The 115,343-nt window shown below is 60.0% G+C and carries 99 protein-coding genes (1 of these 99 only partly in view); 37 read left to right on the top strand and 62 right to left on the bottom strand.

The annotated features are described in order from the left end of the window. Positions 1–1,474 carry the 3' portion of a glycoside hydrolase gene (locus FHU12_RS05950; protein WP_141968061.1) on the top strand. Its footprint begins 710 nt before the window's first position, so the window shows 1,474 of its 2,184 coding nt (coding positions 711–2,184); the start codon falls outside the window, past its left edge; it ends in the stop codon at positions 1,472–1,474. A gap of 61 nt (positions 1,475–1,535) precedes the next feature. Then, positions 1,536–2,921, top strand: coding sequence for a CoA transferase (locus FHU12_RS05945; protein ID WP_141968059.1), 1,386 nt, complete (start codon positions 1,536–1,538; stop codon positions 2,919–2,921). Here the strand turns inward: FHU12_RS05945 and FHU12_RS05940 are convergent. Next, entirely contained in the window at positions 2,918–3,793 is an 876-nt protein-coding gene (locus tag FHU12_RS05940; protein WP_141968057.1) for a LysR substrate-binding domain-containing protein, read from the bottom strand. The genes FHU12_RS05945 and FHU12_RS05940 overlap by 4 nt on opposite strands. Positions 3,794–3,895: 102 nt before the next feature. On the opposite strand from FHU12_RS05940, the gene FHU12_RS05935 reads away from it, so the two are divergent. Further along, the gene (locus FHU12_RS05935; protein ID WP_141968055.1) at positions 3,896–5,311 is read left to right on the top strand and encodes a pyridoxal phosphate-dependent decarboxylase family protein; all 1,416 of its coding nucleotides are present in this window, start codon (positions 3,896–3,898) and stop codon (positions 5,309–5,311) included. Between the two features lie 11 nt (positions 5,312–5,322). Here the strand turns inward: FHU12_RS05935 and FHU12_RS05930 are convergent, their stop codons facing one another. After that, on the bottom strand, positions 5,323–5,964 hold the full coding sequence (locus tag FHU12_RS05930) for a GNAT family N-acetyltransferase (protein WP_141968053.1): 642 nt from the start codon (positions 5,962–5,964) through the stop codon (positions 5,323–5,325). Between the two features lie 795 nt (positions 5,965–6,759). Between FHU12_RS05930 and rcsA the strand changes: the two genes are divergently transcribed. Next, positions 6,760–7,389 carry a transcriptional regulator RcsA gene (rcsA, locus tag FHU12_RS05925; protein ID WP_033635078.1) on the top strand — a complete coding sequence of 210 codons (630 nt, stop codon included), beginning with the start codon at positions 6,760–6,762 and terminating at the stop codon, positions 7,387–7,389. A gap of 218 nt (positions 7,390–7,607) precedes the next feature. Here rcsA and dsrB read toward each other — a convergent pair whose 3' ends face one another. Both dsrB and cspE read right to left on the bottom strand, forming a co-directional pair. Further along, positions 7,608–7,808, bottom strand: a complete 201-nt coding sequence (gene dsrB / locus FHU12_RS05920; RefSeq protein ID WP_038877309.1) for a protein DsrB — start codon at positions 7,806–7,808, stop codon at positions 7,608–7,610. A 320-nt stretch (positions 7,809–8,128) separates the two neighbouring features. After that, positions 8,129–8,341, bottom strand: a complete 213-nt coding sequence (gene cspE / locus FHU12_RS05915; RefSeq protein ID WP_004935122.1) for a transcription antiterminator/RNA stability regulator CspE — start codon at positions 8,339–8,341, stop codon at positions 8,129–8,131. A 376-nt stretch (positions 8,342–8,717) separates the two neighbouring features. On the opposite strand from cspE, the gene FHU12_RS05910 reads away from it, so the two are divergent. The 3 genes from FHU12_RS05910 (at position 8,718) to FHU12_RS05900 (ending at position 10,976) form a co-directional block, all read left to right on the top strand. Then, positions 8,718–9,095, top strand: a complete 378-nt coding sequence (locus tag FHU12_RS05910) for a hypothetical protein (protein WP_141968051.1) — start codon at positions 8,718–8,720, stop codon at positions 9,093–9,095. 510 nt (positions 9,096–9,605) lie between these two features. Continuing rightward, a complete protein-coding gene (locus tag FHU12_RS05905; protein WP_004935132.1) occupies positions 9,606–9,815 on the top strand; it encodes a hypothetical protein in 210 nt (69 codons plus the stop codon). A 153-nt stretch (positions 9,816–9,968) separates the two neighbouring features. Then, positions 9,969–10,976 carry an NAD(P)H-quinone oxidoreductase gene (locus FHU12_RS05900; RefSeq protein ID WP_141968049.1) on the top strand — a complete coding sequence of 336 codons (1,008 nt, stop codon included), beginning with the start codon at positions 9,969–9,971 and terminating at the stop codon, positions 10,974–10,976. Positions 10,977–11,020: 44 nt separating this feature from the next. On the opposite strand, the gene FHU12_RS05895 is transcribed toward FHU12_RS05900, so the two are convergent. Further along, on the bottom strand, positions 11,021–12,073 hold the full coding sequence (locus FHU12_RS05895) for an SDR family oxidoreductase (protein ID WP_141968047.1): 1,053 nt from the start codon (positions 12,071–12,073) through the stop codon (positions 11,021–11,023). A 110-nt stretch (positions 12,074–12,183) separates the two neighbouring features. Here FHU12_RS05895 and FHU12_RS05890 point away from each other — a divergent pair, with 110 nt between their 5' ends. After that, complete coding sequence (locus FHU12_RS05890) at positions 12,184–13,116, top strand: LysR family transcriptional regulator (protein WP_141968045.1); 933 nt, start codon at positions 12,184–12,186, stop codon at positions 13,114–13,116. Positions 13,117–13,119: 3 nt separating this feature from the next. On the opposite strand, the gene FHU12_RS05885 is transcribed toward FHU12_RS05890, so the two are convergent. The 3 genes from FHU12_RS05885 to FHU12_RS05875 all read right to left on the bottom strand — a co-directional run bounded on the left by FHU12_RS05885 (position 13,120) and on the right by FHU12_RS05875 (position 14,065). After that, a complete protein-coding gene (locus tag FHU12_RS05885) occupies positions 13,120–13,509 on the bottom strand; it encodes a YidB family protein (protein WP_019453502.1) in 390 nt (129 codons plus the stop codon). Between the two features lie 95 nt (positions 13,510–13,604). Continuing rightward, entirely contained in the window at positions 13,605–13,853 is a 249-nt protein-coding gene (locus FHU12_RS05880) for a GlsB/YeaQ/YmgE family stress response membrane protein (protein ID WP_004935146.1), read from the bottom strand. A gap of 14 nt (positions 13,854–13,867) precedes the next feature. Further along, a complete protein-coding gene (locus FHU12_RS05875; RefSeq protein ID WP_141959604.1) occupies positions 13,868–14,065 on the bottom strand; it encodes an ElaB/YgaM/YqjD family protein in 198 nt (65 codons plus the stop codon). Between the two features lie 625 nt (positions 14,066–14,690). Here FHU12_RS05875 and FHU12_RS05870 point away from each other — a divergent pair. Then, complete coding sequence (locus FHU12_RS05870) at positions 14,691–15,611, top strand: Kdo(2)-lipid IV(A) acyltransferase (protein ID WP_141968043.1); 921 nt, start codon at positions 14,691–14,693, stop codon at positions 15,609–15,611. A 177-nt stretch (positions 15,612–15,788) separates the two neighbouring features. Then, positions 15,789–16,208, top strand: coding sequence for a VOC family protein (locus FHU12_RS05865; protein ID WP_141968041.1), 420 nt, complete (start codon positions 15,789–15,791; stop codon positions 16,206–16,208). Positions 16,209–16,223: 15 nt separating this feature from the next. Here the strand turns inward: FHU12_RS05865 and FHU12_RS05860 are convergent, their stop codons facing one another. Beyond that, positions 16,224–16,418: a hypothetical protein gene (locus FHU12_RS05860; protein WP_060420604.1), complete on the bottom strand. Its 195-nt coding sequence runs from the start codon at positions 16,416–16,418 to the stop codon at positions 16,224–16,226. Between the two features lie 160 nt (positions 16,419–16,578). Here FHU12_RS05860 and FHU12_RS05855 point away from each other — a divergent pair, with 160 nt between their 5' ends. Both FHU12_RS05855 and kdoO read left to right on the top strand, forming a co-directional pair. Next, entirely contained in the window at positions 16,579–18,132 is a 1,554-nt protein-coding gene (locus FHU12_RS05855; RefSeq protein ID WP_141968039.1) for a sensor domain-containing diguanylate cyclase, read from the top strand. 491 nt (positions 18,133–18,623) lie between these two features. Further along, positions 18,624–19,517 (top strand): Kdo hydroxylase KdoO, encoded by an 894-nt coding sequence (gene kdoO, locus FHU12_RS05850; protein WP_141968036.1) that lies wholly within the window; start codon positions 18,624–18,626, stop codon positions 19,515–19,517. A 43-nt stretch (positions 19,518–19,560) separates the two neighbouring features. Here the strand turns inward: kdoO and paaZ are convergent, their stop codons facing one another. After that, entirely contained in the window at positions 19,561–21,627 is a 2,067-nt protein-coding gene (gene paaZ / locus FHU12_RS05845) for a phenylacetic acid degradation bifunctional protein PaaZ (protein WP_141968034.1), read from the bottom strand. Positions 21,628–21,944: 317 nt separating this feature from the next. Here paaZ and paaA point away from each other — a divergent pair, with 317 nt between their 5' ends. From paaA to paaY, 13 genes are all read left to right on the top strand, one after another. Continuing rightward, on the top strand, positions 21,945–22,883 hold the full coding sequence (gene paaA, locus FHU12_RS05840; RefSeq protein WP_033647856.1) for a 1,2-phenylacetyl-CoA epoxidase subunit PaaA: 939 nt from the start codon (positions 21,945–21,947) through the stop codon (positions 22,881–22,883). A 21-nt stretch (positions 22,884–22,904) separates the two neighbouring features. Further along, positions 22,905–23,192 carry a 1,2-phenylacetyl-CoA epoxidase subunit PaaB gene (paaB, locus tag FHU12_RS05835; RefSeq protein WP_141968030.1) on the top strand — a complete coding sequence of 96 codons (288 nt, stop codon included), beginning with the start codon at positions 22,905–22,907 and terminating at the stop codon, positions 23,190–23,192. An 8-nt stretch (positions 23,193–23,200) separates the two neighbouring features. Beyond that, the gene (paaC, locus tag FHU12_RS05830) at positions 23,201–23,959 is read left to right on the top strand and encodes a 1,2-phenylacetyl-CoA epoxidase subunit PaaC (protein WP_141968028.1); all 759 of its coding nucleotides are present in this window, start codon (positions 23,201–23,203) and stop codon (positions 23,957–23,959) included. Positions 23,960–23,968: 9 nt separating this feature from the next. Next, positions 23,969–24,466, top strand: coding sequence for a 1,2-phenylacetyl-CoA epoxidase subunit PaaD (gene paaD / locus FHU12_RS05825; protein ID WP_141968026.1), 498 nt, complete (start codon positions 23,969–23,971; stop codon positions 24,464–24,466). A 13-nt stretch (positions 24,467–24,479) separates the two neighbouring features. Beyond that, on the top strand, positions 24,480–25,538 hold the full coding sequence (gene paaE, locus FHU12_RS05820) for a 1,2-phenylacetyl-CoA epoxidase subunit PaaE (protein WP_141968024.1): 1,059 nt from the start codon (positions 24,480–24,482) through the stop codon (positions 25,536–25,538). A gap of 8 nt (positions 25,539–25,546) precedes the next feature. Further along, positions 25,547–26,320, top strand: coding sequence for a 2,3-dehydroadipyl-CoA hydratase PaaF (gene paaF / locus FHU12_RS05815; RefSeq protein WP_141968022.1), 774 nt, complete (start codon positions 25,547–25,549; stop codon positions 26,318–26,320). 3 nt (positions 26,321–26,323) lie between these two features. Then, positions 26,324–27,115 carry a 2-(1,2-epoxy-1,2-dihydrophenyl)acetyl-CoA isomerase PaaG gene (gene paaG, locus FHU12_RS05810; RefSeq protein WP_141968020.1) on the top strand — a complete coding sequence of 264 codons (792 nt, stop codon included), beginning with the start codon at positions 26,324–26,326 and terminating at the stop codon, positions 27,113–27,115. Between the two features lie 2 nt (positions 27,116–27,117). Further along, positions 27,118–28,647, top strand: coding sequence for a 3-hydroxyacyl-CoA dehydrogenase (locus FHU12_RS05805; protein WP_141968018.1), 1,530 nt, complete (start codon positions 27,118–27,120; stop codon positions 28,645–28,647). Continuing rightward, a complete protein-coding gene (gene paaI / locus FHU12_RS05800) occupies positions 28,644–29,084 on the top strand; it encodes a hydroxyphenylacetyl-CoA thioesterase PaaI (protein ID WP_033635105.1) in 441 nt (146 codons plus the stop codon). The genes FHU12_RS05805 and paaI overlap by 4 nt, the downstream gene beginning before the upstream one ends. Next, positions 29,081–30,286, top strand: coding sequence for a 3-oxoadipyl-CoA thiolase (gene pcaF / locus FHU12_RS05795; RefSeq protein ID WP_141968016.1), 1,206 nt, complete (start codon positions 29,081–29,083; stop codon positions 30,284–30,286). The genes paaI and pcaF overlap by 4 nt, the downstream gene beginning before the upstream one ends. A gap of 15 nt (positions 30,287–30,301) precedes the next feature. Continuing rightward, positions 30,302–31,609, top strand: a complete 1,308-nt coding sequence (paaK, locus tag FHU12_RS05790) for a phenylacetate--CoA ligase PaaK (protein ID WP_141968014.1) — start codon at positions 30,302–30,304, stop codon at positions 31,607–31,609. Positions 31,610–31,687: 78 nt separating this feature from the next. Beyond that, positions 31,688–32,626 carry a phenylacetic acid degradation operon negative regulatory protein PaaX gene (gene paaX, locus FHU12_RS05785; RefSeq protein WP_141968012.1) on the top strand — a complete coding sequence of 313 codons (939 nt, stop codon included), beginning with the start codon at positions 31,688–31,690 and terminating at the stop codon, positions 32,624–32,626. 12 nt (positions 32,627–32,638) lie between these two features. Beyond that, positions 32,639–33,235: a phenylacetic acid degradation protein PaaY gene (gene paaY / locus FHU12_RS05780; protein ID WP_110158099.1), complete on the top strand. Its 597-nt coding sequence runs from the start codon at positions 32,639–32,641 to the stop codon at positions 33,233–33,235. A gap of 37 nt (positions 33,236–33,272) precedes the next feature. Here the strand turns inward: paaY and FHU12_RS05775 are convergent, their stop codons facing one another. The 5 genes from FHU12_RS05775 to FHU12_RS05755 all read right to left on the bottom strand — a co-directional run bounded on the left by FHU12_RS05775 (position 33,273) and on the right by FHU12_RS05755 (position 38,166). Further along, on the bottom strand, positions 33,273–34,670 hold the full coding sequence (locus FHU12_RS05775; RefSeq protein ID WP_141968010.1) for an amino acid permease: 1,398 nt from the start codon (positions 34,668–34,670) through the stop codon (positions 33,273–33,275). Between the two features lie 20 nt (positions 34,671–34,690). Continuing rightward, entirely contained in the window at positions 34,691–35,878 is a 1,188-nt protein-coding gene (locus tag FHU12_RS05770; RefSeq protein ID WP_141968008.1) for an amino acid aminotransferase, read from the bottom strand. 58 nt (positions 35,879–35,936) lie between these two features. Further along, the gene (locus FHU12_RS05765) at positions 35,937–36,308 is read right to left on the bottom strand and encodes a RidA family protein (RefSeq protein WP_141968006.1); all 372 of its coding nucleotides are present in this window, start codon (positions 36,306–36,308) and stop codon (positions 35,937–35,939) included. A 1-nt stretch (position 36,309) separates the two neighbouring features. Then, on the bottom strand, positions 36,310–37,107 hold the full coding sequence (locus FHU12_RS05760; protein ID WP_141968004.1) for an alpha/beta hydrolase: 798 nt from the start codon (positions 37,105–37,107) through the stop codon (positions 36,310–36,312). 147 nt (positions 37,108–37,254) lie between these two features. Then, the gene (locus FHU12_RS05755) at positions 37,255–38,166 is read right to left on the bottom strand and encodes a LysR family transcriptional regulator (RefSeq protein WP_141968002.1); all 912 of its coding nucleotides are present in this window, start codon (positions 38,164–38,166) and stop codon (positions 37,255–37,257) included. A gap of 97 nt (positions 38,167–38,263) precedes the next feature. Here FHU12_RS05755 and FHU12_RS05750 point away from each other — a divergent pair, with 97 nt between their 5' ends. Both FHU12_RS05750 and FHU12_RS05745 read left to right on the top strand, forming a co-directional pair. After that, complete coding sequence (locus FHU12_RS05750; RefSeq protein WP_141968000.1) at positions 38,264–38,881, top strand: glutathione S-transferase; 618 nt, start codon at positions 38,264–38,266, stop codon at positions 38,879–38,881. Positions 38,882–38,885: 4 nt separating this feature from the next. Then, on the top strand, positions 38,886–39,800 hold the full coding sequence (locus tag FHU12_RS05745) for a pyridoxamine 5'-phosphate oxidase family protein (RefSeq protein ID WP_141967998.1): 915 nt from the start codon (positions 38,886–38,888) through the stop codon (positions 39,798–39,800). Between the two features lie 38 nt (positions 39,801–39,838). Here FHU12_RS05745 and FHU12_RS05740 read toward each other — a convergent pair whose 3' ends face one another. Further along, positions 39,839–40,054 carry a glycogen synthesis protein gene (locus tag FHU12_RS05740; RefSeq protein WP_049201387.1) on the bottom strand — a complete coding sequence of 72 codons (216 nt, stop codon included), beginning with the start codon at positions 40,052–40,054 and terminating at the stop codon, positions 39,839–39,841. Between the two features lie 211 nt (positions 40,055–40,265). On the opposite strand from FHU12_RS05740, the gene gabD reads away from it, so the two are divergent. The 3 genes from gabD to FHU12_RS05725 all read left to right on the top strand — a co-directional run bounded on the left by gabD (position 40,266) and on the right by FHU12_RS05725 (position 42,645). Continuing rightward, positions 40,266–41,741, top strand: coding sequence for an NADP-dependent succinate-semialdehyde dehydrogenase (gabD, locus tag FHU12_RS05735; RefSeq protein ID WP_141967996.1), 1,476 nt, complete (start codon positions 40,266–40,268; stop codon positions 41,739–41,741). Between the two features lie 99 nt (positions 41,742–41,840). Further along, on the top strand, positions 41,841–42,254 hold the full coding sequence (locus FHU12_RS05730; protein WP_141967994.1) for a GyrI-like domain-containing protein: 414 nt from the start codon (positions 41,841–41,843) through the stop codon (positions 42,252–42,254). A 22-nt stretch (positions 42,255–42,276) separates the two neighbouring features. Beyond that, complete coding sequence (locus FHU12_RS05725) at positions 42,277–42,645, top strand: glyoxalase superfamily protein (RefSeq protein WP_141972878.1); 369 nt, start codon at positions 42,277–42,279, stop codon at positions 42,643–42,645. A gap of 6 nt (positions 42,646–42,651) precedes the next feature. Here FHU12_RS05725 and FHU12_RS05720 read toward each other — a convergent pair whose 3' ends face one another. Then, positions 42,652–43,047: a (R)-mandelonitrile lyase gene (locus FHU12_RS05720; RefSeq protein ID WP_025303382.1), complete on the bottom strand. Its 396-nt coding sequence runs from the start codon at positions 43,045–43,047 to the stop codon at positions 42,652–42,654. 172 nt (positions 43,048–43,219) lie between these two features. Here FHU12_RS05720 and FHU12_RS05715 point away from each other — a divergent pair, with 172 nt between their 5' ends. Further along, a complete protein-coding gene (locus tag FHU12_RS05715) occupies positions 43,220–44,113 on the top strand; it encodes a LysR family transcriptional regulator (RefSeq protein ID WP_043140030.1) in 894 nt (297 codons plus the stop codon). Here FHU12_RS05715 and FHU12_RS05710 read toward each other — a convergent pair. Continuing rightward, positions 44,110–45,099 (bottom strand): aldo/keto reductase, encoded by a 990-nt coding sequence (locus FHU12_RS05710; protein WP_141967992.1) that lies wholly within the window; start codon positions 45,097–45,099, stop codon positions 44,110–44,112. The two genes, FHU12_RS05715 and FHU12_RS05710, sit on opposite strands and share 4 nt — an antisense overlap. Before the next feature lie 130 nt (positions 45,100–45,229). Next, positions 45,230–55,246, bottom strand: a complete 10,017-nt coding sequence (locus tag FHU12_RS05705) for a non-ribosomal peptide synthetase (RefSeq protein WP_141967990.1) — start codon at positions 55,244–55,246, stop codon at positions 45,230–45,232. A 525-nt stretch (positions 55,247–55,771) separates the two neighbouring features. Between FHU12_RS05705 and pqqU the strand changes: the two genes are divergently transcribed. From pqqU to FHU12_RS05685, 4 genes are all read left to right on the top strand, one after another. Further along, the gene (pqqU, locus tag FHU12_RS05700; RefSeq protein ID WP_376698863.1) at positions 55,772–57,919 is read left to right on the top strand and encodes a TonB-dependent receptor PqqU; all 2,148 of its coding nucleotides are present in this window, start codon (positions 55,772–55,774) and stop codon (positions 57,917–57,919) included. Between the two features lie 147 nt (positions 57,920–58,066). Next, positions 58,067–60,439: a glucose/quinate/shikimate family membrane-bound PQQ-dependent dehydrogenase gene (locus FHU12_RS05695; RefSeq protein WP_141967988.1), complete on the top strand. Its 2,373-nt coding sequence runs from the start codon at positions 58,067–58,069 to the stop codon at positions 60,437–60,439. Positions 60,440–60,668: 229 nt separating this feature from the next. Then, positions 60,669–60,854: a hypothetical protein gene (locus FHU12_RS05690; RefSeq protein ID WP_141967986.1), complete on the top strand. Its 186-nt coding sequence runs from the start codon at positions 60,669–60,671 to the stop codon at positions 60,852–60,854. Further along, positions 60,851–61,030, top strand: coding sequence for a hypothetical protein (locus tag FHU12_RS05685; protein WP_141967984.1), 180 nt, complete (start codon positions 60,851–60,853; stop codon positions 61,028–61,030). The genes FHU12_RS05690 and FHU12_RS05685 overlap by 4 nt, the downstream gene beginning before the upstream one ends. 51 nt (positions 61,031–61,081) lie before the next feature. Here the strand turns inward: FHU12_RS05685 and FHU12_RS05680 are convergent, their stop codons facing one another. From FHU12_RS05680 to FHU12_RS05635, 10 genes are all read right to left on the bottom strand, one after another. After that, on the bottom strand, positions 61,082–61,681 hold the full coding sequence (locus FHU12_RS05680; RefSeq protein ID WP_141967982.1) for a helix-turn-helix transcriptional regulator: 600 nt from the start codon (positions 61,679–61,681) through the stop codon (positions 61,082–61,084). A gap of 115 nt (positions 61,682–61,796) precedes the next feature. After that, positions 61,797–62,615: an MrpH family fimbial adhesin gene (locus tag FHU12_RS05675; RefSeq protein ID WP_308380786.1), complete on the bottom strand. Its 819-nt coding sequence runs from the start codon at positions 62,613–62,615 to the stop codon at positions 61,797–61,799. A 63-nt stretch (positions 62,616–62,678) separates the two neighbouring features. Continuing rightward, on the bottom strand, positions 62,679–63,233 hold the full coding sequence (locus FHU12_RS05670) for a fimbrial protein (RefSeq protein ID WP_373275459.1): 555 nt from the start codon (positions 63,231–63,233) through the stop codon (positions 62,679–62,681). A gap of 14 nt (positions 63,234–63,247) precedes the next feature. Beyond that, positions 63,248–63,739 carry a fimbrial protein gene (locus FHU12_RS05665; protein ID WP_141967975.1) on the bottom strand — a complete coding sequence of 164 codons (492 nt, stop codon included), beginning with the start codon at positions 63,737–63,739 and terminating at the stop codon, positions 63,248–63,250. 15 nt (positions 63,740–63,754) lie between these two features. Beyond that, complete coding sequence (locus tag FHU12_RS05660) at positions 63,755–64,246, bottom strand: fimbrial protein (protein WP_230490781.1); 492 nt, start codon at positions 64,244–64,246, stop codon at positions 63,755–63,757. Positions 64,247–64,255: 9 nt separating this feature from the next. Then, complete coding sequence (locus tag FHU12_RS05655) at positions 64,256–64,864, bottom strand: fimbrial protein (RefSeq protein ID WP_141967973.1); 609 nt, start codon at positions 64,862–64,864, stop codon at positions 64,256–64,258. A 30-nt stretch (positions 64,865–64,894) separates the two neighbouring features. Then, positions 64,895–65,653 (bottom strand): fimbria/pilus periplasmic chaperone, encoded by a 759-nt coding sequence (locus tag FHU12_RS05650; RefSeq protein WP_141967971.1) that lies wholly within the window; start codon positions 65,651–65,653, stop codon positions 64,895–64,897. 33 nt (positions 65,654–65,686) lie between these two features. Then, positions 65,687–68,227, bottom strand: a complete 2,541-nt coding sequence (locus FHU12_RS05645; RefSeq protein ID WP_141967969.1) for an outer membrane usher protein — start codon at positions 68,225–68,227, stop codon at positions 65,687–65,689. A 56-nt stretch (positions 68,228–68,283) separates the two neighbouring features. After that, complete coding sequence (locus FHU12_RS05640) at positions 68,284–68,787, bottom strand: fimbrial protein (RefSeq protein ID WP_141972872.1); 504 nt, start codon at positions 68,785–68,787, stop codon at positions 68,284–68,286. A 128-nt stretch (positions 68,788–68,915) separates the two neighbouring features. After that, positions 68,916–69,440 carry a fimbrial protein gene (locus tag FHU12_RS05635; RefSeq protein WP_060420481.1) on the bottom strand — a complete coding sequence of 175 codons (525 nt, stop codon included), beginning with the start codon at positions 69,438–69,440 and terminating at the stop codon, positions 68,916–68,918. A gap of 775 nt (positions 69,441–70,215) precedes the next feature. Here FHU12_RS05635 and FHU12_RS05630 point away from each other — a divergent pair. After that, the gene (locus FHU12_RS05630; protein ID WP_141967967.1) at positions 70,216–70,479 is read left to right on the top strand and encodes a FaeA/PapI family transcriptional regulator; all 264 of its coding nucleotides are present in this window, start codon (positions 70,216–70,218) and stop codon (positions 70,477–70,479) included. Positions 70,480–70,535: 56 nt separating this feature from the next. Here FHU12_RS05630 and FHU12_RS05625 read toward each other — a convergent pair whose 3' ends face one another. The 18 genes from FHU12_RS05625 to FHU12_RS05540 all read right to left on the bottom strand — a co-directional run bounded on the left by FHU12_RS05625 (position 70,536) and on the right by FHU12_RS05540 (position 93,941). After that, on the bottom strand, positions 70,536–71,969 hold the full coding sequence (locus FHU12_RS05625; RefSeq protein ID WP_141967965.1) for an EmmdR/YeeO family multidrug/toxin efflux MATE transporter: 1,434 nt from the start codon (positions 71,967–71,969) through the stop codon (positions 70,536–70,538). 114 nt (positions 71,970–72,083) lie between these two features. Next, a complete protein-coding gene (gene gspS, locus FHU12_RS05620; RefSeq protein ID WP_141967963.1) occupies positions 72,084–72,482 on the bottom strand; it encodes a type II secretion system pilot lipoprotein GspS in 399 nt (132 codons plus the stop codon). 78 nt (positions 72,483–72,560) lie between these two features. After that, complete coding sequence (locus FHU12_RS05615) at positions 72,561–72,761, bottom strand: hypothetical protein (RefSeq protein WP_016927170.1); 201 nt, start codon at positions 72,759–72,761, stop codon at positions 72,561–72,563. Between the two features lie 94 nt (positions 72,762–72,855). Next, the gene (locus FHU12_RS05610; RefSeq protein ID WP_141967961.1) at positions 72,856–74,973 is read right to left on the bottom strand and encodes a peptidase domain-containing ABC transporter; all 2,118 of its coding nucleotides are present in this window, start codon (positions 74,971–74,973) and stop codon (positions 72,856–72,858) included. Beyond that, positions 74,960–76,255, bottom strand: a complete 1,296-nt coding sequence (locus tag FHU12_RS05605) for an HlyD family secretion protein (RefSeq protein ID WP_141967959.1) — start codon at positions 76,253–76,255, stop codon at positions 74,960–74,962. Before FHU12_RS05605 ends, FHU12_RS05610 begins: the two co-directional genes overlap by 14 nt. Before the next feature lie 74 nt (positions 76,256–76,329). Continuing rightward, positions 76,330–76,689, bottom strand: coding sequence for a hypothetical protein (locus FHU12_RS05600; RefSeq protein ID WP_141967957.1), 360 nt, complete (start codon positions 76,687–76,689; stop codon positions 76,330–76,332). Between the two features lie 136 nt (positions 76,690–76,825). Then, positions 76,826–77,767 carry a fimbrial protein gene (locus FHU12_RS05595; RefSeq protein WP_141967954.1) on the bottom strand — a complete coding sequence of 314 codons (942 nt, stop codon included), beginning with the start codon at positions 77,765–77,767 and terminating at the stop codon, positions 76,826–76,828. 43 nt (positions 77,768–77,810) lie between these two features. After that, positions 77,811–80,393 carry a fimbria/pilus outer membrane usher protein gene (locus tag FHU12_RS05590; protein WP_141967952.1) on the bottom strand — a complete coding sequence of 861 codons (2,583 nt, stop codon included), beginning with the start codon at positions 80,391–80,393 and terminating at the stop codon, positions 77,811–77,813. A gap of 55 nt (positions 80,394–80,448) precedes the next feature. Beyond that, positions 80,449–81,132: a fimbrial biogenesis chaperone gene (locus FHU12_RS05585; protein WP_141967950.1), complete on the bottom strand. Its 684-nt coding sequence runs from the start codon at positions 81,130–81,132 to the stop codon at positions 80,449–80,451. 56 nt (positions 81,133–81,188) lie between these two features. Continuing rightward, positions 81,189–81,728 carry a fimbrial protein gene (locus FHU12_RS05580; protein ID WP_141967948.1) on the bottom strand — a complete coding sequence of 180 codons (540 nt, stop codon included), beginning with the start codon at positions 81,726–81,728 and terminating at the stop codon, positions 81,189–81,191. A 648-nt stretch (positions 81,729–82,376) separates the two neighbouring features. Then, entirely contained in the window at positions 82,377–83,855 is a 1,479-nt protein-coding gene (locus FHU12_RS05575; protein ID WP_141967946.1) for a PhoPQ-activated protein PqaA family protein, read from the bottom strand. 71 nt (positions 83,856–83,926) lie between these two features. After that, positions 83,927–84,325, bottom strand: coding sequence for a hypothetical protein (locus FHU12_RS05570; RefSeq protein WP_141967944.1), 399 nt, complete (start codon positions 84,323–84,325; stop codon positions 83,927–83,929). 78 nt (positions 84,326–84,403) lie between these two features. Next, complete coding sequence (locus tag FHU12_RS05565) at positions 84,404–84,637, bottom strand: hypothetical protein (protein ID WP_141967942.1); 234 nt, start codon at positions 84,635–84,637, stop codon at positions 84,404–84,406. A 106-nt stretch (positions 84,638–84,743) separates the two neighbouring features. Next, positions 84,744–85,571, bottom strand: coding sequence for a Cof-type HAD-IIB family hydrolase (locus FHU12_RS05560; protein ID WP_141967940.1), 828 nt, complete (start codon positions 85,569–85,571; stop codon positions 84,744–84,746). A 1-nt stretch (position 85,572) separates the two neighbouring features. Next, on the bottom strand, positions 85,573–91,359 hold the full coding sequence (locus tag FHU12_RS05555; protein ID WP_141967938.1) for a non-ribosomal peptide synthetase: 5,787 nt from the start codon (positions 91,357–91,359) through the stop codon (positions 85,573–85,575). A 34-nt stretch (positions 91,360–91,393) separates the two neighbouring features. Continuing rightward, positions 91,394–92,263, bottom strand: a complete 870-nt coding sequence (locus tag FHU12_RS05550; RefSeq protein ID WP_141967936.1) for a hypothetical protein — start codon at positions 92,261–92,263, stop codon at positions 91,394–91,396. Positions 92,264–92,369: 106 nt separating this feature from the next. Then, positions 92,370–92,945: a helix-turn-helix transcriptional regulator gene (locus FHU12_RS05545; protein ID WP_141967934.1), complete on the bottom strand. Its 576-nt coding sequence runs from the start codon at positions 92,943–92,945 to the stop codon at positions 92,370–92,372. Positions 92,946–93,650: 705 nt separating this feature from the next. Beyond that, the gene (locus tag FHU12_RS05540; protein WP_141967932.1) at positions 93,651–93,941 is read right to left on the bottom strand and encodes a hypothetical protein; all 291 of its coding nucleotides are present in this window, start codon (positions 93,939–93,941) and stop codon (positions 93,651–93,653) included. 238 nt (positions 93,942–94,179) lie between these two features. Here FHU12_RS05540 and FHU12_RS05535 point away from each other — a divergent pair, with 238 nt between their 5' ends. Then, a complete protein-coding gene (locus tag FHU12_RS05535; protein ID WP_019453435.1) occupies positions 94,180–94,407 on the top strand; it encodes a hypothetical protein in 228 nt (75 codons plus the stop codon). Between the two features lie 263 nt (positions 94,408–94,670). Here the strand turns inward: FHU12_RS05535 and FHU12_RS05530 are convergent, their stop codons facing one another. The 15 genes from FHU12_RS05530 to FHU12_RS05460 form a co-directional block, all read right to left on the bottom strand. Next, positions 94,671–95,024: a DUF6277 family protein gene (locus tag FHU12_RS05530; protein WP_004935323.1), complete on the bottom strand. Its 354-nt coding sequence runs from the start codon at positions 95,022–95,024 to the stop codon at positions 94,671–94,673. A 25-nt stretch (positions 95,025–95,049) separates the two neighbouring features. After that, on the bottom strand, positions 95,050–98,529 hold the full coding sequence (gene tssM, locus FHU12_RS05525) for a type VI secretion system membrane subunit TssM (protein WP_141967930.1): 3,480 nt from the start codon (positions 98,527–98,529) through the stop codon (positions 95,050–95,052). 35 nt (positions 98,530–98,564) lie between these two features. Then, the gene (gene icmH / locus FHU12_RS05520) at positions 98,565–100,076 is read right to left on the bottom strand and encodes a type IVB secretion system protein IcmH/DotU (RefSeq protein WP_141967928.1); all 1,512 of its coding nucleotides are present in this window, start codon (positions 100,074–100,076) and stop codon (positions 98,565–98,567) included. Further along, positions 100,073–101,431 (bottom strand): type VI secretion system baseplate subunit TssK, encoded by a 1,359-nt coding sequence (gene tssK, locus FHU12_RS05515; RefSeq protein ID WP_141967926.1) that lies wholly within the window; start codon positions 101,429–101,431, stop codon positions 100,073–100,075. The genes icmH and tssK overlap by 4 nt, the downstream gene beginning before the upstream one ends. A 1-nt stretch (position 101,432) precedes the next feature. Then, positions 101,433–101,939, bottom strand: coding sequence for a type VI secretion lipoprotein TssJ (locus FHU12_RS05510; RefSeq protein WP_141967924.1), 507 nt, complete (start codon positions 101,937–101,939; stop codon positions 101,433–101,435). A 9-nt stretch (positions 101,940–101,948) separates the two neighbouring features. Next, positions 101,949–102,314, bottom strand: a complete 366-nt coding sequence (locus FHU12_RS05505; RefSeq protein WP_141967922.1) for a PAAR-like domain-containing protein — start codon at positions 102,312–102,314, stop codon at positions 101,949–101,951. Between the two features lie 6 nt (positions 102,315–102,320). Beyond that, positions 102,321–102,935, bottom strand: a complete 615-nt coding sequence (locus tag FHU12_RS05500) for a DUF3540 domain-containing protein (protein ID WP_141967920.1) — start codon at positions 102,933–102,935, stop codon at positions 102,321–102,323. Continuing rightward, positions 102,928–104,082 carry a pentapeptide repeat-containing protein gene (locus FHU12_RS05495; protein ID WP_230490771.1) on the bottom strand — a complete coding sequence of 385 codons (1,155 nt, stop codon included), beginning with the start codon at positions 104,080–104,082 and terminating at the stop codon, positions 102,928–102,930. Before FHU12_RS05495 ends, FHU12_RS05500 begins: the two co-directional genes overlap by 8 nt. Further along, positions 104,072–106,297: a DUF2169 family type VI secretion system accessory protein gene (locus FHU12_RS05490; RefSeq protein WP_185742280.1), complete on the bottom strand. Its 2,226-nt coding sequence runs from the start codon at positions 106,295–106,297 to the stop codon at positions 104,072–104,074. Before FHU12_RS05490 ends, FHU12_RS05495 begins: the two co-directional genes overlap by 11 nt. Positions 106,298–106,309: 12 nt before the next feature. Then, positions 106,310–108,571 (bottom strand): type VI secretion system tip protein VgrG, encoded by a 2,262-nt coding sequence (gene vgrG, locus FHU12_RS05485; RefSeq protein WP_087763132.1) that lies wholly within the window; start codon positions 108,569–108,571, stop codon positions 106,310–106,312. A 64-nt stretch (positions 108,572–108,635) separates the two neighbouring features. Then, entirely contained in the window at positions 108,636–111,221 is a 2,586-nt protein-coding gene (gene tssH, locus FHU12_RS05480) for a type VI secretion system ATPase TssH (RefSeq protein WP_141967916.1), read from the bottom strand. Between the two features lie 16 nt (positions 111,222–111,237). Further along, complete coding sequence (gene tssG, locus FHU12_RS05475; RefSeq protein ID WP_141967914.1) at positions 111,238–112,266, bottom strand: type VI secretion system baseplate subunit TssG; 1,029 nt, start codon at positions 112,264–112,266, stop codon at positions 111,238–111,240. Beyond that, positions 112,259–114,100, bottom strand: a complete 1,842-nt coding sequence (tssF, locus tag FHU12_RS05470) for a type VI secretion system baseplate subunit TssF (RefSeq protein WP_141967912.1) — start codon at positions 114,098–114,100, stop codon at positions 112,259–112,261. The genes tssG and tssF overlap by 8 nt, the downstream gene beginning before the upstream one ends. Before the next feature lie 11 nt (positions 114,101–114,111). Next, positions 114,112–114,558 (bottom strand): type VI secretion system baseplate subunit TssE, encoded by a 447-nt coding sequence (locus FHU12_RS05465; protein ID WP_141967910.1) that lies wholly within the window; start codon positions 114,556–114,558, stop codon positions 114,112–114,114. Positions 114,559–114,639: 81 nt separating this feature from the next. Further along, on the bottom strand, positions 114,640–115,164 hold the full coding sequence (locus tag FHU12_RS05460; protein WP_004935369.1) for an Hcp family type VI secretion system effector: 525 nt from the start codon (positions 115,162–115,164) through the stop codon (positions 114,640–114,642). Between the last annotated feature and the right edge of the window lie 179 nt (positions 115,165–115,343).

Below are 115,343 nucleotides of genomic sequence, written 5' to 3'. Positions count from 1 at the left end.
GCTGATCGGTGCCACCCATGTCTACCTGTGGGGCGACAAACTGCTGGCGGCGGAAGACGCCAAAGATTGGCCGGGGTTGCTGCACTACCTTGCCTCTCCGGCCGCCGCCGGGCTGCGGCAACAAATGGATGCCGAGAGCAGAAAGCTCCTGCTGCAGCTGGCGGGCAAAACACCGGAGGGCTGGCAGCAACAGCCCCTGATCGACGGCATCAACCAGGCGTTGACGGCGCAAATTCCGCTGGGCGCCACGCCGGATGACGCCGATTTTCTGCAGGCACAGCAGCGCCAGGCCGCTGCGGTGCGGGAGCGGGCACAGCGAGAGCTGGGGCGTTGGTTAACCCCGGTGGACCGTTGGGGGCAGGGGCTGGCCAAACCGCTGATCGATGCGCTGCGCCAGGCGGGTTTGCCGCGCCTGTGGTTGGGCACCGATAACTGGACCGCTGCCTTCCTGCACCCGCAGGCGGTAACCGCCGCCAAAGCGGCCGGCTATCTGATCGCCAGCTACGACTCCTACGATACCGCCATTCCACGCGGTGTGAACGACAGCTGGCTCACCGCGCAACTGCCGACGGCGCTGCGGGAAACCTGCGCCATTGTGCGCGCCGACGGCAGCAAGAAACCCGGCTTCGGCAAACAGGGTTACTACCTCAATCCGGGCTGCGTTCTGCCCTATTCTCAACAGCGCATGCGCGAGCTGATGCAACTGGCCGGATTGAACAGCCTGTTCCTCGACGTGGACGGCACCGGCATGGTCTCCGACGACTATCAACCCGACCACCCGACCGGCGCGGCGCAGATGGCCGAGGCGCGCAACGCCCGGCTGGCCTGGTTCAGCGCCACCCTTAAGCTGCCGCTCGGCTCGGAGGACGGTAATGCGGTGACCGCCCGCAGTCTGATGTTCGCCCACGGTATGGAAACCTGGGGATTCGGCTGGGGCGATAAACAGATGAATCAGGATAAATCCTCGCCCTATTATCTCGGCGCCTGGTGGCCCAACGCCCAACCGGCGTTTTTCTTCCACCCCGCCAAGGTGAAACAGCCCTACCGCACCGTCGAATTCGATCCGCGTTATCGCCTGCCGCTGTACCAGGCCGTTTTCCACGATGCGATCGTCAGCAGCCACCACTGGAATTACGACAATCTGAAGTTCAGCGACGTTCAGACCACCCGCAGTCTGCTCAGCCAGCTGTACAATACCGCGCCGATGTTCCACCTGAGCCGCGCCACTCTGGCGGCCCGTCTGCCGGCGATCAAACGCGCCGACGCCGCCTTCCGGCCGCTGCATCAGGCCCTGTGGGATAAAGCATTGATCGACTTCCGCTGGCTCGATCGGGACGGCTGGGTGCAGCAGACGACGTTCAGCGACGGGTCGACGCTGACCGCCAACTTCAGCGCGCAGCCATTCGCCGGCATCGCGGCCCACAGCCTGCGCGCCAAACTGGCCGACGGCCGCACGTTAGACGTTGCGCCTTAGCAAGGTCGCCGACGGTGGGCTACGCTAGGCTATATTTCCGACGACCCGCAAGGAGTGGCCGATGACGCCTCTGATCCACACTCTGCTCGACGAGATTTGGCAAAGCCTGGGGCAGCGCCCCGCCCCTACCGACCGGTTAACCGTTAGCGGCGTCGGCGCATTGCCTTCGGCTTTTCCCGTCACCGAATTGGCGACCGCCGCCTGGAGCGCCGCCGGTTTGGCCTGCGCCGAATTGCTTGGCCGCGAGGCTGCAGAGGCGCCGCAGGTCTGGATCGATCAACGCCTGGCCTCGCTCTGGTTTGGCTGGACGCTGCGTCCGCTCGGTTGGACGCTGCCAGCCGCCTGGGACGCCCTGGCCGGCGACTACGAGACGGCAGACGGCTGGATACGCCTGCATACCAATGCGCCGCACCATCGGCGGGCGGTGGAACAGGTGCTGGGCCCGGCATCGGATAATGGCACGCTGGCGGCACGCGTGCTGAGCTGGAAAAAAAGCGAGCTGGAGCAGGCAGTGATCGAGGCCGGCGGCTGCGCGGCCCAAATGCGCTCGGCGGCCGCGTGGCGGCAACATATTCAGGGCAAGAGCGTGGCGCTCGAACCCTTGATCCACACCTCGTTGCAGCCGGAGGCACCGCCGCCGGGCTGGGCGCTGCCCATAGCCCGGCCACTGCACGGCGTGCGGGTGCTGGATCTGACGCGCATTCTCGCCGGACCGATCGCCACCCGTTTTCTCGCCGGTTTGGGTGCCGACGTGCTGCGCATCGATCCTTACGGTTGGGATGAACCCGGCGTCGAGCACGAGGTGATGCTGGGCAAGCGCAGCGCACGCCTCAACCTGACCAATGCGCACGATCGCCATACGTTTGAACATCTGCTGAGAAACACCGACGTGATCGTGCACGGCTACCGTGCCGGTGCGCTGGAGAAGTTGGGCTATGGCGCGGAGGAAAGACGCGCGCTGGCGCCGGGCCTGATCGACGTCTGCCTGAATGACTACGGCTGGAGCGGGCCGTGGCGCACCCGACGCGGTTTCGACAGCCTGGTTCAGATGAGCTGCGGGTTGGCGGAAGCAGGCATGGTTTGGCGCAGCGCCAGTTTGCCGGTGCCGCTGCCGGTACAGGCTCTGGACCACGCCACCGGCTATTTGATGGCAGCGGCGGTACTGACCGGTATGGCACAGCGCCTGAGCCGCGGCACCGGCTACCACGCGCGGCTGTCGCTGGCGCGCACGGCGCAACTGCTGCTGGCGCACCCCTGTTCGGCAGATTATCGGCCGGAACCGCTGGCACCGGCCGGCCCCGCCGACGAAAACCCGGAAACGGAACTGACTGACTGGGGCACCGCACAACGTCTGCGCGCCCCGCTAAGCCTGCAGGGCACGGCGCTGCAATGGGCGCTGCCGGCGACTCCCCTCGGCACCTCGCAGCCGGTGTGGCTGCGCCGTTAAATAGCCGCCAACTGTTGCTGCAGCCACTGCAGCAAACGTAACACCGCCGGCGTCAACCCGGCGGTCTGCGGCCACACCAGATAAACGTCGTCATCGCTCAGGCGACAGGGCGCAGCCAGCGCCACCAGCCTACCGGCGTCAATCGCATCCTGCACCAGCAGCTTTTTCGCCAGCGCGATGCCAAACCCCTGCTCGGCCGCGCGAATCAACAATCCGGCATCGTTGAACAACGCCTGTTGCCGTCCGCACAGTGGGCGCCCTTGCGCATTGAACCAGTCGCGCCAGGGGCTGACGTCGTGCTCCAGCAAGGGAACGTCGCCGCCGTTCTCGAATGCCGTTCCCCACTGACGCGCCATGTCCGGCGAGGCGACCGGCAGCACGTCGCCCGACGCGATGCGCTGCGCCTGCAGCCCCGTCCACTGGCCGTTACCAATGCGGATCGCCGCATCGAACCCGCGCTGCGACAGATCCTGCAATGTCAGCGAGGCATCGATATCCAACGCAATATCGGCGCAGGCTTCATGAAAAGCCGGCAGACGCGGCAACAGCCAGTAGTGGGCAAAAGACGGCAGCACGCTGATGCGCAGCGTCTGGTTCGCCGCGGCGCGCCGGGCGCGGGCAACGCCCTGCTGCAGCGCCTGCAGCGCCGGTTCTACCGCCGCCAGCATCTCTTTCCCGGCCGCATTCAGACGCACACCGCGCCCACGCCGTTCAAACAGCGGGTAGCCGACCGCCTGCTCCAGCAGCTGAATTTGCTGGCTGACCGCGCCGTGCGTCAAATGCACCTGCTGCGCCGTGGCGCGCAAATTTTCCAACCGGGCAGCGATAACAAAGGTCGGCAAGACATGCAGGGGAAGGCGTTCGCTCATCACTGGTTAGCCAAATTATCCAAAAAGGTTATTTTTCATCGATTTTGGCCCGCAGGCAACTGTTCTATGTTTATGTCATCTATCCCTAATGCTTTCGGAGCCGCCATGCACCCACGTTTACAACAGGATCTTACCCAGTTTCCGCAGATCCTCGACCACACCCGCCAGTTGGCGGAAGACTTTCTGGCCGGGCTGCAGCAGCGCTCGGTCTGCCCACCGCTCGCGCAACAGCAGCTGCAACCCGGTGACGATCGGCTGGCAGAAAACGGTGAAGGCGCTCTGGCAGCGCTGGATGACTTTTGGCAACGTTATCAGGCGGGCATTTCCGCCAGCGCCGGCCCGCGTTATTTCGGCTTCGTCACCGGCGGTGGCACCCCGGCGGCGGTCGCGGCGGACTGGCTGGTTAGCGTGACAGACCAAAATAGCCAGCTCAGCCATGATACGATCGCCGCGGCGATCGAGTTGGCGGCCGTGACGCAGTTGAAATCCCTGCTGGGCCTGCCGGAAGCGTTCAGCGGTAGCCTGGTCAGCGGCGCTACCATGGCCAATTTCGCCGGGCTGGCCATTGGCCGGCAGTGGCTAGGCCAACAGCATGGCGTGGATATTGCCCAACGGGGCCTGGCGGCGCTGGGGCCCATCCGGGTGCTGGCCGCCAATCCGCACGCCAGCAGCGTAAAGGCGCTCAGCATGCTCGGCATCGGCCGCGACGCGCTGACGACCGTCGCCAGCCTGCCGGAGTCTGAAGCCATGGATATGGTGGCGCTGGAGCGGCAGCTCGCCGCCGGCGAAGGCCGCCCCACGTTGGTGCTGGCCAGCGCCGGCACAGTCAACACCGTCGCTTTCGACGATCTGCCGCGTCTGCTGGCGCTGCGGGAACGTTATCCGTTTTGGCTGCATGTCGATGCCGCATTCGGCGGCGTGGCGGCCAGTTCGCCGCTGTACGCCCCAAGGCTTGAGGGCTGGCAGCATGCCGACTCCATCACCGTCGATGCGCACAAATGGCTGAACGTGCCTTATGACAGCGCGATCCAATTTACCCGCCACCTGGATCTGCAAATGCAGGTATTTCAGAACCATTCGGCCTACCTGGAAGCACCGACGCCGCGGCCGGACAACTATCTGCATCTGACGCCGGAAAATTCGCGGCGCTTTCGCGCCCTGCCGCTCTGGCTGACGTTGAAAGCCTATGGCCGCAGCGGCATACGGGATATCGTTGAGCGCAACGTCCGATTGGCGCAGACGCTGGGGGCGGCGTTAGCGGCCGATGACGGCTTCCATCTGCTGGCGCCGGTGAATTTGAACGTGGTGTGCTTCGCGCTCAGCTATCCGCAGGGCGACAGCGAGGCGGCGCGCGATCGCTTTCTCGAGCGCCTTAACCGGCACGGCGTGGTGCGTTGCACCCCGACGACCTATAACCATCAACCGGGGATCCGCGCCGCGCTGGTCAACTGGATGACGGAGGAACAGGACATCCGGCTGGCGCTGGACTCGCTGCGCCACTGCCTGCCAGAGACGGCCTAACGCGCGCGGCGCTACCCGAGTTGGAAAGCCTGCAAACGCCGCTCTTGCCGACCGTCATTGCCGATGTTGCCCGGCGATAGCCAGGCGGCAAAGGCGGCGTGTCGCGCCGGCCATTCCGCGTCGATGATCGACAGCCAATCGGTGTCGCGCGTGCGTCCTTTGACGACGACCGCCTGGCGGAACGTGCCTTCGTAACGGAAGCCCAAACGCTCGGCGGCTTGGCGCGAAGGCAAATTGAGGCTATCGCACTTCCATTCACAGCGCCGGTAGCCAAGATCGTCAAACAGATGCCGCAGCATCAGGAAAATCGCCTCACTGCCCAGCGCGCTGCGCTTCATCAGCGGAGACCAGTTGATGGTCCCCAGTTCGGCCGCGCCGTTGGCGGGATCGATGCGTAAAAAAGCGCAGGTTCCCACCGCGCGCCCGTTCGCCTGATCGATCACCACCATCGTGTTTCTGTCGGCGCCGGACACCTGTGCCTGAAGGTAATGCTGGAAATCCTCGCGCGTCTGCGGCCGCTGCCAAAACAGATAGGTCCAGTCGCGATCGTCCTCGGCGGTTTGATAAGCCCGATAGAGTTCGTCACCCCAGCGCTCGAGGTCCAGCGGTTCGAGGCGGCAAAACCGTCCTGGCAGTAACGTGTGTCCGGGCATGCCTGCCGGCTGCCAATGAGGGAGGGCGTCGCCTATCGGCTGCCCATACTGATTCTGTCTCACCGCGACATCCTGTTTTTGAAAGGTGGAAAGGCAAATTAAAACCAACGCGGGCCGGAGACAACTCCGACCTGCCCCCCACCCCGCTGGCGCGAGCAACAGGATGATAGTTTAGAAAAACAACTCAATCACCGGTAAATATTCACCAAAATTATTTCAAGCGAAATAAATATCCAGATAACCCATTGTAAAACGGTGATTTATAGCAACAATTAAGCTACACATTTCAGCCATGACGTTAACTTTTGTTGGTTGTTATGATAAAAAAAGAAGTGATTATCATTAGCAGTCGAGGGGATAAAAGACTCAACATAATGATTTTTATGATTAAAAAGACAAAATAATCAAGAGAACACTTTTTGAGCGCTCAAGAATCGCACTGGAAAACTTCAAAAAACCAACACATGAATTTTTTTTAAGACTTTTCCTAGCAAACTAAAATTTTGTTTCGTGACATGATGAACAGAATCTCGGCAAGCAATGCCAGCAAGCACGGGTGCCAAGCGCAAATCAGGTAGCTCGCGTCGACGCCGAGCGAGCAGCAAATCTCTCTGACTTAAGCCAAACTTATAGATTCATGTGATTAATAAGTTTAGTATGAAAATATCATTGAGTGCCGTCGTGTTTATTGATAGAACACTCGCTACACTGAATTATTGCTCCATTTTTGCCTTTCGGCTTTTTAGGCTTTTTCTCATATTACCGCAGTAAAACGGATTTAAGTGGGGGTGCGATATGCCAACGATCATCATGGATTCATGTAGCTATACCAGATTGGGATTAACCGACTATCTGACTTCGCATGGCGTGAAAAAACGCCATATTAATGCCATCGAGGATATTGACAGCCTGCATGAAAAATGCAGCAAGTTGAATCCGAGCCTGGTGTTTATTAACGAGGACTGCTTCATCCACGAAGCAAACGCCACTGAGCGAATAAAACGGGTGATTTCACTGCACCCGGATACGTTATTCTTCATCTTCATGGCTATTACCAATGTACATTTCGACGATTATTTATATGTTCGCAAGAACGTCATCATATCGTCAAAATCCATCAAACCAGAGACTATGAATCAGCTACTTAGTCACTATCTCGAGAGAACGTCCCTACGGGCGGAGAAATCCTCTCTGGACCAAACGCCGGTAACGCTGAGCCAGACCGAATCGAACATGTTACGCATGTGGATGTCCGGTCAAGGCACCATCCAGATATCAGACCAGATGCAAATAAAGGCCAAAACGGTCTCCTCCCACAAGGGAAACATCAAGCGGAAAATAAAGACGCACAACAAGCAGATCATTTACCACGTTGTTCGTTTGACCGATACGCTGACCAGTGGAATATTTGTCAATAGCCGTTGAGCCGCAGAGAATGCCCCCACTCTGTTTTGTCGGCCGTTAAATATCCGGTGATAAAGTCACCTGGATATCGGATACTGGAACCACCAAAAGAATACCTGCTGCGCTATCCCCCGCTAGCGCAGCGGGTATTTTTTTGCCGTCGATAAAAAAAATCTTACCGTAATGAAATAATCTCAAAATGGACAATTTCATTAGCAAATTAATGAGATTAACCGACGTTACTGCCCATGCTCGCGACATGGCTCCACAAACGTCCCGTCACGGCTGTCGATTTCATTAAAAAACCATACGCCCGCCGGATAGTCTTCAAGAGAAACCAGATACATAGTCCCTTCGTTGAACACCTCTACGGCCAGAATGACGCCCTCGCGCCGCGGGCCGCCGTCTGTTTTTACCGTCACTCGATCGTTAACCTGCATACCGTTCCCCATCATTTGCGATTGGCATCAGTGTATGACAAAACCCAGGGGGAAGGACACCGCCCCGCGCCAATCCGGCCTCGCTCTCAGCGTAACAGCCGCCCAAATTTTCACTTTCTTAACGGTTTGGCCGCAGAATCTTAAGCCGGCCTCGCGTAGCCTGTCTTCAGGCGTTTCCCCCCCAGAGAAGCGCTCGCAAATGAAGAAGTAACAAGGAACTTTTGCCCGCTGACTTGCGGGCTTTTTTTTGCGCACCACCGAATTTCAGGCATAAAAAAACCCGCCGCGGCGGGTTTTTTTCAATCGGCGGTAGACGCCAATTAGATAGCGGTAACGTTAGCCGCAGATGGACCTTTCGCACCGTTCTCGATAGAGAACTGTACGTTCTGGCCTTCAGCCAGGGTCTTGAAGCCTTGATCCTGGATAGCAGAGAAGTGTACGAATACGTCTTTGCTGCCGTCTGCTGGGGTGATGAAACCAAAACCTTTAGCTTCGTTGAACCACTTCACTTGACCTTTGATCATGTTGGACATGTCTAATTTCCTTCAATAATAATATTAGCCGCCATGGGCGAGATAGCCGGTCATCAGTTACTTATGGAGGCACTGGAAAGGAAATTCGTCAGAGAAGGGCTATCCGGGATAACGCTTTAAATTTGAACTACTTTACTCAAAATGTCGTGCATAAATAGGTCTGTACCACAGGCCGACATCATTAACTCATGAGCGAGCGGCAATAGCAACCTTTTTCGCCGTGATGGGACGTGAATCTCGGCTAAACGCACAGGATTTGACCCTGTCTGTCGATGGAATCACCGCCTGGCGCCCCCGTAACAGCCAAGGTAAATGATAGTAATTCTCGTTCTGCTGTTTTATAGTTGCCTACAGAAATCATTCAGGGAGATTCACCATGCCGAGATGGCTTACCTTACCAACTGCCAGTGCCGCCGCCCTGCTGGCCTTTGCCGCTTACAGCGCTCCGCAGAGTGCACTGGAGCTGAATTATCAAGCTCCCGAACCCAGCGTGGCTCCCGCCCCCAAGCCGACAGCACCGTCAGGGCCAGCCCCTAAGGCGGCGAAACCACCGATTACCTGGGCAGAAGCACGCGACAAGAACGGCTTTCGCGTCGATATCGAATGCGATCATCCGGGCTGCAGCAAACCGCGCGCCAAACCTTATCCCGCGTATGAAGGCCCGGTGAAGAAAACCGATCGCCGCCGCCAATCCGATCCTTACTCCACCAACCAGGATCCCGATTACAACATCCAGTTGGGCTATGAGTGGTAGCGGCGCTTTCGGAGTAATACCTATATCAGCCGCCCTCGCCGCTGCATAGAATAGCGCCAGTTCACCACTCCTCCTGGTGTTGAACACAACAAGCTGTGTTGCAAATCTTTATGCGCCTCCCTATAGGCGCTTTTTTTTTGCTCCTCCCTCATGCCCGTTTCCCGATTACAGATTGCTCCCATTGCCCCGTAAAGTGATGAATGTCACAAATACGCCTCCTTGCCATTCTTATTCGGAGGTGATGTTCATGGCCACAGGATCCCTTGCCCTCTTGGCTGTCTTGGCCGGCATTGCGGGCTATTCGCTCTATAAGCATTTCAAATCTCAGAAGAAAAGTACATTCGTTCGCCCGCACGATCGGTAGTCGATAACGTATTTTCACCGCGAAGGCGCGGCACGCCGCACGCCGCGCCTTCGTGGACCGTCATGTTTTCATCACAAAATTGTCACAATATGGCCATATGATGATTCGCGATTATCCGCTCTGGCTTAACACCAAGGATTTCGCCCATGACCATAATTAAAGCTGCAAACCATCAGGAAGCAGAAAAACTCATCCGCGCCGGCACAGCCAAGAAAATCGAACTGGCCTACGATATCGGCAGCGATGACTTCTTCCAGCTTGCCAGCCTGTGGTGCGATAAAGGCGCCAAGATCTCCAAAGGGAAAGAACACTTTATCGTCTCGTTGAAAGGGTTCCGCATCCCCCCTAACGATTGATATCCAGCCGCCCATCGCGGCGGCGTCCTCCCCTCCTCGTAAAACCGCTCTATTCGACCACGCGCACCTCCTTCGATTTCGCTAAGCTAACAGCAGACTTTATTGCGGGCGTTCCGCCTGATAACCACGTCCGCCACGATGAGGAGAGTGACCATGTCAACAAATGCAGCGCAGCCCGGCACGATGAAAGCGATTGAGATCAGCCAACCGGGCGCCCCCGAGGTTCTGGTCGTCACCGAACGCCCGGTGCCCGTTCCGCAAGCGGGCGAACTCCTGGTGAAAATCGCCGCCGCCGGCGTTAACCGCCCCGACGTGCTGCAGCGCCAGGGGAACTATGCGCCACCGCCCGGCGCTTCGGATATCCCCGGCCTGGAAATCGCCGGCGAAGTGGTGGCCATCGGTGAAGGCGTGACCCACTTCGCGCTCGGCGACCGGGTTTGTGCCCTCATCGCCGGCGGCGGCTATGCCGAATACTGCAGCGTGCATGAAAGCAATGCGCTGCCGGTGCCGGCGGGCCTGAGCCTGACCGAGGCCGCCGCACTACCGGAAACCTTCTTTACCGTCTGGGTCAACGTGTTCCAGCGTGGCCACCTCAAAGCCGGCGAAACCGTGTTGATCCACGGTGGCACCTCCGGCATCGGCACGGTCGCTACCATGTTGGCAAAAGCCTTCTGCGCGCAGGTGATCACCACCGTTGGCTCCGAAGAGAAGCGCCAGGCCAGCCTGGCGCTGGGCGCCGACGTGGCGATTAACTACCGCAGCGAAGATTTCGTCGCACGCACCAAAGACGTCACCGACGGCAAAGGTGCCGACGTGATCGTCGATCTGATCGCCGGCGACTATGTGGCCAAGAACTATCAGGCCGCAGCGATGGAAGGCCGTATCGTACAAATCGGCACGCAAAACGGCGTGGTAAAAGAGCTCAATCTGATGCCGCTGCTGTTAAAGCGCCTGACCCATACCGGTTCAACGCTGCGCTCGCGCAGCGTGGCGGACAAAGCGCAGATTGCCGCCGAGCTGCACGAGAAGGTTTGGCCGCTGCTGGAGCGCGGCGTGCTGAAGCCGCAAATTTTTAAAACTTTCCCGCTCGAGCAGGCCGCCGCCGCGCATGCGCTGATGGAGTCCAGCGAGCACATCGGCAAGATCATGCTGACGTTCTGAAGCCATTCCCCGCGGCCTCTGCTGCGGGGAAACCGATGCCGCGCTCAGGGAATGATGCCGCAGCGGCGAAACTCATCGAACAGCGAGAAAAACATGGCTTCGGTTTCGACAAACTGATGGAAACCGAAACGCCGCGCCTTGCTGCCGTCCGCGAACATGTCGTAGTCCCAGGAAAAGACGAAGTCGGCGAAACGCCAGCCCGCCACCGCACGATAGTCCGATTCGGCCAATGAGTGCCGCTGCGCCAGCTCCCGCCACAGCGGCGCTTTATCCGCCATCATGCTCTCCAACGGCATCGGCAGCGGCGGCGCGCATTCCAACCCGAAGTAAGCGGCGATTTTCGGCCACATCTCGCTCCAGCGAAACAGATCGCCATTGTTGATATTAAACGCCTGATTGGCCGCCGCCGGTTCGGTCGCCGCCCAGAGCGTGGCACGCGCCAACAGCCCGGCATCGGTCATTTCCAGCAGGCGGTGGTAAGCGCCCGGTTTACCGGGGAAACGTAACGGCAGCCCAAGCGCTTTACTGATCGACGCGTAAACCGCGATGCTTAACGCCAGGTTCATCGGATTGCCGAGGGAGAAGCCCCCCACCACGCTCGGGCGAATGGCGCTCCAGAGCCAACGTTTGCCGGCCTGACGCTGCACCAGATACTGCTGTTGCGCCACGTTAAACTCCGGCGGCATATGCCCGGCGTCGCTTTCGCGCGCCGGTGTTTTAAACGGCCCCAAATGGGCGCCGTACACCTTGTAACCCTGCATCAGGCTGATATGTTCCAGCGCCGGCGCGATCGGCTCCAGTCCCTCGACGACGTGTTGCAACATCTGCAGATTGGGCGCCACCAGGCCCGCCCAATCCGGCGCATCCTGATAGGCGGCATAGAAAACGTGGCTAATCGCGCTCAGCGGCCGCAGCGCGTCGCGCGTTGCCGCCGCATCCAGCAGATCCACCTGCAGGTGGCGCACACCAAGTGCCGGTTCCCCACCCCGGCGCGAGACGCCCACCACGGGCCAGCCCTGGCCGGTCAGTTCCTCAATTAATCGGCGCCCTATTACGCCATTGGCGCCGATCACTAATGCCTGTCGCTTTGCGTTCATCTTGTCACTCCTCGGGTTGTCGATGCCCTGAGTGTTATTGATTAGCATTGCTTGCGGTAGATGAGGTTTTCCACTAACACTAATAAGAAAAACCTATAGGCAAGATCGACATGGATAAGCTGAACGCAATGAAAACCTTTCTGCGGGTGGCGGAGCTGGGCAACCTGTCGGCCGCCGCTCGCGACCTGCGCTTGACGCAGCCGGCGGTCAGTCAGCAAATCGCCGGGCTGGAGCAGGAACTGGGGGCGCAGCTGCTGTTTCGCAGCACCCGGGCGGTCACCCTGACCGAGGCCGGCAGCGGTTATTATCAGCGCCTCAAACCGATTCTGGCGGCGGTCGACGAAGCGGAAGAGGCGCTGCACGGCCAGCGCCACCGGCTGCAGGGCAACCTGCGCCTTCATGCACCGACCGGATTCGGCCAACGGCACGTCACGCCGCTGGCCATCGCGTTCCAGCAGCGCCATCCGGATCTCACCCTCGAGCTGCTGCTGGACGATCGCCGCGCCGACGTGATCGGCGAAGGCATCGACGTGGCGCTGCGCTTCGGCGAACTGCACGCGCCCGGCATGGTGGCGAAACGGCTGGGTGAGCTGCAACGCCTGCTGGTAGCGTCACCGGCGTATCTGACCAGGCATGGCGTTCCACGCTCGCCGGCGGAGCTGGCAAAACATGCGCACATTCGCTACAGCGGCTTGAACGACGGCGATACGCTCACCCTGATCGGTCCGCACGGCCCCGAGGTAGTGGCGCTGCGGCCCACGTTCCGCGCCAACAATACGCTATCGCTGCTGATGGCCATCGAGGCAGGGCTCGGTATCGGCGGTGCTCAGCGGCCGTTGATCGGTGAACAGTTGGCAACGGGGGCATTGGTTCACGTGTTGCCGGAATACCGCTACCCGCCCATGGCGCTGCACGCGGTCTATCCTGCATTACGATTTATTCCGGAGAAAGTGCGCGCCTGGGTGGCGCATCTGCAACAGGCGTTGACGGCGATCGAGGGTATTAGCGGAGTGAATGCCCCCGGCCAGGCGCCGGAGGCATAAGCCTTATTTGAACAGTTTGCCGACCATGTCGCCCAGTTCGTTGCTGTCTTGCTGCACTTCGCCATTTGGCGAAGCGGCATCCGCGACCGTTGGCAAGAACTGTGCAATGGTGCTGGAGGCCTGAGCCGGATCGACACCCAGCTTTTCAGCCAGTTGATTGATCGCATCGCTACCCAGAGCCTGCTGTACGTGATCGCCGGTAATCGGTTGGTTTTCACCATTGCCGAGCCAGGAGCCGACGATGTCGCCGAACTGCCCCTGACGGAACTTGTCCAAAATGGCCTGCAGGCCACCTTGTTGCTCAACCCACTGCATAATGGCGATGTAATCGATGCCTTTACCGTTGGCGCCGCCGCCCAGAATGTTACCCAGTACGCTATCAAACAGACCCATGATATTCCCCTTTCAGCCGGTACGGCCCGCGCCGCACAGCCGGATTGATTTCACGAAAAAGGGCCGCCGCGGCGACCCTGTTGAGCAACGGCTGCTTAGCCTTTGATCTTCCTGTAGACAAAAAGCACCACCAGGGCACCGATTACCGCCACCACAAAGCTGCCCAGGTTAAAACCGTCAACGCGGCCCATACCGAAGAAGGTGCTGATATAGCCGCCGACCACGGCGCCCACGATCCCCAATATAACGGTCACAATAAAGCCGCCGCCGTCTTTGCCCGGCATAATCCACTTGGCCAGGATACCGGCGATTAAACCAAAAATGATCCAGGAAATGATGCCCATCTTTACTCTCCCTATTACCTTTTGCCTAACAGAAATCCTATTACCAGGCCCACGACGGCGCCGGCGCCTATCCCCGCCCAAGGATTATCCTTGATGCAGGCACATGATTGCTCGAGCGCCGCTTTTACACCGCTGCGCACTTCGCAGGCGGGGGTTTTCACGTAGTCGCTCGGTTGCTCAACACCGTTTAGATCGTCATTTTCATATGACATGTCAAATCCTTACAGACCAACCCTCTGAGAATCTCGTCACATGTTTCACGCCCGGCACCGCCCGCCCCGCGATCTTGCTCCGGGCAATCTGCCCGCGGCCGCTCAATGCAGGGCGTACGGCGACAAACGCACAACTTCACACTATGACTATAGTAAAAAATCAGCGGTTTACCCATTTCCGTCCGTCTGAATTTTACCGTACAAAAAACGATCTGATTTCATCCTATCGTCATCTCGGCAGACTAAACTTTAAACAAACCTCCGGGAGAAAACGCCCATGTTCAATGCACCGTTCGTCATGATTCTCGCACTGCTGTACGCGCTGGCCGCCGTTTGGGATGGTTCCGCCGCGTTACTGTTTCTCTAAGGTTACATAGCAGTTGTCACTTTTGCGATGCGCTTAATTGTGTCTTTATTTTTCAATTTCGCCAGCCGGTTGAAATAGCGGTAAATATCCTCATTTTCCTCGGTAAAAATCCTAACTCGCCCCGTATTCCGCCCGTTATTAAATAAAGCGTAAAAAAAGCATTAATGGAAAACCCTATTTAGCACAAAATGTTCTATCATTCGTCGTATAAAAATTTGGGTTAAGGTCCCATCGGGAAAGAAAAGGAATAACAGGAAAATGCTTTCAAACCAACGCTTTGAGCGTGAATTCTTGCGCCCTCGTTATTGGTTGCTGTGGATAGGGTTGGGAATACTCTATCTCTTGGTGTTACTGCCCTACCCGCTCATATATCGGCTTGGACACGGCCTCGGCAGAATAGCCATGCGCCTGATGAAACGCCGGGTAAAAATAGCGCGCCGCAATATAGAACTCTGCTTCCCCACCATGCCCGCCGCCGAGCGCGAGGCGCTGATCATCAAAAATTTTGAGTCCGTCGGCATGGGCCTGTTCGAAGTTGGCATGGCCTGGTTCTGGCCCGACTGGCGCATCGCCCGCTGGTTCAAGGTGAGCGGCATGGAAAACATGCGGCTGGCACGCCAGGACGGCAAAGGCGTTCTGCTGATCGGTCTGCATTTCCTGACGCTGGAACTGGGCGCACGCATTTTCGGCATGCAAAACCCCGGCATCGGCGTGCACCGCCCGCACAACAACAAGCTGATGGAATGGGTACAGACCCGCGGTCGGCTGCGCTCGAATAAATTCATGATCGATCGTAAAGATATCAAGGGCATGGTCCGCAACCTGAAACAGGGCGAAATCCTGTGGTACGCGCCGGATCACGATTACGGCCCGCAAAGCAGCGTGTTCGCGCCGTTCTTCGCCGTCGAAAACGCCGCCACGACCACCGGTACCTTTATCCTGGCGCGCATGGGGCGGCCGTCGATCGTGCCCTTCGTGCCGCGCCGCTTGCCGCATGCGCAGGGTTATGAGCTGATCGTACAGCCGCCGTTGACGGACTTCCCGTTGGATGATGAAACGCGCGCGGCGGCCATGATGAATCGCGTGGTGGAAGAACAGGTGCTGCTGGCGCCCGATCAGTACATGTGGCTGCACCGCCGGTTTAAAACCCGTCCCCCCGGCGAACCTTCGCTGTATTAACACCCTCACGCCTTCGCCCGTCATTCCGGTGGCGAAGGCACGCTCGCCTCGCACAAGCATTCCGCGCCAAGGGAACTACACTAATAAGTCACCGACGGCAATCATTGCCGCCAGCAACCATTTCTTCCTGCCCGAGGGCCGGTCGTTGCCTGTCGGGCCACAACCGAGGTCAATGTCATGCTGGTACAACCCTATCTGTTTTTCAGCGGTAACTGTGAGCAAGCGATTAACTTCTACGTGCAGCAGTTGAATGCCAAAATTGAAATGGTTATGCGCTTCAAAGATATGCCCGAAGAAGCCCGCCAAGGCGGCCCGCAGGACGTTAACCCGGAGGCGATCATGCATGCACGTCTGCTGATTGGCGACGGCGTGCTGATGGCCTCCGACGGCTGTCCGCAGGATGAAAGCGGCGGCGCTTCTCACAAAGGTTTTTCACTGTCGCTTAACCCCAGCGATGCGGAACAGGGGCGCAAGCTGTTCGATAATCTGGCGCAGGGCGGTCTGGTGACGATGCCTTACCAAGCCACCTTTTGGGCCAAAGGTTTCGGCATGCTGACCGACAAATTCGGCGTCAACTGGATGATCAACGTCGAATAACTCGCCATGGCACCGCTAGCTATAGCGGTGCCAGTCATACGCCGCCTTGGCGAACAACACGAACAGCAGCGTCAGCAGCACCAACCCCAACCGCCAATAGGGCGACCGGCGCCGACGCCAGGCAAAGAACATCATCACCGCCAGCGCCCCCAGCGTAAGGGGGTAATACACCGCCAGCGTCAGTAAAGCGATAATGATGTAATCCGACATTGACTCTCCCACTCCGTCTTGTCCGCACCGCCGCAGAGGCAGATTGCGCCCGCCTTTCTTCGTATCGCCTCGTTAAGGGCTAGAGGTCTGGCGCATTTATGCATAAAATATAGGATTGCTCTTAACTCAAATTGAATAGTAATCAAACAACAAGGGTGACATGACTCAGCAGCAACCCATACAGGATGCCGTGCCGCCGCGCAGCGTTAAAAGCTCCCCATTATTATTTCAGGCCGGCGTGTTTGTCATCATCGTTGCCGCCACGCTGATCCTCTTTAACAGCTGGCAAATCTGGAGCGCGCACCAGCGCGATCTGCGCAGCGCCGAGCATGAATCCGCCAACCTCGCCCGCTCGCTGGCGCAGCACGCCGACGATACCTTCATGCAGGTGGACGGCAATCTGCTCGATCTGACCGAACGTCTCCAGACCGACGGGCTGGGTCCATCGCAGCTGACGCGGCTGCAGCGGGTAATGCAAACGCAGGTCGGCTATCTGCCGCAGCTGCATGGGCTGTTCATCTACGATGCGCGCGGCCGCTGGCTGGCGACCTCCTCGGGCAAGTTCATCAAGAACGCCAACAACGCCGATCGCGATTACTTCAAATACCATCAAAACCGCGATGGCGGCGGCCTGTACATCGGCAAGGTGATCCGCAGCCGCACGACCGGCGATCTGATCATCCCCGTGTCGCGGCGCTTCAACAACCCGGACGGCAGCTTTGGCGGCGTGGTGCTGGCGACGCTGTACGTCGATTATTTCCGCCAGTTTTACGACAGCTTCGCCCTCAATACCGACGCCTCGTTGAACCTGCTGCTGGCAGACGGCACCATCCTCTACCGGCGCCCTTACTCAGCGGCCTCGATCGGGAAAAACATCGCCAAGGGCGTGCTGTTCAGCGAAATATTGCCGCATTCGGAATTCGGCAACGCCACCATCACCTCGCTGTACGACAAAGTGGAGCGTATCTACGGCTATTCGCGGGTCAACCGCTTTCCATTGGTGATCGCCGCCGGGCTGTCGAAGCGCGACGCGCTGGCAGACTGGCGCACCGACGCAGGCCTGTTCGCCGCCGGCGGCCTCTCTCTGCTGATGATCCTGCTGGCGATGGGCATGGTGCTGCTGCGGCAAATCAAGCACAGCATGCAAACCGAAGCCGAGCTGATGCGCACCCGCGATCAGCTGACCAGCATCAACCAGATGCTTGAAGAGCTGGCGCTGCTGGACGGCCTGACCGGGCTGGCCAACCGCCGCCAGTTTGATATCGCGCTGAAGAACGAGCTGGCGCGTGCCTCTCGCAACTACCGCAGCGTGGCGCTGCTGATGCTCGATATCGACTACTTCAAGCAGTACAACGACAGTTATGGCCACGTTGCCGGCGACCAGTGCCTGCAGCAGATCGGCCAGACGCTGAAAGGGCTGGCGTGCCGCAGCAACGATATCCTGGCGCGCTACGGCGGCGAAGAGATGGGGATTATCCTGCCGGATACCGACGTGCAGGGCGCGCTGATTTTCGCCGAGCGCGTCATCCAGGCGGTACGCGATCTGAAGATCCCGCATCAGGGCAACCCGCACGGCATCGTCACCATCAGCATCGGCATCTGCGCCAAAGTGCCGCATATGTATAACGATACGCCGATCAGCTTTATCAATGAGGCAGACAGCGCGCTGTATCAAGCCAAGAAAAAAGGCAAAAACTGCATTTACGGCGCTTAATCAATAATCGGGTCACCAAAATTTGGCGGCCCGATTTATTCCCGACAAAATGAAATAATTCCCCTCCGAAACATTATTTCCCCGGTTTGCCCTGCTCTTTGAATGAAATAACGCCAATAAATAAGCAGCATATTTATTTCCATTACAATTCAATAAGATAAAAAATACGTCATTCAGCAAACAATTCGTGCCATTTTTGATTATTCGTGCCCACACCCCGCTTCGTTTAGCCCCCGTTTACTTTTCATTGGCGTTGCCGGTGATAACCTTATCAGGACTATTCTATATATCAGGAAGCCATCGCACGCTTCGGCGCACTGCGCCCTGCTGATACATCCATAATAGAACCCGCAAATTTCACGTTGCAATTGGGCGACCGGCGCAAAAATTTCTGGCGCCGCTCCAGCCAGCCACTGCGCAAGCCAGTGCAGCCAACCACGCGGCAACCTGAAAGACGGGAATAAAGCGATATAGATTTGCGAGGAGATCTCATGCCTACTGGCGATATTATGCGTGAACAGGCCGTCCTGACGCTGCCGTTGCGACAATGGGCGGCGCAAGAAGCATCCAGCGCGGTCAGCGAATTAGAACAGGGCAAGGTGCTGTTTCTGCCCGAGCTGGCGTTCACCCTGTCTGAGCAGGAAATGCCGCTGCTGGATCCGGCGTTGGTCGATCCGAAGCGCAAAAACATCAGCTATCAGCCGCTGTCCGGCAAGCTGACCGGCGTCGCCGTCGCGGAACGCCGGCAGCAGGTTCAGCAACTGCTGGAGCGCTATTACCAGTCGTGCCGCCAGCTGATCGCCGGGCTGTTGCCCGAGTATCAGGAAGCGCTGCACCACCCAACCGGCAGCCTGCGTTTGCATCCGGTTTCAGCCTGGCGTGCAAACAGCTCCTGGCGCAAAGACGATAGCCGGCTGCACGTCGACGCCTTCCCGTCGCGCCCGAACTACGGCGAGCGCATTCTGCGCATTTTCACCAACATCAATCCGCACGGTGAGCACCGCCAATGGCGCGTCGGCGAACCGTTCCCTGAGCTGGCGGAACGCTTTATGCCGCGCCTCGCTCGCTACTCCGCCTTCAGCAGTTGGCTGCAGCACCAGGTGCGAATCACCAAAACCCGCCGCAGCCATTATGACCACCTGATGCTGCAGTTGCATGACGCCATGAAAGCCGACGGCGATTATCAGCAACAGGGGCCACAGCTGGCGCTGGCGTTCCCGCCGGGCAGCAGCTGGATTTGCTTCTCGGACCAAACGCCGCACGCCGCGATGGGCGGCCAGTTTATGCTGGAACAGACCTTCCTGCTGCCGGTGGACAAGATGCAAGATCCGCAGCGTTCACCGCTGAAAGTGCTGGAGCAGTTGCGTGGCCAGCCACTGATCTAAAGAGTTTGCCGCCGCCGGCGTTACCGGCGGCGGTAAACGCATATCACGCCTCGAAGTCCCCCTGTTGGCGCGCCACCAGCGTCAGAATGCTGTACAGCGCCACCGGCTGCTGCTCCTGATTCAACACCTGGACATCCCACACCACCACACCGTGCGGCCGATCTTCGGCGGTTTTCTGCGGCTTGCGGATCTTCTTCTTGCAGGTTAACCGCACCTGAATGGTGTCGCCGATCTTCACCGGTTCGATAAAGCGCAGATTCTCCATGCCGTAGTTGGCGATCACCGGCCCGACGGCAGCGTCGACAAACAGCCCGGCCGCGGCGGACACCACAAAGTAACCGTGCGCCACTCGCTCGCCGAACAACGAATCGGCGGCGCCGATCTTGTCCATGTGCGCGTAAAAATGGTCGCCGCTCAGGCAGGCGAAGTTGACGATATCCGCTTCGGTCACGGTGCGGCGCGCGGTCAGCAGGCTGTCGCCCAGCTGCAGCTGCTCGAAGTATTTACGGAACGGATGTACCGGATGCTCGGCGACCGGTGCGCCGCGCACCCATTCGCCGCCGATGGCCGCCAGCATCGCCGGGCTGCCCTGGATCGCCGTGCGCTGCATATAGTGCTTCACCGCGCGCAATCCGCCCAACTCTTCGCCACCGCCGGCGCGCCCCGGGCCGCCGTGCACCAGCATCGGCAACGGCGAACCGTGGCCGGTGGACTCCGCCGCCGCCTGCTCATCCAAAATCAGCATGCGGCCGTGGGCGCAGGCCGCCGCGCGAATGAAGCGCTTGGCCAATGCCGGATCGGCAGTGACCAGCGATCCCGCCAGGCTGCCCTGCCCCAGCAACGCCAATGCGATCGCCTGCTCGGTATCCGCATACGGCATCAGCGTCGCCACCGGGCCAAAGGCCTCGGTACCGTGCACCGCCTGATGGGTGAACGGATCGGCGCAATACAGCAGGGTCGGCGGATAAAACGCCCCGCCGCGCGCGCCGTCGCCCAGCACGTCCAGCTTATCCAGCGCCGCGCCACAGAGCGGCTCGCAGCCGTTGCGCAGCAGGAAATCCACCTTGCTTTGCACATCATCACGCTGCTCGTGACTGACCAACGCCCCCATGCGCACCTGTTCCAGCTGCGGATCGCCCACCGTCACCCCCGCCAGGCGCTGCAACAAGGCCTGACGCACCGCCGCCACCTGCGCCGCCGGCACGATGATGCGGCGGATCGCGGTGCATTTCTGCCCCGCCTTGGCGGTCATTTCACGGCACACTTCTTTGATGAACAGCGCAAACTCGGGCATCTCCGGCGTCACGTCCTCCGCCAGCACGCAGCAGTTGAGCGAATCCGCCTCCATGGTGAACGCGATCGATTTTTCCAGCAGGCGCGGATGCGCACGCAGCCGCTGTCCGGTCTGCGCCGAGCCGGTGAAAGTCACCGCATCCTGATAATCCAGGTGCGCAAACATGTCGCCGACGCCACCGCAAACCAACTGCAGCGCCCCTTCCGGCACCAGCCCACTGTCGACGATCAGCCTGACCATCGCCTGCGTCAGCTGCGCGGTGGCGGTGGCCGGCTTGATGATGGCCGGCATGCCCGCCAGCCAGGTCGGCGCCAGTTTTTCCAGCATGCCCCAGCACGGGAAGTTGAAGGCGTTGATGTGCAGCGCCACGCCCGGACGTGAGGTCAGTACGTGGCGGGCGGCAAACTGCGCCTGTTTCGACAGCGGGATCAGCTCATCCTCCGGCCACAGGGTATCATCAGGCAGATCGCGGCCGGCCATGCCGGCATAGGCGAACAGCGTGGCGATGCCACCCTCAATATCAACCCAGCCGTCGCTGCGCGTCGCCCCGGTTTGATAGGAAATCTGATACAGCGCCTCTTTATGCGCCAGCAGGTGTTTGGCCACCGCTTTCAGCATCTGGGCGCGCTGCTGGAATGTCATGTGCGCCAGCGCCGGGCCGCCGCGGCTGCGGGCATAGTTCAGGCTCTCCGCTAACGCCAAACCGTCGGAGCAGACCTGGTACAACGCTTCACCGGTCACGGCGTGACGGATCTCGCGGCCCTCTCCCTGCCCATATACCCAGGCGCCAGAAAGATAACTGTGTAACTGCTGCATGTGCCCTCCAAAATTCATAAATTTTCACCATACAGCTTAATTACGTATCACATAAATGCCAGTCAGCGCCAAATCAAATTTTAACAAAAAGAGAACAAAAGACGCTTTCAAGCCGATTCCCCTGCCATTAATACGGAATAAGTGATTTTATTTGTTAAATAAAATCAACCAAATAATTAAACTCCTTGTGAGTAAGCTCGCAAAACCACATGAATCTCGTTTGATCTTTTTGTTATCAGTTTGTAGCATTATGGTTAGTTAAAGTGATTCACATTTTTGTGTTTAATGTGAAAAATACGAATCACCAAGAGGCAAGCATGACAACTGACGCACAGTATCAGCAGCATTTCGACGACAAGATCGCGGCAGACATCGCCATTGAGGCCAAAGACTGGATGCCGGACGCCTACCGTCAGAACCTGATTCGGCAGATCGGCCAACACGCCCACTCGGAAGTCATCGGCATGCTGCCGGAAGCCAACTGGCTGACACGCGCCCCCACGCTGCGGCGCAAGGCGGTGTTGCTGGCCAAGGTGCAGGACGAAGCCGGCCACGGTCTGTACCTCTACAGCGCCGCCGAGACCCTCGGCTGTTCGCGCCAGGACATCTACCAAAAGATGCTCGACGGCAAGATGAAGTACTCCTCCATCTTCAATTACCCCACGCTCAACTGGGCGGATATCGGCGTGATCGGCTGGCTGGTCGACGGCGCCGCCATCGTCAACCAGGTAGCTCTGTGCCGCGCCTCCTACGGCCCCTATGCGCGAGCAATGGTGAAAATCTGCAAAGAGGAAAGCTTCCACCAGCGCCAGGGCTACGAGGCGGTGATGGCGATGGCCAACGGCAGCGACACGCAACGCGCCATGTTGCAGGACGCTATCGATCGCTTCTGGTGGCCGGTGCTGATGATGTTCGGCCCGAGCGACGCCGACTCCCCTCACAGCGCCCAGAGCATGGCGTGGAAAATCAAACGCCACAGCAACGATGAGCTGCGGCAGAAATTCGTCGACAACACCGTGCCGCAGCTTGAGGCGCTGGGCATGACGGCGCCGGACCCGAGCCTTACCTGGGACGAGGCCGCCGGCCACTATCGCTTCGGCGAGATCGACTGGAGCGAACTGCATGAGGTGATCAAAGGGCGCGGTCAATGCAACCACGAACGCCTGCAGGCCAAACGCCGCGCCTGGGAGGACGGCGCCTGGGTACGCGACGGTGCCATGGCCCACGCCGCGAAAAACGCCGCCTCCGCCGCATAGCCAACATAAGGAACCGAAATCATGAGCCACGCTGAATGGCCGCTGTATGAAGTGTTTATCCGCAGCAAACAAGGGTTGGCGCATCGCCACGTCGGCAGCCTGCACGCCGCCGACGACCAAATGGCGCTGGAAAACGCCCGCGACGCCTACACGCGCCGCAACGAAGGCTGCTCGATCTGGGTGGTGCAATCGCGCCATCTGATCGCCTCGCAGCCGGAAGATCGCGGCGCGTTCTTCGATCCGTCCGAAGACAAGATCTATCGTCATCCGACGTTTTACACCATTCCCGACGGCATCAAGAACATGTAGAGGCGACCATGACGGTTAACGATCCGCGCATCAGCTATTTGCTCCGCCAGGGCGACACGCCTCTGATCCTCGCCCAGCGCCTGTGTGCCTGGTGCGGCCACGCGCCCGAGCTGGAAATCGATCTGGCGTTGGCCAACATCGGGCTCGATCTGCTCGGCCAGGCGCGCAACTTTCTGGGTTACGCCGCCGAACTGGCCGGGCCGCCCTGCAGCGAAGACAGCCTGGCCTTCGGGCGCGACGAGCGCCAGTTCCATAACCTGCTGCTGGCGGAACAGCCGAACGGCGGTTTCAACGACACGCTGGTGCGTCAGTTCCTGCTCGATGCCTACCACGTGCAGCTGCACCAGGCGCTGAGCCGCAGCCGCGATGCGCAGATTGCCGCCATCGCCGCCAAGTCGTTGAAGGAGGCCGATTACCACCTGCGCTTCAGCCACGGCTGGATGATCCGCCTGGGTGACGGCAATGACATCAGCCACGGCAAGATCCAACAGTCGCTGGATAACCTGTGGCGCTTCACCGCCGAACTGTTCCACGCCGACGCGCTGGAGCTGGCGTTGGCGGAGCAAGGCATCGCCGTCGATCCGCGCACGCTGCAGGCCCCCTGGTTGGCACAGGTGGAAGAGACGCTGCGGCAGGCGACGCTGGCGCTGCCCGCCGAGCAGGCGTTTCGTCACGGCGGCAAGCAAGGCCGGCACAGCGAACACCTCGGCCCGCTGCTGGCAGAGATGCAGTTCCTGCAGCGCGCCTATCCAAACGGTCAGTGGTAGGAGGCCGGGATGAACATCACTCGTTTGCAACCCGCCGAAATCCCACAGATTTGGCACTGTCTGCAGCAGATCAGCGATCCCGAGCTACCGGTGCTGTCGATCACCGATTTGGGCATGGTGCGCGACGTGGTGCGCGACGGCGCCGGCTGGCGCGTGACCTTCACCCCAACCTATTCCGGCTGCCCGGCCACCGAATTTTTGCTCAACGCCATCGAGCAGCGGCTGGCGGCCGCCGGTTTCAGCCCGGTGCAGGTGGACATTCGCCTCAGCCCGGCCTGGACCACCGACTGGATGAACGCCGACGCCCGCGAGCGGCTGCGGCAATACGGCGTAGCGCCCCCGCAGGGCCACACCTGCGATCGGCCGCACGCCCACGGCCCGGTAGCCTGTCCGCGCTGCGGCAGTACCCACAGCGAGAAGATCAGCGAGTTCGGCTCCACCGCCTGTAAAGCGCTGTACCGCTGCTGCGACTGCCGGGAACCGTTCGATTATTTCAAATGCATATAGGAGCGCTGACACCATGACGGTCTTTCATCGCCTGAACGTCGCCGCCATCGAGCGCGAAACGCCGGACGCCGTAGCCATCACCCTGCGGGTGCCCGAAGAGCTGCAAAACCAATACCGCTATACCCCCGGCCAGCACCTGACGCTCAAGGCGTTGGTCAACGGCGAAGAACTGCGGCGTTGCTACTCGATCTGCAGCTCGCCGCAGGAAGGCCTGCTGCAGATCGGCGTGAAGGCTCTCGATCAGGGGCGATTCTCCAGCTTCGTCAACCGCATGTTGAAGGTCGGCGACGCGCTGGAGGTGATGGTGCCGCAGGGGCGCTTCGGCTACCAGCCGCAGGCAGAGCGCCACGACAACTACCTGGCGATCGCCGCCGGCTCCGGCATCACGCCGATGCTGTCGATCATCAAGGCGACGCTGCTGCTCGAACCGGGCAGCAGCTTCACCCTGATCTACGGCAACCGCAACAGCCGTTCGATGATGTTCAAAGAGGCGCTGTCGGATCTGAAAAACCGCTACCCGCAGCGTTTTCAGCAGCTGTACCTGTTCAGCCAGGAAAGTCTCGACAGCCCGCTGCTCAGCGGCCGCATCGACCGTGAACGCCTGACGGCGATCGGCGGCACGCTGCTGGATTTCCGCGACTATGACCACGCCTTTATCTGCGGGCCGGAATCGATGATGGACGACGCGCAAACCGTGCTGGAACAGGCCGGCGTCCCGGCCAACCACATCCACAGTGAACGCTTCAACACCAGCGGCCTGGTCGCCCGCCCGCGCCACAGCGGCGATCGCAACGCTACCCGGGTGGCGATCCTGCTCGACGGGCGCCGGTTGGATATCGAGGTCGGCGAACAGGACGACAGCATTCTCGACGCCGCGCTGCGCCAGGGCGCCGACCTGCCCTACGCCTGCAAAGGCGGCGTCTGCGCCACCTGCAAATGCCGTCTGAAGGCCGGCCAGGTGGAGATGGGCGTCAACTACAGCCTGGAGCCGGATCAGCTGGCGGCGGGCTACGTATTGAGCTGCCAGTCGTGGCCGAAAGGCGACGGCGTGGTATTGGACTTCGACGTCTAGGAGCCGCGATGGACACCCCGTTTATTTTGCATCAACAGCAGCACCGCGTGGTTACGCTGACGCTGCACCGCCCGGAGGCGCGTAATGCCCTGAGCACGCCGTGCCTGGAACAGCTGGTTGCCCGCCTGGAGCAGGCCGACGCCGACAGCGGCGTAGGCGCCGTGGTGATCGCCGGCGCGGCGCGCTTTTTCGCCGCCGGCGCCGATCTGCACGAACTGCAACAGCAGGATCTGCCGGCCGCGCTGGCGGATCGCCGTCCGCAGCTGTGGCAGCGTCTGGCCCAGTTCAGCAAGCCGCTGCTGGCGGCGGTGAACGGTTATGCCCTGGGCGCCGGCTGCGAGCTGGCGCTGGCCTGCGACATCGTCATCGGCGGCGAAAGCGCCCGCTTCGGCCTGCCGGAGATCACCCTCGGCCTGATGCCGGGCGCCGGGGGCACCCAGCGCCTGATCCGCTGCGTCGGCAAGGCGCGCGCCAGCCAGATGGTGCTGACCGGCGAGCCCATCGACGCCCGCACCGCGCTGCAGGCCGGCCTTATCAGCGAAGTGTGCGTCGATGCCCTGACGCTGGAACGCACGCAGCAGATTGCCGATCGCATCAGCCGTCAGGCGCCGCTGGCGCTGCGCGCCGCCAAACAGGCGCTGAAACAGGCCGAGGAGATCGGCCTTAGCCAGGGACTGGCGATGGAACGCCAGCAGTTCGTCACCCTGGCCGCTACCGACGATCGCCGCGAAGGCATCGCCGCCTTTTTCGAAAAACGTACGCCAAACTATCAGGGGCGCTGATTTATGGATAACGCATTGGTTCTCAGCCATCTCGACGCCGGCGTGTTGACGCTGACCCTCAACCGACCGGATCGGCTCAACAGCTTTAACGACGAGATGCATCGCCAACTGAGCGAAGCATTGACGCAAGCCGAGCGCGACGACAGCGTGCGCAGCCTGCTGATCGCCGGCGCCGGGCGCGGTTTCTGCGCCGGGCAAGATCTCAACGATCGCAACGTCAGCGCCGACCAACAGGCGCCGGATCTCGGCCTGTCGGTCGAACGTTTCTACAATCCCCTGATCCGTCGCCTGACCGCCCTGCCAAAGCCGGTGGTGTGCGCGGTCAACGGCGTGGCGGCCGGTGCCGGTGCCGCGTTGGCCCTGGCGTGCGATATCGTCATCGCCGCCGACAACGCCAGCTTTATTCAGTCGTTCTGCCGTCTGGGGTTGGTGCCTGACTCCGGCGGCAGCTGGTTCCTGCCGCGGCTGGCCGGCCACGCCCGCGCGATGGGCATGGCCTTGCTGGGTGACAAAATCAGCGCCCAGCAGGCGCTGGAATGGGGCATGATCTGGCAGGTGGTGCCGGCGGACGAGCTGGCCGACCGCACGCAAACGCTGGCGCGCCATCTGGCCACCCAGCCGACCTACGGCCTGGGACTGATCAAGAAAGCCCTCTACAGCTCGGCCACCAACAGCCTCGATCAGCAGCTCGATCTGGAGCGCGATCTGCAGCGATTGGGCGGCCGCAGCGACGACTACCGCGAAGGCGTCAGCGCGTTCTTTGCCAAACGCACGCCAAACTTCAGCGGGAAATAGCCATGAACGCGCCCCTTCTTAACGGCCAGGTGGCGGTGATCGGCGCCGGCACCATGGGCATCGGCATCGCCCAGGTGGCCGCCGCCGCCGGCCATCCGGTGCGGCTGTTCGACATCGCGCCCGCCGCCGCCCAGCGCGCGATCGACGATCTCGCTCGCCGCCTGCGCCAGCGGGTAGACGGCGGCAAGGCCGACGCCGCGACCACCGAAGCGCTGCTGGCGCGCCTCGAACGCGCCGACTCCCTCGAGCAGCTGGCCGACTGCGCGCTGGTGATTGAAGCGGTGGCGGAAAATCTGGCCATCAAACAGGGCCTGTTCCGCGATCTGGAGGCGCTCTGCTCGCCCACGACGCTGTTCGCCAGCAATACCTCTTCGCTGTCGATCACCGCCATCGCCGGGGCACTGCAACACCCGGAACGCATGGCCGGGCTGCACTTCTTCAACCCGGCGCCGCTGATGAAGCTGGTGGAGATCGTCAGCGGTCTGGAGACCGGCGCCGAGACCCTCGCCGCGCTGCAGGCCCTGGCGCAGCGCTGGGGTAAGCAGAGCGTCGTGTGCCGCTCGACGCCGGGATTTATCGTCAACCGCGTGGCGCGGCCGTTCTATGCCGAAACCCTGCGCGCGCTGGAGGAACGGGTAGCCGACGCCGCCACGCTGGACGCGGTATTGCGCGACGCCGGCGGTTTCGCCATGGGCCCGCTGCAGTTGACCGATCTGATCGGCCAGGACGTCAATTACGCCGTGACCGAATCGGTATATCAGGCCTTCTATCAGGATCCGCGTTTCACCCCCTCACTGGTGCAGCAGGAGCTGGTGGCCGCCGGGCGCCTCGGCCGTAAATCCGGCCGCGGTTTCTACCGCTACGACGCGCCGCGATCCGCCGCCGCGATCGCCTTTGCGCTACCGGCGCAGGCCGCACTGCCACAACGCGTCACGCTGCACGGCGACTGGTCTTCGCTGGCCGATTTAGCGCAGCTGCTAAGCGAAAATGCGGGGGCGATCAAACAACCTGGCCAGACCAGCCCACACGTCACGATCGACGACGTTACACTGATGTTAACCAATGGTAAAACCGCCGGCCAACTGGCTGACGAACGTGGAACGCCCGTGGTGCTGTTCGATCTCTGTGCCGACTATGCGCGTGCCTCCGCCATCGCCATCAGCTGCGCGGCGCAAAACGATGCGCAACACAATGCCAAAGCAATACGCCTGCTGCAGTCCCTCGGCAAGCAGGTCATTCCGTTGCCGGATTACCCCGGCCTGCTGACGATGCGCACCCTGGCCATGCTGGCCAACGAAGCGCTCGACGTGGTGAACAAAGGCGTCGCCGGTGCCGAAGATACCGATCTGGCGATGCTGCGCGGCGTCAACTATCCGCGCGGCCCGCTGGCCTGGGGCGCTGCGCTCGGCTGGTCCCACATTCTGGCGACGCTGGAAAACCTGCAACGCTATTACGGCGAGGCGCGCTATCGCCCGATGCCGCTGCTGCGCCGCTATGCTTCCCCCGCCACTTTCCCAGGAGCCGAACGATGAACGCCAATACGCCGCGCGCGCTGGCTCAGCGCTGCGCCGAACAGATGTTTCAGCAAGATACCTGCGCTCAGGCGATGGGGATGCATATTGATGCCGTCGACGCCGGGTACGCTCAGGTCAGCATGACCGTCGGCCCGCAGATGCTCAACGGCCACCAGACCTGCCACGGCGGCCAGCTGTTCAGCCTGGCGGACACCGCCTTCGCCTACGCCTGCAACAGCCAGGGATTGGCGGCGGTGGCCTCCGGCTGCAGCATCGACTTCGTCCGCCCGGCGCTGGCCGGCGATCGCCTCACCGCCAGCGCGGCGGTGCGCCATCAGGGCAAAGCTACCGGGCTGTATGACGTCGAAATCGTTAATCAACGGGGCAAAACCGTCGCCTGGTTCCGCGGCCGCGCGCACCGCCTCGGCCACAGCATTTTAGGAGATCAGGCATGAATCAGGCATTTATCTGCGACGGCGTGCGTACCCCGATCGGCCGCTATGGCGGCGCGCTGGCCCAGGTGCGCGCCGACGACCTCGCCGCCCTGCCGCTGCGCGTGCTGCTGGAACGCCATCCGCAGGTCGATTGGGCGCAGCTGGACGACGTGATCCTCGGCTGCGCCAACCAGGCCGGGGAAGACAACCGCAACCTGGCGCGTATGGCGCTGCTGCTGGCCGGCGTGCCGGTCGGCGTGTCCGGCACCACGGTGAACCGCCTGTGCGGTTCGGGCCTGGATGCGCTGGCGATGGCGGCGCGCAGCATCAAAGCCGGTGACGCCGGGCTGCTGCTGGCGGGCGGCGCGGAATCGATGACCCGTGCGCCGCTGGTGATGGGCAAGGCCGACAGCGCCTTCAGCCGCCAGGCGCAGCTGTACGACACCACCCTCGGCTGGCGCTTCGTCAACCCGCGCATGCAGGCCGAGTTCGGCACCGATTCGATGCCAGAGACCGCCGAAAACGTCGCGGCGCAGTTCAATATCAGCCGCGCCGATCAGGACGCCTTTGCGCTGCGCAGCCAGCAGCGCGCCGCCCGGGCGCAGGCGCTGGGCCACCTGGCGCAGGAGATAGCCCCGGTCAGCCTCACCGGCAAAAAAGGCGCGGTGACGCTGTTCAGCCAGGATGAACACCCACGCCCCGACACCACCTTTGATCAGCTGCAGGCGCTGAAAACCCCGTTCCGTCAGCCCGGCAGCGTCACCGCCGGCAACGCCTCGGGCCTGAACGACGGTGCGGCGGCGCTGATCGTCGCCTCCGAAGCGATGGCGGTGCGCCAGGGGCTGACGCCGCGCGCGCGCATCGTTGCCACCGCCACCTGCGGCGTGGAGCCGCGACTAATGGGCATCGGCCCGCTGCCGGCCACCCGCAAGGTGCTGGAGATCGCCGGGCTGAGCCTGGCGCAGATGGACGTTATCGAACTGAACGAAGCGTTCGCCGCCCAGACGTTGGCGGTGATGCGCCAGCTTGGCCTGCCGGACGATGCCCCGCAGGTCAACCCCAACGGCGGCGCGATCGCCCTGGGGCATCCGCTGGGCATGAGCGGCGCGCGCCTGGCGCTGGCCGCCCTGTTTGAACTGGAACGGCGAGCCGGCCGCTACGCGCTTTGCACCATGTGCATCGGCGTCGGCCAGGGCATCGCCATGATCATTGAGCGTGTCTGACCCCTGAGGCTAATCATGACAATAAATCCACAGCCCCTCGAAACGATTGAATTCGCCTCGCGCGATGAGATTGAAGCGTTGCAGTTGGCGCGTCTGAAGTGGACGCTGCACCACGCCTACGACAATGTGCCGATGTACAAGCGCAAATTCGACCAGGCCGGCGTACACCCCGACGATCTTAAGCAGCTGAGCGATCTGGCGCGCTTCCCCTACACCACCAAGCAGGATCTGCGCGACAACTACCCGTTCGACACCTTCGCGGTGCCGATGGAACAGGTGGTGCGCATCCACGCCTCCTCGGGCACCACCGGCCGCCCGACGGTGGTGGGTTACACCCAGCGCGATATCGATAACTGGGCCGACATCGTCGCCCGCTGTCTGCGCGCCGGCGGCGCCACCGCCAAAGACAAGGTGCACGTCGCCTACGGCTACGGCCTGTTCACCGGCGGTCTGGGGGCGCACTACGGCGCAGAACGGCTCGGCGCGACGGTGATCCCAATGTCCGGCGGCCAGACGGAACGCCAGGCGCAGCTGATCCTCGACTTCAAACCTGACGTCATCATGGTGACGCCGTCCTATTGCCTGACGCTGATCGACGAGCTGGAGCGCAAAATGGGCGGCGACGCGCGCGGCTGCTCGCTGCGGCTCGGCGTGTTCGGCGCCGAACCCTGGACCGAAGCCCTGCGCCACGAAATCGAAACCCGCATGGGCATCAAGGCGCTGGATATTTACGGCCTGTCGGAAGTGATGGGGCCGGGCGTGGCGATGGAGTGTCTGGAAAGCGGCGGCGGCCCTACCATTTGGGAAGATCACTTCCTGCCGGAGATCATCTGCCCGGAGACCGGCATCGCCCTGCCGGACGGCGAGCACGGCGAACTGGTGTTCACCACCCTGACCAAAGAGGCGCTGCCGGTGATCCGCTACCGCACCCGCGATCTCACTCGGCTGCTGCCGGGCGACGCACGCCAGATGCGCCGCATGGGCAAGATCACCGGCCGCTCCGACGACATGCTGATCATCCGCGGCGTCAACGTCTTCCCGTCGCAGGTGGAAGAGCAGATCATGCAGTTCGAGCAGCTGTCGCCGCACTACCAGCTGCAGGTCAGCCGCAGCGGGCATCTGGACACGCTGGCGGTGCGCGTCGAGCTCAAGGAGTCGGCGCTCAGCCTCAGCCACCAGCAGCGTTGCGACATCTGCCACCAGCTGCGCCACCACATCAAATCGATCGTGGGCGTCAGCACCGACGTCAGCATCGCCAACTGCGGCGATATCCCGCGCTCAGAAGGCAAGGCGCAGCGCGTGGTCGATTTGCGGCCGCGCTGAAGCGCACGGCGTCACGGATGACGCCGCCTTAAATTATGGTAATGTTATGGCTCATCGAAGGCTAACCCATGGAAAAATATGGAACATAAACTGGATGAGTTCATTCGCCATGCCGTCGACGCGCAGCCGATCAGCGGTACCTCGCTGATCATTTCGCTGTACGGCGACGCGCTCAGCCATCGCGGCGGCGAAGTGTGGCTCGGCAGCCTGAGCGCGCTGCTGGAGGCCTTCGGTTTCGGCGATCGCTTCGTGCGCACCTCGGTGTTCCGCCTGCAGAAAGAGGGTTGGCTGGCGGTGGAGAAAATAGGCCGCCGCAGCTTCTACCGCGTGACCGAGCAGGGAATGCGCCAGTTCCGCCACGCCGAGTCGAAAATCTATCTGCGCGAGCAGCCCGCCTGGGACGGCAAGTGGGAGCTGTTGCTGCTGGAAAGCGCCGAAAAAAACGCGCGCGCACGGCTGAAAAAAGAGCTGGGCTGGCTCGGGTTCGGGCAGATCGCCAACAACCTGATGGCCGCCCCCACCCATGCACAAACCGACGTGACGGCGCTGCTCGGCGAACTGAACGCCAGCGAGCAGGTGATCTACTTTCGCGCCGATTACCCCTACAATCGCTCCGAGCAAACCCTGCAAAAATTGGTGGCCGACTGCTGGTCGCTAAGCGACGTGGCGGCCGGCTATCACGAGTTTATCGTCTCCTTCCGGCCGCTGATGGCGCTGCTGCGCGAAGTTGACCCGGCGGCGCTGACGCCGCTGCGCGGTTTCCAGATTAAGCTATTATTGATTCACTTCTTCCGTCGCGTGGTGTTGAAAGATCCGCTGCTGCCGGACGCGCTGCTGCCCGCGCAGTGGGAGGGCCAGATCGCCCGCAACCTGTGCATCAATCTTTATCAGCAGGTCGATCGCGCCGCGACGGAGTACGTCAGCGCGCTGGCGGAGACCACCATCGGCGCCCTGCCCGCACCGGCCGCCGGCTACTATCGGCGCTTCGGCGGCCTGCCGCGCGACCCTACATTTTAAGGAACTCACGCTATGCCTGTGTATCAGATTGACGGCCTGACGCCGGTCGTCGACCCCAGCAGTTACGTGCACCCGACGGCGGTGCTGATCGGCGACGTGATCGTCGGCAAGCAGGTGTATATCGGCCCGAATGCCAGCCTGCGCGGCGATTTTGGCCGCCTGGTGATCTGCGACGGCGCCAACATTCAGGACAACTGCGTGATGCACGGCTTCCCGCAGCAGGACACGGTGGTGGAAGAAGACGGCCATATCGGCCACGGCGCCATCCTGCACGGCTGCCGCATTCGCCGCAACGCGATGGTGGGCATGAACGCAGTGGTGATGGACGGTGCGGAGATCGGCGAAAACACCATCGTCGGCGCGATGGCGTTCGTCAAAGCCGCGGCGGTGATCGAAGCCAACAAGCTGGTGGTCGGCAGCCCGGCGCGCGTGCTGCGCGATCTGACCGAACAGGAATTGGCCTGGAAGATCGCCGGCACCCGCGAGTATCAGGATCTGGTACAGCGCTGCAAATCCTCGCTGCACGAAGTGGCGCCGCTAACCGAAATCGAACCGGGCCGCCAGCGCCTGAGCTTCGGCGACCACCTGATCCCAAAAAGCCAGCTGTAATCCCCGGGGCTGAGGCACGCCTCAGCCCCTTCCCTTATTACTCCGCCTCCGGCGCCTTGAACGGCGACGGCGCAGCCGCGCGGCGGCTCTGGCAGTGATAAGCCACCACCAGCAGCAAGGTGAACGGAATACCGAACCACAGCGTCATGCGGAAGAATTCGGTAAACGCCGTCGAGATCATCAGCGCCGCCATCAGCCCGGCGCCCAGCAAGGTGGTATAGGGGAACCCCCACATGCGGAATTTCAGGTGGGTCTGCCGGTGCCGGCGGCGGAAGAACAGATGGGTGACGAAAATCATCAGCCAGGTAAAGCAGGCGCCATACACCGAGATAGACATCATGGCGGCGAACGACGTTTCCGGCGCCACCAGACTCAGCACGATAGACACCACGATACCGATGCACGACATCGCCAACGCATTGACCGGAATGCCGCGCCGGCTGACGCGCCCCAATGCCGCCGGCGCCTGCCCGGCACGCGACAGCGAGAACATCATGCGGGTGGTGATGTACAGCTGGCTGTTCATCGCCGACAGCGCCGCCACCAGCACGATAAAGTTGAAAATACCGGCGGCGGCGGGCAGATGAATCACGTTCATCGCCATCAGGAACGGGCTTTCGCCGGTGCCGGACTGGCGCCAGGGCACGATGGCCAGCATCAGGGCGATCGACAGCATGTAGAAGATGAACAGCCGCACGATGGTGCCCTTGAACGCTGCCTTCACCGCAATCACCGGATTTTTCGCCTCGCCGGCGGCCACCGCGATCATTTCAATGCTCAGATAGCTGAAGATGGACACGATCACCGCGAACCACATGCCCTTGACGCCAAACGGCATGAAGCCGCCGGCGGTCAGGTTGCGCAAGCCGTAGGCCGGGTTGCCCGAGAACGCCAGAATGCCGATGCCGATCAGAATAAACGCCACGATCGCCGTCACTTTGACGGTGGACAGCGCGTATTCCACCTGGCCGAACGACTTCACGCCGATCACGTTGACCACGATCACCGCCGCCGAGAACAGCAGCACCCACGGCCAGGTCGGCGTCGCCGGGAACCAGAACTGCATGTACATGCCGATGGCGGTAACTTCGGTGCCCACCGCCAGCACCACGCAAGACCAGTAGGAATAACGCACCAGAAAACCGAATAGCGGGCCGAGATAGAATTCGGCGTAGTCGCCGAACGAGCCGGGCGTCGGGTGTTCGGAGGTCATTTCCGCCAGGCTGCCCATCAACAACAGCGCAATAACGCCGCCGATCAGGTAGCTCAGCAATACCGACGGCCCCGCCATCTGAATGGCGTAGGCGCTGCCGAGAAACAGCCCGGTGCCGATGGCGCCGCCGATCGCCAGCATCGACATCTGCCCGGCGGTAAGATGCTTGTTCAACCCGCCCTGGCGGCGGGCGATATGCTCAAAATCATTCATCTGTGGCATGGCGGTGTTCCCGAGCGAAGTTAGGCGGTACGGGTGACGTCGAGAATGGCGGCGGTCACATAGTCGATATTGCCGGGGTTGAGCCCCGGCAGACACATGCGGCCGGGCGCCACCAGATAGATGGCGTAGCGTTGCCGCAGGGTCTGCAGCTGCGCTTCGTTCAGGCCGGTATAGCTGAACATGCCACGCTGATCGCGTATGCGCCGGTGATCCAGCGAAGAGCCGCCCTGCGCCAGGCCGGCAGCCAGCTGCTCACGCATCTGCTTGATGCGCACGCGCATTTCCGCCAGCTCATTGCGCCAACGTTCACCCAGTTCGGCGTCGCCGAGCAGGGTTTCCACGATCTGGCTGCCGTGCGTCGGCGGGCAGGAGTAGCTGCGGCGGATCAGCGTTTTTAACGCGCCTTTGACGTTGGCGGCGTTTTGCGCATCGGCGCAGCGCACCGACAGCGCGCCCAGCCGCTGGCCGTACAGCGCCACGTTTTTGGAAAACGAGTTGCAGACCAAAAACGGCAGATCGGTTTTCAGCGCTTCACGCAACGCAAAGCAGTCCTCCTCCAGCCCATCGCCGAAGCCCTGATAGGCGATATCGAACAGCGGCAGCAGCTTACGCCGCTGCAGCACGGCGAGCGTGGCGCGCCACTGCTCCGGCGTCAGGTCGGTGCCGGTCGGGTTATGACAGCAAGGATGCAACAGGACTACGCTGCCGGGCGGCAGGCTGTCCAGCGCGTCGAGCATGGCGGCGAAACGCAGGCCGCCCGCCGTTTCGTCAAAGTAGGGATAGGTATTCACCCGCAGCCCGGCGCCTTCGAAAATCGCCCAGTGATTGGCCCAGGTGGGATCGGACACCCAAATGTCACCGCGCGCCAGGAAGTGGCGCAAAAAATCCGCCGCCAGCTTCAGCGCGCCGGAGCCGCCGACGGTCTGCACCGTGGCGATCTCGGCCGCCTGTTGCTCGCCGAACAGCAGCGCCTGCACCTGGCGAGCGAACTGCGGCGAACCTTCGATCGGCGGATAACCGTGCGGGCGACGCAGCGCCAGCAACCGCTGCTCGGCGGCCTCGACCGCCTGCATCAGCGGAATATTTCCCTGCCGGTCGTAATACAGACCGATGCCTAAATTCACTTTCTGCGGATTGGGGTCCTGCAAATAAGCTTCCATCAGCGACATAATAGGATCGGCCGCGGAAGGTGCAATCTGTTTAAACATGACGCATCCTTAACTCGTTATTGAATTAATATAAAGACGAACTTAAGAAGAAATTAAATCAAGCGATGGCGCTGACGGTAATTTCTATTTTCATTCCCGGCACCACCAATTTTTCGACAATAACCGTGGAGCGGTTGGGATAAGGATAATTAAAGTATTTCCGGTAAATCTCATCGAGACATTTAACGTCGTTGACGTCGGTAAGATACACGATCACCTGCAGCACCTTATCGCTGTGGCTGCCCGCCGCCTTCAACGTCTGCGCCAGGTTATCGAAGGTTAACGCAATCTGTCGCTCCGGCGCGCCGGTCTCGATGCTGCCGTCCGCCCGCACCGGGCCGTGGGCGGTAAACAGCATACCGCCGCCCCGGGTGGCCCAGGAAAAAGGCTGGCCGATGTCCGGCAGCCCGGTCTCTACGATCTCGCGCATGTCAGTGGTTTCCGTGGTGGTCAAGTTGGCGAAGCAGCGCGCCGTCGGCGGCGAACAACGCATCCAGAATGGTGAAATGATTGGCGCCGGGCACCGCGACCAGTTCTGCAGACAACCCGCGTTGGCGGAGCGCCGCGTGATAGTGTTGCGACTGGCCGATCAGCTCCGGCAGCTCCAATGCGCCGTAATACAGCGTGAGCGGCTTGCCGCGCACCGGGGGCCGGCGCGCCGGGCTTAGCGTTTCAATCTGCCGCGCGGTCAGCTGCAGCGCCCGATTGACATAGCTTTCTTGCAGCGGCGCCAGTTCGAACAGGCCGCTGATGGGAAAGACCGCATCCACCAGCGCATGCTGCTGCCAAAATGCCGCCAGATGGCCGCCGGCGGAATGGCCACACAGATGCACCGGATGGGCATAGTGCAGCGGCAGACGGCGCTGAATGGCATCAAGCGCCGCCCCCACCTGGCGGCAAATAGCGTCAAGATTAACCGCCGGTGCCAGCGCATATTCCACCAGCACCACGTCAAAACCCAACGCCAACGGCCCGGCGGCGATAAAGGCGAAATCCGCCTTATCGCAAAATTGCCAATAGCCGCCGTGAATAAAAATTAACGTCCCCTGGTGCTGCTTTGCAGAATAGAGCCAATCCAATGTTTCGCGTTCACTTTCGCCATACGCAATATTCTTTTCATGTTTTACCTGATAATAAATAGCCGCGCTGCGGGTTTGGAATGAAGCCAAAATAGCGTCTTCATTATCCACCGTAGCGCCATTATCATAACTCCCCGCAAGTTGTTTCATATATTAAACTTCGTTTATTATTTAAGATATGAATTAACTATTAGCACCGGTAACATTATTGTCAAGACGGGCGCATCAGCAATGCGCGTCCGGTAAAATAAAATAACGCCGGCGGCGAAAAAGTTTAGCCCATGAAACTTTTTGCGCTTATTTCCCCCGCTCGTTCGGCTGAATTTGCGGCAATGCGCTGAGCCGTTCAAACGCATAATCCCAGAAGGCGCGCACCTTCAGCGGCATGCGCTGCGCCTGCTGCGCCACCAGCTGTACCGGCATCGGCAACGGCTCATGATCCACCAGCAGCCGCACCAGCGTACCGGCGGCCAAATCGTCCGCCACCTGATACGAGAGCAGGCGGGCGATGCCTTTGCCGGCGCGCACCGCCAGCAGTTGCGCTTCCACGTCGTTGAGCAACAGCCGGGGGGCCAATCGCACCCGCTCGCCGTTTTCCTGCGGGCCGAAGCGCCATTCGCGCAGCGACGGCCGCTGGGTGCCAACGATGGTGGCATGCTCCGCCAGCTGCGCCGGTGAGCGCGGTTCCCCCCAACGCGCCAGATAATCCGGGCTGGCGACCGTCACCCGGCTGACCTGCCCCAACCGCCGCGCCACGCGCGAAGAGTCCTGCAGATGACCGATGCGCACCGCGATATCCAATCCTTCGTCAATCAGATCGAGATTGCGATCGTTCAACACCATTTCGATCTGCATCTGCGGGTAGTCATCGAGAAACGCCGTCACCACCGGCGCCACGTAACGGCGACCGAACTGCACCGGCGAAGTGACGCGCAGCAAGCCGCTCAGCTGCGCTTCGGCGGTATCCTGCACCACCGCCTGATAATCCTGCAGCAGCTGTTGCGCGCGCTCCAGCAGCCGCACGCCCGCCTCGGTAGGCGCCAGCCGCCGGGTGGTACGTTCCACCAGCCGGGTGCCGAAACGCTGTTCCAGCGCGGCGATCGCCCGGGTGATCGCCGGCGCCGAACGCCGCAGTTTGCGCCCGGCGGCAGCCAGGCTGCCCTGCTGCACCACCGCCACGAAGATGGCCAACTCGTCTAACCGATCCATAGACTCTTCCGATAAGTGAAATTATCAATTTCCACATTGCCGGATTCCGCTCATTCACCGCAAGAGTATCCTGAAAAAAACACTGAGGAGAAACGCCATGTCCACCATCACCCTCTACGGCACCCCGCTTTCCGGCCACGTTCACCGCGTGGCCTTGCTGCTGCGCATGCTGGCGCTGCCCTATGAATGGGTAGAGGCCTCGGCAGACGTGCGGCAGAGCGCGGCCTTTCGCCGGCTCAACCCGTTCGGCCAGATCCCGGTCTTGCAGGACGGCGATCTGACGCTGGCCGACAGCAACGCCATACTGGTCTATCTGGTGAAACGCTACGCGCCGGACAGCCACTGGCTGCCGGAACAGCCGGCGGCGGCGGCGCAGGTGCAGGCCTGGCTTTCCAAAGCCGCCGGCGAAGTCCGCTACGGCCCGGCCTCCTGCCGATTGATCGCCCAGTTCGCGGTGCCGGAGGATTACCAGGCGGCGCGGGCAATCAGCGATCGTTTTCTGCCGCAGATGGAGCAGCACCTGAGCGAGCGCGGCTACCTGGCCGGCGAACAGGCGACCATCGCCGATCTGGCCTGCTACAGCTATGTGGCGGTCGCAGGCGAAGGCGGCATTTCGCTGGCGCCTTACCCCGCGATACGGCGCTGGGTGGCGCGCATCGCGGCGCTTCCCGGCTTCTTCGCCATGCCGGCCCTGCCGGAACCGGCGGCGAGCTGACGCCATGATCCCGCAACGGTTCCACCCCGATGAGCTGCGCGCGCAGACGCTGGCCGGATTCGATCGCGTGGGCGGCGGCATCTACCCCGCGATGCCGGATCAGCACCGCGCGTTTTTCGCCGCGCTGCCCTACCTGTTCGTCGCTACGCTGGACGACCAGGGCTGGCCCATCGCTACCCTGTTCAGCGGCCCGCCCGGATTTTTACGCACGCCGGACGACACGCACCTGCGCATCAGCGCGCCGCGCCGCAGCGACGATCCCGCCCAGGCGCTGTTGCTGCCCGGCAAACCGGTCGGCGCGCTCGGGCTCGACTTCAGCAACCGGCGGCGTAACCGCGCCAACGGCACCGTCGGCCGCACCGATAAAAACCGGGTGGAGATCGTCGTTCACCAAAGCTTCGGCAACTGCCCGCAGTACATTCAGCGCCGCGAACTCTACCCGGTGGAGAGCCGGCCACAGCCGGTTGTGCATTTAACGTCGCTCGATGCGGCGGCGCAGGCGCTGATCCGCACCGCGGACACCAGCTTCGTCGCAAGCGGCGCGCACCTGGCACTGGCGCAGGGCGGCGTCGATATTTCCCATCGCGGCGGGCGCCCCGGCTTTATCCATCTGGAAGGCGACACGCTGTGGATGCCGGACTTTCGCGGCAACCGCTATATGAATACGTTGGGCAACCTGCTGGCCGAACCGCGGGCGGCGCTGCTGTTCATCGATTTCGAGCGCGGTGACGTACTGCATCTGCAAGGAAAAACGCAGATCCTCTGGCAGGCGGAAGGGAATCCCGGCGTTGAAGGGGCGGAACGTTATTGGCGGTTTGACGTTCACCGCGCCTGGCGCTTTGCGGCGGCGTTGCCGTGGCGGGGACGCGATCTGGAGTATTCGCCGGCGACGCTGGCGACCGGAGTGTGGCGCCGCTGAAATGAAAAGCCCCGCTGCGGCGGGGCTGAATCGGGAAATTACAGGCTGTGTTCGGCCGCCGCTGCGGCCTGATAAAGCTGACGAAAATAACTCAACCGCGCAAAGAACAGGCGGCTTTGCTGCTCCGACATATTGCCGGCCACCTGCCCGGCGTCAATCTGCCGCCCTTGCCATTCCATCAAGGCGATGCTCGACGCCAAAAAATCCATTTCGCTGCCGTAAGCCGCGAGATGTCTGTCCACTGATTTCATCATTCGCACACTCCTTTTAATCACATCGAAAAGGGTCATATGCCTGCTCTTTCAGTATCGGCCCGCCGGCGGATGTTTTTTGTACAGAAGGTGCGCATGAAGAAAACGCTCATCTTGTCGCCACGGTGGCAAACGGCGGCGGCAAAGTTTGCTAGGGTAAAGGGTAGCCGTATGGGATAGACCATTCTGTTGAACTCAGCAAAGGAAGAGACCAATGAGCACCAGCATCAGCGCTACCCTCAAGGATCCCACGCTGTTCCGCGAGGCCAATTACATCGACGGGCAATGGTTGCCGGCCAAAGCAGGCCACGCGATCGCCATTCATAACCCCGCCAACGGTGAGCTGGTCGGCCATGTGCCGGCCTTCGGCGCCGAAGAAACCGCGCGCGCCATCGCCGCCGCCAAAAAAGCGCTGCCCGCCTGGCGGGCGCTGACCGCCAAAGAGCGCGCAGGCAAACTGCGGCGGCTGTTTGAGCTGATTATGGAAAATCAGGAGGATCTGGCGCGCATCATGACGGCGGAACAGGGTAAACCGCTGGCCGAAAGCCGCGGTGAAATCGCCTATGCCGCCTCCTTTATCGAATGGTTCGCCGAGGAAGGCAAGCGGGTCTACGGCGACACCATTCCGCAGCCCCAGGCCGGTCGCCGCATCATCGTGCAGAAAGAGCCGATCGGCGTGTTCGCCGCCATCACCCCGTGGAACTTCCCGGCGGCGATGATCACCCGCAAAGCCGGCCCCGGCTGGGCGGCGGGTTGCACCGGGGTGATCCGCCCCGCCAGCCAGACCCCGTTCTCGGCGCTGGCGATCGCCGTGTTGGCAGAGCGCGCCGGGCTGCCCGCCGGGGTGTGCAACGTGATAACAGGCCCCAGCAAAGGCATCGGCGGCGAACTCACCGCCAACCCGGATGTGCGTAAACTCTCCTTCACCGGCAGCACCGAAGTCGGCGCGCAGCTGCTGGCCCAGTGTGCGCCCACCATCAAGAAAACCAGCATGGAGTTGGGCGGCAACGCGCCGTTTATCGTCTTCGACGACGCCGATCTGGACGCCGCCGTGGCCGGCGCGGTCGCCTCGAAATACCGCAACGCCGGCCAGACCTGTGTCTGCACCAACCGTTTTCTGGTGCAGGACGGCGTGTACGACGCCTTCGCTGCCAAGCTGAAAGCCGCCGTCGCCAAGCTGAAAGTCGGCAACGGCCTGGATGACGGCGTCACCATCGGCCCGTTGATTAACCCGGACGCGGTGGAGAAAGTGCGCGAGCATATCGCCGACGCCGTCGAGCACGGCGCCTCGGTGCTGCTGGGCGGCAAGCCTGACGCGCTGGGCGGCAATTTCTTCACCCCGACCATCCTGACCGATGTGCCGCGCACGGCGAAAATCTTCCGTGAGGAGACGTTCGGCCCGGTGGCGCCCCTGATCCGCTTCAGCCAGGAGGCCGACGCCGTCGAACTGGCCAACGACACGCCGTTCGGCCTGGCCGCTTACTTCTACAGCCGCGACATCGGCCGGGTGATGCGCGTGGCCGAAGCGCTGGAGTACGGCATTGTCGGCATCAACGAAGGGCTGATTTCCACCGAGGTGGCGCCGTTCGGCGGCATGAAGCACTCCGGTTTGGGCCGCGAAGGCTCAAAATACGGCATCGAGGACTATCTCGAAATCAAATACCTGTGCCTCGGCGGTTTGGGCGCCTGATGTGAGGGGCCTCCGCGCCTGCGGGGGCCCTGTCTGGCGGTTTTGGGGAGCCTTTGCTACCTTTAGGCATCTTTTCAGCGGTTAAAAGGAATTGCCTCTATGCAGCCCCTCTCGGTACACCTGCCCGGTTTTTACGTCGCCGGCCAGACAATCAGAACCACCAATCAGGACGAAACCCGGCCCGAGACGGCTAAAATCCCGGCGTTGTGGTCAGACTTTTTCGCCACCTCGCCCGCCATGCCGGTTTACGGGGTCTACTCCAACTACGCCTCCGATGCCAGCGGGCCGTTTTATGTCACCGCCGGCAGTGAGGCACAGAGCGGTTTGCACATCCAACCTGGCCGCTATCTGGTGTTCCAGGCCCGAGGCGCCATGCCGGCGGCGGTCATCGAAGGCTGGCAAGCCATCTGGGCCTACTTCGAGCAGCACCCGGAAATCGAACGTCGCTTCCTGACCGACTTCGAAGCCTATACCGGCCCCGACGCGGTCGATATCCATATCGGCTGCCGCTAACGCGACAGTGAGGTCAACAATGATGACGCTCTCCCCCGCTATTCCGATTCTGCGTATCTTTTCAGTCGACAAGGCCAAAGAGTTTTATCTGGATTTTCTCGGTTTCACGCTGGCGTGGGAGCACCGTTTCAGCGAAGACCTGCCGCTGTACATGCAGGTGACCCGCGCCGGGCTGACGCTGCACCTGAGCGAACACTACGGCGACAGCACGCCCGGCGCCGCCATTTTCATTCCGGTGCACGATATCGACGCGCTGCACCGGGAGCTCACGGCTAAAAACTACCGCTATGCCCGGCCGGGGCTGGAGGTTGTCGACTGGGGCAAAGAACTCAACCTGACCGATCCGTTCGGCAACCGGCTGCGGTTTTGCGAACAGAGCCCCCCGGCCTGATCGGCGTTATGGCCGGTATTCCGCCTCGCTGACCGGCTCCAGCCAGGTCACCGGGCTGCCGTCCACCGCTTCGGCGATGGCGATATGGGTCATGGCGGTGTCCGGCGTCGCACCGTGCCAGTGTTTGACGTCGGCCGGTATCCAAACGATATCGCCGGGATGCATCTCCTGCGTCTTCTCGCCCCACATCTGGATCCACCCGCGCCCCTGAGTGACGATCAGCGTCTGGCCGAGCGGATGCGTATGCCATGCCGTGCGGGCGCCGGGTTCGAAGGTGACGGTCGCGCCGCCCACCCTGGCCGGCGCGTCACCTGCGAAGGGGGCATCGATGCGTACCTGCCCGGTAAAGTAATCCGCCGAACCGCGCTGTGATGGGATAGAACCGCTGCGTTGTATTTTCATCTGTCGTGTCCTCCACGTCGGCTTTCCAACCTACGCTGATAGTTATGAGTCAGTGATGCCAAGATAGCGCCGTGTTTTTCCGGCGACTAGCGGGTAAAATGCGCAAGGAGCTATGAGCTCAATTCATAAATCTACGCGCGACAGCGCCCCAACCTTGCTCTCCGGTGCCGGTATGTTGAAAGAAAACTTTAACGATCTGATCGCTTTCCTGATGGTCGCCAGGGAACGCAGCTTCACCAAAGCGGCGGCGCAGCTTGGCGTTTCCCAATCGGCACTCAGCCACGCTATTCGCGGCCTGGAAGAACGCCTGGCGCTGCGTTTGCTCACGCGCACCACTCGCAGCGTCGCCCCCACCGAGGCCGGTGAGCGGCTGCTCAACAGCATTGGCCCGCGCTTGGCGGAGATTGAAAGCGAGCTGAACGCGCTGGGTGAAATGCGCGATCGGCCCGCCGGCAACATCCGCATCACCGCCGGCGAACACGCGGTGGATGCGGTACTGTGGCCGGTGCTGCGCACTTTTCTCGTCGATTACCCGGATATCAACGTGGAAATCACCGTCGACAACAGCCTGACCGACATCGTCGCCGGGCGATTCGACGCCGGAATCCGCCTGGGGGAACAGGTGGCGAAGGACATGGTCGCGGTGCGCATCGGGCCGGATATGCGCATGGTGCCCGTCGCCTCCCCTGACTATTTCGCCCGTTACGGCCTCCCCGCTACGCCGCAAGCGCTGCAAAACCATCGCTGCATCAACATGCGCCTGCCCACCCTCGGCGGGCTGTACGCCTGGGAATTTGCCCGCGATGGCCGGGAGATTAAAGTGCGGGTGGAGGGGCAACTGACCTTCAACAGCCTGCGCCAGCGAATCGACGCCGCGCAGCTCGGCCTCGGCATCGCCTTTGTGCCGGAAGATACCGTCGCCGAGCCGCTGGCCGACGGTCGGTTGCTGATGGCGCTGGACGACTGGTGCCCGCCGTTTCCCGGTTATTACCTCTATTATCCAAGCCGCAGGCAACACACTACCGCCTTTGCGCTGCTGATTGAGGCGCTGCGACGCGGGGCTTAACGCCCGACGTTCTTCTGCAGATGCGCCGGGTAACGATCGCCGATCACGTCGATAGCGGAGAGCGTACGCTCGATCTCGCCCAGTTCGTCCGCCGCCAACACCACCGACGCCGCCGCAAGGTTTTCTTCCAGCCGGTGACGCTTGGTAGTTCCCGGGATCGGCACGATCCACGGCTGCTGGGCCAGCAGCCAGGCCAGGGCGATCTGCGCCGGCGTCACGCCTTTGCGCTGCGCTATCTGCCCCAGCACGCTCACCAGCGCCTGATTGGCCCGGCGCGCTTCGGCGCTGAAGCGCGGCACCACGTTGCGAAAATCGCCGCTGTCAAAGGTGGTGTCCTCGGTAATGGCACCGGTGAGAAAGCCCTTGCCGAGCGGGCTGAACGGCACCAGACCGATGCCCAGCTCTGCCAGCGTCGGCAAGATTTCACGCTCCGGCTCGCGCCACCACAGCGAATATTCGCTTTGCAGCGCCGTGACCGGCTGCACCGCGTGAGCTCGCCGAATGGTTTGCGCACCGGCTTCCGACAGGCCGAAATACTTCACTTTCCCTTCGCGAATCAGTTGCTGCACCGTACCGGCCACCTCCTCGATAGGCACCTCAGGATCGACACGGTGCTGATACAGCAAATCGATCGTCTCTATCCGCAGGCGCTTCAACGAGCCTTCCACCGCCTGGCGAATATGCTCCGGACGGCTGTTCAACACCTGCTGCCCCGCCGGCTGCGGCAGATCGAAACCGAACTTGGTGGCGATGACGACCCGATCGCGCACCGGCGCCAGCGCTTCGCCCAACAATTCCTCGTTCGTGAATGGACCATAAATCTCGGCGGTATCGAAGAACGTCACGCCCTCGTCAACCGCGGCGCGGATCAGATCGACCGCCTGCCGTTTGTCGGTGGCCGGGCCGTAGCCAAAGCTCAGTCCCATACAGCCCAACCCCAACGCCGAGACTTCCAGCCCTTCGCGCCCCAACTTGCGTGTTTGCATCTTCACTCCCCCACTGATTGATACCGGCCCCGCCTGACGCGGAGCCGTTCCGGTGTGATGACTGTAAAACGCGACTGCCGCCATGACTATGGGGCGAAATACGCTTGAGCTTATGAGCCAGGCTCATGAATCAGATCCCTTCGTTGAGCGCTTGCCCGATCTCCGCCTCACACAGCAAGATGTTATGGTGATGGCAAGCCAACGGGATGACCTGCAGCCGCTCGCAGACGGCGCCAAGCCCATTATCGTCCACCGCCAACAGCGGCGCCGTGACCGCCTCCGGCAACTGCGGGTTACCCTCCGTCGCCTTAAACAGCGTCACCCTAGTGGTCTGCAGCCGGCGGCTCAGCCTCCCTTCCGACAGCCGCCGCTCCGCCTGCCCTGCGGCCATGGCGCGTGTCGCCGCCTCGCCCTCGATACCCAACGCCGGCAACAGCTGCTCCAGAGGCAACTCCGCCGTGGCCTGCCGGTAGAAGCTGTCCAGCAGATACAGTTGCACGTTACGGCAGCCGCGCGCTTCCAGACGGGCGGCAATCTCCAGCGCGATGATCCCCCCCAGCGACCAACCGAGAATGCGCACCGGCCCGGCGCCTTGCAGCAGACCGGCGGCGATCATGTCGTTCAGATACCGTTCGGCCAGATCGCCGAGCGAGTCGATGGCCGGTTGATGGTAAAGGTTATGGTTGTCGACGCCATAGCAGTTGAATCGCCCCTGCAACGGCTGAGCGAAAGCGTGAAACGCTTCCGCTCCCACCAGCGCCGGGTGGATCATCCATACCACGGGCGCGCCCTCAGCCCAACGGTTAAGCGGCAAGACCAGGCGGCGTTCGTTGGCGGCCAGCAGATTTTTTAGGGTGCGGCTTTGCAGCAGCTGCACCACCGGCACCGGCGCGGCCATCAGTTCGCCCATGCCGACGCAAAGGGAAATGGCCTTGATCGAGGTGCCGCCCAGCAGGAAGAAATCATCCGTCATGCCGACCTGCCCGCACTGCAACGCCGCCTGCCACAGCGCGCACAGCTGCTGTTCCAGCTCGGTCGCGGGAGCGACATAGGCCTGTGGCTCGCTCACCGCCGGCGCAGGCAACGCCTTGCGATCCAGTTTGCCGCTGGAGTTATACGGCAGTGCTTCCAGCCGCATCAGCGCCGCAGGCAGCATGTACAACGGTAATTGCCCACTCATAAAGGCCAGCAGCGCCGATTCATCCAGCGGCGCCTCGCTGACGTAATACAGCGCCAGGCGCTGCCGATTCTCCTCCGACAGCACGATGGCGCAGCAGGATTTGATCGTGCCGAATGCCAGCGCACATTGCTCGACCTCCCCCAGCTCAACCCGGTAGCCGTTGATTTTCACCTGAAAATCCATACGGCCGAGGAACTCCAGATTACCGTCCGGCAAATAGCGGCCGGCATCGCCGGTGCGATAAAGACGCTCTCCCAGCGCCGGATGGTAGATGAACTTCTCTTCGGTCAGCGACGGATTGCGGTAATAGCCGCGCGCCACGCCGATCCCTCCGATGTATTGTTCTCCCGGCAAGCCAGGCGGCAGCACGCGCTGATGACGATCCAGCACGTAAAAACGCTGATGTGCCATCGCCTGACCGTAAGGCACGCTGGGCGCCAGGATCGGCGTTTCCGGGATGTCGTACAGGATCGACCAAATGGAGCTCTCGGTCGCGCCCCCGGCGCTGACGACCCGGCACCCTGGCCGCCATTGGCGAATACGCGCCGGCAGTTGGCGGGAGATCACCTCGCCCACCAGCACCACGTTACGCAGCTGCGGCCACTGCGCCTGCGACGCGGCGGACTCCAACAGCTCCACCAGCAGCGTCATCACCGAAGGCGCGGAGTTCCAGAAGGTCACGCTCTGGGTCATCAACAGCCGATGCCAGGCCTCAGGCTGGTAGCGTTCGGTTTCGGACGGCATTACGATGGCGCCACCCACCGACAGCAGGCCGAAAATATCGAACACCGAAATGTCGAAGCTCAACGCGCTGAGCGCCAACCCGCGATCGTCCGCGCCGAGTTCCAGCTGGTGCAACGTATCGATGATGCTGTTCACCGCGCCGCGATGTTCTATCGCCACCCCTTTTGGCGCGCCGGTAGACCCGGAGGTGAAGATCACATAGGCCAGCGCGGAAGGTGCCGGTAAGACAGGCTCCCCCGGCGGAGCCGGCGGTAACCCCATGACGGCCCCCTGCGGATCGATCGTTAACAGCCTGGCCTCGCCGCTGGCCCCCCACTCGCGGCTGCTCAGGATAACCCGAGTCTGCGACTGCGCGACGATATCCAGGCGGCGGCGTTCCGGCCAGGCGCCATCCAGCGGCAAATAGGCCTTGCCGGCCATCAGAATCGCCAGCACCGCAATGATTTGCGCCCGCCCTTTATCCACCATCACCGCGATGGTCTCGGCGCGCATGTCCGCGTGCTGACGCAGCTGCAACGACAGCGTCAGCGCCCGCCGATACAGCTCACCGTAGTTCAGTTCGCCCCATTCATCGACGATCGCCACCCGCTGCGGATCGCGCTCGGCCTGACGGATAAAATCATGATGGATGGCGCGCTCGAAATCGTAGGCCGGCGGACAGGATTGATGGAAGGCGCGCTGCCGCGCCATTTCACTCTCCGAGACCAGCGCTAACTGGCTGACGCGCTGCTCCCCGTGATTGACGATCTGCGTGAGGATCGTCAGATAATACTTCCCCAGCAGCGCTAGCGTAGTCGGTGCAAACAAGGCGGTAGCATAGTTGAAGATCGCCCGCCCGCCCTGCGGCGCCGGTTGTATGCTCAGCGTCAAATCGAATTTGGCCGCCTGGTAGTGTGCCAGCAGATCCTGCGGCACCAGCCAGGCCGGCGCGTCCCCCACCTCCTCCAGCGCGAACAGCGCCTGGAACAGCGGATGGCGCGACAGGTCGCGCGGCACCTGCAGCAGTTCGATCAGCTGATCCAACGGCAAGTTCTGATGCCGTTGCGCCTGCAGCACGCCGTCAAAGACCCGATGCACATAATCGTTCAGCGACACCGCATCGTCTATTTGCGAGCGCAGCGGCAGCGTATTGACGAAGAAACCGATCGCCGAGCGAGTCTCCGCCACCGGCCGGTTGGCGACCGGTGTGCCGACCAGAATGTCTTGCTGGCCGCTGAAGTAACCAAGCAGCAGATTAAAGGCCGCAAGATACAGCGCAAACGGCGTGACGCCTTGCCGCCGGGCGAACTGCGTCGCCTGCGCCGCCAGCGCCTCCGGCAGCGCGATGACGTGGTTGGCGCCACGATGATCGAAGCGAGCCGGCCGCACGAAGTCGAGCGGCATTTCCAGCGCCTGCCACCCCGCCAGGGCATGGCGCCAATACGCTTTTGCCTCATCCGCCTGAGCGGAATCCAGCCAGCGCCGCTGCCAGACGGCGTAGTCGCCATAGTGCAACGGCAACGCCGCCAGCCCGGCCTCTTGCCCTTGCCGCTGCGCCTGATACAGCACGTCCAGCTCCTGCAGCAGCACCGGCTGCGACCAGCCGTCAAACGCCAGGTGGTGCACCAGAATCAGGCTGTAATTCACCCACCCGCCATCCGGCTGCGTAACCCGGTAAACGGCCGCCCTGATCGGCAATTCCGCCCCCAGCGCGAACGGCCGGTCGATATCCTGCCGCAGCCTGTCCGGCCAGTGCACCGCCTCCAGCGTCACGCGCTCCAGCGAAAGCGTCAGTTCACAGGCTCGGGCGACGGCGCTTTGGGATGGCATCTGGACAATCAGGCTGCGTAAAACCTGATGCCGGGCGACGACCGCCTGCAAACTGCGCTCATAAGCCGCCAGACACACCTCGTCGCCGAGACGGAACAGCATCGGCACATGATAAAGATTGCCGCCGCCGTTCAAATTCTCGATAAACCACAGCTGCAGCTGTGAAGCAGAGAGCGGATACTCGCGTTGCCGCAGCGGCGGGATCGACACCGGCGCGGCGCCCTGCTCCTGTTGCGGCAACGCACGACACAGCGAACGTATAGTCGGGAATCGCCCCAGTTCGCTCAGCGTTACCTCACACGCCAGCCGCCGGCCGATCTGATAACAGGCCTGGATAGCCAGAAGAGAGTTGCCCCCCAGCGAGAAGAAATTGTCCTCCACACCGAAATCCTGCCGCTGCAGCAAATCGCGCCACACCGCCAGACAAACGTTCTCCCATTCGCTCTGCGCCGCAACGAGCTCACGCGCCGCCCTTTCCGGCTGCGGCAACGCCTGCCGGGCTATCTTGCCGTTTTCGGTCAGCGGCAGCTGCGCCAGCTGCATCAGCGCCTGCGGCACCATGTACGGAGGCAGTTGGCTGCTCAAATGCTGAGCCAGCGCCTGAGGGGCGATCGTCTCATCGGCAACGTAGTACGCGGCCAGGCAAGGCTGCGGTTGAGTGACCAGTACGCAGCAACAGGCGGTCACGCCCGGATAGGCGAGCACGGCATGTTCTATTTCGCCCAGTTCGATGCGATAGCCGTTCAGCTTGATCTGCTGATCGAGGCGCCCCATGAACTCCACGTTGCCATCCTCCAGCCATCGGCCCGCGTCCCCGGTGCGATACACCCGCTCCTGCAGCTCGTCATGCCAGAAGAAACTCTCGGCGGTGCGTTGCGGATCGCCGTAATACCCGCGCGCCAGGCCCTCACCCGCCAGATAGATTTCCCCTCGCACCCCCGGCGCGGCGGGCCGTCGCCCGGCATCCAGGATATAACAGCGCTGGTGCGGCAACGGTTTGCCGTAAGGAATGCTGACCGACCGAATTTTCTGACCGCGCGGGACCTCGTACAGCATGGTGAAGATCGCCGCCTCCGTCGCGCCGCCGGCGCTGCAAAAACGGCCGTGCGGCGCCCAGGCCAGGCAGCGTTCCGGCAGCGAGGTGGCGATCCAGTCGCCCCCCACCATCACCGCCCGCAGCGCCGGTGCGGGCCCTGCCGTCAACCCCGCGCCGTTCACATAATCCAGCAACAGCTCCATCAGCGCCGGTGCGCTCAGCCATTGCGTCACCCGATGGGCCATCATCAATTGATACCAGGCCTGCGGATTGCTCCTGTCCCGCTCGGCCGGCATCACGACCGCTCCGCCGGCGCTCAGCGGGCTGAAAATGTCGAATATCGCCAGATCGAAGCTCAACGCGCTGAGGGCCAGGCTGCGATCCCGCTCATTGAGGCCGAAATACCGCCGCACGCCTTCCAGCATGTTCACCGCGCTGCGATGTTCGATCGCCACGCCTTTCGGTGTGCCGGTCGATCCCGAGGTGAAAATGATATAGGCCAGGCTGTCAGGCCCGGCATCCAGCGCCGGCAGGCGCTGTTGCGGCAGCGGCAGCTGCGCCGCCAATCCTGAAGCATTCAGTTCGATCAGGTTGATCTCGGCGCAGGCCCAGGGCGCATCGCTGAGCAGCGTGTTGATGCCGGCCTGCGCCATCACTTTCAGCCGCCGCTGCGGCGGCCATGCCGCCTCCATCGGCAAGAACGCCTTACCGCACATCAGCGCCGCCAGCAGGGCTACCGGCTGCCGACGCCCCTTATCGGCGATGACGGCGATGGCGTCGCCGGTCATCCGTCCTTGCACGCGCAGCTGAGTGGCCAGCGTCAACGCCGCCTCGTGCAGCTCGCCGTAAGTCATCTCCCCCTGATCGTCGACAACCGCCACGGCCTGCGGCTCGCGCCGCGCATGCTGCACGAAATCCTGTTGCAGGCTGCGCTCAAACGCATAGCCGAAGGCGGATCCCACCGGCAACACCTGGCTCTGCGGTTGCAGACGAATATTTTCCAGCGGCCAGTCGTCGTGGTGAGCCATCTGCTGCAATACGGCGAGATAGTAGCCGGCCAGCCGATCCATCGACGCTTTGCTGAACAACGCCGAAGCGAAGTTGAAGCGCGCGCGCATCTGCTCCCCCTGCGGCGTCAGCGTGAGCGTCAGGTCGAACTTGGCGGTGCGCTCATGAGCGCTCAGATCGACCACCGACAGCCAGTCCGGGCGTGCCTGTGCGCCGCCCGCGCTCTCCAGCGCGAACATGACCTGGAACAGCGGATGACGCGAAAAATCGCGCGGCAGCGCCAGGTCGTCCACCAGCGCTTCCAGCGACAGCGTCTGATGCTGCTGCGCCTGCAGCGTCGTGGCCGCGACCTGCCGTACAAACTCGGCAACGCGATGACGCGGGTCAATCTGCCGGCGTAAAGGCAGCGTATTGACGAAGAACCCAATCAGATTCTCCAGTTCAGGGCGGTTGCGGTTCGCCAGCGGCGTACCGACCATGACATCGTTCTGGCCGCTGTAGCGGGACAGCAGCAACATGAAGCCCGCCAGCATCACCGCATGCAGCGTCACCCCCTCTCTGCGCGCCAGCGCATCCAGCGCCTTCACCAGCGCCGCCGGCAACGGCACCTCGCTGTTGTCGCCGCGCTCGTCGAAGACCGCCGGCCGCAAAAAGTCCAACGGCAGATCGAGTTGCTGGCAACCTTCCAGCGCTTGCCGCCAAAAGGCCAATTCGTCCGCCCGGCGCTGCACATTTTCCGGCGCCTGTTGCCAGCACGCATAGTCGAGGTATTGCAACGCCGGCTCTGTCGCCTCACGCCACGTTCCCCGATAGCGCGCGTCCAGCTCCTGCAGCAGCACTTCAAGCGACCAGCCGTCAAAGACGATGTGATGGAACACCAACAGACAAACGGTCGTTTCCCGCTCCGCCGCATCGCGGTAACGGTAGCGCGTGGCGCGCAGCGGCAGCTCAAGCGTCAAATCCATCGGTTGGCGGCAGGCTTGCGACAGCGCAGCGTCAAATTCATCGGCGCTCAACGCCAGCAAAGGTACCGGCAGCACGGTGTCGCTGACCCACTGACTGGCTTCGCCCCGATCATTCTGGCGGATCAGGCTACGCAAGATCTGGTGGCGCTCGACGATCGCCTGCAGACAATCCGCAAAGCGTTCGTCATCGATATCCGGCGACAGCCGCAGCAGCACAGGCGACAGATAATGCGTGGCATTCACCGACAGTTGCTGAACGAACCACAGCCGCGACTGCTGAAGCGATAGCGGCGCCTCCCGCCGCCCGCCGGAGAGGATGGGCAGCTCATCCGGTGGCGCCTGCCGTTGGGCGGCGATGTGCTCGCTCAATGCGGCCACCGTCGGATGCTGATTCAACGTCAGTACCGAGATCTTTGCCCCCGGCAGTTTATTCACTTCGTGGCACAGCCTGATGGCCATAATGGAGTTGCCGCCGAGGCGGAAGAAGTTGTCGTCCACGCCGACATCGCCACCCAGCAGCCGATTGAACAGCGCCGACAGATGAGTCTCCAGCGGCGTGCCCGGCCGGCGAAACGCCGTTTGCGGCTCGACCGGCAGCGGTTCCGGCAATGCCCGGTAATCGACCTTGCGGCTCACCGTCAGCGGCAGCGCCGCCAGCACCCGCATCGCCGAAGGCAACATGTAGTGCGGCAGCTGCGCCGCCAGGCGTTGCAAGATGTCGCCGGCCTCCGGCGCCGCGCCAGGTTGCGGCACATACCAGGCCGCCAGTTGGTCCGTAGTGCCGGGACGCAGAGTCACCACCGCTTCGGCCACCTCAGGCAGCGCACGCAGCTGCATTTCTATTTCGCCCAACTCGATGCGATAGCCGTTGATCTTGATTTGCTGATCGTGCCGCCCGAGATACTCCAGACTGCCGTCGGCCAACCGCCGTACCCGGTCGCCGGTGCGATACAGCCGCCGGTACGGCTCATGCAGTTCAAATGGGTTGGCGACGAACGTAGACGCCGTCAGCGCCGGCAGGTTCAGGTACCCCCGCGCCACCCCCACGCCGGCCAGGCACAGCTCGCCTTCAACGCCAAGCGGCAACAAATTGTATTTCTCGTCAACCACATAGCAACGCATGTTGGCGATGGCGTGGCCGATATTGCGCGCGCCGTTGCGGCGATAGATATTCACACTGACGCTGACCGAAGCCTCGGTCGGGCCATACATGTTGGCGACCTGCATACCGCTGGCCAGGTAATGGTCGAGCGCTTCCTGCGCGGTCGCCTCACCGCCGGTCGCGAGATAGCGCACCGAAGCCGGAAGTTCAGGCAAGGTTCCCAGCAGCGCCGGCGGCAGGAAGCAGGCCTCGATGCACCAGACCGCCATCTGTTCGCACAACAGCGCCGGATCCCGCCGCTGCGCGTCGCTCGCGATGAACAGCCGATGGCCATTGTCCAGGGCCACGAACACTTCGAAGACGTGCGCGTCAAACGCCAGCGACGCGAACTGCAGGCAGTTGAGCGCATCCGGCTCATTGCACAACAAACGCTGCGTATGCCCCCGCACCATATTGGCTGCGCCCCGGTGTTCGCACTGCGTGCCTTTTGGCCGCCCGCTGGTGCCGGAGGTGTAAATCACGTAGGCCAACTGCCGAGCGTCCACGCTCGGCAAGGCTGCGGCATCCACGTCGGCGAGCGGCTCATCCGCCGACAGGCAAAGACCGCCCGGCGTCAACCGCTGCGCCGCAGCCTGCAACGCGTTTTCGGTCAAGACGATCGGGCTGTTCACCTCTTGCAGGATATAATCCAGCCGCTGCGCCGGCGCGGCGGGATCCAGCGGCACATAGGCACCGCCCGCCTTCATGATGGCCAGCATCGCCACCACCGCCTCCGCGCTGCGCTGCAGGTACAGCGGGATCAGCGTCTCCGGCGGCATGGCCACGCCGCACAGCCGCTGATACTCCGCCCGCAGCCGCAGCGCCAGACGATCGCTGCGCTGCGCCAACTGCCGGTAACTGAGCGATCCTTTGGCATCGGTCAAGGCGATGCGTTCCGGGTGACGGCGCGCCTGCCTGGCCACGCCCTCAAGCAGCGTCGCTTCCGCATCGGCCGTGGCAGGCCCGCTCTCCCAACCGTCGCGGCAGCGTAAAACCTGTTGCCCCGTCAGCTGCGGCCAAGCGGCAATCGGCGCCTCCGGTTCGGTTAACGCGCGCTGCAACAGCCAGAGATACTGCTCCGCCATCTCCGTCATTTGGGTCGCATCGAACAGATCGGGGCGGTAGCGCAGGCGAAACTCAAAGGCCTGCTCGGTAGGCTGATACTCCAGGAGCAGTTCCGAACCGGCCAGATCGACGTTGAACCGGTGATTGACGCCGATGCGACAACCGTCAAGCGCCAACGGCGCATCTTTCAGGTAAGCCTGGGTAAAGTTGACGTTCAACTCGCGCACCGGGCTGAGGCTCAGCATGTCATAAACCGGTAACTGGCTGTGCCGCAATTTGCCTGCCACCTTGAGCGCTTTGCTGTAGGCCAGCGTCGCGCGGTACAGCTGATTGAACGTGGCCCCCGGGGCGAGGGTCAAGGGAAACACGGCGGTATTGACCTGTGCGCCGAAGAACAGCGCCTCGCCCCCCTCCGGCGCGATGGGATAACCGACATGCACCGTTTCCTGCGCGGATTGCCGGGCGATCAGCAACGCCCACAGCGTTTTGAATATCAGGAAAGGGTTGGCATACCTGACACCGGATTTCAGCGCTTGCCACTCGGTGAACGGTAACCTGAAACGCACTTCGCCGGCGCCCGGCGCTTCGGGGGCTGCGCCGGGGAGATAAGGCAACGCCACGCGCGGAGCGCATTCAGCCAGCAGGTTGCCCCAGAATGACGCAGAACCGAACTCGTGCTTCAACGTTGCGACATCCGCCTCATAGCGCCGGTACAGTGTACAGATGTCCGTTTCATTCGCCTGCGGCGGCGTCACCGCCGCACCGCGATTGTAGTAAGCGGAAACGGCGCCGTAGAACTCCTGTCCGGACAGGCCGTCGATCAGGATGTGATGAACGACAATGATCAGGTTATAGCGCTGAGGGGCCAGCTCAATCAGGTAGAAGCGGCACAGCGGCCCTTCCCGGAGATCGAACGGCGTGTTGATTAACTTACCGACATCACAATCGGCATCGAGCGTTTCCAGCGCAATTTTTTTCGCCGTCTTTACCCAGCGAAGTTGTGCGGAACTGTCATCCAAAACGTGGTGAAACAGAATATAGTCCCGGCAAACCCCGTCGATCGCCGCGCGCAATCGTCCGACGTCCAGTTCCCCCTCAATCGTCTGATCCAGCACCAGGTTGTACTCGCAGGAGCGTGGATTGAGCACGTACTCATTCCAAAACGTGTGGGTATAGGGTGAAGCGATGAGCGCGTTCATAAATCAATTCCCTTTTAATATATTCCAAAAATATATCAACCACTACTTATGCATGGCATAAATAGCGTGGCCGTTATGCGATTGAGCTGTTAGTTGAAAAACTAAAAACATAAGTGCGAATATTATTTTATTTTTATGGAAAATAAAGCCACAAAAACAAAAATAAATAAACTCAATTAAAAACAAATAGGTAGAGTTAACATTAGTTGTGATTAAATGAATTTTCCACATTGCATTCATTAATGAAATAAATGACAGCAACAAATTAAAAAAATGAATAAGATTATATTTAAGATAAGGAGAGGTAATTTAAAGACTCTCAGAAAACCCCTATTTAATAGAGAATTCTCTTAATTAAAAACACGTATCTTTCTGCTGCGCTATTCCAAAGCGAACGATGTCGGAATATCCTATACTCGTTGCAGGATGCAGTTTCCTTCCCATTGAATGCCAGTACAGGGAGTCAAAAATGGCTATTTTCGCCCCTTTGCGGGCAACTCTTTTCAGCATTATTGGCAGAATTATCTGATGAATAAAAAACGTCCCGTCTTGACCCCGGCAACCCTGTTATTGCTGCAGCCGATCTGTATCGGCTCGGCCCTGGCGGCGGAGCAAAAAGACAGCGACACCCTGGTGGTGATGGCGCAACCTACCGGATTGACCGAGCTGGGCTCGCCGGTCTCCGTCAGCGTGATCGACGGCGAAGCCCTGCGCAATGCCGCGCCGCAGATTAACCTGTCGGAAAACCTCGGCAGCGTGCCGGGCCTGCAGCTCCAAAACCGGCAAAACTATGCGCAGGATCTGCAGCTGTCGATACGCGGGTTCGGCAGCCGCTCGATGTTCGGCGTGCGCGGGGTGCGCATGTACGTCGACGGCATTCCCGCCACCATGCCCGACGGCCAGGGGCAAACCTCCAACATCGACATCAATTCCGTCGAACGCATCGAGGTACTGCGCGGCCCCTATTCCGCGCTGTACGGCAACGCCTCGGGCGGGGTCATCAACGTTGACACGATAACCGGCACCCAGCCGCCGACGCTGGAAGCCGGCGGCTATTTCGGCAGCGACAACACCTGGCGCTACGCGGTGAAAGCGACCGGCGCCACCGGCGATGGCACCCAGGCCGGCGACGTCAACTACGCCCTCTCCGGCACCCGCTTTACCACCCAGGGCTACCGCGATCACAGCGCCGCGCGGAAAAACCTCGGCAACGGCAAGCTCGGCGTGCGGCTGGACGACGTCAGCACCCTGACGCTGATGTTCAACAGCGTCTCGATAGACGCCGGCGATCCGGGCGGCCTGACCGAGGCGGAATGGAAAGCCAACCCGCGCCAGGCGCCACGCGCGGATCAATTCAATACCCGTAAATCGCTCGACCAGACCCAGGCCGGCCTGCGCTATCAGCGCCAGATGAGCGAACGCGACGAACTGACGCTGACCGCCTACCACGGCGAGCGCCACACCACGCAGTACCAATCCATCCCGATGGGGCCGCAACTCAACCCCACCCACGCAGGCGGGGTGATCGTGCTGGAAAGAAAATATCAGGGCATTGACACTCGCTGGAAGCATGAGGATACTCTCGCATCGTTACCGGTAACACTGATCGGCGGTCTGGATTATGAAACCATGACCGAACGCCGCCAGGGGTTCGAAAACTTTATTCTGCGAGACGGCACAGTGGACTACGGCGAGAAAGGCGACCAGCGGCGCAACGAGAAGAACCGCATCTGGAACCTGGATCCTTACCTGCAAACCTCCTGGCAACTGACGCCGCACTGGACGCTGGACGCCGGCCTGCGCTACAGCACGGTCAGCTTCGACTCGACCGACTATTACATCACGCCGCGCAACAGCGACGACAGCGGCAGCAAACGCTACCACCAGTGGCTGCCGATGGGCTCGCTCAACTACAAGATCAATCCGGCGTGGAACGTCTATCTCTCCGCCGGCCGCGGCTTTGAAACCCCCACCATCAACGAACTCTCCTACCGCCCCGATGGCCAGACGGGCCTCAACATCGGCCTGCAGCCTTCCACCAGCGATACCGTCGAACTGGGCAGCAAGCTGCGCCTCGGCAATGGGTTGGTGAGCGCGGCGCTGTTCCAGACCGATACCGACAACGAGCTGGTGGTAGCGGAAAGCAGCGGCGGACGCACCAGCTACGCCAACGCCGGCAAAACCCGGCGACGCGGCCTGGAGCTGGCGCTGGATCAAGAGTTTGCGCTGGACTGGCGCCTGCATATGGCCTGGACGCTGCTGGACGCCACCTACCGCAGCGATATGTGCGGCAAAGCCGTTTGTACCCCGGCCCAGACCATTCCCGCCGGCAATCGCCTGCCGGGCATCGCGCGCAACATGGGCTACGCCTCGCTGGCCTTTGCGCCGCCGGAGGGCTGGCACGCCGGCGCGGAGCTGCGCTACATGAGTGACATTCAGGCCAACGACGCCAACAGCGCGCAGGCTCCCTCTTACACCGTGGCCGGCGTAAACGCCGGTTATCGCTTTACCTGGAACCGCTGGGCGCTGGACGTGTTCAGCCGGGTGGACAATGTTTTCGATCGCCGATACGTCGGTTCGGTGATCGTCAACGAAGGCAACGGCCGCTACTTCGAGCCGGCGCCGGGGCGCAACTGGGGTGGCGGCGCCACCTTGTCTTATCGCTTTGAATAAGGCAAAGCACCTTAAGGTTAAAAAACGGGATGGGTTTTACGTCACCCTAGCGGCTTCTCGCTGAAATAGTAGGGAGAAATCGCGTGTTTTTTCTGATTTGGCTTAATCTCTAAATCGGGGACTTTCATTTTTGGTAAGGGTATTGCTATGCAAAATAAAGCGTCACTATCGCCGCTTATCGTCATAACGGCGCTGTTTGCCGCGCTGAGCGGGCTCTATCTGCTCGGCGGCGGCATCTGGCTGGCCAAGTTGGGCGGTTCGCTGTATTACATCATCGCCGGGCTGGTGCTGCTGGCGACCTCCTGGCTGCTGTTCCGCCGCCGCGCCACCGCGCTGCTGCTGTACGCGGTATTCCTGCTGGGCACCACCCTTTGGGCCCTGTGGGAAGTCGGCCCGGACTTCTGGGCACTGACGCCGCGTCTGGACGTCACCTTCTTCTTCGGCCTGTGGCTGGTGCTGCCGTTTATCTACCGTAAGCTGGTCGCCAACGGCAAGTTCGCCTACGGTGCGCTGAGCGCGGCGCTGGTTATCACCGTCATCGCGCTCGCCTATGCCGTGTTCAACGATCCGCAAGAGATCAACGGCACCCTCGACGCTGCGCAGGTACAGCCTAAAGACGCCACCGGCGCCGACTGGCCGGCCTATGGCCGCACCCAGGAAGGCACCCGTTACTCGCCGCTGAGCCAGATCAACGACAAAAACGTTGGCCAGCTGCAAGAGGTTTGGCGTTTCCAGACCGGCGATCTGAAAACCGCCAACGATCCGGGTGAGATCACCAACGAAGTCACGCCGATCAAGATCCGCGATACCCTTTACATGTGTACGCCACACCAGAAACTGTTTGCGCTGGATGCCGCCACCGGTAAAGAAAAATGGAAGTTTGATCCGCAGCTGAAATACAACCCAACCTTCCAGCACATCACCTGCCGCGGCGTGTCTTACCACGAAACCGCTGCCGCCGCAGAGGCTGCCGGCAACGCTGCACCGGCAATGTGCGCACGCCGCATCATTCTGCCGGTCAACGACGGCCGTCTGTTCGCGCTGGATGCCGAAACCGGCAAACCGTGCCCGGACTTCGCCAACAACGGTGAGCTGAACCTGCAGAGCAACATGCCGTATGCGACGCCGGGCCACTACGAGCCGACCTCGCCGCCGGTGATCACCGATAACGTGATCGTCGTCGCCGGTGCCGTGACCGACAACTACTCCACCCGCGAGCCTTCCGGCGTGATCCGCGGCTTCGACGTCAACAGCGGCAAGCTGCTGTGGGCCTTCGATCCGGGCGCGAAAGATCCGAACGCCATCCCGGCGGACGAGCATCACTTCGTGCCGAACTCGCCGAACTCCTGGGCACCGGCCGCCTATGACGCCAAGCTGGACATCGTCTATCTGCCGATGGGCGTCGCCACGCCGGACATCTGGGGCGGTAACCGGACCCCGGAAATGGAGCGCTACGCCAGCGGCCTGTTGGCGCTGAATGCCTCCACCGGCAAGCTGGTCTGGTTCTATCAGACGGTTCACCACGACCTGTGGGATATGGACGTGCCGGCGCAGCCGACCCTGGCAGACATTACCGACAAGAGCGGTAAAAAAGTGCCGGTCATCTATGTGCCGACCAAAACCGGCAACATCTTCGTGCTGAACCGCACCAACGGTGAGCTGGTTGTACCGGCGCCGGAGAAACCGGTACCGCAGGGCCCGGCCAAAGGCGATCGCCTGTCACCGACCCAGCCGTTCTCCGAGCTGACCTTCCGCCCTGAGAAGAAACTGACCGGTGCGGACATGTGGGGCGCGACCATTTACGACCAGCTGGTCTGCCGCGTCATGTTCCACAGCCTGCGTTATGAAGGCACCTTCACCCCGCCTTCCGAGCAGGGCACGCTGGTGTTCCCGGGTAACCTCGGCATGTTCGAGTGGGGCGGCCTGGCCGTCGATACAGATCGCGAAATCGCCATCGCCAACCCGATCGCGCTGCCGTTCGTCTCCAAACTGATCCCACGCGGCCCAGGCAACCCGATTGAGCCGCCGGAAGGCGACAAAGGCGGCAGCGGCACCGAGTCCGGCGTACAGCCGCAGTATGGCGTGCCGTTCGGCGTCACGCTGAACCCGTTCCTGTCGCCGTTCGGCCTGCCGTGCAAACAGCCGGCCTGGGGTTACATTTCCGCCGTTGATCTGAAAACCAACGACATCGTGTGGAAAAAACGCATCGGTACCGTGCGCGACAGCTCCCCGCTGCCGCTGCCGTTCAAAATGGGCATGCCGATGCTGGGCGGCCCGGTGACCACCGCCGGTAACGTGTTCTTCATCGGTGCCACCGCAGACAACTACCTGCGCGCCTTCAGCGTGACCAACGGTGAGAAACTGTGGGAAGCGCGTTTGCCGGCCGGCGGCCAGGCGACGCCGATGACCTATGAGGTCAACGGTAAGCAGTACGTCCTGATCTTCGCCGGCGGCCACGGTTCCTTCGGCACCAAGCTGGGCGACTATGTGGTCGCTTACGCACTGCCCGATCAGAAGTAACCGCCACCGGTAATACCCTGCAAAGCACGCCGCAAGGCGTGCTTTTTCTTTTTACGCCCCGCCTAATGCGCCGCCCGCAATACCCTTAATTTTTTCACTTTCATTGTTGATAATGGTTATCATTCGCAATATTATAAATGCGTGGTTCCGGCAGTGGCCCACAATCCTTCTCCACCTTAATGGGCAATACGGCAGTCGGCCGCCTACGGGCGGCCCTATTCGGAGGCGCATGGTCGACCACACGCAAAGACACCAAAAGAAGATCCTGCAAGCGGCGGTGAAGACGCGGCGTGCCGGCCTGCCGTTCGAGCCGGTTCCCCCCGTCAATTCGCCCTTTGTTGGGCTTCCCCATCAAACAGAGGCCGTGCTGGTGCACCTGATCGGCCATGATGACTCACAGGAGCCGCCGGAATGAATGTACAGCCTTTTACCGCCATGCTGATGTTCGCCTACGTGCTGCTGATGGTGCCGCTGCTCTACGTCATCGACAGCCGTATGAGCGCCGGTAAGCTGGTGCGCAAAGCCACGCAAAACGTCATCATCATCGCGTTGACGCTACTGTTCTTCAGCGCGATGACCCTGCTGTATTAACGCCACAGCGGCTCAGGCTTAGGGTCTGGCGCCTGAGCCACGCCCTTACCCTCACGGCCGCTCTACGGTTTTCAACCCGCCCATTCTCAGCCAGTGGTAGAGATCCGCGTTGCGTTTGAAACCCAGTTTTCTCATCGCCGCCTGTTTGTGGTTGCTGACGGTTTTCACGCTCAGGTGCAAGTTGCGCGCGATGGTAGTCTGCGGCAATTCACAGGCCAGATAGCGCATCACGTCCTGCTCACGGCGGGTAATGCGCTGCCGTTCGCACCAATGGCACCGGTGCGCTGCCCCGCTTTGCACCCGTGCCGCCAGCGCCAGGTCCAGCTGTCTGACTACGCTGTCCGGCGAGTCATTGCGGAAGATCACCCCCGTTTCGCTGATGCAACGCGGCTTATCGCGCCAGCGAATATCGCCCGGCTCACGCAGCGCAAAATTGATCGGTCGGCTGCCGCTCACTGAACACCGGCAGAAACGCGCCTGCCAGTCTCGCTCCACGGACTGGAACACCATATCCGCCCGATGCGCCTGTGCGGCGTCCAGCAGCTGAACCTGCACGCCGCGGCGCGAGAAATACGCCAGCAGCAGCCGCTGCAATCCTTCAATAAAGAAACGGTCATTATCGATAAACGCCAGAGTGATGGTGCTTTCCATCGGCACGCTCCCTTTGAAATAATCCTTTCCGGTCGCCATCGGGCGTGAGCCATCCCCCCCGATGGCGGGCAGCTCAACGGCATAACGTGGTATCGCGACGGCGCAGGTAATGCGGCTACGGCAGCGCCAGAATGGCGACCGATTGCCCCGAGTAATCGCCGGCCTTGACCGTTCCGGTCACGCCGAGCGTGGACGTAATTGGCACCGTGACGCCACGCGGATCCGCAGTGAACTGGTAACCTTGGTTACCCAGAGCGCCATTGACCCGTAGCGTGCTGTAGACACCGGAATTCCCCAGCTCCAAGCGGCCATTGCTGCCGACGCGGATATACATGACGATAGTCATCTTCTGCGAACACACCACGCGCAGGCTGCCGCGCGCCGTGTTGCCCGTCAGTTCGGTGTCCGACAACACGCCGTGGTTCAGATCGAGCTGTTGCTCATCGATGCCGCACACGCCGACCGGCGGCGGTACGATGCCGCAGATGCTACCGGGCATCAGGATCGCATTGCTGTCACCGACCCCAGAGCCTGAACGAGTGTTGTAAAACAGCCCAACACACTCTTGGGTAATGGCTTCGCCATTGTGGAAAGTCGAGCCTTTTATTGGCAGCGCATTGATGCTCTGGTAAAAGCGACTGAGCTCGCCCATCGTCGCCAATTTGGTAATTTGCGGATAACGTGCCGAACCGACGACATAAGCGGATGGCGACACGCCTGCATTACCGCCGGTGTTAGAACTGGTATGCCGGTGGTTAATCCCAATCGCGCACTGAGCCTGCTGGAAACAAGGGTTGGGCGACGCATCGTCCGTATCCCAACTCTCGAGCACAAACTCATAGGACGCGCTGCTGGGGGAGCCGGTGCTCTTGGTCACGTACGAGTATATTTGCGCCGAGCACAGCCCCGGCAGCAGGCCAAGCAGTAAGTACATCCATCTGAAGTGAACACGCTGCATCGCGTCATATCCTTATTCTGTGGTGCCGGAGCCCGGCGCTCATTGGTAATCCAGACTGAAAGTCGCAATGGCGCTAAAAGCGCCACGACCGATGGTTCGCTTCGCGATCGCTTCCGGTTCGCCGCGCACATAAGCCTGTACGCCGATTACCGTGCTGCCGTTCTGCAACGGGTACTTGCCGCCGGCGCTGTTGAGCGGTAACGGCTGCCCCTGCGGCGTCTCCATGCCGATGGCGATCCCGCGCGCCTGGCTGCTCGCGGCCAGAGCCAGAAGCCCCGGCAGCTGCGCATTCTCCGTGCCTTTGAAGGTGATCGAGACCGTCTTGCCCAGGCTGAGATCGCACTCCGTCAGCCGCAGCTCGAACGGTTGCCCCTGCGTGCGCTGGTTCAGGTACAGGTATTTGTCGACCAGCGTGCCGAAATCCAGCTCGACGTCCTCGTCGCCCGGCTGGATGACGCAAGGCTCCGCCACCAGCGCTCCGTGCATGCGCAGGTTGTCCACCGCGTGCGCCGCGCCGTTCACGCCCAGCGTCAGCAACAGCAGGCCGATGGCTCCGTGGCCGCCTGGCCGGCGGCGGGCTTGTATTGTCTTCACGCGCGCCTCCTTGTTCATTGGTAGTCGGCCCGCAGCGTCGCCGCGGCCTCGAATGCGCCTTCCGTCAAAGCTTCACCCGGTTTGCCGATCGGCACCGCTTCCAGCACCGGCGGTTTGGCGGGATCGACGGGCAGTGCGCTGCCCACTTTGAACGGCTGGGCGTTCTGGTAAATGCGGATCCCCAGAGAGCGCCGATTGGTTTGCACCGCCGCTTCGTCGAACGTCGCGGCGGTGCCGGTCAGGCTCAGCAGCATGTCCCATTTACCGATCCCCGGTTCGCAGCGAATGCGGTAGCTGATGGTTTGCCGGTAGTTCACGCCATCAACCTTGTTGATGCCGACGCGATCGCCGAAGTCCACGTCGATGATCCCATCGTCGTTAAGGGTGCAGGGCGGCGGCGCGATCAGCGTGCCGCGAAACTGCATGTCGGCCGTTTTTTCCGCCCAGGCGGAAGGGCACGCCATCGCGGCGCACAGCAGCACGCTCGCCGTAAAACGTTGTTTCATGCTCTCGCTCCCGCGTTACTGGTAATCCACCTTCATGGTTGCGCCGGCGGTAAACTCGCCCGCCGTCAGCTTGGCGGAGGCCGATTTCACCGGCACCGCCTCAAGCGTCGGCGCGGCCGGATAGGTAAAGCTCAGCCATTGATTGACCGGCCAGCGGCGGCCGCCGTTCAGCAGCGCAATGCCTAACCCGTCCTTGCTGGTGCGCAGCAGCTGGCCGTCGAAACCGCTCGCCGCCCCCTGCACCTGCAGCTTGAGTCCGTTGCTGCTCTGCCCGCTGCACGTCAGCGTGTAATTCACCGCCCGCCGATAATTGGCGCCGTCGATGCGGGTGGTCATCACCTCATCGCCAAAGTCCACTTCGATCGGGCGCCCGCCGTTGATGATGCAGGGAGGCGAAAGCACGGTGACCCGCACGTTCACCGTGGTCGCCTGCGCCGGCAGTTGGCCCAGCGCCAGCATCCCCGCCAGCCAGAACGGTGCCCGGCAACGCGTTATCTTCTGTGCCATCGCCTCGCCTCAGTCATAACTCAGCCTAAAATCCACCGTCGCCCGATACGCGCCGGCCATCAGCGGCGCTGCGGTTCGCTCCGGCGTCACGCTGTAGCTCAACGCATCTTGCCCCGGCGTCAACAGCAGCGGTTCCCCGCGGCTGCCCAGACGAACGTCACGGCCGCGGCCGTCCAGCAGGCGCAGCCCCAGCCCGGAGGTGCCCTGCGCTTTCACCAGCTGCGGGTTGTCGCTGTCCGCCGTCGAGCCGAAGCTGACCGTCACCGCCGGCTGATTCGGCGCCCAGGTCAACGCGCCGGTGCGCGCATCACGCTGGCCGCCCGGGGTGCGCAGACAATCCTGCAAGCGCAGCTCGAACGCCACCGGCTGCCCGCGATCGCCGACCTGCCGCAACCGTGCGGTGCCGGTCTCACCCAGCCAGATGTCCTGCCGCGCGCTGGTCATCTCCAGCCGGCAGGCGCTCTCCGTCAGCGCGCCATACACCTGCAGCACGCCATTGGCGCCCTCTACCTGCCAGTTGTCCACCTCGTCGGCCTGCGCCGGCGGCATCGCTATCACGCCCAGACTGAGCGCCAGCAGCAACGCGCCTGCGCCGATTTTTTTCCGTTCTCGTTTCATCCTTTACCCCTGAATGGCTCACAGCGCGGGTTATGACGCCGTCCGTTTCTCCGGCACCACCTTGCAGCTCGTGCCGCTGCAGCTGAAGCTCAGCTGCGGCCGGCCGCCGTAATCATTGATGTAGGTCAGCACCGGGCTGCCGCCCAGCGCCGCTGCGCTGACGGTCAGGCTCGCCTGGCTTTTCGGCGCGATCATGAAAGGCTCAAACCCCTTCACACCCTCGCCGCCCTTTTTGCTGCCCGCATCGACGATGGTGATGTAGTACGGCGTCGGGTTATTGACCTGGTAACGCTCTCCTTGCCTCGTCAGCGTCAACTGCTCCTGCCACGGCGTCGCCATGTCGGTACGGCTCGGCACGATCGCCGCCGGGCGGTAGAACAGCTTGATGCGCGTCTGCAGCGCAATCTGCAGCGTATTGGGCTTGTTGCTCTTCGGCGGTATCTCGCGCAGGTTGAAGTAGTACAGCGTCTCGCGGTCCTGCGGCAGCTGTTTGGCCGCCGGCAGCGCCTGGATCTTGATCTGGCTCGGTTTGCCCGGCTCGATGCGCTGCACCGGCGGCAACACCACCAGCGGGCTCTGGATCTTGTTGCCCTGCTCGTCCTCCAGCCAGCCCTGCGCCAGGTACGGCAGCTGCTTGTTCTGGTTGCTGAGATTGAGGCTGACCGAATTCTGGCCGCCGTCGAAGATCACCCGGGTGCGGTCGAGCGCGATCGCCGCCTGCGCATGCTGCGACACCGTGACGCCCAGCAGCACGAGCGCCGCCGCGGTTTTCAGAGAAAAAGTTTGCATGTTGTCGATAACTCCAAAGTCAGGATGATGAATTTATTCAACCGGCTCCGCCGGCGCCGCGGCGATCGGCCGGCAAGGCAGCAGCAGCGTACGCGTGAGCATGTCGGCCGGCAGCGTGGCAGGCAGCTGCACCTGACACTGCGCCGCGCCGCTCCAGTGAAGCGTCATAATCTCGCCGGCGTTGATGCCGCTCAGGTACACGCTCCCGCCGTCGTTGACGATGCCGGTTTCTTGTTTACGGGCGTTCAGCACCGTGGCGCCGAACGGCGGCGTGCTGCCGTCCGCCAGTTTGACGATCGCCATTGCCTTCTCGCCGGCGATGACGTCAAACTGACGGTAGCCGATCGCGCCTTCGGTCAGAGTGGCCTGCACCACCGAGCGGGTGGCTTCAGCGTTGTCGCCCAGCTTGTCCAGATCGATGCTGGCCTTGTTGCGGTAGTAGCTGTTGACGTCCGCCACCACCGCCTTGCCGAAGCGGTTGGTGCTGACGGTGCTGCCGTAGCCGCGCACCGGTACCCCGGCCACGCCGTTGGTGTCCAGCAGCAGGCGCGTGCCGCCAATCATGCCGACGCGGTGCAACGCGCCGCCTTCCGGCGTCAGCGTCATGCCGCCCTGCGCGGACAGCCCCACGGCGCTGTAGCGCCCTTCCTGATAGCTGGCGTTGGCGCTCAGACGCGCCGCATCGCCCTCGTGGTTGTAGTAGCCGCTCAGGTTGGCCCCGCGGCGCGAGCTGCCGGCGCTCAGCTGATAGTTGTTGTGCTCATCGACTCGCTGGTAGTACCCCACCCGGTTCGTGTTGTCGTTGCGGTTCACCGTGCTGTTGTAGCTGAGCGTGGCGCCGTTGCCCCACGGCATCGACAGCGACAGGTACATGCCGTCGTCGTTGGTTTCGTTGTAGCGGTTGCGGTAGGCCGACAGCGACAGATTCAGGTTTTTTATCTCGCCGAGATCGAAATAGCGCGACAGCGTCAGGTTGTAACGATCGTTGGACGGACGATCCCAATAGGTCTGGTGGCTGTAGTTGAGATAGCTGCTCAGCCCCCAGTCGCGGAACTGCTTGTTGAAGGTGATGGTGTACATCTCCTTGTTGTTGCCGACCCGGCTGCCGTAATAGCGCGCGTCGAGGTATTCGCTCATGCTCATGAAGTCCTCTTCCGAGAAGCGATAGCCGGCGAAGGTGACCTGGCTGTCCAACTCGTCGAAGGTTTTCGAATAGCTCACGCGATAAGAGCCACCGCTCAGCGTCTCATCCCGCTGCGGCAACCGCGCCCGCGACTGGGTGGCGTCGAACGACAGTGCGCCGAACATCATCAGATCGCGGCCTATCCCCAGCGACAGCGCGTTATAGTCGCCGCCCAGCAGCGCGCCGCCATACAGCGACCACCCGTTGCTGACGCCCCAGGAGAACTCGCCGGTGCCGAACAGCGGCCCGCGCGAATGGTGCTGCCAGTCCGACGGTTTGCCGGCGGCCAGCTTGAAGCGCCACGATCCGGGCCGCGTCAGGTAGGGAATGCTGGCAGTGTTGACCTTGAAGGCCTGCACGCTGCCGTCCTGCTCCTCCACCCGCACGTCCAATTCGCCGCTGATGGCGTCGTTGATGTCCTGAATGCGAAACGGCCCCGCCGCCACCTGGGTTTCATAGATCACACGTCCCTGCTGGCTGATCGTCACCTTGGCGTTGGTCTTGGCGACCCCGACCACCTCTGGCGCATAGCCACGCAGGTTAGGCGGCAGCATGTTGTCGTCCGACACCAGGCTCGCGCCGGAGAAGCGGAAGCTGTCGAAAATGCCCGAATCCAGATAATCTTCACCCAGCGTCAGGCGCGAGCGCAGCGCAGAAACGGCCCGATAGGCGTAGTAACGGCTCCAGTCCAACCGTTTGTCGGTGGATTGCCCGCTGCCGGTCTGGTGATTGACCTGCCCCTGCCAGTCGGCGCGCAGGCGCCAAGCGCCGAGGTTGGCGCCGGCGGTGCCGTTACCGCTGACGCTGTACCCCCGCGAGCCGCCCTGCTGCTGCTGCCGGCTCTGGGCGTTGACGTTGTAATCGAACAGCAGGCCCGGAATGCCTTCATCCCAACGCGACGGCGGATCCCAGTCTTCCGAGCTGTATTCCAGGTAGGCCTGCGGCATGCTTAAATACAGCGCGCCCGTCGCCAGATCGCCGCGCGACACCATGCCTTTCAGGCTGGACTCATCCAGACACTCTCCCTGATGCCACCAGGTGAGCGTTTGCATCGCCGCCGATTTCAGCCCCAGCTGATCGACCAGCGCTTTGCCGACGCAGGCGCGGCTGCCGTCAGGTTCGTTGTCCGGCGGATAAAAAGGGATTTTCTGCTCGGGTAACTCACTTCTATTGAGATGAACCACCATGCTGTAACTTCCCGGCATAATGTATCCACTGCGGGAAAATTGGCTTAGGTCGATATTTTTTCGATCGTTCACGTCCAAAATGTCGGCATTAAACTGAATGCCGCCTTCGGCATATACCCACGTTGATGAACTTCCCAGCGCCAGCGTGATACATAACCCCAGCACCTGAAAACGAAATAGCTTCCCAGCAGGCGACAACATCATATCCCTAACCTTATATCGTATAATTCTGGCGTTGCGGCTCGCCGCAATCGCAGCGCTCAGTAATAATCCAGCTTAAAACGCACGGCGGAAAAATAATTCCCGGCACGCATCGGTTGATTATTGGCAACCAGCTTTATGGAATAATTAAGCGACATACTGCCTGGCGTTATATCGCCAAGCGGCAACGGCCGACCTGGCGCGGCAATATTCCCCAGGCCATCGGATATTTGCAACGCGATGCCTTTCGCTTCGCCGTGCACGCCGAATAAATCGCCCTCGGCATCACCGTCGAAAACCACCTGAAACTGCCGCCAGTCCGGTAAATTCGGCTTCGGGCGTTCAAGCGTGCAGTTGATTAATTCAATGGTGAAGGCATGTGTATTGCCTAAGCCGTCGCGCATCATATTTCCCGTCGGCATCACGGCCATATCGATAGTTTGTTCGCGGCTGCCGGCGGCGATCGCGCAAGCGGTATCAATAATGGCTCCTTGCATATTTACGCGTCCCCATCCTTGAGAGCTGGGCGCCGCCGGCACCGCCGGGCTCATCAGCGTGGCCATCAATATGCAAGGAGACACTAAAGGGTGAATAAATCGGCGCACTGAACCTCCTGACAACTGCCCTTCCATCTTGGAAAAATGCATGCGGGGAGCCCCCGCATGCAAAAAGTCACGCCAATGGCGCAGGCTTACTGGTAAGCCAGCTTGAAGTCGGCTACGGCGGTGAAATCGCCCGGAACCACGCTGGCGGAAGCGCCGTCGCCCTGCAGGTAAGCCGCAAAGCGCAGCGTGTTGGTGCCGGCGCCCAGGTTATGCGGAGCCGTGGCGGTACCCAGCTTGATCGGATTGCTGGCGGTGTCGGTGATGGCGATGCTGGCGCCGCTGGCGGTGCCGACGATGCCCAGCAGATCCTTGTTGGCGGCAGAGGCTTTGCCTTCGAAAGTGGTCGTGACGGTTTTCAGCGTCGAGTTGTCACACTGCTCCAGTTTGATATCGAACTGGCGTGGCGCTGATTTGCCGCCATTTTTCAACGCAACGTTGGAAACCTGGCCCATATCCACGGTCTGATCCACGGTCTCAGGAGAAATGGAGCAAGGCGCATCAATAATGGAACCGGTAAACGTCACTTTGCCATGCCCCTGATCGCCGGCATGCGCCAGAGAAGAAACGCCAAACGCCAGAGCCGCTGCCAGCATGATTTTGTTCAGTTTCATAATTCACTTATTCCTTTAATTTATGTAAAAAGTGCAGGATCGCTCCCGTTCCTTTAACAGTTATTTATATAATCCAGAATGAAAACGGTATTATCCGCAGACAAAGCAAACCCTCACGATAATTAAATCGCGTATTTTATTTCATCATTACCCATTTTAGGTATTCAGCAAAACTCACGCTGACGAGAAAGAAAAAAATCAAACCTGCAAATTCCCACAAAAATTTACTACCCATCATGGAAATTACACTAAGATTTAACTTATTCGCTTGTCTTGGCCCAAATATTGTTACAAAAACCGCGACAATTTGAAAAGTCATTTCCGGCAAAAGCAATAAATACGAGATATAAGCCCAAAAACCGCATAGCAAATATATTTTTGCGAAACAACAGATCGTAAAATTAACAACGTCAGTCAATTATCTCGTAAAATATATATCATGCGACATTATTGATCGCCTTTTTTCTATTTGCGTTATAATGATTCGGAAAAGGAAAGGGAGGCTTATCAATTCGGTCTGGTAAAAACCGGCACCGGGCAGTAAACAATGGAGAAAAGATATGAATTGCAGCCATTACATACAGCATAATGAGCATTTAGCCCCCCCGTTACCGCTTCCGATAGGTGAACGCCGCGGGATTATTGCAGCGGAAATATCGGGTTCAGGCAGGCGTTCGCGACCGGTTCAAGAAGGGTATTGCCGGAACAGGGCATTATTTCCCGGGGGACGCTTACCGTTATATCAAAACTCGGCGGAAGCTTAAGGAAGGCTGACATGATAAAACACACGCCAAAACAACAAGAATTACAAAACCTGCAGCAGCATTTATTAACCACGCTGCACCGCCTCTGCCCTGTGTCCAACGGCGCGGCGCCCCCGCCCCCCGGCGAGTGGCCCACTACCCGCCAGCTGGCGGAGTCTAACGACATCACGATCTATCAGGCGCGCAACCTGCTGTTGAATCTGGCCGGCAGGGGCAAAGTTTTGGTCACACCGGGGCCGGTCAATAAATCGTTGCGCTGGTACCCTTCCCTCTGAACGCATTTTTTCTGCCGGTGTCCCCCAGGTTACCGGCAGGCTTCGCGCGAGCGAGACTATCCGGCGTCCGTGCGCCTGACGCGCGGATATTTCCATAGCCAACGCCCGCTGACCATGCGCCAGTAGAACAGGGCGCCGCGCACCGCCCAATCGAAGAACATCCCCAACCAGACGCCCACTACGCCCATGCCGAGTTCGATGCCGAGCACATAGCCGGCCACCACGCGACAGCCCCACATGCCGAGCATCGTCACCCACATGGCGAAGCGGGCGTCGCGCGCGCCTTTCAGCCCGGCGGGCAATACCCAGGAAGCGGCCCAGATCGGCATAAAGGCAGCATTGAGCCAAATCAGGGTTTTCACCACCGTTTTAACATCATCCTGCGAGGTATAAAACGCGGCGAACACCCCGGCCAGTGGCGCCGTGCCCCAGGCGATGGCGGTGAGCCCAAGGGTCGACAGCCAAAAAATATGGCGCAGCTGCCGCTCCGCCTGGCCGATCTCACCTTTGCCGAGCCGCCGGCCCACGATGATGGTCGAGGCCGAGCCCAGCGCGTTGCCCGGCAAGTTGATCAACGAAGCGATGGAGAAGGCGATGAAGTTACCGGCGATCACGTTGGTGCCCATGCCGGCGACGAACATCTGCGTCAACAGCTTGCCGCCGTTGAACAGCACCGATTCGACGCTGGCGGGAATGCCGATCCCCAACACTTCCCACAGGATGCTCATCTTCAGCGGCGTGAAATAGCTTTTCAGCGTGATGTGCAGCGCCGGGTTAAAACCGATCGCCAACACATAGAGAATGGCGATGGCGCCGATATAGCGGGAAATCGTCAGCCCCAGCCCGGCGCCGACGAAACCCAGTCCGTGCCAACCCAGCATGCCGTAAATCAGGATACTGCTGATGATGATATTGAGGATATTCATGCCGCCGTTGATCAGCAGCGGGATCTTGGTGTTGCCCGCGCCGCGCAGGGCGCCGCTGCCAATCAGCGCAATCGCCGCCGCCGGGTAGCTCCACACCGTGGTCTGCAAGTAAGAAAGCGCCAGCGCCTTCACCTCCGGCGAGGCCGCCCCGGCGATCACATCGATGATCGGTTCACCCGCCAGATGAATGCCTGCCGCCAACAGCAGCGCCACGCCGGTCATCAAGACCAGGGACTGACGCGCTGCCGCCCGCGCTCGCCGGCGATCGCGCTTGCCGAGGCTGAAGGCCACCACCACGGTGGTGCCGAGATCCACCGCGGCAAAAAAGGCGATGATCACCATGTTGAAGCTGTCCGCCAGCCCCACCCCGGCCATCGCCTCTTTACCGAGCCAGCTCACCAGAAAGGTGCTCAGCACCCCCATCAACAGAACGCAGGCGTTCTCCAGAAAAATGGGCACCGCCAGCGGCGTGATTTCGCGCCAGAACAGCACGCGGTAGCTTTTCCGTTTGGCGTACCAGGGCGTATTTTCCACGCGCTGACGCAGGGCGGCATACAGGTTCAAGGTGGGCTCGATGGATAAAAGTGAAACATCATTTCAAATGATGAGCGATAAATCGTTATCCTGCAAAGAATTTTTGGGCGCCCGCGACGAGCGCCCGAAAGGCACACCGTCGCGCTACTCCATGTAATCTTCCTGATCGGCCTGCGCCGCCGCGATAAAGCGCGCGGTGCTGCGGCTGAGCGTGGTGCACTTATCCGTCAGCAGCTGATTGTCCTGCTGCAGAGTCAGGTAGCGCGCCTGGGTGAGCGCCGGCAACTGCCGATACCCCGCCGCCTGCGTATTCCAGCCGCGATGCTGCGCCGCTCGCATCGCGGTGCGTTGCAATTTAACATCGTCCGGTACCTCACTGCGCCCGCAGTCCACGCGCAGGAAGTGCCCGCCGGCCAGCATCGAAGCGATGTGATCCAACTGTGCCTGCAGCGGCGGCGTTGGTTTATGCGCCGTCTGCTGACAACCCGCAAGCAACAGCAACGCCACCGCGCCGCAAAGAGACGTGCGAAACAGAGTAGACATGGGAGCTCCCGGAAAAACCTGTGGGTGATGAGATGATCTTAGGTGAGCGAATGCCGGGCGGCAAGGCGGGCAGCACGCTTAACGGCGACCGCTGCTGACCTTGGTGGCGCGGGCGGGGTTGCCGGCGACGAATTCCAGCGTGGGGGAATAGTAAAACGGCAGCCAGGCGTTATAGCCGCTCTCCCACTCCCATTTGACCGGGCAGGGCCACAGCATGTCTTCATGCAGGATGTAATAGATCCACCGCCCGGGCGGACGGCGCGGTTTGCGCATTTTCATAGCGAGTACGGCGGCCTGATGGCGTGCGATAAGGTTAACTGCTGCATTTTACCGCGATTTGGGCTGCGGGGACAGCCCGGGTTGCCGGCGAGCGTTACCCGCCGCTCGCGGCCCCCAGCGCCACCACCCTATCCGCCGAGTCGATCGTCGATTTTCTGTGGGCGACAATCACCCGCGTGATATTCAGCGAAGATATCGCCCGGTTGATCGCCAATTCATTCTCAACGTCCAGATGGCTGGTCGCTTCATCCATAAACAGCACGCTTGGTCGCCGGTAGAGGGCGCGTGCAATAAACAAACGTTGCTTTTGCCCGCCGGAGATGCCGTTCCCCAGCTCTCCGATCAGGGTTTCGTAACCCATCGGCATCTGCATGATTTCTTCGTGAATGTTGCTGTGCATCGCACAGGCCACAATCCACTCTTTATTGGCGTTGACCTCGAAGCCGCTGATGTTTTCCGCGATTGAGCCGGAGAATAACCGGTCGTCCTGCAACACGCAGGCGATCGCATTGCGGTAGTTATTCACGCCGATTTTATGGATATCCATCATGTCGGCCAGGATCTCTCCCGAGGTCGGGTTGAGCAAGCCGCACATGACCTTCAGCAAGGTGGTTTTCCCCACGCCTGACGCCCCGACGATGGCGACGCTCTCGCCGGCGGCGATGCGGATATCCAGGTCTTTAAAGATCGGCCGGGACAGCGCGTCATATTGATAGGTGAGGTTTTTAACCTCCACGGCAACCCCCTTGCCCGGTTCGAATACCCGCCGTGGCGCGGACTCCGCCTCCGCATCGGTAAAGACGATGTCGGATATCCTCTCATTGTGCAGCGACAGCATGCGCAGGCCGATCGCCAGATCGATCAGGCTGGAAGCCCGCTGCGAGAACTGGCCGCGATAGGCGTTGAACGCCATGAACATGCCGAGCGTCATAGAATTGTCGATGACCATCATGGCGCCGAGCCAAAGTATCGCCACCTGATCGAGCGTGGTGATAAAGGTATTGATCCCACCGAACATCATATTGAAACGGGTAATTTTGATATTGGTATTGGCGGCATCGACATTCAAATTGAGCCAATAGCTGGAGCGCGTTTCCTTGATGCCCAGCGCTTTGACCGTGGAAATACCGTACAGCGTCTCCATGAAATGCGAGTTGGCCTTGGCCGCCTTGACGATTTGTTCCTCCGAGAATTGGCGGTAGGTGCGGTAGGTCATCATCCTGATGAGGATGTAGACCAGGGTGAAGCCTGACACCACCCAGACCAGCCAGCCGCCATAGACCATCATCATCACGAACAAGCCGACTGTCATGATGCCGTCGATGATCCCGCCGACGATATTATTGGTAAAGGTGGTTCTGATCGCATCCAATGAGGAAAACCGCGATTGGATATCCCCCAGGTGCCGTTTCTCGAAAAAGTCCAGCGGCAGCTTCAGCAGATGTTCGAACAGCGTCGTCTTCCACTGGATATCGGTCAGCGTCCCCAGCACGATGGAAATCCAGGCCCTGGCGATGCTGACCACGGCGCGGAACAGGGTGAAGAAGATCAGCCCCAAACAGATGACCGTCAGCAAGCTGTAGTCATGCGCCTGAATGACATGGTCGGTCACAAGCTGGGTCCCCACGGGCAGCAGCAGGTTGACCGACTCAATGACGAGCGATAACGCAAAAATCTTGAGCAGCGTCCCCGGCAGCCCCTCGATGTTTTTCATCAAATCCAGCAGGCGTAAACGGGTCTTTAAGGTCTCTTGCTGAAAAGCCTTGTCGGGCCACAGCTCCAGCGCAATGCCGGTAAAATGGTTCGACATCTCTTGCAGGCCAATCACTCGGCGCCCGAAGGCAGGATCGTGAATCACAAAGCCCGCGCGCTGAACCTTAACCAGCACCACGAAATGGTTCATGTTCCAATGCAATACGCAGGGCGTTTTCAGCTGATTGATTTCATCGATGTCCAGCGACAAGGCCCGCGTCTTCAGCTGAATTTGCGCCGCGATTTGTGACAGAGTGCCCAGGGTCGCGCCCTGGGTGGAAATGCCGAACCGCTGCCGCAGGCTCAGCATATCCACATTAAATCCGTAATAAGAAGAGATCATCGCGAGGCAGGCCAGGCCGCACTCCGATGACTCCGACTGCAAGATGCTCGGCACCCGTTTACGCAGAGAGAACGTTAACTTTTCGTTGATCCGCTCAAAAAGATTATGATCCTTCATCGACTCTCCCCACCACGCTGTTTTTTATGTCATACAAAGGCGCGACCGCCCATTGATAAAGCGGTTTCTTATCCAGGAAAACAATCACCCTGGCCTGCAGCCCACTGCTGATCTCCAGATATTTTCCTTTGTCGCTGAATTGCGTATCGCTGATGGACGCCAACACTTTGTAGTAGGCGTTCCGCTCCCTTTTATTGCCGCTGCTGTATTCCGCCATCTCCTGCGGGGAAGCCGGAACCGAAGAGATGGATTCAATGCGCCCCGGAAACTGGCCGAACTTGTCCGAGGGAAAAGCCTCGTAGCGAATGTTGATGCCATCGCCGATTTTCACGTAGGGCAAACTGTTATTCGGCAGCCACAGCACCAGGTAATATTTGATGTTTTCAATCGGCTTGATCTGCGCCAGACTGCTGCCGCTCTCGACCACCTGCCCGGCGGTCACGCTCAGCGACTCGATTTTCCCCTTCAGCGGCGCTTTGATAATCACCTGGTCGCCGGCGTTGGATTCCGCCAATTGGCGTTGCAGCTCGCTGCGTTGCGATTCGCTTTGCGATATTTGATTGTCGTAATCGGCGGCGCGAATCAGCAGATCGCTACGCAGCTGCGACAGCTGGATATTTTGCTGAATCTTTTGGCTGTTGAGCGCCTGATAGGAGCTCTGCTGTTGCTGAAAGAGCGAACGCTGATAATTTAGCTGATCTTTGGTAATCAGCCCTTTCGTCAGGTAATGCTCGTAGTTTTTCAAACTCTCCCTCATTTTTTCCATGCCGTCTCTGGCACTGAGGTTCAGTTTTTCCGTTTCTTTATACGCTATCTCATAGCTATCGATCTGTTTTCTCAGGTTCTCCAGCATCGCGTCTTTGTTTTTTTTCAGCTTGCTGATGATCGAATCCAGATTGCCAATCTGTTTGTTGATTTCACTCGCGGCAATATGGCTGACATTACCTGATGCCGTACTTCTGGAAACATCAATGATATAGAGCGGCTCGTCTTTTTCCACCACGTCACCGGCCTGGTGAAAAGATCGATTCACGTAACCATATTGGGAGGAAAATACGTTCGTCGAATGCGGAATGCTGATCACTTCGCCCTCGACATCAACCCTGCGCGTATACTCACAAAAATAGAGTGCGCCCGCTAAAATAAGAATAAAAATAAAGCACGTAACGGTAATCACAGAGCTCGACGCGCCGGAAATTAACAGCGCTCTGCCGGTCCATCGTTGACGTTGATAATTGACCGCCTCCTGGCGGAAAATATTTCTGCTCTTATTCTCACTCATAGGGAGAGCCTGCGCATGCCTGACCGAAAGACAGCCGCAGCAAGAGCGCTGCGGCCTTGGACAACGATATTGATTTAGCTGATGGTGCCGTTAATCAGCCCATCGAGGCCTTTTTTGGAGTATTCCAGGGTGGTGTCCCAGCCGATAACAGCTGCGGCTACGCCGCTGGCCACCCCGCCCAGGATGCCGCCGGCAACCATGCCGACGCCCTGGCCAATGGAGCCGATGCCCAACAGGCCACCACCGTCGCCGCCGTGCTTACCGCCGATAACGGCGCCCGCCATGCTGCCAACGGAGGCGCCCAGAGCAACGGACGACACGGCTTCTGCGGCATTCGTGACGGCACTGCCAATCAGACCGGCCAGCCCATTGCTCATATCCCAGGAATAGGCGCCTGACACTTCATTCATTTCGATAACAGACAGTTCTTTCATTGGTTAATCTCCATATTTAAACGGACAAACACAGCCATACATGCGTGTTGTCATTACATTGGCATCGGCCTGCAGCGCCGGATGCCACCAATAATGCCGCGGGAAAAGACGGCATTATATTTTTGATGCGGCTCCCTTAATTCTGCGTAATGGTGAATGTCATGACGGCATCGGCCTGCCCGGGGCTAATATCCCCCGTCTGCTTATAACGCGCCATTAAGGGAATTCTGATCTCTTTTTCGGCAGCGGTGTGATAGTTAATCGGCCGGGAAAACGTGAGCGGATTACGGTTCTCGTCCAGGATCTCCACGGCAACGCCCTTTGCCGCATCAGAACCGTCGGCAATAGCGATCATGCCTACGCCCGGCGAATTTCCGGCCGCTTCAAACGTCACCTGTACCGGAATATTGTCTTCCTGGCATTGCAGGACCACGAAGAAGTTACGTTCGGAAGACACGGCGCTGCTGCCGACTCCATTAAACTCACTGCGTTTTGGGCTGCCTAAGTCCACCGTTTGATTTTTATAATTCAAATCCACCAGGCAGCTTTTCTGAATGACCTTCATGCCGGAAATACTCAAGTCCAATACCGAGGTCGAGTCCAGATAATATCTGGCGATAATCTTCCCCCCCATATCTCCGCCGGTTTTAATCGGGCCGGTTTTGATAAACGTCAGCCTGACATCATTGCGGTTGATCCACGGCGTCAGCAGGTTGGGCGAAATCGCCGTATTGAAAGGCACGTTCTTATTGCTCTGCCACAGGTCCGAAATCGTCACGCCTACGCCGTCGATGCCCGTTTCAAATACGCCGGGCAGCGCACTCGGCGTCAGCGGCGACAGGGAGCGATAGGCCACCGAGCCCGAGCAAAGAAAAGAAAACGTGGTGCCGCTGATGCTGTTTTCCGTACGGACAGCCAACTGTTCGCCGATTTCAATACGCGGATCCACGGCCAGCGTCAGCAACCCCATGCGGATGGTTTTCGCGTTGGTGGTACAGGTGCCGGCATACGCCACCGTCGTTAGCGTCGCCAGCCATAGCAGAGCGCCGTAACCGAATATCCTGATAAAAACGTTCATTTTCACTCTCACTTAACAAGTCATGATGGATACGGAGCGAGATCTATTGGCAAACGCCATTGAGGGTTTGGATCCCTGCGGCGGGTTTCTCCGCCGGCAGTTGATAGCTGATGCGGCACTGATGCTCGGTATTTCTCCCCCACTGCACGATGAGCCGGCCTTGTTCCGCCATGCCGGACAGATAAACCAACCCATCACCACCAATCAGGAACGGCTGCGCCGAATGATCCGCATCGCGGACGCTGGCCCCCAGAGGGAGAGGCACCCCATGTGGATCCGTGACTCTCATCAGGATCCTTTTGCCGACGTGCGCCTTGAAATTCGCCCGGCTTACCGCGCCGCGGGTGGGCGTGACCGACTGGTTGGTCAGCGCGAGATCGACATCATCCGGCAAACTTTCCACATCAAGACGAATCGAGTTGTTGCGATAAGGCGTGGCGTAAGGAACGATGGCATAGCCGCGCCAGTCGGTTTTCACCCCAACCTGGTTGCCGACCGCCACATCGCTGGCGCCGGCCGCCGTCACCAGCGCGGCCGTCTCACCAAAGGGCTGGCCGAAGGTGACGCCGTCTTCGTGGGCAATCACCCCCCCTTTCACGCCATAGTTGACGCGCTGTTGGCTGCGATCGTAAGCGTACCCCGCGACGAGTTCGCCGTAGGTGGCGCGCCAGTCAAGGTTGGCATTGCCGCTGTTATCCTGGCCCTGATTGCCATACCCTTCCTGTACGCTCCAGTTAAGGTTGTTGCCGGCCAGCGCCGTGCCGTTAAGCCCCGCCGTATGGCTGGTATTGCCTTTTTGGCTGGTATTGAGGCTATAGGTGGCGTAGGTGTTGCTCAGCCATTTTTCCAATGGCACGCTGATATTGAAGGCAAACAGTTGGTCACGATCGTAAATACGCCGTTGCCCCCGGTCTGAGTCACCGTAAATCGCCTGTGAATTACGGTTATAGCTGTAGTTAAAACCGTAACTGATGCCATTCCAGCTATTGTTGTAACCCGCGCTCAGCGATTGCATGTTGCGCTCGGAATTCCAGTAATCTTCGCTGACCGCGCTGAGGGAAAGCGAACCGGCTCCCTCCCATAAATTCTGGTTGAGCGTGATCTCGGCGCGATTCTTACGGCGGTCAGTCAGGGCATAGCGATTGCCGCTGCGGTAGGTGTCCAGCACTTCCTGCAACCCATAATAGCCGCTGGTCGAATAGCGGTAGCCGGCAATGGCAAAGTTCGTGCCGGTCGCTACGATGTTTTTGCTGTAGCGCACCCGCCACGACTGGCCGTCGCTTTTCGGCTGATGTTCCTGTTTCGCCCAGGCCTGAGTCGCGTCCACCGACAGGGCACCGAACTCGCCCAGGTTTTTACCCACCCCCAAGGCCAAGGATTGATACGGGCCGGCGAATTGTCCGCCGCCATAGAGGGTAAAGCCGGCCGGCAAGCCATAAATCAGGCTGCCCTGCGAGAAAACCTTTTTCTCCACGCTGTGATCGTAGGTGCGGTATTGACCGGACGTCAGCGCGTATTTCAGGCGTCCTTCGCGTTGCAATACCGGCAAGCTGGCAAAAGGCACGGTCATATGCTGTTCGCTGCCGTCCGCCTCTTTGATGGTCACGTCCAAATCGCCGCTGCCGCCGGTCGGATACATGTCAGAAATCTCGAACGCGCCCGGCGCGACGTAACTCTGGTAGATGACATAACCGTTTTGGCGAATGACCACCTGCGCGTTGCTGCGCGCGATGCCGCGCACCACCGGCGCATAGCCGCGCAGGCTTTCCGGCAACATATCGTCATCGGAGGCCAGCTGCGCGCCGCGAAACGACACGCTGTCAAACACATCGGACGGACTGCTGCTTTCACCCAGCGTGAGCAAGCTCTTCAGGCTGATGATATTGCGCTGGGCGTAGGTATAGACGGTATCCCAGCGATCTTCAGACTGACGCCCGCCGCCGCCGCTGTTGTAACTCCAGGTGGTGTAATTCCGCACCCGCCAGGCGCCCAGATTGAAACCCGGCCGCAGGTTGAGGTAGTAGCTGCTCGCGCTCTGGGTAAAACGGTCGCGCCCCTTGCTGTTGCTGCCGGTGAAACCGTAGTTGAGCAGCATCGCCGGCATCCCTTCATCCCACAGTTCGGGCGGCACATAGCCGCGTACCCGATTTTCCAACGCCGCCTGGGGGATGCTCAGCACCAGCCGCTGGCGATTGAATTGAAATTGCGCCGAGGCCTGCGGGATGGCGGCCAAATTCGCGCACTCTTCAGCGCGGTTCAATGCGGGAAACAGCTCGATCTTCACGCCGAGCCGTTGTAAATCTTCTCCCGTCAGGCAGGGCTGCAGGCCGGCTTTATCGCCGCCGCCGGGCTTGATGACAAACCGTATCTCACGCGTTTCCATCAGCATGTCATTCACCCAAATATCCACCCGATACTTGCCGGGCACCTGGTTGCCGTTTTCAAACACCGACAGGTCAATATGCTGTTGGCCCGACCGCCCCGTTTCCAGCAACGCCGGATTGAAATAGTCACGGGAAAAAGCGGGGTTGGGCATGTTGCCGCATACCGCCGTGGTTGCCGTGAATAAGACGATGCGTTTCAGCCAAGCATCCCGCTTCGCTGCTCTACGCTGACGAGTTATCATTCATTAGCTCCATTATTGAATTCGTTATTCCTTTCCGCCCCCCATCCCCTGGCGGTTAAATACCTGACTGATGCTCCTTGCCGGTGCCGCCGTAGTCGTTAATTAATTTCCAACTGACCGACGACGCGCCTGAAACCGGTAATGAAAACATTTCACTGCTCATCGGCGCGATATAAGTCACCTCTTTCATTTCGCGCCCGCCAATGCGAACATAATGAAAATTCATATAATACGGCGTGGGATTGGTGAGTTTTAATTCCTTGCCGACGCGCTGCCACGTCAACCGTTGGGTCACATCCTCGGGAACCTGTTTGAGCAGCGCCGCAGGACGATAAATCAGTTTGAGGCGCGTTTTTACCGCAATTTGCAAGGTGTTCGACTTACCCATGTGTTCTGTCGAGGGAATGGACTTTATATTCATCCAATACAAACTCTCTTTATCCTGCGGCAAGTCATCGCCGACGCGGACGATACGCAGCATATTCTCCTGATGCCCATCCAGCCGAAATAAAGGCGGCGTAATGATAAAGGCTATCTTATCCACGCCGCTCTGTTGATTATCCAGCCAGGACTGAATTAAATAGGGTTCGTTGTCCGGGTTGTCGACGCTGATTGAAGCTTCTTTTTTTTCACCGTTAAAAATTACTCGCGTTCCGCCGACAACCACACCGGCCTGCGCCGTAGAAAAAAATAATAATAAAATTAATCCCATTAGGGCACTGCAGCGATTAAACCGCATAATATTATCTCCGAGGCAATACGGCCCGCTGGAAACCAGCGGGCAAGAAAATATTATCAGTTGTAATTCAGCGTGAAGGTCGCGACGCTATTGGCTTTACCGGCAGTCACATCTGCAAGCGTGGAAATATAACGCGCGGTAAAATCAAGATTGTTTTTCACGCCGCTGCCGGAAGCCAGCGGATAGGCCGTTGAGGCCGTGTAAAGCGGAAGAACATTGTTAGAAATATCAGACAGCTGGATGCCTACGCCCGTGGCGACATCCGTTTCCTGGGTCAGCTGCAATACGTTGCTGTCACCATTATCGGCCGCGCCGTCGAACTTAACGGTGGCGCTTTTTACCGTATCCGGACAATCCGTCACTTCCAGCGTAAATTTAGTCGCCGAGGACGTGGATCCCTTGCCCCCCGCAAATGCCGTTCGGGCCACATCGCCCAGAACAACATTTAATGGATTACTCAAGTCATTTGTGACCTTGCACGCGGCATCAACAATATTCCCGGTAAAATTAACCTGCCCGTCCGCCGCCAGGGCCGGCAAAGCACTCGAAAAACTCGCCGCAACCAATGCCAACATAATCACTTTTTTTTCCATCATGGGTACTTCTCCTTTTGATTGGACAAACTTTAAAATATCCCTACCACGGCTAATCCGTGATAAGGCGAATAGGAGCTCCGCCCCTTTCACAGTTAATTATGCTTGGCTTTCCCTCTTTAGCAATACATAAAATCAATGTAAAGATGAGAAAAGATAATTACCCCGAATTGAATTGGCATCATTCTTATTTTTATTTTAAAAAAACCAAAAAAAAGGCGTTTCTTGATTCATTCATCTGGCCGAAAAGGAAAGGTTTATCAGCGTACTTCACACACCACCCACAAGATAATCCACTCATTCCCCCTTCAATGAATGCGCGCAAGGATTAATCGTCACAAATATGAAAGACACCGCACGAGCGCGAATAACCGGAGAGGTTTTTTATTCTTGCAAGGGGAAATGACGAGCCGACGGAGAAACCAGAGGATGCAGCGAAAGTTAGGCGTTCAGAAGCGGTAAAACATGGGGGCGTGCTTTCTCTTAAATAAGAAAACGCCGACAATAAAATCAGCGTAATCATGCTGCGGGAAGGGAACCGCCCTCGATCATCAGCGATTCCATTCCGGCGCAGGTTAATTCAGCGATGTGGCCGCGTTCTCTTGATGCTCAATTCATAACAAACACTTCTCCGTCTTATTTTCAGCGGGATTAATCGTCATGGCGATAATCCTCCCCCAGCCCTCGGCCCGGTAAGGTTTCACACGCCAGGCCATCGCCCGCCGGTGCGACGATCGGGTAGCGATCGTCAGGGGTGATAAATACCTGCGAGGTCGCGATATACCCGTCGCTAAACTCGGCTTCGATAAAGGTGGCCTCCCAACCCTGTGCAGGGGCGTTCAGCCGAAATTCGCCGCGGTTCGCCTCCAGCGGCGCCGAGGTATAACGCACGCCGCACGAGTAGCGAAAATCTCGGGCCGTGCGGTTATGCGCAGTCCAGCGCAACACCCTGATCGGCGGCTCGGAAAAGCGCAGCGTGCGCTGCGCCGTCTCTGAGCCGTTGCTCTGCACCTCGATCGTCGGTAGCGCAATATCACGTTGACGACGGTTGACCAAGGCCAGAACCGCGCGTTCGGGGACCGTGCGTTCGTCGCCGGCGATGGCTCGCATCGAGACCTCCCCCGGCAACTTATTCAAATAAAACCGCGTGCTGTCGGGTGGATAACGTTCGTCGCCGCCGGCGACGATGAAATACTTCGGCGCCGGAGACCGCCCGCGCTCGGCCAGAGGGGGGTATTCGATGGGATCTTCAATCTGCATCAGCTTGTCAAACGCCGGGGTCTCTATGCGCCGATCGATGCCCAGTTGGTAATAAGGGTGAAATGCCAAAGGCCAACGCCCGCCATACGTGCGATAGGTATGCTTCATCACCTGCCGCGCCGCGATCCCGTCAGGGAAAATGGCGGCCACGGCATCGATGCGCTCATCTGAAAGCGCCGTCAACATGGCCGTGGTTCCTCCTTCAGACACGCCCGCGACGATAAATTTGTCTATCCCCCACTGGCGCAATTCGCGCTGCGCCAACGTCATGGTTTGCGACAACGCCGCCGTCATCGGGATATGGAGCGGCATCATCAAATATTCATCGGCATCATCCAGGAACAATCGCCATCCTCTGGCCCGGCTTTCCGCCCCTGAGCGGCGCCGCCCCTCATTTTGGTATTCCAGGTACGGGTAAGGCAGCCGATTGACCACCACCACCACCGTTTTGCTCTGCGCCGCCAGCGCCTCGGCGGAAAACGCCGGCTTTTGATTGCCCGACGTTCCCGGGCCGGCGGCGCTGCACGCGCAGTCTTCGCTCATCACCAGCAACGCTTTACCGGTGAATGCCCCGTTGGGAATATAAATGTCCACGTCGTGCCACCACTGCGTCGGCCGGATCGCGTCTTGCGGCGACCAGGATTGCGACATCAGCCGATAATGACGAATTTCCGTGTCTTGACCGCTCTCCACGCTTTTTAATGAAAATGACAGGGGCAGCGTGGCCAGTTGCTGGTTATAGCAAGGGATCACCGTCTGTAATGCTGGGTGCTCATCGGCGAAGCAGGTGTCTTCCTCCTTGGCCGCGGCGTACCGGCAGACGGCCAAAGCCAGCCAAATCAAGGTAATATAAGCGGAGATCTTTAACATTTTTCCCCCACGATAGTTGACGTTGCCCCGCCCTCTCAGGCCGGCGCGGCGGCAAACGGGCATCAACAGCCTCACGAGGCGTGATGAAATAATATCGGGTAGCCGAAGCTGTCTTTTTCGAACATCACCTCTTTCTCGTTTTCCCCCACCAGCACGCTATAAATGTTGTTCTCCTTATAACGACTCATGGCGACGTAGAGCACGACCTCGCGATGATCCGTCAGGGTGAACTGTCTGCGCTTGGCAGTAATTTCCAACGTAAACGCCACCACGGGATTGTTGTTTAAAAACACCGCGGTCTGTCTCATGGACAGGATTCTGGCCTGCGCTTTCTCCGCAACCTGAAAGGGGGTGGCGTCGCTGGGGTAGCGGATATCCATCTTCTTTTGGATATAGATGACGTTAAACACCGCCAATGCCAGCGCCACAAAAAGATTGATAACCATAATCAGCATGATTTTATTTGCCATTCATCCTCCCGCCCCGTTCCCTGTACCGCGCTCGCGGTTGACTTAAAAGTGCCCTTGCGGGCACTTTTCCTTAGAGGCTCAAGAGGATTTGCGGCCAAACAACTGCGAGAACGCGCTAATCCCGGCATCGATGACGGCGCCAATGCCTTCACCGAGTTTTGCGCCGGCGTTTGACGCATCCGCATGGATACCGAAAAGACCGGTGCCGGCATCCACGATGGCGCCAATGCCCGTACCCAGGATTTTGCCGGCGTCGGAAGCGATGCCCGCGCCGGATACCGCCATAACTTCTACTTCAGTCAGTTCTTTCATACTCGCTCCTTTGCATTAATCTAAAGTGTTCCGTATTGAGAAAATGAAACCCTCACTCTTCGTTCACCTCCTTTTGTCTGCCAATAAAACTCGCCCGGTGAAAACGTCAGAACAGACCGAATTCACGACAGAGATAGTCGGCGACGCCATTGCGGCTGTTGGGCAACGCCACCGGATTCAACGGCAGCGCGCGTTTCAATTCGCTCATGGCATTGCCCATGACCACGCCCGTGCCGGCCCAGCGCAGCATGTCCAGATCGTTCATCGCATCGCCGAAAGAGAGGCAATCGCGCATCGCTATCTGTTTGGAATTCAAATAGTCGGCCACGCTTCTGGCCTTGGAAATATGCTTATCCATGATGTCTATCGTTTCCGTGGAGGACTTACAGATGGACAGCGTTTTGCCGAAGGCCTGGTTGACCTGGTCAAAGAGCGTCTCGATCGGCGCCGCGTCGCCATGCACCAGCACTTTCAATATCCGCTGCCGCTTCATGGCCTCAGGCTCGACATAGCGGCAGGCCACGCCCGACGTTTTGACGTAGTCAGAAAAATGCGGGTTCTCTTCGGCCATCATCCAGCCCTCTCGGGTGAACAGGGTCACGTGGAACGGGCTGGCGAATAAAAAATCGATCAGCCCGGTTTGCAGCTCTGCAGGCAAAAAATAGCTTCTATCCGCCACGGCCTGCCCTTCGATGTTGACCATCGCGCCGTTGCAAGAAACGATCACCGGCGAGAACCCCAGCCCGTCCACGATCCCGCGCGCATCCGCGTCGCAGCGCCCCGTTGCAATGACGATTTCCAGCCCACGACGCTGTAAAATGTTGAGCGTTTCCACCGTCACATCGGATAGATTCCCGGACGGATCGAGCAAGGTGCCGTCAAGATCGCTCACGATCGCCCGGTACTTTATTTTGCCGTCGATGGCCAGCCACATATCATGCCTCCTCAGCCTGGATAATCCCGTCCTCAGCGCAGATGTCGCTGTCGGGCGGGAGATTGGCGATCGCGAGCGCAATAATCAGAAAACGTCGGCCCAATTCGACGATGTTTTCCCGAGCGATCTCGTGAGAATCATAAAACAGTGAAATGGCGAGCCGTTCCGCCTCGGGGAACAGGCACAGCACCGTTTGGTGATTGCTGCCGCTGACGATATCCATCACGCGGCACTGAAACGGCAGCCGCGGATCCACCGCCGGTTTCGGCATATTTTCAAACACGAACAGGCTGCCGAACGGCGAGGTGGGCACCCAATTCTCGTCGTATCGATTCAGTTCGGAAAAGGCGTATTTCTGCCTGGAGGTTTGTGAATCCGCGATGTCATCCAGCAGGTCATACAGGGGGCGGCGGCGAATCGCCTGCAGCCGCAGCACCGGGCTTGCGACACACAGGCCAAACAGCGTCTGCACCTGCTCAATGTCGGCCGGGCGCTCGCTCATGGTCGTGCCGATGGCGATATCATCGCAAGCCAGCGCCTCGGCCAGCGCCAGCATCCAGGCCAGCTGCGTCAGTTGGTTGACCGTGATCCCCTGCCGCCGACAAAACGCGGTGAGGCGCGCCATCTGCGCGCTGGAGAATTCGTCGCCATGCTGACGCATCCGGCGCCCCTGCGGTACGAGCGGCGGTGCGGCAGACAGCGGCAAGCGTTGATTGACCGGCGCATCCCGCAGATAGTCTGCCCAGAAGGCCCGCGCCTCGGGGTCATTGCCGTGCGTGCGCACATGGGCGGCGAAAGGTTCGAATCGGTTAATCTCCGGCGTTGGCACCCTGCCCGCCGACAGGGCGAGGTAATCGTTGAACCACTGGCCGAACAACACCCCCAGCGACCAACCATCAAACAAAATATGGTTAAAGGTCTGTACCAGATAGTGCTCGTCCGCATGCAACCTGATGAGGCGCCAGCGAATCAACGGCGGCGCATCCAGCTCAAACGCGGTTTCCCGCTCCCGGGCCAGCAGCGCCTCCATCCGTTCCTCCAGAGAGCCTGGCGCGGCATCCGACCAATCGTCCATCGCGATCGGCGCCTGAAGCGTCTCGCAGACAAAGACGTTGGGCCGGCCGCGGCGGGTTTGATCGTCGAATCCGGCGCGCAGCATTTCAAACCGCTGCAGCGCCAGCGCCCACGCCCGATCCAACACCTCGGGCTGCAACGGCCCCGCGATCTCATAAACCGCCTGATCAATCTGATACTCGCGGTTAAGTCGGTTGAAATACATCAACTCTCGCTGGGTAACCGTAGCTTCGAAAACGGCGGCGAGGCGATGCTTTTGCTGCCAGCGATCCAATTCGGCGAGGCTGACGTCGGCATGGGGGAAGTCCCCCGGGCTGGCGAGACAAACGCCGTTGCTGGCCTCGTGGCAACAGTGCTCGACCAGCGCCGACAGGCTGTCGACATAATGCGAACCGATCCGCGACAGCGTTTCATGCGGCAGCAAACCTGACATGACGATGCTCAAGCGATCGTCGTGAACATAAAGCACCAGATCCAATACGTTGCCGCTGACCGGCATCGCGCCATTTTCCAAATCTGCCGTTTGGTCGATCAAGGCCCATAACGCGTCGTCGGCCTGCTCGTTGAACACCCCGAGATAATTGAACGAAATGGCCGGCAGGCGGTGGCGCCGCAGACAAGCCGTCACCTCATCGCCCGGCGCTGAAGCGTATTTCAGCGCCGAATAACCGATACCGTGGTCAGGCATCTTTCTCAGCCTGTCCTTGATGGCGCGCAGCGTGGTTTTTTGGCACTCGTGCGCGGTAATGCGCAAAGGCATCAAGGCGGTGAACCAGCCGACGGTGCCCTCAAGCCGGATCTTATCGTCATTGATATCACGGCCATGGTGCTCCAGCGTGAGGTAACTGTCCGCACTGCCGTGCCATGCCTGCAGCGCCGGCGCCAGGGCCGCTAACAGCACTTCGCGCACCGAGGTGTTGTAGGCCTGATGACAACCGTCCATCAGCAGCGCGGTCAACGCCACATCGCACTCGAAGCGGCAAAATTCGGGGGCCGGCACCTCGCCGCCAAGCCGGGCGTAATCGGGCTGCCCGGCGACCATCGCCAGCCAGTAAGCGCATTGGTCTTGCCGGGTTGCCGCGTATTGCCTTAACCGTTCTCCCCATTGACGGTAACTGGTGCCTTTTGCCGGCAGCGATCCCCCCTGATGCAACCGCTGCAGGTCGCTGACGATGATGCGCCAGGAAACCACATCGACGATCAGATGATGAAACGCGCAGAACATCAGCGCGTAGCCGGGGGCGCGGCTGTCAAAGATATAAACGAAGCGGCACATCGGCCCTGCCGCCGGATCAAACCCCGATTGCCATTGACGCAGCAGCTCGGCGCGGCTTTGGCGACAAAGCGCCAGGTCATAGTAGCCCCATGAAGGGCCGCCGTCGGCCGCTGACAGGTAGCGCTGCGCCACGATGGCGCCGGCGTCGTCGACGCTAAAACGCGCGCGCAGCATGTCATGCTGATCCGCCAGCGCGGCCACCAGATCGGCGACCTGTTCGGCGGACATCGGCGGTACCCGCACCAAAAAAGTCTGGTTGAAGAAGGCGCCGCGGTTCGGCGCCAGCTCACGGTACCAGCGCTGAATCGGCAGCAGCTCGAATTCGCCCTGCAGCTCGCCCTGTTCATTGAGCGCGGTAACCGCGTCTTGCTGCCGCAGAATGCGCTGGGCCAGAGCCCGCGCATTTCTGGTTTCGAACACCGCACGCGAGTTGCTGTGGTAACCCGACTTGCTCAATTCGCTGGTGAACACAATGCTTTGGATCGAATCGCCGCCCAATCGGAAAAAGTCGTCGTCGATACCCACGGTCTCCACGCCAAGAATGCTCGACCACAGGGAGCAAATCAGCGCCTCCAGCGGGTTCTCCGGCGCGGCATAACGCTCGTTTTGCGCGAATTGCGGCGCAGGCAAGGCCGAGCGATCCAACTTGCCGTTAACCGTCAGCCGGATCTCCTCGATCTCGACATAGCTGGACGGCACCATATAATCCGGCAAACCGCGCTCAAGTCGGGCGCGCAGCTCGGCAGGATCCAAGGCCACGCCCCGCGCCATCAGCAAATAAGCGGCAAGGCGCTTGCTGTCGCGATGGGCGACATCCACCACGACACATTTTTCGACGCCATCCAGGGCATTGATCGCATTTTCTATCTCGCTGAGTTCAATCCTGAATCCGCGAATTTTCACCTGGCAATCATTTCTGCCGAGATATTCCAGGTTGCCGTCGCGCAGCCAACGCACCCGATCGCCGGTTTTATATAAGCGCCGGCCATTCAATTCGATAAAACTCGCCTGGGTTTGCTGCGGCTGGTTGAGATAGCCGCGCGCCAGCGCTGAACCGCCGATATACAATTCGCCGGCCAAACCCGGCGGCAGCGGCTGCAGCCAGCGATCCAGCACATAGAGCTCGCGCCCCGGTATCGCTCTGCCGATGGGAATGCTGCTGCGCGCTTCGTCTGGAGCGATAGCGTACATCGTGGTGAACGTGGTGCATTCAGTGGGGCCATAGCCATTGATCACCTGTTGCGGACGGCGAGCTTGTCGCACCAGGCGCTGCATCAGCGTGGCGGTCAGCGCCTCCCCGCCCACCAGCAGACAGCGCAGCCCGGCAAACAGCTCCGCATTGCTGAGATAAAGGTGATCGAACAGGCTGCGCGTGGCCCAGAGAATCGACACCTGCTGCCGACGGAGCAGCGCTTCCAGCTGCGGCACATCGCCGGCGATATCTTCCGTGTCGCGGATAACCACCAGTTTGGCGCCGTTGAGCAAGGCGCCCCACACTTCGAACGTCGCCGCGTCGAACGCCGGGCTGGACAGGAACAACAAGACATCTTCGGGCGTAATCGCGATGCCGGACGCGGTCGCCAACCCGCACATCGCCTGTTGCTCGAGCATCACGCCTTTCGGCACTCCCGTCGATCCCGAGGTATAAATGATCGCGCCAAGCCGTTCGGCGGCGGTGACCACCGGCAGATTATGCCGTTCATGCGGCAGGCGGCTCAGGTCGCCCAATGTCAGCACGGCCTGGGGATGCGGCATCATCGCCGCCAACGCTTCCGCCGCCGTCTGCATAGACGGCCCGGCAATCACCAAGGCCGCCCGCGTTTCCTCAAGAATATGTTGAATGCGCGCCTGGGGATAATGGCAGGAGATCGGCACATAGGCCGCGCCGGTTTTCAGCACCGCCAGCAGCGCTACGACCATTTCCAGACTTTTCTCGCTGTACAGCGCGATCGGCGTGTCGGCCTGGGGCTCGGTCCCGGTCAGCGACGCATAGCGAAGCACGATCTCGCGCGCCAGGCTATTCGCCATGCCGTTCAACTCACGGTAGCTGACGCGCAGCCCCTCATACTCCAGCGCGATGTTTTCCGGATAGCGTTGCGCGATCGCTTCAAAACGGGCGCTGAGGGTTTCCCCTGGCAGCGGGAGGCTTTCATTATCCGGCGGCGACCTGTCGGCTGTGGGATAGAAGGCCATATGGCTTAACGGGGCGTCGGGCGCACTCATCGCCTGTTGCATCAGGCGAGTAAAATGCGCCGCGCAGTCGCGCATTTCGTCCTCGTCAAACATGCCCTGGCGAAAGCGCAATCGGAACTGCAACGCATCAATATCGGCCCGATCTTCGTATTCCAGAGAGAGCGCCGCGCTGGCCATATCGTGATTGGCTTCGAATAGCGGCCAGGTGACGCAATCGGCCAGCGGCAATGCCGCATCGCGCAGGTTGGTTTGGGCAAAGGAGATCGGCAACGCGCGGATCCCCAACGCCCGCACCACCTCTTGCGTGGGCAGCTGGTTAAAACGTTGGCGCGACTGCGGCGGCGCGGCGGTAATAAATGCCAGCGCCCGTCGATACACGTCGGAAAAACCCGCGCCGTCACGCAAAGAAATGGGCAACACGCTGGTGTTCACATGCCCGCCCAGCGCAAACTTTTGCCCCCTCTTTATCGACACCGGATAGCTGATGTAGACCGTTTCCTGATTGCCGCTGCGCGCCATCAAGATGCCCCACAGCACCAGCAGCGCCAGAAAGTCATTAACTCGCCGTATCCCCGAGGCCTGTTTCAGCGCTTTCCATTGCGCTTTGGGAAAGTGGAAGCGCAGCTCGCCCGCGTCGTCTTCACGGCCGGCGCCGCTTCGCTCAAACGGCACCTCGAGCGCGCCCAAATTTGCCGCTTCGCCGCGCCAATGCGCCTGCGCCCCTTCGGCGGCCAGTTGCTTCACCTCCTCCTGCAGTTGCCGGTTAATGGCGGCGATCTCGGCCGCCTCGACGCGCGTCGCCAGCCGCTGCTGGCGATAGTACTGGCTCACCAGGGAGAAAAACTCGTCGGAAGAGGCGCCGTCAATCACCAGATGGTGGCCGACCAACGCCAAGGTATAGCGCCGCTCCCCCTCGGCGAATAGCGCCCAACGATAAAGCGGCCCGCGGTAAATATCGAAGGGCCGGCGAATCACTTGCGTCAGCAGCGTGCGGTCCGTGTAATGCTGCAACGGATGGATTGCGTCATTGCGGCGCCAATACAGCTCGCCATCCTGTTCATGAATATGGCTGTTCAGCAGTACATGATCTTGCACCAGCGCATTCAGCGCGGCTTGCAATCGGATGGGATCCAGCGCGCCCTCAATACGCTGCAGCACCAATACGTTGTAATTGCACCCCTCTGGATGGCGATCATATTCATCGATAAAAACTTTTGAGTAGGGTGATACCGGAATCTCTTCCATGACAAACACTCCATTTAGAATACACGAGCCCTGCTTAACGGCGATCCATGCGGCATACCCAAACCTCTTTCGGCATCAGATCGCTTATCTTTTGTGAGTAATAGCCGATAAGCATGTTGATGCGTTTTTCTGAAATGACCTCCGCCGCCTGAGCGCAAACCGACTTATAAAAAGCGAGGGGGATCATTACCTTGCAACGGCTATGCAGATGTCGACAAACACCGATGGCCCAGGAAAAACACTCCCTGGAAGGGTTGGAAATATCCAAAAGTTCGGCACATTCATGGGAACAGCCAATCACGGCGTAGTGGCTGCCTTTGTTGATATAATGAATTTTATGGTACAGGGGGTGTTTTTCAATATACTCAAAGGCGCGGCGATCTTTTTCCCGCCCTAAATTATTGATGAAGCTTGCCTGCTGTGCGAGCCCACTTTCAGCAAAACGAAATGCCATAAACTTGTCAGGCTTTAAGGTTAATTCGACATACGGATAGATTTGGGTATTGGTTGTTAAATACTTTCTAAAAATTTTTTCGTAAACCCGGATCTTCCTGTCATCGGAAAAGCAGATATCCGCCGCCACATCCGACCGTCTTGCCTGCAGGAAAAAGTCTTTCAACACCGTGGAGGACTTTACCTGACGATGGATGCCAAGATCGCCAAGCATATTGACATTGACATTAATCCCGTTGATCTTAAAGGGGTAAAAGCTTGACACGAACATCCCGAGATAACGCTCGCGATCCTTGTAGAATATGCCCGTCTTCTCCCTTGGCGCGCCACAATGCGGATCGAGCAGATGCTTCCAGTGCAGGAAACGCTCCCCGCCCAGATCTCTGCCATAAAGATCCTGCAATAACTTGAAATGATTTTTGGAAACCGTTTCCCTTACAAAATCAGCCATGTTTTATCTCCCTATAAAACCTATTCCATGCCAGGCGGCAACCATGAACGATCGCCGCCTGTGCCGGTAAAAATACCGAATCAGATCGTCACTTTCCCCTTCTCCATTAACAAGAGTCGCTGTGCATTTTTAACCAGCGCAAGAATTCAATATTGTTATCGATATTCAGTTTTCTCATCGCAGAGCGTTTATGAATGCTGACCGTTTTCGGGCTGATGCCGAGCAACATCGCAGTTTGATTTTGCGAGTATCCCAGATGAATCAGACGGCACACCTTCCCTTCGCTAAAGGTCAACTGGGTGCGGCAACGCGGGCAATAGCTTGAAACCAAACTGTTTTTCTTGCGATAGCAAAACATGACCTTATCCACGATCGCCGCCACGCCGTCTTTGCGCGTAATGCTTCCGGCCTCTAAATTGCAATGAATTTTTGGAAAAATCGTTTTATGCTCCAGTATTGAAAAATAGAGCGGAATAGAAGAAAAATTGCCCTGCAAAAGCTGGGTATGGCAAAAATTGATGGACACCCGCTTATCCGGCGCCCTGAATATAATGTTGGCCCTTTCCTCTCCCGTGAGCTTGGCCTTGACACCATTCTGGAGAAAACCCTCTTGCAAGGCGAGCCCCAACCCAAGCTTGAAAAACTGATTTTGATCGACGATAGCAATATTGACGCGCTCCATTAACAAACCTCCCTTTTGACTACGCTTGCCCACTCTCCTTACTGCAATATGATTGCTGTGATTATTTTTTAGTTTTGAGATGCTTTTTAATAAAAAAGCGTTATATGCGATACGGAAACGTCTTCGCTTCGCAAAAAGTATATTTTATATATAGTGATATAAACTTATCAGCCCTGGAGAGCACACAAAAGCAAGACGCGGAGGAAGTACCGCGTTTTACAAGGTAAAGGGTTACCGTAAGATATATTTATAGTGCATCATTGCCATCCGTGATACGGTGCCAAGAATTTTCTCTGATAAGTTAATTTTACTCCAAGAGCGCAATATATCCAGATAAATATCGAAAAAAAACATAATATAGAACATAACACGGCTCTATATTGATTGTTAAGAGCATCCGATTATGTATTAGGACTTTACTTAGAAGAAAGGCGGGATAATGCTTTATCTCGAGATGTGCCGTCATCCTGGCAGGCCATATTAAAAAACTCGCTATAACCATATTAATCCTATTGTGAAAAAAATGCATAAAGAAAAGCTACACTTTATGACGATAAGTGATTCCAAAAAAAATGCGTTGATGGGTTGAAAAAGGCGAACGCATCGTCCGCGGATATAAGAGAATCCAGGCAGGGAAAGAGATTATTCAGCGGTATGGCGAAAAACAAGAAGAACGCAATCGGCGTTGCCGACGCGGAACATTGTTTATATCTTTTTTAACCTCTCCAGTTTTTTAGCCTCCAGGCAGGCGATCAGCCCGAGGTGATCTTTTTTTAACTGCTTATGACTTCCGATGGGGAGAATCAGTTTGACCGTTTGCAACTTACCGTGATTATTATAGATATCAAAGACAATCACCGGCGGGCCATACCCCTGGATCAGGCAGTCTAAAAACCGCAGGGCGGCGCAGCCCAAGCGGCTTCTGGCCTCGGTGACAATTTTTTCCGCCAGATCTTCATAGCGGAAAGGTCTTTCCGGTGTCGTTAATACCTTCATAAACTCCCCTTCGGATATATTTCCTTCAGATTGAAAATAAAAACCGGCATCCCTCATTCAGCACGAACGGGGGAGACGAAAATCAGGTTTCGGCAATATATACTCTAACGATACGAAATTAAAATAACAAACAACAGAATAGTATAAGAAATAGCAATACTTCTGTTGAAAAAAAGACCTGATTTGCAATAATGAAATTGCCTGAAGTAAAGGGCTAACTGAAAAAGGAGTTTCAATCATGAAAGAATTATCCGCAATTGAAATTGAACAAGTGAACGGTGCTGGTTTTTTTGGTGACGTAGGGACACTGATTGGCAGTGCAGTGGGAACCGGTATTGATACCATTTCCGCGATTGCCGGTGTTAACCCGGATGCCAAAACCGTTGTCGGCACCATCGGTAAAGGTATTGGTCTGGCCGTCGATGCGCTGATCTCCAGCGGATTGCAGATCATTTCAAAACTGTAATAACGCATTTTCATCCCTTCCTATTTTTTTAATTCGTTTCACTTTAAGCACCTTAGCGGGTGCTTTTTTTTACCTCAAAGAATCAAAAAAGATAAAAGGTCAGAAAAACCATCATCCAAAAAAACAGGCTGGGGATCACCACAATAAAAAAGCCCATGCGTTTATTGGCATTTTTTAACATCCATTCGTTGATCATCTCACTTCTCCTTGTGAATACCAGGGGGCATTTCGGCCCCCCGGTAAATTACCCACCGAGTCGCAGATTACAGTTTCGGCACTTTGGAAAAGAAGTCCGCCATTTCATGCGGGAACCCTTTCGCAATCGCCGGGCGAAGATCGTCCATAGAAACATTAAAATCTTTCGGCTGTTCGCCCGTTTGCATTTTTTGGTGTGCGTTCACATTCGACTGCAGCCCATTAAAAATGCCCTTCATATTGCCGAACATATCATCGCAAGATTTTGTCACGTTACTCATGACCGACTTGGCCGCATCCGGCCCCGACATTTGAATATTGCTGACGCCTTGCATAAACGGCTGGCTCAGCGACGATTGGGAGTTGGTGCCCAAATTGCCGCCGGCCTTCATGGTTTCTAAAATTTTGGCTGGATCTAACATGTTTATCACCTCTTTACGGTTGTGTTTACATCGCTTTCGGGCACGAGAATCCTCGCAACGCCCGTGACCAAAGTGGGAAATCTTTCATCGTCGAGCGCAATTCCAGTTTGAGTACGCCCACCACCGACGACATCGACATCGTCAGCTCTCGCCTGTCGCTGGAAAGCGGCACGGGATTGCTGGCATCGAACATCCGGAATAAGGCCCAAGGCCCGTCGAAACTGGCGACCTGGATCTGGCCGGTGCCGGTGCGGAAGGTCAGCCGAACATAGCTGCCGCCTTTCGGGCCGGGCCAATCGATACGCGTGGGCTGACTAAAACCATGGCTGTAGTTAATCACCTGCCCATCGATGTCCAGGGTCGCTTCCGTGATGGTCGGCGTCAGGGACAGCGGCCTGATGAACATGGAAAACGAGAGTTTGTCGCCGGCGGTGAAGAAGGTGTCGCGAATCAAGCGGGCATTTTCAAACGCGCCCAGCGTGCTCGCATTGACGATCCCTTCAGACCCCGGTTTGGCATTCCATTTCTGTGCATTGACATCCACGTAAGCGGCCAGGTTTTCATCGAAGAACTGCTGCATGGCGCCGTTCTGCCCAAACATGCGCGAGAAGTCCTCGATGCCGACCTCCGCTCTGGCGTTGCGCGAGAACGGATAGCGTCCGCTGATGCTGCCTTTGCATAATCCGGAAGCCAGCGACGAAGCCCCTTTGCTCAGGTTCTTCTGGCTCTGCTGGATCGTTTGGCTGTCTCCGACCTGCAACAGATCCATCATGACGCTGCGCACCGGTTCCGGCTGACGCGCCGCATCCAGCTGCAGCCGCTTCAGCGTGCCGCCGGCGGGCACCACCTGGCCACCGCGCAATGAGGTGGAGAGCGTGGTCAGCTGGCTGTACAGCGCTTCGAAACTGCGGCTCAGCGGATCGTTGCTCGCGTTGGTGGTCTGCAACAGCTGATACCCCAGGCGGCGAAGCAGCTCAAAACGGTCTTCCACCGCGCGTTCCGGCGTGAGACGAAAACGCGCGCGCTCGCCGGAAATCTCGCCGAGGATGTCACGCCGCTGCTGTTCAATACGATTGCGCTGGCGATCGAACCAGCTCGCCGCATCGCCCTGGTTGGTGCCGGTCATGCTGGTTTCACGCGCGGCGAAACGCACCAGGTTGGCCAGCGGAGAAGAAGGATCGGACAGTTGGCGCGCCAATATCGCCGCATCCTCCAGCCCGTTGACCGGCCGGGCGCGCACGTCGCGCATAAAGGCATCCCATTTATCGGCATACTCGATGAGGTAAAGCTTTCTCGCCTCGTCGGCCAGCTTCTGCGCCGAGGCCAACGAATTCACCGCGTTTTTCCCTTCCGCGCTGTCGCGCAGCACCCAGGACTCTTCTTCGATCATGTCTTTGGCGGCGTCATCGAGCTGTGCCAGGAAAACATCGCGATAGCTGGCGCGGGTATAGAACCCCGGCACGGCGGTATCGGTGACCGTCGCCTGGCTCTTGCGGCGCAGCATCAATGACACGTTCGGCCCTGCGGCATCGGCCAGCGAAATGTCGTTGATCGCCGCCGGCAGCGGTTTCTCTTCGATGCGGCGCACCACCCTGACCTGCATCGGAATATTCATCGCTTTCACCCGCGCCAGGCGCAGCAAGTCACCGTTCATTTTCATGACCGGCGCATTCGGCAGAGAGAACATTTCCCGCAGGTGGTAAGCGAAAATGCCTTTGTTCATGTCGGTGTAGCCTTGCGGCATGAAGCTATCCCAGCGCGTCATGAACCAGTCGACCAGCGCCTCGGCGGAGCGGTGCGAGGGCTCGCCCATCATCAGATACACTTTCAGCGTGCCGTAGACGTCCTTGTTGGACGCCGAAACGTCATTCTTGAGTTCGTCCGCGATATAGTTTTCCACCGCCGGCCAGAAGATCTGCAGCAAATGGCGCTGATAGGTCTTTTGCGCCGCACTGTTGATCAGCTTGTGCTCGAAATAGGGATTCGGCACCGGCGAAACCTCGCCGCCCAGCTGCGCGTTCATGTAGCCCAGCTGTTCGTACGCGGAAATGACGTCGTCGCTGACGCGGTTAGTGACCGGTATTTCGCGCACGATGCGCTTCGTTTCGTCAAAGCGCGCCGCAATGTAGGAGATGTAATCGCTCTCCCACAGGTAACGCATCGCCAGCAGGTTAAAAGAGACCGCCAGCAGAATGAGCACCAGCACATAGCGGCCCAGGGAGCTCATGCGGCTGCCGAGCGGCCTGGCGTGAGAGGACTGCTGCAGCACCCCGCGTTCCTGTCTGGCGTAATTCAGCTCAGGGTGATAAATACGCCCGGTGGGGCGAGCTTCGTAGATATCCGCCGCTTCCGCGTTATAAATCGCGCCCTGCGGCGGCAAGGCGGTGGTGCTGCCCAGCCATACCTGCTGCAAATGGCAGGCGTAGCCCACCGGCGTTTGCGGGAAGATCTGCTCTAAGAGGGAATACAGCGGGTTGCCCAGCGATCCCAGCGACTCGGTGAAGAACAGCAACTGTTGGCGGTTTTGCCCGTCCGGCGCATCGTGCAGCAGTTCGAGCACATGATGGCTGACGCGCGCCACCATCTCCCGGTAGAGGGCCTCATACTGCTCGAACGGGGTTTCTCCCTGTTCGGCCCGGTTCAGGCTGAACCCCATCCCTTTTTGCAACAGGTCGTCGCCCAGCATGGACAGGAAGGTCTCGCCGCCGACCAGCTGATCGAGGTGGCTGATGGTGAGATAGACCGGCAGCTCGCTGCGGAACCATGAGGCCATTTCCAGCAGACGCACGCGCAGCGCGTCGGCGACCGACTTTCTTTCCGTCAGCGAAGCGTGCAGCAGCCAGCGTGCATCCAGACACAGCATGATGCCGTCGATACCCGGATGGCGGCGATGGCGCCGGATCAGTTTGAACAGGGTATCGCGCGCCCTGGCGCCTTCTTCGCCGAGGCCGTTCAGCTGCAGCCATTCACCGGAGGTGTCCACATACACCGAATTCTCCGCCAGCCACCAGTTGCAATCCTGGGTTGGCCCGATATCCACCGTCTGCTGCAGGCCGTAGTGTTCGGCCAGCAAGAAACGTTCGCCGCTTTCGCCGATCAGCGAGGTTTTGCCGCTGCCCGGCGGCCCGATGACCAGAAACCAGGGTTTTTCGCTGATGTAACGACGCGTCAGGCGGTACTTGAAGCGCTGCCAGGGGGTACGCTGCTTCGACGTGCCGACGTATTGCAAGGTGCGCAAGGCGTCGTGAAAACGCGAAGTCACGCGATCTCGCTGGGCGGTTTTTCTTTTAGCCGGGGCCGGTGCCCGCGCGTGGCGGAACACCCAGGACAAAAACGTCGCCACGAACGGCCACAGCGCCCAGCACAGGATCAGGGCGATGATGATGCCTCTGACCCAGACCGACAGCAGCGGGCGGTAGGTGCCGATGGCGATCAACGGCCCAATCCACCACACCACCGCACACAGCAGCAAGGCAATCACCAATATGAATGATCTACGTATCATATAATTTCCTTATTATCTCTACGCCGACGGATGTCTTAGTTATCCTCGGGGACCTCGGCGGCTACCCCAGCCTGATTCAACGTGGCAGACGGTGAAGCCATCTCCCTCTCGCCGATTTTCCAAAGGATGTCCACCCGGCGGTTGCGGCGGCGCCCTTCTTCCGTCGCGTTGTCGTCCAGCGGCTCCTGATCGCCCTTACCGACCGACGTCACGGTGCGGTTGTATTTACTGTTGGCCAACGATTCGCGCAGCTTGTCGGCCACCGTCTGCGCGCGGGCTTCCGAGAGTTTCAGGTTGGAATTGCTGGAGGTGTTGCGATACGGTTTGTTGTCGGTATGCCCGATCACCTCCAGATCGCCCGGCCACGGCGCCAGCGCTTCCCCCAAACGCTCAATGTTGCGTTTCTTTTTAAACTCTTCCGACAGCTTCGACTGCCCGGTGGCGAAAGCGCCGTCGGAGGTGAAGATCAGCAGCCAGCCGCGCGGATCGGCGCGCACTTCCAACCACCCTTCGCTGAGGATTTGCGGCAACGGCTGCGGCAGTGTCTCCATGATGTTGATTTTGCGCGGCTGCGGCGGCGTCCAGGCAAGAATGGCATTGCGCAGCGCGCGGGACTGGTCATGCAGATACCAGGCGGCCGAGGCATACGCCAGCAGCGCTATCGCCAGGCCGTAGCACAGCAGTTTGAGCGGCGTGATGCGGGTGGCCTTGCGCACCACGTTGCTCGGTTCAGCATCGGCCAGCGTCTGCGTCGGATTCTGGCTGTACAGATAACCGTCGAGACGATTGCGCACGTCGGCCAACAGCACCGCGCCGCGCTCCATCACGTGGAACTGCCCCTCAAACCCCAGCGACAGGATCAGATCGTAAAACGCCAGGATCTCCTTGTTGCGCGGCGAGGCGGCCAGATAGTCTTGCAGGTGCTCGAAGCATTTTTCCCCGCCCCAGGCATCGCGATAAAACTCCACCAGCAGGCTGAGGTTCAGTTCGCCGGACTCCAGCGTGCTCATGCAGCACTCGTCCACATAGGAACACAGCAGATAGGCCAGCTTGTCCACATCGCCCGGCGCAATGTGATCCGCCAGCAACGTCTGTTGGAATTGTTGGATCTCGCGCACGATCTGCGCACGCACCGCCGCCGGGTTCAGCTGCTTCTGATCGCGCACCCGCTCCACCTGCAGCAATACCGGAATGGCGGCGGCGATCAGCGGGTTGTCCCAGTGGCCCATCATCACGCCGGGCTTGCTCAGCGCGGCGCGGCCAAACAACCCGCTCGAGGTCGGCGCCGCGTCTGCCGGGCGGTCGCCAGGCGCGGGTTCGACGTTTTCCGGCGCGGCGCTTTCCGCTTCATAAGGTTTGGGTTCAGTGGGCGCCGCCACCCCGGCGTTGCCCGGCCGCAGCTTGGCGGCCAACGCCCGCGCGCCGAAGGACAGCGCGGCGATTTCCGCCGTCGTTTTGCCCACCGAGCCGGACGTGGGGAGACGCGGGTTCGCGTTGTTGCGCGTTACCGCCATCGCCTCGCGTATTTTTCTCTCGAATTCGTTCATCCCACCCTCCCTTGCCTTAATCCCCAGACGTCAAAACGCAGGTCCGGGAAATCACCCACGATGCTGAGCGCCATCGCCGAGCCGCCCATCATTTCCTTGTAAATCGGGTCGGCATGATCAACCTCGAAATAGATGCTGTTCGGGTAATACGGTATGTGCCGCGGCGGCGAAGCCATAGGCAACAAGCGAGCGCCCGGTAATTGAAGATCGATCAGCTGAATGATTTTCTCGACCGGCCCCAGTTTGACCTGCGCGGGGAAATACGAGCGCAGATGCTCGATGGATAAACCGCAGCTGACGGCAAACACCAGTTTTTCCAGCCGCAGCTGCGAGTCGTTCGGGCACAGGTAGATGCTGTCGCCGCGATCGATAAACGGCAGCGCCACCGCCGGCGCTTCGATCACCAGCGACAGCGCGCGGCGAATCGAGGCGAACAGCTGGAAATAGCAGTTGTGCGGTTCATCGTGCAGATACACCAAATCGGCCCGGTCCCAGAGCCGCTCGCCACCGGGAATGATGCTGAGCCGCCCCAACAGACTCAGCAGCGTGTCGAACAGGGTTTCAGGATGCACCTGCGGGCTGGCCAACAGTTGGCTGATGCGTAAATTGAATTCGCTCAGGGTTTGCAGCAGCAGCAACTCCAGCAGCTCGGACAGCCCGCCGATCGTCATGTGCACGTCCGGGCGGAACACCGACTCCAGACGTTGGCTGATCAGCCCAAGCAACTCGGTGGTGAACGCGGGCAGCCAGCCGATGGCGCGGAAATCCAGCATCGGCGGCAAGGCGCGCTCATCCAGCAGCACCCGACGATCGCTGGTGAGCTCGCGCACGAAACCGACCGGCAGCACGCTTTCCGCGCTGCTGACCGCATCCTCCAGGCTTAGCCGCGTCACCAGGCTCCCCAGCTGCATCGTGCACACACGCGGGGTCCCTTCCAGGCTGACGCCGTGGTTGCGATCCGGCACCTCGGCGTCCATGGTGCGAAAACGGCTGCTTTTCCGCGCATCCTGGATAAGATCGATCTGGGCATTGCCGGCAATGTCCATCAGCACGGACAGGCACACCACTTTCCCCTGGCAGCCTTCTCCCAGCACCAGCGGCGGCGGCAGCGGAATATCCTCAGGCATGCTGAACGCCGTGCCGTCGGGGAAAACGCCCTTGGCTTTCTTCAGCGCAAACTTGCCCTGTTCCAATAGCCCATTGTCGATCTCCAGCGTCAGGAACCCCCAGGTGAAGGTTTCGACGCTGCGCAAGCGCGCTTCAATCAAGTGCTCGAAAAAACGTTCCTGCTGCTGGAAGTGCTGCGGTTCCATCAACATGCCTTCTACCCAGGCGACGCGTTGTTTAGGTAACATGTCATTCATCCATTTTGTCGTTAGTCACTATGCTGAGTGACGTCATCCCCACCATCACCTTCATTTGCGAATCAGCCTGTGCAGGGGACTTTTGCTCGGCGAGCGGCAACACGCCGCTGATTTGCTGAAACTCCGCCCCGACGACGACCCATCGCTCTTGCCCCGCCGGCACCTCAAAGCGATAACGCAACGTCTCCCTCGGTTGCAAAATGCTCTGGTGCCGGCTCAGCGCCCCTTCCGACGGCGCCGTCTCGCGGCAAGGGGCGCCATCGCCAATCCCGTCGGGCATCCACCCCGAACGATTGGTTTCGATGACACACACCTTGACCGGCTGCGCTTCCCCGGCGGCATTCGGGTTCACGTTGTCGTTGGCGGTCACCTCGACGTCGATAAACCGCAACCGACGCCCCGCATCCGCAGCCTCATCGTGAGAGAACCAGCTGCACCCGCCGAGCATCCCCACCGCCAACAGTCCCCCTGCTGCGATCCCCCGGAGCGTTTTCACCATGCTGAACTCCTATGCATTAACGAAACATTTGGTCTGGCTCGGCGCGACCTGAGTGGCGACCATGTTGTTGTTGTTCGTCGTGCTGGAATCACCTAACCGCGTGACCGGCATGCCGCCGGTGAAATACTTCCCCGACCCCTGCATCGGCTGCATCTGCGCCGAATGCGTCCCCGAGGCGGCGCCGATCACCCCGCCAGAATCGACGGTGGCCGCGCGAATGCTGCCGAGGTTCTGTTCATTGCCGCCGCAAAGGAAATAGTTAGGCACGTTCGGTATGCCGGTATTGTTAGGCGCGGTATTCGGGCCCGGCGCCGGGATCATCGGGTCACAGCCGGCGAAGCTGATCCCGGCCGTGTTGTTGTTGGCTGCGGTCATGATGACTTACCCCATATGTATCTGGCCGCCGTCGATCTTCAGCACCGCCGAAGACTTCAGGGAACCAATTTCACTGTTGATGACGAGGGATTGCCGGGCATCCTGAATAATGTGCTTCGCCAGTACCTCGTCGGTTTCCTCCACCCGTCGGCTTGCGTGCTTGCTGCGCACAAACAGGCGTTGAGAGATTTGGTGCAGCGTTTCGGCCACCCAGCGGCTGCTGCGCGTCAGCAGCGTGAAGTGCGGGCTGCGCAACGTCAGCCGCTTGCCGCCCTGCAGTTCGATCTCCGGCGCCACGATGCGCAAGTTGGCGCTGCGGCTGTCCAGCGTCATGACGGCGTGCGCCTGTTGCCGCGACAGGATCTCGGTAATGACCAATTTGTCTCCGTCGACGATGACGCAAACGCGATCGCCCGCCAGCGGCTGAACCAGGCAGCTGGTGGCGACTGCCAGACAATGGGCGCGCATGCCGTCGACATACAGGCCGCCATTGGCGTCGGCCGCCAGCGTCACCACCTTGCGCCCCCCTTGTTCGGCAAGCGGAGCGCTGCGCACCAACTGCAAAGGCGTCACCTTGGCGTTGGCATAGACCTTCTGATGCTCTCTTCTGGACTTATACATATCTGCTTACTCCTGTTGGCCGTTGATACGACGGTTGCCGCGGTCCCGGTTGTTGATGCGCATACCAGGCGTCGATCGCATTCAAGAACGGATCGGCGGTAAGCGGCACGTTTTCGGCGCGATGACGCTGCGCCCCATGCAGGCGGGCGCTCTGTTGCTGGGCGGCGGTCAACGGCTGTTCGATCAGGTTCGCCTCCCGCAGCTCGGCCTGTTCAAGGTTGGCCAACGCCAGATCGCACGCCCTGAACTCCGCCTGCGCCAGCATGGCGCGCCCCCAGTGGGCGCCGTTCATCGCGCATTCGCTGAACCGGGCCTTCTGCCCCTGCACCAGGGTCAGCGTCGCGCGTTCGAAATCGCAGCGCAGCGCCTGCGCTTCGGCGAAGATCGCCGAGGTCAGATCGCTGTCGGCGAACGAACACCCCTCCAGCTCGCTGCGGTGAAAACTGGCGCCCTGTAGCTGCAGCTGCGCCAAATTGCAGCCCGACAGGCGGCAGGTGAACCAGATGCGCGCCTGTCCGGCGATCGTTTGCCAGCTGCACTTCTCCAACTGACAGCCCCCCATGATGTGGCGCTCGAGGGTTGACGCCTGCCACAGGCACTGCGTGAGTTGGCAGGCATACCAGTTGGCGTCCTGTATCACGTCCTGGTGAAACATCAGGTTGGTCAGGGTGCTGGCCTGCACGGCCAGATGCCCCAGGCTGCTGCGTTCAACTTCCGCCCCGTTGACCTCGCACCGGATCAAACTGCAGTCATCCAGCAGACAATCGCCGACGTAGCCCCCCTGCAGCGTGGTGTCGTTGCACGCCACATTGCACAGCAGCCCCTGCTGCAACGTCAGGTTGTCAAACCGGCATTCGTTGAACGCCAGGCGCATCAAGCTGCCGCCGACCACGTTGACCTGGTTCAGGGTGCAGCCCTCAAAGCGCACCGCTCGCAAATCGCACCCTTCAAACGTGACGCGTTCGAAATGGCAGTCGATGAAAAAACAGTCGCTCAGCGTCAACCCTTTCAGCTCACGATTGTGGAAGCGCCGCTTTTTGAAGGTGCGCGGCATGGGCGGCGTCTGCGCCACCGCCTGAGCGACCTCCAGCTCAATCACCTCCGTGTCAGGCAGGGCCTGCTGAATCACGCGGCTCTCAGTTTTCATGCGCATAGTCCCCCTGAATAATTCTGCGCGGCACCCAGCACGCCCGTTCAAGCAAACACCCGCTGAAACGGGTACCGGCGTCCTGCCAGCTCATCGCCAGATTCGCCGCCGCCAGGTTGCACTGGTCAAATCCCGCGTCGCGCAAATCGGCGTTATAAAACAGGCCTTGCTGGGCGCTGCTGTTTTGCCAGCGAGCGTGCGTCAGCACGCTGTCTTTGAACCGCACGCCGGCCATGTCGCAGCCGGCTACCGTGCAAGCCGTCAAATCGGCCTCGTCGAAATTGCATTCGGTGAAAACGCTGTACAGCAGTTGGCTCCTCTCCATACGCGCCGCTTTCAGCCCCACTTTGGTGAAGCAGCAATCGCTGAACACGCCGTGCGAAAAATTCACCTGCATCCCCGCCGTCATGCTCTCGACACGGCAACGCTCGAAGCGCACGCCGCGCCAATTGCCGCCGAGGAACGAATTTTTGGTTAACGTCATATCCAACACCACCGTGCCTTCGGCCAGACAGCGGTTGAAAACGCAGGCATCCAGTTCCCCTTGCAGCAATTGCGCGCGAATCAGCGTCGAGCCGTTGAACATGCCGTTGCCGATCGTCCCGCGTTCAAAGCGCATCGCCGTGAAATCCCCCCGCTCAAAGACGCAGTAATCCAGCTTCACCCCCTCGGCGCGCATGCCTTGCCCCTGCGGCTCTTCCAGCGTCACTTTTTCGAGAACCGCCTCCTGCCATACGCTTTCCGCCATCAGCGGCTTTTGCAGGGTGCACGACACCATGCGGATCCGGCGCAGCGCCGCCTGCGTCAGGTCAACCGCATCAAAAACACAGTTTTCGAAGGTGCAGTTCTCCAGGATCGCCTGGGAAAAATCGCAGCGCTCAAAACGGCATTGCAGAAAATGCTGGTCTGACAGCGCAGGGCTGCGCAATCCGCTGAACGTCTTCCCTTCCACGGTCGCGCTAGCGGGAAAAAACGCGTCATTGCCGTCTTCGGCGGGAAGCTCCGGCAAATCGGGCAGCGTCACGGCAGCAGGCTCCGCCGTCGTCTGTTGCTGGTGCAAGGCAATCGCCTCGCGGATGCGTTGATAGAACACGGCGGAGTCGCCCAACGAGGTCGGCGACGGGTCATAGCGCAAATCGCTGGGGTGATCCGACACCGCCTGGATGACGTTCAGGCCCATCTCCGCCGGCATCAGATCCGGGTCGAACAGAAACTCAAAGGGGGAAGCGTCGTCGTCGCTGCGTTTATGGTGCACCTGCCGAAAATAATCGAACGAGCGCGGCGCATCGCAGCGATCCAACGCCAGCATCAGGGACTCGATGGACTCATCCAGCAGATGCGTCAACGGCGCATCGCCGGTGAAAATAATCAGCGCGATGTCGCTGTCGGGCAGGAACCACAGCGTTTTGCGCTGCAGTTCGATTTCCTCGAGGCCTTCGCTATCGTGGCGGCGGATGAATGCCCGCCCGCGCACCGCCGGCAGCTCGCCGCGAATCGCCTGGCTTTGCGCGCCGACGCCCTGCAGTTCGAAGGGCACCCTATCCGGCCACGCCGCTTCCGGCAGCCACTGCGCAGGCGGCGCCATCTGGTAGTAGCGTCGATCGATATCGGCCGGCAGCCCGGGGAAAGCCGTTTCCAGATACGCTTTGCTCGCGATCTGGCCCGCCACCTTGTCGATGTGCGCCTTACGCAGCAAAAACTCGTGCGGCACCGGCGCCGGCGCCGCCAGCGGGGAGCGCTCCTGTGCGGAGCCCTCGGCGGACAAGGTCATCAGCAGCGGTCGCAGCCCATCATTACAGCCGCGCCCCAGCGGATTCTCCTTGTTGTCTTTCCCGCCCCAGGCCGAGGTGTGATCCAGCGGCACGCTGAGGAAAGGTTCCGCCCCCATCGCGCCGCGTCGGCCCTCGCCCTCGACCCGCCAACGGCGCTTAAGCCCGCCGATGTCGGCGCTGACGTCCAGCGTTTTTACCGGCTGACCGACGCCGGCATGGCCGGCGATCAGGTATTCGGCGAACGGCTTCGGCTCGGCCACATCCAGCACCGGCAGGCTGAGCGGCGCGCGCTTCCACGCCTCCCAGATTTCGGCTTCGTTCACGAAGTGTTCCGGTCGGGACAGGTAGCATCCGGCCACGGCGCTGATGCCGAGCCGGCTGTCTGTACCGATCTGGTAACTTCCTTTAATCGCCACCAATTGCTGTGGCCGTATGATTCTCATTGCCGCGCCTCGTTAGTTTTTGCTTTGCATCCCGACTTTTTTCAAATCGACGCCGGTCTCGGACAGTGAGGCGCCGGTGTAGCTGATGGACACCCCCGTCGTGCTGGTGCTGCTGCCGGTATTGCTGACGCTGCTGCCGGTATTGCTGACGCTGCTGCCGGTGCTGCTGACGCTGCTGCCGGTAGTGCCGACGCTGCTGCCGGTGGTGCTCACGCTGCTGCCGGTGGTGCTGATGCTGCAACCGGTGGTGCTGGTCGACGAACCGGTGGTGCTGATACTGCAGCCGGTGGTGCTGGTCGATGAGCCGGTGGTGCTCACGCTTACGCCGGTAAAGCTGGTGCTGCTGCCGGTCTGGCTGGTGCTGACCGTGGTGTAGCTGTTGCTTTCGCCGGTCATGCTGTTGCTGATGCTGGTAAAGGAGTTGCTTTCGCCGGTCATCGAGTTCGAGACGCCGGTGCAGCTGGTGCTTTGCCCGGTAAACGAGGTACTCAACCCGGTGAACGAGGTGCTCACGCCGGTAAACGAGGTGCTCACGCCGGTGAACGAGGTGCTGACGCCGGTAAACGAGGTGCTGACGCCGGTAGCGGTAAGGCTGACGCCGGTCATCGAGGCGCTGACGCCTTTAATCGACGCGTCAAACCCGGTAATGCTGAAAACGTAATCTTTGTAAGAGACGTGGTTGGTGAACCAGTCCGTAAAGGTGCGGCGAATGATGTCGAACTTGTCCATCCCCACCTCGGTGGCCTGGTTACGCTCCACCGTGGTTTGCAGATCGCGCTCGGCGTGCAGCATGACGCGTTCGTTGTTGCGGTTGTCATCGAAGGTCAGCTGGCTGGCGTGCTGCGGCTTGCCGAAGCGCAGCGAACGCGACACCATCCCCGAGTAGTTGATGTATTCAGGCAACTGATAAGGCGGCGGGTTATCACCGTTGTAGACAATACCCGTGACCATCGGACGATCGAGATCGCCGTCGACATAGGTCACCAACACTTCCTGGCCAACGCGCGGCATGGCGATCACGCCCCAACCTTTCCCCGCCCAGGCCTGCACCACGCGGATCCAGCACGAGCTGTCTTCCTCGGTGGTTTTGTAGCGATCCCAGTGGAAGTGCACGCGAATGCGCGCAAACTTGTCGGTATGCACTTCGGAATTGGGCGCGCCGACCACGGTGGCGCTCTGGATGCCCGGCATCTGTGGCTTGGGCGTCTCGCGCAGCGGGCGGAACGCCACGTCGTCGTTCAAGGCGTTGAAACGGCAGGTCACGTTGCGGCCGTCGCTGCTGCTGTCGGGGCCATCTTGCACGAACACATAGTCGCAGCGGGTCAGTTTGAAGCGGCGGTTGCGGTTGGCGTCCGGGTGCAAAATCAAGGAGAAATCCTTGCCGGCCATCAACCCGACGGCGTTGCTCTCGCCAAACAGCAGGTGGCCGTCGCTTTGCATTTCTTCCAGGCGCAAACGCGCCAGATTCTCGCCGCGTTCGGTATCCACATAGCCCGCAGCGTAGTCGTACCACTCCAGCGGCGTGTTCTGCAGGCCGAGGCGGCTCTCTTCCACCTTGGTTTGCAGGTTCTTGCGCGGGTTCTGGAAGTCGAAGTCGCGCAGCACGATTTCATTCGGACGCACTTTGCGGGAACGCTGGATGCGCTGGATCCCTTCGCGGATGGCGCGGTTTTCTTCGCTGTCCGGCATGAACGGCAACACGGCGTAACCGAAATCCAGATCGTCGAAATCCTGCCGGTCGGTGATCACCAGCGTGTGTTTATCCTCGGCGTGATCGAAGTAATACCAGATGCCTTCGTCTTCCAGCAGGCGGCTGATAAACGCGAAATCCGTTTCGGAAAATTGCACGCAATACTCACGCGTCGGATAGGTGCCTTGAATATCCAGACGGTAGTCGGCAAAGCCGTAGCGAGAGAAGATTTGCTCGATGATGTCGAGCACGTTCAGATCCTGGAAAATACGGCTGTTGCGGTTCTGCATCAAAAACCACAGCCAGGTGCTCAGCTCCAGTTTGTACACGAACTTATCCTGATGCTGCCCTGCATCGGACGCGCCGATCACGTAAGCGTAGAAAGGCCGCGAGCCGAAATCCGGCCTTTCTATCTGGATGCGGATCCCTTCACCCAGCAAGGATTCATAATCCACGTCCGCCTGTTCGCATTCAAATTCGAGCGAATACTGCGAGTTGCTCGACAACCCTTCTTGGGTGGTGAAGCTGAGTGGAAACGCATTTAATTCGGCTAACACCGGGTTATCAATTTCGATTAAAGGCATAACAACCTCTCTGATCCGATATCGAACCCCGCCCCGCGTTTGCGGGCCGGCGGTAAATTAAAAATCAGTCGAAATAAACACTTAAGCTATCGTTCTCGACCATGAGTTGGATATTCTGCAGTTCCTGTCCCGTCCGTTTGCGCTGCAGCACTTCATTGCTGATAGGCGGCAGGATCGCCTGCTGCAGCAGCGACTCGACCGCTCTTCCGCGCGATGGATGGGCGCTGATGCGTTTGGCGATCCAGCCTGGGATGTCGCCTTCCAGCACCAGCGACACGCCCACTTCTTTGTGCAAACGTTGCTGTAAACGTGAAATCTGTTTGGTGGCGATATGGGTTATCGCTTCGGTGGAAAGCGGCACGTAAGGAATGACGTTCATGCGCGCCAACAGCGCCGCCGGGAAAAAGCGCGCCAAGACGTCGTGCAGCATCGGGCGCAGCGCCTCGGTTTTCAGCTCCGGCGTTTCCGCCAGCGTCGCTTCTATTTCGCCGGCGCCGATGTTGCTGGTCATCAAAATAAAGCACTGGCGGAAGCTGATCATGCGGCCTTCGCCGTCTTCCATCACGCCCTTGTCAAAGACTTGATAAAACGCCTCATGGATGTCGGGATGCGCCTTGTCGAATTCGTCGAGCAGCACGATGGAATAGGGTTTGCGCCGCACCGCCTCCGTCAATTTGCCGCCCTTGCCATAGCCGACATAGCCCGGCGGCGCCCCCTTCAGCGTGGAGACGGTGTGCGACTCCTGAAACTCGCTCATATTGAAGACGATCAGGTTATGCGCGCCGCCGTACATCGCCTCCGCCAGGGCGAACGCGGTTTCCGTTTTACCGACGCCGCTCGGGCCGGACAGCATGAAAACGCCCAACGGCCGATCGTGCGCTTGGATGCCGGCGCGGGAGATCCTCACCGCCTGCGCGATTTCATCGATCGCCGTCTGCTGGCCGAAAATCTGGCGGCTCAACAGCTGGTTGAGGTTGAGCGCATTGTCCAGATCGCTTTGCAGCATGCGGCCGGTGGGGATGCCGGTCCAATCCGACAGCACCTCCGCCACGACGCGGTCGTCCACCCACGGATAGACCAACGGCAGGCCGCCGTCTTGCAGCTCGCCCAATTCGGTGGCCAGCTGTGGCAAACGCTCCGGCGACTGCCGCTCCGCATCGAGCAAGGTGGTGACCGCCTGCTGTTCCTGTTCTTGTCGCCGACGCAGCGCATCCAGCTCCCCTTCCATCTCGCTGAGCGTCTGCTGCAATTCGCTGATGCGGGTGAGCGCCAGATCGTCGAATTTGCTTTCTTCCTGCAGGCCGCTCATTTCGGTACGCTTCACTGCCAGCCCGGCCTCGAGCGACTCGATTTTTTCAGGCTGCGCATGCTGGCTCAGCGCCACCCGCGCGCAGGCGGTGTCCAGCAGGCTGATGGCCTTGTCCGGCAGCTGCCGCGACGGCAGATGGCGCAGCGACAAATGCACCGACGCCTGCAGCGCCGATTCGCGGATCTTGACGCTGTGGTGCTGCGCAAAATGCGGGGCGATGGCGCGCATCATGTTCACCGCATTCTCTTCGTCCGGCTCTGAAACCAACACGTACTGGAAGCGGCGCGTCAGCGCGGCATCCGGCTCGATGAACTGTTTGTATTCCGACCAGGTGGTCGCCGCCACCATGCGCAGCGCGCCCCTGGCCAGCATCGGCTTCAACAGGTTGACGGCATCGCCGGTGCCGGCCTGCCCGCCGGCGCCCACCAGCGTATGCGCTTCATCGCAGAACAGGATCACCGGCACAGACGAATGCGCAATGGCGTCGATCAGCGCTTTCAGGCGCGATTCGAACTCCCCTCTCATGCTCGCCCCGGCCTGCATGCGCCCCAGATCCAAAGACAGCAGCCGGGCCCCCTGCAGCAGCGGCGGCACCTGTCCTTGCGCTATCTTGCAGGCCAGCGCTTCCGCCACGGCCGTTTTGCCGACCCCGGCTTCGCCCACCAAAATCGGGTTGTTCTGCCGACGGCGCAGCAAAATGTCGATCACCTGGCGCAGCTCCGCTTCGCGGCCAATCACCGGGTCGATTTCACCGTCGCGCGCCTGGCGGGTCAGGTCCGCGCACCATTTATCGAGTATTTCGACCGTCTCGGACGCATCCGGCGCCTCGCCGTGGACGCTGTAGACTTCCTCTTCCTCTTCCTCATGCTCGACGGACTCCGCCAGAATCGCCGGGTAATCGTCGAACAGCTGCGGGATCGGCAGCTTTTTGAACTCGTCGCTCAGCCGGTACAGGCTGCGCTGCAGCGTGGGATCCTGCAGAATGCCGACCAGAATATGGATGGTGCGCACGCCGCCGGACGGCGTTTCGGCGAGCTGGCTCATCAGCAGCCCCCTTTCCACCACCGTTTCCAGCTGCGTCGACAGATCCACCACCGCATTCGTGCGGTTTGGCAAGGTATGCAGAATGCGATCCAACGCATCGCTGATGCGCTGGCTATTGATGGCGTAGTGCGCCAGGATCAGCGGCAAGTCGCCGCGTTCCTTGTCCACCAGAACTTTCAGCCAGTGTTCAAGCTCCACGTATTCGTGCCTGAAGGTCCGGCACAGCTTGGTCGCTTCAACGAAGGACTGATAAGCAAAGTGGCCCAATCGCGAAAAAAGACGTTCTCGTTGATACACCTTAAATTTCCTTATATTAAGTTGTTGATTGATAAACCAGCTGCCTAAACGTCCCTGTCTTAGGTTTCAGCCAGCTGTCTTTACTCAGCGACTTGCCGCCCAGCTGCGCCGCCATGCCGGGCTCCGTGGCGATCAGCAGGCTGACGTCCAGCATCAGCTGATGGCTCGTGAAGTCATGGCAGATACTCACCAGCGCCTGCAGCCGCCGGCTGCCGCGCTGATACTGCTGATAATGCGGGGCTCCCAGCGGCCCGATTTGAATATGCGCGCCGTACTGGGCATCGAAAAAGCGGCTACCGATGCGCGTGCTCCCCAGCTTGCCCAGCTTTTGGCTGCCGTTTTTTTTGCCGTCGTCGATCCATTTGGCGTAGCGCGGCGTAATTTCGATGGGAACGGCGAAGTACGCCGCCAGCATCTTGTTAAGCTGGCGCAGCGAGCGGCGGCCCGGCAGATAAATGCCGGGGTAGGCTTCGCGCAGGCGCTGGATATGCGGGTTCACGGCCAACGTCGTGTCGACGCCCACCGTCTGACGCAAATGATGCAAAAACGGGTTTTTGTCATCGTCATGGTCATGCCCGATCATCGCCTTCAGCTGCGCCCAGGCCCGGTAATGCAGTACGGCGAAGCGCTGGCTGACGATGCCGACGAACTGCTGGAACGCCTGATTGCGCCTGGCGATGACTTCGGTGCGCGCGTGCTCGGTCACGTGGATCGGCAGCGGGCCGTATGGGGCAAACATGCCGAAATGCCGCGCCTGAATCAGCACCTGCGTAGGGCGTTGTACGATGGAGGCGATTTCACGCGAGGCGAAGCCCATATCCGCCGGCTGGGTGATGCAAAGCCTTTCGCGGCTGCGATCGTTGGAGACGCCGAGCCGCGGCGCATCCGGCTGCGCGCGTTCGATGCGCCGCAGCAGCTCGAAGAAATCCTGTCGATTGGACAGCCCGCGAATTTCGGCCTGGCCCACGCTTTCGCCTTGTGCCCCCGGCGCTGGCGCCGGCTCCAATGACAGCGCCGTTTCGCGCATCAGCGACATATCAGCCATAGTAGAGCGCCCCCCAGTCGGCGTGGGTTTCCCCATCCAGCAACAGCTTCATGCTCAACGTTTGGTTCAAATCGCCGTATTGGCTCAGCGCGTGGTGCAAGATTTTGCCGAACAAATAGGCGCCGTGGTCGGCATGATGGTTGGCGCTTAAGTTGACGGCGATCTCGGCCCCACGGATCCAGGCGAGCGGCCCCGGCCCCTGATTGCGTTCGAAGTGGTGTTCCACCCAGGCATTTTTGATGCTGGCGATGCGTTTGCGCTGGCTGGAGTCGTCCTGATGGCAGAACAACGACAGCCAGTCGCGCAACAGCGCCGAGCAATCCTGCACGTCAGGGCGCGCATGGCGCAAAGGATTGGAAGCCAACATCTGGATCGCTTGCCACGCCTGGCTGATGTTCGGCACCGCGACGGGGTTGCTCGGGTAGCGGACGATCTCCACCTGGTGGATCGGCATCGCCGTTTCCAGCTGGAAATGCGGTTGCTGCAGGTGCGCAGGCACCAGATGCCGTTCGCAGACCAGCGCCTCGACGCTGAGTGAGGTGATGTCGTCGATGTCGATGCCGCTTTTGCCCGGCGAGATGGCGATAAAGGTATCTTCGTTGGGCAGGTGCGGGTTGTTGTATTTGGATGGCGACGGCTCGCGACGGCGGTGCAGCGTATAACCCGCCGGCTCCCGCTCGCAGTCGTAATGCACGTCGGCCCGCAGCGAAGAGAAAATCACCGGGTTGCCGTCTGGCAGCATGCCCTTCACCTGTTTGACGCTATGAATCTCATACAGCGAGGTGTTCAAACGATCGACCACCAGCTGATGCTCCGTGCGCTCTCCCGTCAGCAGCACCGGTGAGCAATGGCGGCGATACAGGTTGATGACCGGGGTCGCGAAAAGATGAAAATCCCTGGCGTTGACGCGACCGATCAGCGTTAGCGGGCGTTGCTCAAGCGCGAACAAGATTTCGAACTCATGGACGCGTTCGCATTGACGCAGAAAATCCTGCACGCCATGCAGCTCGAGGCTGAAGAAGCGGCTCGGTGCCGCAAAGTACTCGCGCATCAGCCGGTTGCCGGGCAATTCCCCCACCGCGGTGGGCAACAACGCCTCTTCATCGCCGACGCCACCCAGACGCAGGCTGTTCGGTTGCAAGACTTTGACGATCGGCCGGTCGTCGTTTTTCGCCCATAGCACGATGCGCAAGGTGCGATTAAGCAGCGCGGCCATCAGCTGATTGGCCCGCACCGTATCTTCCGCCAACGTCAGGTGCAGCGGCTCGAGATCCAGTTCCGAGACGGGCAACACGCCGTGCGTGGTCAGGCCGATTCTGACGTAGGCCGAACAGTCTTGCATATGCCTGGCAGCGCCGTCGGGCAAATGATGTGGCGGCAAAATTTCGCATTCCGCCAGTGCAATCTCAACGGGCTGCACTTTAATATGCCGCGCCGTGGTGAAGGTGGCGGGTTTGTTGTTCAGCGAGATATCGTTGAGGGTCATGCGGCTCCCACGCGGCAGATCGACCTGGCTGTGCCACTGAGGGAAAGAGAGATCGGGCTTAATCGCGACGGTGGCGATCGCGGGAACCGGCGTGTACCACAAGGGCGCCAGGCGCGAAAGCATTTGCAAGGCGAATTCCGGCTGCTCGTTGTTCAGCTTTTCCTGGATGCGGGTGCAAAGAAAAGCAGAGCCCTCCAACAGGCGCTCGACGAAAGGATCCAGCACGCCGTCGATATGCATGCCTAAATGCTGAGCGACCTGGGGATGCGAAGAGGCGAACTGGCGGCCGGCCTCGCGAAAATAACGCAGCTCATCATTATATAATTGGAGAAAACGCTCACTGAACATAGTCACCTCTATTAATCAAATACGTGTACGGCGCCACAGGAATAATCAAGAGCTATGCGCAAATTCACCAGCATTTCGTCACCCGGTAATGAGCAGGTGCCATAGATATCGAATAAGATCGCCAATACATACGATTGACGCTCATTCACTACCGGCACCACGCGAATCGTTTTCGGATCCAGCCGCGGCTCAAAAGACGTAATAATTCTTTGTATATGTCTCGCCAGCGTTAGCGGATCGGTATTAATCGGTATTCGTTGGCTCAGCGACGGCAGGCCATAATTCAATACCGAGCTTTCGCTGTGCGCATAATCGTGAAGTTTTAAATCTGCGCTGCGCGATGCGTCATTCAATAAAAATTCGATATCGCGCACCAGGACGCGCCGCCAATTATCGGCGCTGCCGCTTTGATTTCTCACGCTGAGCTTATCGAATAACATGGGTAATGACGTTTTCATTTAACACCTCGCGGTAATGATTGTGTCTGCCCGCAAGATCTGCGGGCAGACGGCCTGCAATAAGTGTTACGACATCAATGATCAGATGCGAGCGTTAAGCTTGAGGTCATACCCCGTCTTAATCACCGCACCCATGGAGCCATCGTTGTTTTGCTCTTTGTACTCAACTTCGATACGTGCGAAATTCAGCTTGATAACATCGGTGGGCAGCACGGTATCGATTTCAGTACCGATGGTGGAGTTCAGCGGCATATTACCCACGGTCTTGAATGAGGAAACCAGGCAGTTACTGAAGGTCACGGCAATAAAATCTTGCTGACCCTGGCCTGATTTACGGCAAACAAGTTTTGCCTGAGGAATATGCTCGCCGGTGGCGCACATCAGAAACAGCTTCGGCGAAGCCTTATTGCTTACCATACGGAATTCAAAGTCTTTCATTTCGACTTTGCCGGAACCACCGCCGCTGCCGAATCCCCAGCGCCCGGCATTTTCCTCCGCCCATTGCCAGGCTTGCAGCTGAATCCATCCCGGATAAGTTTGGTCAGGGGATTCACCGTCAACACCTTCAATCTTCAAAAAATAGTCTACTAAAGCTTTAGTGCTCATTTTTGTCTCCTTGACTGATAGGTCCTACTACGTTAATTGAAATGTCTACTCAGATAAGTCGTTATATTGCCTACGCAATCATTGAAATAGCGACAATGGGAACCCGTTAGCCATTAATAAATAGCCATGACGCAGAGAATAACGCCGCTAAATTTCAATGAAATATCAATTCTCACCCA

The organism is Serratia marcescens (genome assembly GCF_006715005.1).
Classification (GTDB): Bacteria; Pseudomonadota; Gammaproteobacteria; order Enterobacterales; family Enterobacteriaceae; genus Serratia; species Serratia montpellierensis.
This window is presented reverse-complemented; position numbering and strand designations above follow the sequence as displayed.

What these genes read in the sequence shown, in the direction of transcription:
- FHU12_RS05945 (WP_141968059.1), top strand. Translation starts at nt 1,536, where the DNA reads ATGACGCCTCTGATCCACACTCTGCTCGACGAGATTTGGCAAAGCCTG.
- FHU12_RS05935 (WP_141968055.1), top strand. Translation starts at nt 3,896, where the DNA reads ATGCACCCACGTTTACAACAGGATCTTACCCAGTTTCCGCAGATCCTC.
- FHU12_RS05930 (WP_141968053.1), bottom strand. Translation starts at nt 5,964, where the DNA reads ATGCCCGGACACACGTTACTGCCAGGACGGTTTTGCCGCCTCGAACCG.
- rcsA (WP_033635078.1), top strand. Translation starts at nt 6,760, where the DNA reads ATGCCAACGATCATCATGGATTCATGTAGCTATACCAGATTGGGATTA.
- dsrB (WP_038877309.1), bottom strand. Translation starts at nt 7,808, where the DNA reads ATGCAGGTTAACGATCGAGTGACGGTAAAAACAGACGGCGGCCCGCGG.
- cspE (WP_004935122.1), bottom strand. Translation starts at nt 8,341, where the DNA reads ATGTCCAACATGATCAAAGGTCAAGTGAAGTGGTTCAACGAAGCTAAA.
- FHU12_RS05910 (WP_141968051.1), top strand. Translation starts at nt 8,718, where the DNA reads ATGCCGAGATGGCTTACCTTACCAACTGCCAGTGCCGCCGCCCTGCTG.
- FHU12_RS05905 (WP_004935132.1), top strand. Translation starts at nt 9,606, where the DNA reads ATGACCATAATTAAAGCTGCAAACCATCAGGAAGCAGAAAAACTCATC.
- FHU12_RS05900 (WP_141968049.1), top strand. Translation starts at nt 9,969, where the DNA reads ATGTCAACAAATGCAGCGCAGCCCGGCACGATGAAAGCGATTGAGATC.
- FHU12_RS05895 (WP_141968047.1), bottom strand. Translation starts at nt 12,073, where the DNA reads ATGAACGCAAAGCGACAGGCATTAGTGATCGGCGCCAATGGCGTAATA.
- FHU12_RS05890 (WP_141968045.1), top strand. Translation starts at nt 12,184, where the DNA reads ATGGATAAGCTGAACGCAATGAAAACCTTTCTGCGGGTGGCGGAGCTG.
- FHU12_RS05885 (WP_019453502.1), bottom strand. Translation starts at nt 13,509, where the DNA reads ATGGGTCTGTTTGATAGCGTACTGGGTAACATTCTGGGCGGCGGCGCC.
- FHU12_RS05880 (WP_004935146.1), bottom strand. Translation starts at nt 13,853, where the DNA reads ATGGGCATCATTTCCTGGATCATTTTTGGTTTAATCGCCGGTATCCTG.
- FHU12_RS05875 (WP_141959604.1), bottom strand. Translation starts at nt 14,065, where the DNA reads ATGTCATATGAAAATGACGATCTAAACGGTGTTGAGCAACCGAGCGAC.
- FHU12_RS05870 (WP_141968043.1), top strand. Translation starts at nt 14,691, where the DNA reads ATGCTTTCAAACCAACGCTTTGAGCGTGAATTCTTGCGCCCTCGTTAT.
- FHU12_RS05865 (WP_141968041.1), top strand. Translation starts at nt 15,789, where the DNA reads ATGCTGGTACAACCCTATCTGTTTTTCAGCGGTAACTGTGAGCAAGCG.
- FHU12_RS05860 (WP_060420604.1), bottom strand. Translation starts at nt 16,418, where the DNA reads ATGTCGGATTACATCATTATCGCTTTACTGACGCTGGCGGTGTATTAC.
- FHU12_RS05855 (WP_141968039.1), top strand. Translation starts at nt 16,579, where the DNA reads ATGACTCAGCAGCAACCCATACAGGATGCCGTGCCGCCGCGCAGCGTT.
- kdoO (WP_141968036.1), top strand. Translation starts at nt 18,624, where the DNA reads ATGCCTACTGGCGATATTATGCGTGAACAGGCCGTCCTGACGCTGCCG.
- paaZ (WP_141968034.1), bottom strand. Translation starts at nt 21,627, where the DNA reads ATGCAGCAGTTACACAGTTATCTTTCTGGCGCCTGGGTATATGGGCAG.
- paaA (WP_033647856.1), top strand. Translation starts at nt 21,945, where the DNA reads ATGACAACTGACGCACAGTATCAGCAGCATTTCGACGACAAGATCGCG.
- paaB (WP_141968030.1), top strand. Translation starts at nt 22,905, where the DNA reads ATGAGCCACGCTGAATGGCCGCTGTATGAAGTGTTTATCCGCAGCAAA.
- paaC (WP_141968028.1), top strand. Translation starts at nt 23,201, where the DNA reads ATGACGGTTAACGATCCGCGCATCAGCTATTTGCTCCGCCAGGGCGAC.
- paaD (WP_141968026.1), top strand. Translation starts at nt 23,969, where the DNA reads ATGAACATCACTCGTTTGCAACCCGCCGAAATCCCACAGATTTGGCAC.
- paaE (WP_141968024.1), top strand. Translation starts at nt 24,480, where the DNA reads ATGACGGTCTTTCATCGCCTGAACGTCGCCGCCATCGAGCGCGAAACG.
- paaF (WP_141968022.1), top strand. Translation starts at nt 25,547, where the DNA reads ATGGACACCCCGTTTATTTTGCATCAACAGCAGCACCGCGTGGTTACG.
- paaG (WP_141968020.1), top strand. Translation starts at nt 26,324, where the DNA reads ATGGATAACGCATTGGTTCTCAGCCATCTCGACGCCGGCGTGTTGACG.
- FHU12_RS05805 (WP_141968018.1), top strand. Translation starts at nt 27,118, where the DNA reads ATGAACGCGCCCCTTCTTAACGGCCAGGTGGCGGTGATCGGCGCCGGC.
- paaI (WP_033635105.1), top strand. Translation starts at nt 28,644, where the DNA reads ATGAACGCCAATACGCCGCGCGCGCTGGCTCAGCGCTGCGCCGAACAG.
- pcaF (WP_141968016.1), top strand. Translation starts at nt 29,081, where the DNA reads ATGAATCAGGCATTTATCTGCGACGGCGTGCGTACCCCGATCGGCCGC.
- paaK (WP_141968014.1), top strand. Translation starts at nt 30,302, where the DNA reads ATGACAATAAATCCACAGCCCCTCGAAACGATTGAATTCGCCTCGCGC.
- paaX (WP_141968012.1), top strand. Translation starts at nt 31,688, where the DNA reads ATGGAACATAAACTGGATGAGTTCATTCGCCATGCCGTCGACGCGCAG.
- paaY (WP_110158099.1), top strand. Translation starts at nt 32,639, where the DNA reads ATGCCTGTGTATCAGATTGACGGCCTGACGCCGGTCGTCGACCCCAGC.
- FHU12_RS05775 (WP_141968010.1), bottom strand. Translation starts at nt 34,670, where the DNA reads ATGCCACAGATGAATGATTTTGAGCATATCGCCCGCCGCCAGGGCGGG.
- FHU12_RS05770 (WP_141968008.1), bottom strand. Translation starts at nt 35,878, where the DNA reads ATGTTTAAACAGATTGCACCTTCCGCGGCCGATCCTATTATGTCGCTG.
- FHU12_RS05765 (WP_141968006.1), bottom strand. Translation starts at nt 36,308, where the DNA reads ATGCGCGAGATCGTAGAGACCGGGCTGCCGGACATCGGCCAGCCTTTT.
- FHU12_RS05760 (WP_141968004.1), bottom strand. Translation starts at nt 37,107, where the DNA reads ATGAAACAACTTGCGGGGAGTTATGATAATGGCGCTACGGTGGATAAT.
- FHU12_RS05755 (WP_141968002.1), bottom strand. Translation starts at nt 38,166, where the DNA reads ATGGATCGGTTAGACGAGTTGGCCATCTTCGTGGCGGTGGTGCAGCAG.
- FHU12_RS05750 (WP_141968000.1), top strand. Translation starts at nt 38,264, where the DNA reads ATGTCCACCATCACCCTCTACGGCACCCCGCTTTCCGGCCACGTTCAC.
- FHU12_RS05745 (WP_141967998.1), top strand. Translation starts at nt 38,886, where the DNA reads ATGATCCCGCAACGGTTCCACCCCGATGAGCTGCGCGCGCAGACGCTG.
- FHU12_RS05740 (WP_049201387.1), bottom strand. Translation starts at nt 40,054, where the DNA reads ATGATGAAATCAGTGGACAGACATCTCGCGGCTTACGGCAGCGAAATG.
- gabD (WP_141967996.1), top strand. Translation starts at nt 40,266, where the DNA reads ATGAGCACCAGCATCAGCGCTACCCTCAAGGATCCCACGCTGTTCCGC.
- FHU12_RS05730 (WP_141967994.1), top strand. Translation starts at nt 41,841, where the DNA reads ATGCAGCCCCTCTCGGTACACCTGCCCGGTTTTTACGTCGCCGGCCAG.
- FHU12_RS05725 (WP_141972878.1), top strand. Translation starts at nt 42,277, where the DNA reads ATGACGCTCTCCCCCGCTATTCCGATTCTGCGTATCTTTTCAGTCGAC.
- FHU12_RS05720 (WP_025303382.1), bottom strand. Translation starts at nt 43,047, where the DNA reads ATGAAAATACAACGCAGCGGTTCTATCCCATCACAGCGCGGTTCGGCG.
- FHU12_RS05715 (WP_043140030.1), top strand. Translation starts at nt 43,220, where the DNA reads ATGTTGAAAGAAAACTTTAACGATCTGATCGCTTTCCTGATGGTCGCC.
- FHU12_RS05710 (WP_141967992.1), bottom strand. Translation starts at nt 45,099, where the DNA reads ATGCAAACACGCAAGTTGGGGCGCGAAGGGCTGGAAGTCTCGGCGTTG.
- FHU12_RS05705 (WP_141967990.1), bottom strand. Translation starts at nt 55,246, where the DNA reads ATGAACGCGCTCATCGCTTCACCCTATACCCACACGTTTTGGAATGAG.
- FHU12_RS05695 (WP_141967988.1), top strand. Translation starts at nt 58,067, where the DNA reads ATGCAAAATAAAGCGTCACTATCGCCGCTTATCGTCATAACGGCGCTG.
- FHU12_RS05690 (WP_141967986.1), top strand. Translation starts at nt 60,669, where the DNA reads ATGGTCGACCACACGCAAAGACACCAAAAGAAGATCCTGCAAGCGGCG.
- FHU12_RS05685 (WP_141967984.1), top strand. Translation starts at nt 60,851, where the DNA reads ATGAATGTACAGCCTTTTACCGCCATGCTGATGTTCGCCTACGTGCTG.
- FHU12_RS05680 (WP_141967982.1), bottom strand. Translation starts at nt 61,681, where the DNA reads ATGGAAAGCACCATCACTCTGGCGTTTATCGATAATGACCGTTTCTTT.
- FHU12_RS05675 (WP_308380786.1), bottom strand. Translation starts at nt 62,615, where the DNA reads ATGTACTTACTGCTTGGCCTGCTGCCGGGGCTGTGCTCGGCGCAAATA.
- FHU12_RS05665 (WP_141967975.1), bottom strand. Translation starts at nt 63,739, where the DNA reads ATGAAACAACGTTTTACGGCGAGCGTGCTGCTGTGCGCCGCGATGGCG.
- FHU12_RS05660 (WP_230490781.1), bottom strand. Translation starts at nt 64,246, where the DNA reads ATGGCACAGAAGATAACGCGTTGCCGGGCACCGTTCTGGCTGGCGGGG.
- FHU12_RS05655 (WP_141967973.1), bottom strand. Translation starts at nt 64,864, where the DNA reads ATGAAACGAGAACGGAAAAAAATCGGCGCAGGCGCGTTGCTGCTGGCG.
- FHU12_RS05650 (WP_141967971.1), bottom strand. Translation starts at nt 65,653, where the DNA reads ATGCAAACTTTTTCTCTGAAAACCGCGGCGGCGCTCGTGCTGCTGGGC.
- FHU12_RS05645 (WP_141967969.1), bottom strand. Translation starts at nt 68,227, where the DNA reads ATGATGTTGTCGCCTGCTGGGAAGCTATTTCGTTTTCAGGTGCTGGGG.
- FHU12_RS05640 (WP_141972872.1), bottom strand. Translation starts at nt 68,787, where the DNA reads ATGGCCACGCTGATGAGCCCGGCGGTGCCGGCGGCGCCCAGCTCTCAA.
- FHU12_RS05635 (WP_060420481.1), bottom strand. Translation starts at nt 69,440, where the DNA reads ATGAAACTGAACAAAATCATGCTGGCAGCGGCTCTGGCGTTTGGCGTT.
- FHU12_RS05630 (WP_141967967.1), top strand. Translation starts at nt 70,216, where the DNA reads ATGATAAAACACACGCCAAAACAACAAGAATTACAAAACCTGCAGCAG.
- gspS (WP_141967963.1), bottom strand. Translation starts at nt 72,482, where the DNA reads ATGTCTACTCTGTTTCGCACGTCTCTTTGCGGCGCGGTGGCGTTGCTG.
- FHU12_RS05615 (WP_016927170.1), bottom strand. Translation starts at nt 72,761, where the DNA reads ATGAAAATGCGCAAACCGCGCCGTCCGCCCGGGCGGTGGATCTATTAC.
- FHU12_RS05610 (WP_141967961.1), bottom strand. Translation starts at nt 74,973, where the DNA reads ATGAAGGATCATAATCTTTTTGAGCGGATCAACGAAAAGTTAACGTTC.
- FHU12_RS05605 (WP_141967959.1), bottom strand. Translation starts at nt 76,255, where the DNA reads ATGAGTGAGAATAAGAGCAGAAATATTTTCCGCCAGGAGGCGGTCAAT.
- FHU12_RS05600 (WP_141967957.1), bottom strand. Translation starts at nt 76,689, where the DNA reads ATGAAAGAACTGTCTGTTATCGAAATGAATGAAGTGTCAGGCGCCTAT.
- FHU12_RS05595 (WP_141967954.1), bottom strand. Translation starts at nt 77,767, where the DNA reads ATGAACGTTTTTATCAGGATATTCGGTTACGGCGCTCTGCTATGGCTG.
- FHU12_RS05590 (WP_141967952.1), bottom strand. Translation starts at nt 80,393, where the DNA reads ATGATAACTCGTCAGCGTAGAGCAGCGAAGCGGGATGCTTGGCTGAAA.
- FHU12_RS05585 (WP_141967950.1), bottom strand. Translation starts at nt 81,132, where the DNA reads ATGCGGTTTAATCGCTGCAGTGCCCTAATGGGATTAATTTTATTATTA.
- FHU12_RS05580 (WP_141967948.1), bottom strand. Translation starts at nt 81,728, where the DNA reads ATGATGGAAAAAAAAGTGATTATGTTGGCATTGGTTGCGGCGAGTTTT.
- FHU12_RS05575 (WP_141967946.1), bottom strand. Translation starts at nt 83,855, where the DNA reads ATGTTAAAGATCTCCGCTTATATTACCTTGATTTGGCTGGCTTTGGCC.
- FHU12_RS05570 (WP_141967944.1), bottom strand. Translation starts at nt 84,325, where the DNA reads ATGGCAAATAAAATCATGCTGATTATGGTTATCAATCTTTTTGTGGCG.
- FHU12_RS05565 (WP_141967942.1), bottom strand. Translation starts at nt 84,637, where the DNA reads ATGAAAGAACTGACTGAAGTAGAAGTTATGGCGGTATCCGGCGCGGGC.
- FHU12_RS05560 (WP_141967940.1), bottom strand. Translation starts at nt 85,571, where the DNA reads ATGTGGCTGGCCATCGACGGCAAAATAAAGTACCGGGCGATCGTGAGC.
- FHU12_RS05555 (WP_141967938.1), bottom strand. Translation starts at nt 91,359, where the DNA reads ATGGAAGAGATTCCGGTATCACCCTACTCAAAAGTTTTTATCGATGAA.
- FHU12_RS05550 (WP_141967936.1), bottom strand. Translation starts at nt 92,263, where the DNA reads ATGGCTGATTTTGTAAGGGAAACGGTTTCCAAAAATCATTTCAAGTTA.
- FHU12_RS05545 (WP_141967934.1), bottom strand. Translation starts at nt 92,945, where the DNA reads ATGGAGCGCGTCAATATTGCTATCGTCGATCAAAATCAGTTTTTCAAG.
- FHU12_RS05540 (WP_141967932.1), bottom strand. Translation starts at nt 93,941, where the DNA reads ATGAAGGTATTAACGACACCGGAAAGACCTTTCCGCTATGAAGATCTG.
- FHU12_RS05535 (WP_019453435.1), top strand. Translation starts at nt 94,180, where the DNA reads ATGAAAGAATTATCCGCAATTGAAATTGAACAAGTGAACGGTGCTGGT.
- FHU12_RS05530 (WP_004935323.1), bottom strand. Translation starts at nt 95,024, where the DNA reads ATGTTAGATCCAGCCAAAATTTTAGAAACCATGAAGGCCGGCGGCAAT.
- tssM (WP_141967930.1), bottom strand. Translation starts at nt 98,529, where the DNA reads ATGATACGTAGATCATTCATATTGGTGATTGCCTTGCTGCTGTGTGCG.
- icmH (WP_141967928.1), bottom strand. Translation starts at nt 100,076, where the DNA reads ATGAACGAATTCGAGAGAAAAATACGCGAGGCGATGGCGGTAACGCGC.
- tssK (WP_141967926.1), bottom strand. Translation starts at nt 101,431, where the DNA reads ATGTTACCTAAACAACGCGTCGCCTGGGTAGAAGGCATGTTGATGGAA.
- FHU12_RS05510 (WP_141967924.1), bottom strand. Translation starts at nt 101,939, where the DNA reads ATGGTGAAAACGCTCCGGGGGATCGCAGCAGGGGGACTGTTGGCGGTG.
- FHU12_RS05505 (WP_141967922.1), bottom strand. Translation starts at nt 102,314, where the DNA reads ATGACCGCAGCCAACAACAACACGGCCGGGATCAGCTTCGCCGGCTGT.
- FHU12_RS05500 (WP_141967920.1), bottom strand. Translation starts at nt 102,935, where the DNA reads ATGTATAAGTCCAGAAGAGAGCATCAGAAGGTCTATGCCAACGCCAAG.
- FHU12_RS05495 (WP_230490771.1), bottom strand. Translation starts at nt 104,082, where the DNA reads ATGAAAACTGAGAGCCGCGTGATTCAGCAGGCCCTGCCTGACACGGAG.
- FHU12_RS05490 (WP_185742280.1), bottom strand. Translation starts at nt 106,297, where the DNA reads ATGAGAATCATACGGCCACAGCAATTGGTGGCGATTAAAGGAAGTTAC.
- vgrG (WP_087763132.1), bottom strand. Translation starts at nt 108,571, where the DNA reads ATGCCTTTAATCGAAATTGATAACCCGGTGTTAGCCGAATTAAATGCG.
- tssG (WP_141967914.1), bottom strand. Translation starts at nt 112,266, where the DNA reads ATGGCTGATATGTCGCTGATGCGCGAAACGGCGCTGTCATTGGAGCCG.
- tssF (WP_141967912.1), bottom strand. Translation starts at nt 114,100, where the DNA reads ATGTTCAGTGAGCGTTTTCTCCAATTATATAATGATGAGCTGCGTTAT.
- FHU12_RS05465 (WP_141967910.1), bottom strand. Translation starts at nt 114,558, where the DNA reads ATGAAAACGTCATTACCCATGTTATTCGATAAGCTCAGCGTGAGAAAT.
- FHU12_RS05460 (WP_004935369.1), bottom strand. Translation starts at nt 115,164, where the DNA reads ATGAGCACTAAAGCTTTAGTAGACTATTTTTTGAAGATTGAAGGTGTT.